A 115,343-nucleotide genomic window follows, 5' to 3' on the forward strand; every position below is an offset into this window, starting at 1 on the left:
TATAAATTTGATTTAATTCATGCATCTGCACCTTTTTTGAGTTTGCAACGAAGTGCTGTTATTCCATTTGATTACCAGTTAGTACCTTTAGTACTTTCATTAGAAAGACCTCAAACCAGACTTTTAATAGCAGACGATGTTGGTTTAGGAAAAACGATAGAGGCTGGATTAATATTATCCGAAGCGATACAACGTGGTAATGCTAAAAGAATTTTAATTCTAACTCCTGCGAATCTTAAAGAACAATGGCAAGAGGCATTGTCTTATTTCTTTCATATTAATTCACAAATTATTTCAAGTTATACAAGGAAAGAATATGAAAAAGAGCTACCCATTGGAACCAGTCCTTGGAAATATTTTGACGTGGTCATTGCTTCATTAGATTATGCCAAAGCACCAAACATTCAGCATCAAATATTAGAACATCAATGGGATTACTTAATTGTAGATGAAGTTCACTTATGCGCAAGACCGCATCAAAGTGGGAGTCAAGCAGGAAGCAAAAGTATGTTGAGGTATGAACTTCTTAAAAATGTATCAAGTAGGATTCAAAATGTGTTGTTTCTTACAGCAACACCTCATAATGGTTATTCCGATTCATTTGCCAGTATTATAGAATTGCTAAACCCAAAAATTGTCACTTACAAGAATCATGGAAAAGTTAGTTTTAATAAAAAAGAAGCTCGTTTTAATGTTTGTCAAAGGAACCGCGAAAAGATTGAGGCTTGGTATAAAGAGCAAGAAAGAAAGTCCCCATTTCCTAAAAGGATCCAAAAGGAAATTAGAGTGCAGCCGTCATCTGCATTTGAACAATTATTAGAGGCAACTGAAAATTATACTGACAAAATTATTCATGAAGCAATTAAAAGCGGAAAGCGAAATATGGTTTCCCAATGGGTTGCCATTCACTTACAGAAAAGAGCTATAAGTAGTCCATATGCCTTATTGCAATCATTGAGAAACAGACTGTTCGAACAATCTAAACATGTAGAGTTAAAAGTTACTATTCAAGAGCAGGGATTGTTCGAAGGATTTATTAATGATGCTTTGCATGATCATGATAGAATGACAGAAGAAGAAACATCACAAAAATTAGATACCCAATTTGTATTTGAAGGTGAGAAAGAAGAGTTAGAGAGACTTATTGATAAAGCGAAAAAAGTTAGTGCATCCAAAGATGATAAACTAAAAGAATTAATGAATAATGTACTGCCAGACTTAAAACGATTTGATCAAAAAATAATCGTTTTCACAAAGTATAAAGACACATTAGACTATTTGGAGAAAAACTTAAAAAGTAATAACAATGTACTGACTGTACATGGCGGATTATCACTTAATAAAAGAAGAGATATTTTTATAGAGTTTGATAAACTGAACTCAGGATTACTTATTGCTACAGATGCAATTTCTGAAGGGTTGAATTTACAAAGATTATCATCTTGTATAGTACATTATGAGCTTCCTTGGAATCCAAATAGATTGGAACAACGAAACGGTCGTATTGATCGTATCGGGCAACCTCATGACACAGTTCACATAAGGGCCTTGGTTCTGGACAAAACTCTCGACGTAGATATTTTACATACACTAATTAGAAAGGCTGTACAGATTAGGACAGATCGCGGTTATAGTGCGGCATTCTTTGGTAATGAAAGCGAATTAAATCAGTTTATTTTAAATCAGTATAAAAAAAGAAGAATAAAAAAATCAAATGAAGATCAATTAGATATATTTAAGGAAGCAGGAGTTGGAGGCACTAAAGAAGCTATTAATAAATCTGTTTCTATATCTGAAGCAGAACGAAATGAAACCATCGTAACAGAAAGTTTTTACGATTTACTGAATGTCAATCTACCCGAAATTGAAAAACGAATTAAAGAAACCAATAATATCGTTGGCTCCAAAGAAGAACTTATTTATTTTGTCAAAGCAGCTTTAAAATCATTTCAAGGTGAATTATTAGAAATTGGAGCTGGTTTTTACAAAATAGCTTTAAATGACCCAAGATTAGAATCCCCACAATACAACAATGACAATCTAAATAAAGTAACTTTTGATCCAGAAGAAGGTCTCCAGCATCCTGATGCGATAGTATTAGAATTAGGACATCCTTTAGTTAGAAAATTAATAAGTCTGGTTAAATCCGATTTTTTTCAAGAGGAAGGACATTATGGGCGTAATGCTTATGTTCTATCCAAAGAGACTTTAGAAAAATTGTTTCATTATCAATTTCTTGTAAGATTTATTACTGGAAGAAAAAAGAAGAATGTTGTAGAAGAGTTACTCACAGTAACGGTTAATCCATCAGATAAATCTATTTTATCAAAATTCTCCCCTAAAGCCGATCCTTCATTGAAAAGAATTCAAATTGAAGATTTTAAGGTGGATATAAATTCTGCAATTAAAGAAAGTCTATGGGGGTCAGCACTTATTTCATCTATTAAAAAGCGAAAGGATCAACTAATTAATGAAAGACAAGAATTGTATAAAAAAATTATAGCAGATTCTTCAAGCACTAATCAACCCGATTGGATTGATGATCTAATGTTTATTGAATTAGCCGGATATGATTTATTAACCCTTACAGTAATTTATCCCGCATAATTATGGCATTAGCTTTTATTAAATCAAGTGGCAATATTATTTCAGAAGAATTCTGTGAAGACCTTCTTAAAGATGTCAGATCAAGTTATGTAAAAGATGATTCATTTGATCTTAAAAAGGTGGACGATTACATTGCCATAGCTTATGAAGATCTAAAGAAACGTTGGGAAGAAATTCGGGAAGATATATTAAATGATGCATTTGATAACACTACGCTTCGTAAGAAATGGATAATTCCATTCTTGAAAGCTTTAGGATTTGATCCGCAATTTATTGCTTCAAATATTCGAAGTGATGCAGATCAAGATTATCATATACCATATAAAGGCTGGAACGAAAATACAGCTCCAAAAATTTTAATTTTAAATAGCTCTTTAGAATTTGATAAAAAAAATCCTGAAAGCCGTACACATCCCCGAAAGAGCCCGCAAGATATGCTTCAGCAGTATCTAAATACGGCTGATGATCAATGGGGAATAATTACCAACGGTAAGAAAATAAGGGTTTTACGAGATTTCTACCATTCAATTACCAAAGGCTATTTAGAGTTTGATCTGGAGGGGATTTTTGAATCTGGAAACACACAACAATTCAGGATACTATTTAAGATCTTGCATCATACACGCTTTCTTAATCAGGATGAAAAAAGTGAACAAGAATGTATTTTAGAAACCTTTCATAAAGAATCTAAAAAAATCGGACTTAAGGTTGGTGACGATCTTCGAAATCAAGTAATTGTAGCTATTGAGTCTTTCGGAAATGGGTTTGCTGAAAATATTAATCCTGATGAGGTTTCAGATGAAGATGTTAAGTATTTATATACCGAAATTCTAAATGTAATTTATAGATTACTGTTTTTGCTTTTTGCAGAACAGAAAGGATGGTTGCCAAGTCAAAACAGTATTTACACAGACACTTATAGTATTGATACATTACGAAAAAAAGTATTGGAAGGGAATTATAGTTATGATGAACATTCTGACTTATGGGAAGGATTAAAGATTACCTTTAATTTAGTTGGTAACGGTTACGAATTTCCAGATGGAAGTAAGATTAATGCTTTTGGGGGGCAACTATTTAAGAGTGAAAAAATAATCCAAATTGCATCTTTCAATCTTAAAAATAAGTATTTGTTAAAGGCTATAGATGCGTTATGCTTTTTTGTAAAAGACAAAATCCGACAACGCATTAATTATGCTACACTGGCTATTGACGAATTAGGATCTGTTTATGAAAGTTTATTAGATTATAATCCTCGTATTCTTAAAGAAGATCTAATTCGAAAGGATAAACTAATAGGTAAACGCGGTCAATATATAATGGACGATCAATCAATGGATCGTAAAACAACAGGTTCGTATTACACAGATAGTCGTTTAGTATCCCAATTAATAGAGTCTGCATTAATACCAGTGATTGAGGATACTATTAGGACCAAGGATTCAGAAGAAGATAAAGAAAAAGCTATTCTGTCATTAAAAGTGGCTGATATAGCATGTGGCAGTGGAGCCTTTATACTTGCCGCATTAAATAAACTTGCAGAATATTTGGCTACAATACGTAAAGGAGATGAAGATCTACCTTCAGAATTGCAATTACGTGAAGCTAAAAGAGATGTTTTAATGAACTGTATTTATGGAGTAGACTTAAATCCAATGGCAGTAGAGCTTTGTAAATTCTCTCTTTGGATAACAGCTGCTATGCCAGGTATGCCATTAACCTTTCTTGACCATAAAATTAAATGTGGCAATAGTCTTATTGGTGCTACGCCAGAATTGATTAAAAAGGGTATTCCAGTTGAAGCTTTTAATCCAGTTACTTTAGATGATAAAGATGTTTGTACAGATTTAAAGAAAAAAGTTAGGGAAGAGCTTAAACAAATTGAAAAAGGGAGTTTACAACGATCGCTTGATTTTAAAGTTACAGTTGATGAAAGTTTAGATGATGAATATTTCTTTCTAAATGAACATGATCAAGATAGTGTAGAGGACATCGCTGAATTGGAGCAAGAATATTTCGAGCTACGTCAAAAGTACCAAGAAAGTATTGAGTGGAGATTGGCAGATGCTTGGACAGCTTCTTTTTTCTTTAAAAAAGATAGTTTACAAAAGAAATATCCAACTAACGAAACATTAAATGCCATTAAAAATGGAGAGGAAATAGATGAAAATTTAGAAAAAGAAATTGCACAACTTTCGTCTAAATACAATTTTTTTCATTTCCATTTAGAATTTCCAGAAGTAGCTAATCAAAAGGGGTTTGATTGCTTACTAGGGAATCCTCCTTGGGAAAGAGTAAAACTTCAAGAAAAGGAATTTTTTAAAGGTAAAGATGATACTATTTCAAACACTTCGAATAAAAGTCAAAGAATAAAACTAATAAATGGATTAAAAGAATCTAATATTAAACTTTTCAATCAATTTATTGCAAGCTTAGCATCTACTGAACACTGCTTAAACTTTTATCACAATTCTAATAAATATCCAATTTTGGGAAGAGGTGATGTAAATACTTACATGTTATTTACAGAGGTTGTATTTAGAAAAATTAATAGATTTGGATTAACAGGAATTATTGTGCCAACTAATATTGCTACAGACGACAATACCAAACACTTTTTCCAATTTATAATTGAAAACCAATTTCTAAAAAGTTTATTTGATTTTGAAAATAAAGAAAAATTATTTTCTGAGGTACATGCGGAGCAGCGTTTTTCTCTTTTAACATTGACAGGAGATAAATATGACAACGATGTAATGTTAGCCTTTTTTATTCATAATACAGATCAATTAAAAGGGAACAGGGTATATACATTATCTGCAAAAGATTTTTTTGTTTTTAATCCTAATACTAAAAATTGCCCAACATTTAGAACTAAAAAAGAAGCGGAACTTGGATTAAAAATTTATTCCAATAAGTCTATATGGATAAATGAAGAAAATAATGAGTTTGTTTTTAATTCAAAACCTTGGGGAATGGTTCATATGACCAATATGGCTCATTTATTTATTGATTTAAATGATGACAAAATAGCTGGAGCAGTTCCATTATATGAGGGAAAATATACTGATATTTATAATCATAGATATACGACTTTTGAAAGTGTAGATGATTTAGATTTAGTAAACGGAAATCCAAGAAGTTCTACAATTGAAGAACTTAAGAATATAAATTTTGAAATTACTCCTCGGTATTATATCAAGACTGATGAATATAAATCGATAATCAATGGTAAAATAAATAGAAATTATTGGGTTTCATTTCATGGTATTACAAATCCAAACAATGAAAGAACTTTAATAACAAATATTAACCCTGGAGTTCCTTTCGGAAATTCTGCCCCAGTAATATTATTTGAAACCGAAGATGATAAGAAATATGCCAGGCTATGTTGCTTATTAACTGCAAATTTGAATTGTTTTGTTCTTGATTATATTGTTCGTCAAAAGATGGGAGGCAGAAATTTGAATTTCTATATCATAAAACAATTACCATTAATTGATGACTATTCAGATAAAAATTTAGAGGATACAATAATAGATATAGTAAGTGAACTTTCATGCACTTCTGAATCTTTAGCTAATCTTTCATTAGATCTGTATGGAGTAAAAAAAGTATTTATTTGGGATGAAGAAAGAAGATTGCAATTGATGTGTAAGTTAAATGCAATTTATTTTAAGTTATATAATCTTTCTGAAAGTGATATTGAATTTATAATGGATCAGTTTCCTCTTGTTAAGAGAAGAAATATTGAAAAATATGGAGGTTATAAAACTTTAGATTTAATAATAGAGAATTTTAAAGAATTAATTTAAAACATATGGAACCATTTAAAGTACTCCAAAATATAAAAACACATTACCATTCTTATATAGATACGTTTCAAGTATTCAAGGATAAAGAGGTAAAAGATTTTGTAGATCAACAAATCGCAGAAGGAGCCATGCTATGGAGAGACCCGGTAATTCAAATATCGAAAAAGTTTAAACCAGGTAGAAGCATACAGAAGTTTGTACATGAAGGTATCCTACATCCAAAGATGCCTAATTTATTTAAATGGCCGCCATATTTACACCAAGATCAAGCAATAGAAGTCACGGTTGCCAAAAAAGAAAGCTTGGTAGTTACTACTGGCACAGGTTCAGGTAAATCTATATGTTTTGAAATCCCAATAGTAGATTATTGTTTAAAATGTCAAGACCAGAGCTTAAAAGGTATAAAGGCTATTATTATTTATCCAATGAACGCCTTAGCCAATACACAATATGAAGAATTAGCTGGCAAATTAGAAGGTACTGGAATACGCATTGGTTTATATACTGGAGATACAGCTCAAACACCTGCAGAGGCAATAACCAAATACAAAGATGTATTCGGTGATCAAAAAGAGCCTAAAGATTGTGAGGTTATTTCTCGCGAAGAAATACGAAATAATCCACCTGACATTTTAATAACCAATTATGTTCAATTAGAGCTTTTATTAACTCGAGTACAGGATCGCAAGTTGTTTGCTGAACAATGGCGACAAAATATTCGTTTTTTAGTGTTAGATGAGTTACATACCTACAGTGGTAAACAAGGTGCAGATGTCTCCTTTTTAGTAAGGCGCTTAAAACAACGAACAGATACAATTGGTGAATTAATTTGTATTGGTACATCTGCTACAATGGTTAGCGGTGGTCCAGATGATGATTTACTTGAAAGTAATAAAACCGTAGCAAGATTTGCAACTAAAGTTTTTGGTGAAAAGTTTGAAGCAGAAAATGTGGTTACTGCAACCGAAGACGAGAATATTCAATTTACAGGTACAAAGTTATCTTCAACCATTTCTGTTACTGATAATATGCTAAAGGCGTTTTCAGCTTCAGAAATAGAATCTATTAAACCCGTTTATGAGGCTATAATGGGTGAATCTTTTGGAGGTCAGACAACAAAAGATTTAGGTGAAGCTTTGAAGGAATCTGTTTTATTAAGTTTTTTAGAAGCAGAATTAAAAAATGTACAATCCTTAACAACACTCGCCAAAGATTACCAAGATAAGTATAGAGGTCAAGCTTCATTAGAAGATTGCAAGAACGAACTACAGGCTGGTTTATTACTTGGTGCAGCGGGTACGGTTACAAGTAATTTAGGAGGTCAAGTCCCTCGATTTATAACAAAACTTCATACTTTCTTTAATCAAGGAGGTGAATTAAGTGCTTGTTTGATAGAAGGTTGCGGGTATTTAAGTCATATTGGAGAAACAGAATGTCCCAAGTGTAATAAAGAAGGTCGACCAGAATCATCACTTTATCCTTTGCACTTTTGTAGGATTTGTGGTGAAAAGTATTATGGATTACAATGGGAAGAAATAACTGGAGCAACACAGCCATGGACTTTTCAGGTCCAAGATGCAGATCATAGAACAGGGTATTTTTCTCCTTCATTTCATATTGCACCTAATGATTATCCTGAAAATTGGCTAACACCTGTTAGAAGAGAAGTAAAACGACAAATTCGAGAACGGGGTATTGTGCCTGTAAATGGTAAACTAAATACCTGTACTAATCATTTTGAGCAAATTCATGACCCTTCAGAGCTTGGAACTTTTATTCCAAGCCCATTTCCATATTGTCCAAGTTGTTCAACCCAGTATACAGGAAATGTCTCCGAATACACGAAATTATTTCTACTAAACTCTATTGGACGTGCAACAGGTACAGATGTTTTAGCAGCTGCCACGTTAGACGGAATTAAAGATAAAAATGAAAGGAAATTAATTGGATTCACAGATAGTCGTCAAGATGCAGCTTTTCAGGCTGGTCATATGAACCATTGGTACAATCAAATTTATTTTAGGAGATTACTTAAAACAGCAATAGATGATAACCCTGATGGCTTACATCTTAATGAATTACCAATAATATTATATCCTCAAATAATTGATGAAAAATACATAAAACCTGTTCAACGTAGAAGATTCAAGCAAAATTATCTGCAATATTTAGAAACCTTTTTATTACTTGAATTACGAGGAACTAAAAAATTCACGTCTGTAAATCTCGAAGATATTGGATTGATAGAGATTGATTATTATCAATTGGATGAATATGTACCATCCGCTGAATTAAGTAAATACAATATACTTTCAGCTGAAAATTCTGATCTTGTTTATGATTACTTGAAAGGGATAATGGATATTTTTCGAAGAGAGAATGCCTTTAACCATCCAAATTTATTAGATCGAGCAACATTTGATCAGCAAGTTATTGGTCCAATAAATCAAATACTTCCGGACAAAAGAATTTTTGAAGCTGTGGAAGGAACGAAACCGGGATGTTTTTCAAATGCTGAAGCACAGCAAAGAAGATTGCTTGAAGATCGTTTTAATACATTCGCTTTAAGAACTTCTCGAACTATGACTACTTGGACCAGAAGATGCTTCGGTACTGATATTCAAAATCATGAAGCTTACTTGAATCAGGCTGTTGCCTTTTTAACAGAGATGGGGTACATAGAAAGTTATATGCATCGAAATCAGGAGGCATTGCTACTACATCCGGATATATTAGTCGTTAAAAAATCTATTAATGGTCCACAACAAGAATGTCACCAATGTAAAACAAAATATAACTGGAAAGTAGCAAATGGATGTCTTAAAAATACTTGTAGAGGTGAATTGCAAGAAGGTAGAATCGAGAATAATTATTTCAGTTTGCAATACAGTCAGGATATTGAGGATAACAATCAATTGATTGCTAAAGAACATTCTGGACAGGTTGATGGTCAAACACGAAAGAAAATAGAAAAGGGATTCAAGGCAGAACCACCAGAATTGCAATTATTAATGGCAACACCAACAATGGAATTAGGAATTGATATAGGTACTTTGTCTGCTGTATATATGCGAAATGTGCCTCCTAATCCATCCAATTATGCTCAAAGAGCTGGTCGTGCAGGACGAAGTGGTCAAGGTTCAATAGTTACTACATTTTGTGGCTCTGGTCCGGGAAGAGGACCACACGATCAGTATTTTTATAACCGACCATTAGATATAGTATCTGGAAAAATATCGGCACCACGTTTCAATTTAGATAATCCTGTGCTTTTTCAAGCGCACTTGCATTCGATTGTTTTCCAAACTTTGCAATGGGAACTTCCAAATAAAGCAGAAAGCATCCTTGATTTCATAAACCCTGAATTGCCGTTAATTTTAAATTTTAAAAAAGAACTCTCAGATCAACTTGAATTAAATAAACAAAGAATAATAAACAATATTGAGTCTACTTTTGAAAAGGTCATACAAGATTCGAAATTTGGAATTAAACAGGAATTTATTGAAGAAGTTATAGACGCGTTTTTAATAAATTTCGATAAAGCCTATGAAAAACTTCGTGATGATTTTCGTGAGAATATTGCAGAGATAAATGATATAAACAAGAAAATTAATGAAGAAGGTGCAGCTCCTAATTGGCATCTTGATGCGCGTCGACGAGCACTTGAAAAAAGGAATTACCAAATTAAAAATGGACAACAAGATTTCTACACTTATAGATATTTAAGTCAAGTAGGGTTTTTGCCTAATTATGCATTTCCAACTAAAAATCTGTCTATAAAATTTCTTCATGAAGGATCAGAAAAGGAAATAGACAGGGATCAGTTAATTGCAATTAGGGAATTAGCACCTTTAAATGATATTTATTATGGCGGACAAAAACTTTGGGTAGAGAGAGTGAGTCGAGAATCTGATTTAGAAGCTTTCACAAATATTGTTGTTTGTGATGAATGCGATTATATTGAGGATTTGGGAACACATCATGAAATCCCTACGAATTGCAGAAGCTGTGGAACTGTTTGGGATGATAATACAATAAAAAGAGCATTAACATTTCCTCGAATGATGGGAAGAAGAAGAATGCGTATTACAGCCGATGAAGAAGAAAGATCAAGAGGAGGTTATATAATTAAGAATTCTTATTTTAGAAATGATGACGAAAACAACATATTAACAAGTTCATTACCTCTTAACAGTAATAAACAAATAGAAATAAGTTTTGAAAGAAATGCAACTATGTATCATGCTAATTTGGGATTTGCATTTGAAATGAGACAGGGTAGGCCAGGTTTTACGTTAGATCCAATTAATCGTTATTGGGTTGCTAATAGTGATGATGCAAAACAAAGACATTGTGAAAATAGGGAAATAGATCGTTCTAAATTACATGAAAGGATAAGCTTATACATGAAGTCAAGAAATGATGTGCTAACATTAGAATTGAGTGATTTACCAGCTGCACACCTTATATCAAGTTTTGCAAAAACCTTCTTACATACATTATTACAGTCGATTTGTCATACTTTAGATTTAGACGATAGCGAAATAAGAGGCTATTATCAATTGGTTATGGACATTAATTTAAGGTTTGTAATCTTTGAAACTACTGAAGGAGGAACAGGCTCATTAGAGGCCTTATTAGCGGAAGAATCCTTAATTCGAAAGGTCGCCCACGAGGCAATGGACTTATTACATTATAACTTGGATGGAACTGATAAAGCTGATGCCTGTGAGTCAAGTTGTTATAACTGTATATGTAACTTTTATAATCAACGCGACCATATGAATTTTGATAGAAATTTAGTAAAGGATATTTTAATGCAATTGTCATGAAAGAACTAGAATCGCTAAACAAAATATTTAAAGATGGGATATTTAAAATACCAGATTATCAGAGAGGATATGCATGGTCCACAAAACAATTAAAGGATTTTTGGGAGGATATCATCAATTTGCCAGATAACAAAATGCACTATACTGGTGTTTTAACTCTTAAACGTGTTGAAGAACATATTTGGAGAAATTGGAATGATGAAGGTTGGCTAATTAGAGATAGAGATTATACACCTTATCACATTGTGGATGGTCAACAGAGATTAACGACAGTTGTTATTTTCATTCAAGCTTTAATTGAAGTTGTAACCAGTTTACCAGAAAACAAAGACAAGAACGACTCGGATATTTATTTAGGGTCTTTTAGTATTAAACAAATTAAAGAAACCTATCTCGTAATATCTAAACCACCTCAATTCATAATTAATACTTACATGTTTAGCTATGAGGTTGATAATCCAAGCTTTAAATATCTGAAGCATAAAATATTAAATGAACCGAGTGGTGGGGAAATAGGAGAGACTTTTTACACCTTAAATTTAGAAAATGCCAAGGTATTTTTTAAGGACAACCTAAAGCATGTTTTGGAGGAGTATGGAATTGAAGAAATAGAATCTCTTTATCGTAAAGTAACACAGAACTTAAAGTTTAACAAGTACGAAATTGGTGATGATTTTGACGTGTATGTTGCCTTTGAAACCATGAATAATCGAGGTAAGCAATTATCAAATCTTGAGTTATTAAAAAACAGATTAATCTATTTGACTACCCTCTATGACAAAAGTGAGCTAAAAAATGATGACCGAAATGCGTTAAGAGAAAAAATAAATGATGCATGGAAAGGTATCTATCATCAAATTGGTAGAAATAAGAAAAAGCCATTAAATGATGATGATTTTTTAGTGGCCCATTGGATTATGTATTTTCAGTATACACGTCAAAAAGGTGATGATTATATAAAGTTTCTGTTAGGTGAAAAATTTACACCTAAAAACATATTTAGCAAAATTGAAGTAGATGTTTCGGATTTAGAGATTATAGAGGAGGTTAAAGAAGAAATTATTGATGACGATGATGATGATGATGTTTTCGAAGAGGAGAATGGAACCAAGTCGGTCGCAAAATTAAGACCGAAAGAAATTGAAGAATATGTGAGTAGTTTAAAAGAAGTTGCTGCACATTGGTATAACACAAACAATCCATTAAACAATCCAGATTTAACAGATAAAGAGTCAATATGGCTTGATAGGCTAAACAGAGTAGGAATTGTTTATTTTAGACCATTGGTTACTGTGTCTTTTATTGCTAAAGGGGTTACGTCAAGTGATAGGGTAAAATTATTTAAACAGATAGAGCGCTTTATCTTTATAATTTTCAGGATGGGTAGAGCTTTTTCTACTTACCGAAACAGTGAGTTTTACAAAGCGGCTAGGCAGCTAAGAGTAGGTGAAACAACTATCGATGAAATTATTGAAACATTAGAGGAGCGAATGCATTGGTCATTTTATCAGTATGAAGATGATGGACCAAAGCATTTTGATTACGTACATTTTCAAAAATATTTACAGAAAAAATTTCAAGGCGGTGGAGGTTTCTACAGCTGGAATGGCCTTAAATATTTCCTGTATGAATATGAATTAGAAAAAGTAAAACAAAGAGGAAATCAAAAGATAGATTGGTCTACACTATTTGTTAAGGATAAAAAAGACAAGGTATCTGTAGAACATATTCTACCGCAAACACCATCAAAAGATTGTTGGAAAAATGTCATTAATAATTTCAATGAAAAAGAATTAGGAATAATTACTAATTCATTAGGCAACTTAGTTCCCTTATCTATGAGTATTAATGCAAGTTTGCAAAATGATTGCTTTGCAGATAAAAAAGTTGCAAAATTTGATAGTCAAGATAAAAAAATAAGAATGGGATATAATGACGGTTCCCATTCTGAAATAGAAGTTGCAGCACATGATAACTGGACAGCCCAAAATATTCTTCAAAGAGGGCTAACGTTATTAACATTTTTAGAGAATCGTTGGGACGTGAAATTTGAATCTAGAGAAGGTATGTTGGAATTATTATTTCTTAAGTTTTTAGAAGAACCCAAAGGTGATTAAATGGAAAAACCAATACTTTCAAAATCAACCTTTATTAAAGGCTTACAATGTGAGAAATCATTGTATTTGTATAAACATCATTATAACTTAAAAGATGAGACACCTGCCCAATTACAAGCTATTTTTAATCAAGGGCATAGGGTAGGAGAATTGGCCCAAGATTTATTTCCAGGTGGTGTTGATGCTTCACCTTCTAGTTATTATAAAATACAAGAGTCGGTTTTTAAAACAGTAGACTTTATTCAAAAAGGAGAGCCCATTATCTATGAGGCTACCTTTCAATTTAATGGGGTTATAGCTGCCCTCGATATTTTAGTAAAAGATGAGGATGGTTGGAAAGCGTATGAAGTTAAGAGTTCCACTAGTGTTTCAGATGTTTATGTAAATGATGCAGCTATTCAGTACTATACCATTGTAAATTCAGGTATTGACCTAAAGGATATTTCAATTGTATATATTAATAACCAATATATAAAGCAAGGCAATATTGATATTGAAGAACTATTTACCATAGAATCGGTTTATGATAGAGTTCAAGAAGTACTGCCTAAAACACCAAACCAAATTGAGCGATTTAAGGAGGTCATAAAGGAAGATGAAGTCCCAGATATAGATATTGGACCACATTGCTCAAAACCTTATGATTGTGATTTTAAAGGGTATTGCTGGAGCCATATTCCAGACTATTCAGTCTTCAATATTTCTAGATTAAACGTAAATAAGAAATTTGAGTTGTATCAACAAGGTGTCATTTCTTTTGAAGAGATTGATTTAAATGTTACGTCATTCAATTCTAACCAATTATTACAAGTCACAAGTGAGTTAAATAGTGTAAAACATATCGATAAGAAAAATATCTCGACATTTTTAGAAGGCCTAAACTATCCCTTATATTTTCTGGATTTTGAAACCATGGGATCAGCCATTCCGATTTACGATAATACAAGGCCATATCAACAATTTGTCTTTCAATACTCTCTTCACATACTGCAACAAGAGAATAGTGTTTTAGATCACTTTGAGTACCTAGCAGAAACTAAAACCAATCAAGACCCTAGAATAGGTTTTGTAAAACAATTAATAACCGATTGTGGTAATTCTGGTGATATATTAGTGTATAATATTGGTTTTGAAAGAGGAAAGTTAAATGACCTAATCTCAGTATATCCGCAATATTCAATTGAGATAAATAGTATCATAAACCGATTAAAAGATTTGATGATTCCGTTTCAACAACGCTGGTATTACACACCAGAAATGAAAGGTAGTTATTCAATAAAATATGTATTGCCAGCTTTAGTTCCAGACTTATCATATCAAGACCTTGAAATCAAAGAAGGTGGCACTGCTAGTACAATATTTGCTCAAATGGCAAGTGGAGACTATAAAGGAGATTATGAGAAAACAAGGCAAGATTTATTAGCCTATTGTAAATTAGACACCTATGCTATGGTAAAGATTTATGAGGTTTTAAAAACCCTATAACGTATTATTCCTTTATCCTAATATTCCCATCAATAACTTCAATCGGTCCAACCATGCCTAACACATGCTCTAAGAGGTAAACAGGGCTTTCTTTTAAGCGTTCTTTAAACTCCTGCTTTAAAGCCATTAAATATAAGGCTTGGCGACGCACTCCCACAACGCCACATTTGACTTGCTTATTGTAAGATTCTACTAATCCATCAAGAGTTTTGGACTCTAAGAATGTTTTATAATCTGCAATGATGGCATTGTCGCCTGATCTGTTTACATATATGTGTTCCATGGTTATTTGTTTAAATTAATAATATTTTTTAAGTCTAATTGGTGGGGCATTCTTATGAAAAGAATATGCTTATATGCTGTTTGTAAGGTAGAAACTCCAGAACCACTTTTAATACTGTAAGATGCCCCTTGAAAACACAAATCATCATCAAAGAACAAGAGTACATATGGAGATATGTTAGTCAAATTTAAAATGGTGGTGGTCTGATGATGTTCAAATTCAATCAAGGCACTAAAATCGTCTTTGTTGAGATGATTAGCAACATCTATGAAAGGTGAATCTATTTTGATTAATGAATTTATAGGGATGTCCTGAGTGGACATCATGTTGTCTTTTTTGGTAGTAATACAAACGGTTGTCATTCTGCAGTTTTTTTAAAGATTATGCATCAGAAGGAAACTAAAAACAGTGGGTATTCATTTATTTTGACTGAACTGTCCGTATTCTAAACCACCGCGGCTTTTGTGCTCGGTTGGTACGCAACTTTTGCGTTCCTGATACTGATGCAAATATAAATAAATTATCACGTACCAGAAGAAAATCCGGATGATTTATCGAGTACACGCAAATTTAGTAATTCGCTAGATGAAGTCTTTGAGGTTGGTTAGTTATGTTATTTGTTGTCAACTGGCTTTTTTATAGATTGAATTTCTCCTTTGCTTTATTCCAGTTCTTTTTTAAAATAGGTTTGCTAACACTTGTTTCTCCATTTGATAATTCTCCAGAAAAGTGACAATATTTCTCAGAATAATTCGGATCTTTATATTTATTCCAAGATTTAAAAGCTTCATAGTGCATTGGCTTTTCGGTGTTAAAAGGTATTTCTATTCCAGTTCTGATACAATATCCAATATCTTTGTTGTCATTATTCGTTTTGGTATTCTTAATCTGATTTTTTTGAACACTTTTTTTGAATACTTTATTATAACTTTTATTATTAAAAAAATCTGAAAGTTTATCTGTCTCAATTTCTGATGTCACATATTTTGTAAAACTTAATATATTCTTCTTTTCATAAACAGGTCTTTTTTCAAATAGAAGTTCTGCTTGATTTAGGACTGTGCTAAAATATTCCCAACATTCATCATCTAATTTACTTCTCCCAGTTAGTGTTTCTTCCATTAAAATTCCAGCTTCTATATTATTGTTTTGAGAGAATCCATAGAGGTTCATCGAAGTTAGAATTGCTTTTGATTCATTTGCATAATATTTAGCATGAAGTCTTTTTTCAAAAAGAATTTCAATGTTCGGAAATTGTTTAAAAAAATCAAAATCCTCTTGCTTCATACTCTTCGATAAATCATCTTCATTTTTACCAAATAAAACAGTAATTTCTAGTTTATCATTTTGAAGTTTGGTTAGAAGTGAAGATTTATATCTATCATGAAGTTTTATATAGGGAGAAATTAAAATGATATTGCTTTCAGCAGACTCAAATATTTTTTCAAGCTCTGCATTTAAATCGTTTCCTTTTAAAAATTTTGCCATAATTCAAATTATTGTTGTTCGTTTGAGCTTGTTATAAACATTGTTCCATAACTTTATTCTGTATTTAAGCATCTAATTTAACAAATAAATCACAGATAGAATATTCCACAAGAATGTACTCAAATAAGCTAGTACCTGCAATGGATTATATACATTATTGGCAGTAGTTTATAATTAAATCAATTCGTTTGCTATTTTATTTATTTGATTTTCTGTTAAAACAGGTTCGAAATAATTTATATAATGATTCATCTCTTTTAAGAGTTTTATTTTTACATACTTAAATTCACTTTTTGGTTTATTATTAATCATAACAATAAGATTTCGTATGGGAATTTGTTGCTCTCCCCAATGATGTTCGTTTAAAGTTATGTTTTCCGAAATGTACACGTAAAGTGCAAAATTGGACCTTTCAATTTGTTCAATTGGTGACCTTAAACTTATAGAATCGACTGATGATTTACTCCAGTTTTTTGTTTCTATTATAAAAATTCCTGCTTTTGAAATTAAAAGATGGTCAATTTGTATGGAATAGATTCTCTGATTATGTTTTTTGTAAAAAATTGGACGAGTAAAATTTAAATTAAAATCATTAATCAAAACATAATCATCTGAAAGTTTCTTTATTTCTTTAACAACTAAATTTTCTCCTATTGCTCCCGAAATTAGATTTCTTGAATCTTTTAAAATATTGCGTATATATTCTAATTTTTCAGTTTTAGGTTTTGCTCTTTTTTCAATTAAGTGTTGTTTTTCAGTTTCATATTTTTTTATGAAATGTTCATCATTTTCAATTTGGTTAGATATTTCTTTTATAGTTGAACTTATGAGTTTAGTTTTATTTTTTACAAAATGCTTGGATTGTTTTTTCAGAAAATAAAGATTGACACTTGAGAATAGTTTTTCTAAAAAGTTTTCGTCTTTGTTACTATGAATTAAATCAATTTTCGACTGTAAATTAGAAATTTTATTGTTTATTCTTTCCTTTTCTAAATTGATTATTTCAGCTTTTTTATGAATTCTCTGTTCGAGGTTAGTACATGTTTCAAAATATTCTTTTTCTAACTCGTTTGATGTATCATTGAGAATTGTTTGTTTTTCTGAATTGTAATTTGACAAAAATGTCTTAATCTCTTTTACAGAACTAAATCTAGAAATTCCTTTATCCTCTAATTCAGATTTTAAAGATTTCAAAGATTCTATTGTTCCATATATTCTTGCCATTTACGATATTTCTTAAATTATAGCTAATGTGTTCATTTATGGTTAGTTGCGTTGGCTAGAACTAAGTTAGTAAAACAAAACGAACCAGAGGAAAATCTATGAGATTTCTATAGTACGTGGGTACTAGCAATGAACTATATAAGTTATTATGTAAATGTTTTAATTTTCAAAGTAATTTAAAACTTTGTATTCAATTTCTGTGTTTGTGGCATTTATAATTTCAACTCGCATACCGCGAAATCCAATAATTTTGCTCTCTGATAGATCATACTGCAAGTCTTGTATAAAAGCAGGTCTGGCGTAATCATTTTTATATTCTCGATAAATGAATTTAAGGGCATCTCTAACACGACCATTATAAATGAATTCTTGTTTAAAGTTATCTTTCTCCTTTGCTAGCTCTTTAGTTTGAATATAGACTATTTTTTCTTTAGGTCTTATTAAGTTTATTCCATTATAACTAAATCCGGTTGCGTAAATCCCATCGTTGTCACCTTTTGTATAAATCATAGGATTTTCCCCATTTCTTTCAATGGCTATGCCAAATTCTGAATCTGGAGAACTGCTGTAAAAATCATATGTATTTGTTTTGTAGCGATTGATAAAGATGTTACCTTCTTCGATTGTTCTAACTACGTAATCTAATTCGATTTTAAATTCTTTTGTGATTTCAATAGCATCGTATTTATGACCTTGTTCTCTAGAAACGAGAATGTTTCCTATTTCCGTATTGGTGATTTTATTTAATTCAGGTGTAAAAGTTGTAAAACTTTCTGGTATTACAGATGTTTTTGTAACTCCACATGAAACTAGGACGATTGAAAAAATTAAAAAAAATAATCTATGCATTTAATGGTTTTTTAAATTAACGCTAATGGTGTTCTATATGAGCTGTTTTGATGGCTTTTATTTTTTGTTATTGGCTTTTCTACTTATTTTCTTTAATATTTTTATTTTCGTCTTCTTTTATAATTCTTTGAACTCTTGGAGAGTTAGTTGAAGATAGTTTAGTTTGTAGCGCGTCATTTTCCTCTGACTTAAGAGCCTTATCACCCATCATGTCCGATTCTTTCTCTAATCCTGCATCATCATTCACATTTACTTTTCCTTTCAACTGCATGGTTGGTGTTACTCTTCCTTGCCTTTGCTGAACAACATGCCAAGCCTCATGAGGTAAATGTTTCTCTTGTCCTGATGATGAATGTATATCAGTTCCCTGAGCATATGCATGAGCACTAAGTTGAGCGGATTTATTTGAATTGTAATGTACTTTCACATCACCCATATCATATCCCGAAAGATTTTCAGTACAAGTTTTTAATTGGTCAGGTAAACCAGTATTGTTCTCTTTCTTTTGAATTGGTTCAGTGTTCTTTTCTAGCTTTCGTTTTCCCATCTTATTGCAAATAACGGTTTTGTGGATGATTAGTGGCGCCTGCCTGCCACAGGCAGGTGTTTAAACATCTAATTTAGTAAACAAAAACTTGCCAGAGAAAATTCCGAAGTAATTTTCCAAATAAGCACTTGCCAAAGCAATTAATTATACACGGTGTTGTATGCTGTACTTTGCTAGTAAAAAGGTGGCTAGATGGAAATATCAATAAATACTCTTTTAAGAATACCATTCTTTTCAATATGATGAACTTTTACTTTGATTTTACGCTTTGACTTATAGAATAATTTAGAATGAACTAACTTAACATAACCCAAAAATAAATCTTCTTTAAATAGTTTTACAGCATATCTGTCAAATTCATTGTCTCTCTCTAGTTCATAAGTTAATTTATCTCCTATTGATATCTTATCCGAAGAAACCTCTGTTTTTGTTAAACCAGCTATCTCTGAAATAAAATTTAATCCTTTATTTGGGTTAAAGTCAGCTAAAAATTCAAAGTTGTCAATTGGCAGAAGACCTTGGGTTTGAACTAGCATATAGAAAGGGTCAAATCGCTTTTTTAAATCTACTTTCCAGAATTCATAGAAGTTCGACAAGTCATTTCTTTCTGACTTAACTAATCTTTGAGATAATATATCTAAAACATTCTCTCTATATTCTTTGTCTGTTTCAGGAAAACCTGTGAATGGAATAAAACCTTCTTCTGAGGCTTTTGCCAGATTCTTTTGTAAATATTTGAATCTAAGACCTTCTGACGCATTACTTTTAATAACACCAACTGGAATCCTTCTCGAGCCTTGACCTTTTCGCCAAACAACGTATATGTTTCCAGTTCTACTCATGTAAATTCAAAAAGTTTTTCTATACGTAAAGTTACCAATTTATGCATTAATAATTTACGGTTATTAGTCAAACTAAACCTTTTTAGTTCTAACGGCAAATTTACATCTATGTTATCAATTAATTGTCTTAATTTTTCTTTATCGAAGTTTGATTTAATTTTTTCAAGAACTTTTTTAAATACTTCTGGATATTCTTGAGAAATATCATTTAGAAAATCAAAATGTTTGGGCTTACTTCCAGCGTTCCATCGAATTTCTGAACGACCTCTTTTTATGAAGGCTTCTATCATTTGAGAATCTTTTAACATAAGTTTTATTCTTTTATCCTCTAGTTCTCGTCCTAAGCAACAACCACTATCATAAATTGGTGAAAAAACTGTTTCTACAATTTGACTTTGAGTTTTTAATAATATTTTATTTGGCGCAGTATTTTTTAGTTCTTGTATTTCCCTTTGCTTTAAAGCATTTTTAGTAAGAAATTTTCGAAGTTTTGGTTCAATTCTTGCAAAAAAACCTCTTGTATTTGTGATTTCTTTATCTATTTCTCGAATTGTTTCTCTAAACTTGGAAATGAATCCCCAATTTTCTTGATGTCTATCTGAGTTGCCAATGATTGCATCAAATATTAGCATTTCTATAAAGTGAGGTAAGAAATCTGAAAGCTCAAAATAAGTTAAAGCTTTTTTAATAAATTCTAAAGTATATCGTTTTTCATCTTTTTTAGGATTATAGCTCGAGTCAAAACCTCTTAAGAAATCAACTCCTTCCGATAATTTATTTTCTGTATGCTCGACCATTGATTTTGATAAACAGCCTATTTGTTGCTCATCATTTACATCATAACCAATTTCATAGTTAAGTAAATTAAATCCCAGCATTTGACCTACTTTAGATGCTACAATTTCACTCCAAAATTCTGTAGGATACTTGAATGTACCGTCTGGTAACTTTTTAGAACCTTTAAAAAAATACTCTTTTTCATCTTTCGGGAAAACATAAATATTTTTCGCTCTAGTTCCACCAGTACTTGAGTATGGAATTTTATTCCATTCGGTAATATCAATAAATACTGGTATTAGACTTTGCATTGAACTATTAAAATATTTTGGAAGCAAAAATAGATTTTAATATGATAATAGCCTAGGTTAGATGAAAGATATAAAGATTCACAGGTATTGCATACAACTAGTTATATGATTATAAATATCATCATTATCGCATTTTATTATCGGGATAAGACACTAGTTGTATGGTATAAAATTAGTAAATTCTTATTACACTCATATACGTAGATCTACTCCTTTTTCTTAATTAGGCTGTAACTAAGCGATTAATTTTATTAAAAAGAATAAAATTTCATATTCCAGTAAAAGCAGAGACCATGAGAATAACAAAGTTTTTGGTTTTACTCTAAGCGATTTTATATTAAGTATACCTTTAGATTCGTACTTTTTAATCATGCATAAATTCAAGGCTAAAATACATTAGTATACATTATGTATACATATGTATACAAAGTCTTGTAACTACAGTGAAATCAATAGTTACAACCTATTTTAATACGATTTAATTTTGATCGTCTTTTTTAAATCAAAAGTTAGTTATTTTAATACTTAACTATTAGTTGGGAGTTCGCTTTTTTTTTAAGAAATTTTTTATTTGAAACACTTAAATATTTTGGTTCTACTTGCCTTGTTTTATCAATGACTATCTAAAATGAAATCAAGTATTTTTCATGGTTCTCTTTAAATTCGATAGTCTAAAATTGACGTTTCGCTATTGTTTCACCACGGCTTTTTAATAGGAGATAAAAGCCAATAAATTAAAGGTGTTAAGGAGTTAGGTTCAAACCTGCTAGAAAATCAGTTGCTTTTTTAGAATAGCCGAACGTATTTATGTATGATTAGTTGCCTGGGTTAGCAGTTAATTTTGCAAGGACACACCAAACTGCAAATCCGCTAAGATTTTCAGAAGTAATCGAGAACAAGCAATTAATTATAGCCATTGTTGTGGTTAGTTTTATTTGAATTCTCCACCATTTACATCTTTAATAAATTTCACTAATGAAGGGAAATAAGTTTCAGGGTCGTCAAATTGAGAACAATGACTTCCGTTTGTAGTCACACTTCTTCCGTTTTGCACTTCTGTAGCCATCCACTCCATATATTTTGGATCCATCGTGTCATATTTGGCACCAAGCATTAAGGTTGGTACTTTAATTTCCTTTAGTCTATTGGATACATCCCAATTTTTTAAGGATGCATTACCCGTCATTCCAAATTCACTATGACCTTGCATGAAAATATAAATATTTGGATTTAAATGCTCAAAAAGTAGGTTTATTGATTTTGGCCATTTTTCTAAAGGCATTCTCAAAATATGTTCGGTATAATAATTATTGATTAAAAGCTCGCCATATTTCGGATTGTCAAAATCATTGTTCTTCTCCATATCCATAACCTCCTTATAAACTTCAGGATCCATTTGTCCCCCTAAAACCTCATTGGCATATTTGGTATAAGCCGGAGCACTTGCCATCATATTTGAAATGATAAGTCCTTTTAGGTTCTCCTGATATTTTAAGGCGTATTCCATGGCCAACATTCCACCCCAAGATTGTCCGAGCAGGTAAAAATTGTCTTTATTAAGGTTCAAGGCTTTTCGGACTTGTTCTACTTCCTCCACAAAATGTTCGGTAGTCCAGAGCGTAGAATCGTTAGGTTTGTCGCTGTAATAGGAATCGAGTTGGTCGTAATAAATGTATTCGATTTCTTCGTTTGGCAAGTAACCATCAAAGTTTCCAAATTCCTCGTGAGTTCCACCAGGACCACCGTGAAGCAGTAATACACGCATTTTGGGATTATTACCCATACGTTTTGTATAAACATTAAAAGTGCCTTTTGGCGTTTCGATAGGAATCATTTTAATCCCACCAGTAATTTGGTCATCGCTATTTGAATAATCAAAATAACTGCTTTTTTCGATATCCGAAGTCTGCTTTTTCTCATTATTCGAACACCCTTGGAAAATAAAAAAGACAAAAGCAATAAATATTAAATTTTTCATGTTTTGTAGTTTTAAGTCAGTTTTTGTTTGGTAACGTCTTTGTATATGGTTTGTTGCGTGGTTAAGCACGTAATTTAGCAAATAAAAACGGACTAGAAAATCCGCGAGACACTAGCGAAGCGAACTGGCGCAAGCAATTTTCGTAAGTAGGCTAGAACTAGCAACAAATTATATACGATGTTAGCCTTTTTTATTTTTATTTAGGTGGTTTTCTATTAGGTTAATAAGAACTCTTATTTCTTCTAATACTAAACTTCTGTTCGTAATAACAGATTCAGTTAATTGTAATTTTACACCAATAACATTCAAAACAAATTGATTTTCAAATAGAGTAGAATACTCATTATTAATTCCGTAATCAATATTATAATTAGTTGAATCACCCTTTAATAATCCAATAAAATTCATCTCAGTAAGAACAAACTTATCTATGTTCATTAATTGAACTGACAATCGGTCTTGCAATATTCTTTCTAATCTATTTAATCTAGTTTGTAATGCGGTAAAATGACTTCGAATATTTTCGTTTGAAATTAACCTTATTTGCCCTGCACTCTTTATGTCATTATAGGAATTTATAATTGGAATATTAGTGGTTACTGTCCCCCAAATTGTTTTACTAAATATAGAGTCTATTTTAGGATGATTAATTAATGTTTCTCGCGCATCTTTTCCGCTCAACATATATGTAAAACTATTAACATCTTCTTTGTCTTTATTTATCGATTCAACAGATTCAGTTTCTGCTATATATAAGTCTTTTAATAATGTTTTTAATAGTTTAGATTCTCGATTGAGTTCTAATCGGTTTTCATTCCAATTATTTATTGATAATGCAATCAAAATTCCAATCACAACCAAGACAATCTCGCCAACAGCATATTTTAAATACTTTCCAGTTTTGTTTTCCATTATTAAGTTTTGTCTAATGTTTCTAAAAAACTTTATCATAAAAATAGCTATTCGTTGTGCGGTTGAAAGTCTAAAACTATTCCATTAATAAGTAGCCATTTCTTTCGACTTGATATGTTATTATACACTTTCCATTTGAAATCACCTCTAAAAGCGTATTTGTTTGCATACGTTTTGAAGCCGGATTAACCATTAATTCACCTGGTTTTAACTCTAGCTCTTTAATAAGATCATAGTCATCATCATTCCAACGCAAGTGCTTTGTCTCGTCGGATGCATTAAATAATGGTACATAGGTACCAACCTCTTTGTTATTTGATGTATCTATCTCAATAGAACCGCATACTTTTTGAACATAAGGACTCATTTTATAGTGTTGAAAAAGAGTTTTAATTTCCTCTGATCCGTAATTTTCTCTGATTCTTTTAATTTCTGCTAAAATCACTAGGCAAGAACTTCTAACACCGATCATTTCCCTGAGAGATAACCTGTACCCATCCATATAACTAGTAAGGTAATTTCTATAAATGGAGTTGTTTAAATAAAAATCAACTTGTTTGTTGAGAGCCACAGAGTCTAAAGCTCCTGAGGAACTATCAGAATACCATGGTTGCGTTTTTATTAAAAAATCAGTATAGCTAGTAATCTGTTCACCATACTCTAAATCATTTTTAGTGTAGCGTACTTCCTTTTTGAGATAGTTTTTTAAATGCGGTATTAATACGTCGTAATTGGTTGGTATATCTTCTTGCCGATTCACCAATGATTTAATATCATCAGAGTTAATGTCTAATCTGTTTAATGCAATAATATTTCTCAAATTTGGGTTCTTTAAAAATTCGTCACGGGATATTTTATTGCTAAGGATTTTTGAGCCGTAGACTAGATTTTCTCTAGCCCAATCAATTTCGTATGATGCCTCTTCAATATTTTCAATGATCTCATTTTCAAGGGCATCAATGAGCTTATTAAAATTAGCATCTTGTAAGCGTTGTTCGTTCCAGTTATTAAGCTGTAGTGCGATTAAAATTCCGATGACTACTAGGATAATTTCGCCAATAGCATATTTAAAATACTTTCCAGTTTTGTTTTCTTGCATAAGGTCGAATCTGATTTTTCTAAAAAACTTTATCATAGTTTAATTTGTCTTTTTAATCTCTCCGCAAGCGGCTATCTCAACCAAAGGTCTACCAGACCTTTGATTTTGCCTAACAAAATTATGTTTCGATAATCTAAAGAATTTTATCATTGGTTAGTTATTTCTCGAAAGTTAAGATAATTATTTAATTCCGTTTGAGTGAGATAATGAAGCACAACAACTGGATATACATATTAACTATATCTACATTATATAACAACTTAGATAACAAATCTGTTCTTAGTGATATTGAATTAAAAAAAGTCTCTTAAATTTTACTTTGACACGTTTGAATTGATAATGAATAGTAATGTTTCGCGATTATTTCACACGTCTAAAACACAAGAGAGGATGACCCTGAATTATAAAACGGTATGTTTTAAGGTTCAGACCTTGTTACAAAACTCAGTACTTTTTATTTTCGTAGTTTTAACTGGTATTATGTAAATATCTGCTTTGCCAGCGTTCGCAATGGAACTTCAAAGAAAATGATGTTACACTATTCAACTGTATAAAACCATCGTTAAGACAAATTATTCCTTAAGTCAATTGTATGTTGCTTCATTTCGTTAACCAAGTAAATTATGAGGCCTCTAACACCGCCATTAATCTATGGTTGAGGTATAGTTTTTCTTTACCAACCTTTTCAGAAACTAAAAACCCGGATTTTTCTAATTCCATCAAATAATTACCTACAGTTTTTGGTGTGCCTAATTTGGCATCAATTAAAAATTGTCGTTTAGCGTAAGGCAATCTAAATAGTATTTCAACTAATTCTTTGGTATATACTTTTGGTAAGGTCTCTCTAATTTCTTTAGTCATTTGTTCCATTAAATCAGTAACATCTTTTAAACGTTGTAGTCCTTTGTTTGCAGTATATTCTAACATTTCAAGCATATAGAGTATCCACCCTTCCCAATTGTTATTTTCGGTTACCTCACGTAGTTTAGTATAGTAATCTGCTTTATTTTTAATGATATATTCACTTAAATAAATAGCAGGTGTATCTAACAATTTTTCAAGTTTTAGGTAGAGTAACAACAAAATACGTCCTGTTCTACCATTGCCATCACTAAAAGGGTGTATGGCTTCAAATTGATAGTGCATTAATGCCATTTTAATTAATGGATCTGCAGCATCTTCACCATTTATAAAGGTTTCAAGATTAGCCATTTTTTCTCTTATAACAGCTTCACCTGTTGGTGGTGTATATATAGTTTCACCATTAGCATTTTTTAAAGCGGTTCCTGGTGTTGTTCTAATGCCTGCGGTATTTTTTTTAATACTTTGTACAATTTCAACACATAAGTTTGTACTTATAAATGGGCGTGTTTCTATGTCGCGTAAGCCATTCCAAAGTGCTTCCTTATAACTTATAACCTCCTTTGTTGCTGGATTATCAAACTTTTTGTCTGCTACTAAAGATTTATACAAATCATCATTAGTAGTTATGATATTCTCTATTTCAGAACTTGCTTTAGCCTCTTGTAAATGAATGGTATCTAAAAATAAGGTTGGGTTTGGTAAATTGGTAAGCATGCCATTAAGTTGTGCTAAAGCTCTACTGGCATCAATAGTCTTCCGCAATACTTTCGTAGTTTCTAAAGTTGTTTTAGGTGGTAATAGCGGTAGGCTATTATAAGGTGTATTTCTATTAAATTTTGCCATTTTATACAAGGGTAACAATTACTTACGTTATCTAAACGAGGGTAAATATACTAAAAAATTACCTTTGTTAGAATACTAGGTGTAATTCTTACCCTCGTTATGTACAGAAGATTAATATGATTTCAACTCATATATTCTTGAGAATATTTAATTATCTTTACTTTAGGTAATGAAAAATTGACGTTTCACTATTGTTTCACCAAGCCTTTTGGTGACTTGATGAAAGCCCACAAAATATAGTGGTTTTGGTCAAAGGTGTGAATCCTTTTGTGGTTAATGACTGATTTAGTCAAAATTACAGATCGATTATCAAGATTTTGATTGTTGTCATCAATATTTAGAAAATGAAGAATATTTTCACCTTCTATTCTTGAAAATATTTGATTATCTTTACTTTAGGTAATGAAAAATTGACGTTTCGCTATTGTTTCACCAAGTCCTTCGGATAGGTGTTAAAAGCCCATAAAATATAGTGGTTTCGTAAAAAGGTTCAAACCCTCTCGAGGTCACGAATAAACAAAAAAACGTTGCGATACATCAAGCTTGCTTGAATGTATAAGCAGCGTTTTTTTGTTTTCAAAGCGGCGCTTTGAGGAAAAGCGACCAAAGGGGAGCTAATCCAGGTTTTCAAAGCGGCGCTTTGAGGAAAAGCGACCAAAGGGGAGCTAATCCAAGTTTTCAAAGCGGCGCTTTGTGGAAAGGCTACTAACGCTTTTTAAACTATAGGCGGCGCCTTTATAATGTAAGGCCTCATCAAAGCACAACAAAACATAAGGTGTGACATCTGTTAAATGTAGTGTGGTAATAGGTTGGTGGTGTTGTAATTGAAGTAAAATACCCAAATCACCGTCATTGAGATAATTAGACACATCCACAAATGCTGTATCAAGGGTAATGATGGCATGGATGGGTACGTTTTGAGAGGATTTAATGTCGTTCTCTTTTGAGATAATACTAACAGTTTTCATAATGCATAGTGTTAAAGGTTATGCATCAGGTTAATTCTATAAACAGTGTGGTAATCATTTATTTTGACTGGACTGTCCGTATACTAAACCACCGTAGCTTTTGTGCTCGGTTGGTACGCGAATTTTGCGTTCCTGATACTTCTGCAAATATAACTGAATTTTAAGACTTTGAAATGTGACTGGTTACATGAAGGCTTTGTTGAGGTCATGTAAGAATGTGAATGAAACCCTGAATTTTAACCAAAGACCAGTCTAAAGCCTAAAAATACCCGCTATTGAGTATTGTCTAATCCTTAAAAAACCGGTTTATTTGTTAAAGGATTTACAGTTTTTAAGACCATAGCTTTAAAGGGATTAGGAATACTGCAATATTTGGAATAAAAATAGTAATTGGTATTAAATTTATAAGAATTTAATTACATTTATTAACTTAAAAAATTAGCAATCATTACTTTATGATTAAAAACAACTACAACCTTTCGCTTTTGATGGTGTGTGTGGTGTTTGGTTTAGCGACTGTTTTTAAAACCAATAGTCATGCCTTTGTGTTTTCAACTTTTAAAGGGATCTCGGTAATAACAACAGATGCTTTAGTACCTAATGGCACAATAAGTGGCAGCACAACCGTTTGCCTCAATGATACACCAGCGCCTCAAATCACCTTTACAGGCTCTGGAGGGGAGGTGCCATATACCTTTACCTATACACTTAATGGCGGTACTAGTCAAACCGTGACCACAACAGGGACAAATACCTCTGTGTCCCTTAATGTCAATACCAACACTGCGGGTACCTTTGTGTATCAATTGCAGTCCGTTTCAGATAATACAGGGGATGTAACCACTGAAAATGGAACCGCAACAGTAAATGTCGAAGATCCGCCAAATGTAGATTTCTCTTTTAATAATAACAATACCTGTTCGGGAACACCAATTGTTATAACCCCTAATATCACGGGGAATGGTCCTTTTGATTATAGCTGGAGTTTTGGTGATGGCAATACGTCTACTAACATGAATCCTACCCATATCTACAATGCAGAAGGGTGTGGCTTTTCCAATTTCACCATTACCCTTACAGTAACCGATAATAATGGTTGTACGGCTTCTAGTTCGCAACCCATTAGTGTAGAGCAAAGACCAGAACTTAATTTTATAGATCTAGACGCCAGTTTTACGGCACCATTTGATAATTGTGGGAATAATACAGCCGACCCTGAGTACACCGTTAATGTGGGTAACGATTCTCCCTCTGCGTCTTGTGTCACTTCCTATGATGTAGATTGGGGTGATGGCACATCGGCGACCAATGTGACCTTTCCTCTGTCACATACCTATTTAGAATTAGGGTCTTTTAATATGATGGTTACCGCTTACGGTAATTCAGGATGTAACACTACGGAAACCATTTTAATTAAAAATTCAAGTAATCCTGTAGGTGCCATTGAAATACCCGGAAATACGGTTAATCTGTGTTTGCCAGTTTTACCAATAGATTTCGCTATCGGGTCTTGGGGTACTAATCCTCCAGACACCAATTACCTTATAGATTATGGAGATGGCACCCAAGTTGGTTTTACACAAGCACAATTAGAGGGTTCGGCATTTTATAATGCCAGCGATCCTGGAGCTTCACAAAATTATCCCATACCACATACCTATACCGAATCTAATTGTCCAAATCCTAATTATACGGTGAGCTTAATTATATCGACTTCTTGTGGGGAATCCTTATTGACTGCTGGGCCTATAATTATACTGTCACAACCTAGTGTTGATTTTGATGTGGATCCTATTGCATGCGTCAATATACCTGTGCTATTTGAAAATCTAACCACAGGAGGCTTTAACCAAAACTGTAATACCAATACGGTGTATTTTTGGGATTTTGGTGATGGCGGTACCTCGACACTAGAAAACCCAACGCATACCTATACCACGCCTGGTAACTATACGGTGACCTTATTTGCTGAAAATTTTTGCGGCACAACAGACGTTGTGACTAAAACCATTTGTATTGAACCTGAGCTTGTAGCAAGTTTCACCACCAATCCCAGTTTTGGTTGTACACCATTAGCAATCACTACTACTAATACCACCGATGTGTCACAATCGTGTGGCGGAGAAACCTACCTATGGGAAGTTACTTATGCAGCAGATTTTTGTGGGACTTCAGAATTATGGAGTTTTACTAATGGCACCAATGAAAATTCAATAAACCCATCCCTATTATTTGAGTCTGCTGGCTTGTATAGCTTAACTTTAACAGCAACCAATTCTTGTGGAAGCACTACTGCATCGCAAGTAATTGAAGTAAAACAACCACCTACAGCGTCTATTGATGCTATAGCAGATTCTTGTGGCACAGCGGCTATAAATCCTGTAGCGACTGTAAATAACTGCGCACCGGCTTCAGAAACCATCAGCTATACTTGGTCGTTCCCTGGAGGAACGCCCGCAACTTCTAATCAATTAAACCCAGGGACTATTAATTATACTGCTGTGGGTATGTATACCATCACTTTTAGTGTCACTAATAGTTGTGGCACCGAAACAGTAACACAAACGTTCTCGGTAAATGAAACTCCAACGATTACCAATACGGTAACCAATCAGAGTTTATGCTCTGGATCAGAGTCGGTGGCGATTAACTTAACAGCAATACCAAGTGCTGCGACATATAGTTGGACCTCTAATGCGCCTGCAGGTTTAACGGGTTATATAGCCGCAGGAACCTCTAATACCATACCAGCGCAAACCTTAATTAATACGACGGCTAATCCAATTACACTAACATATACGGTAATTCCTGAAATTGGAGGTTGTTTTGGATTGCCGGTAGATTTCGATATTATTGTCGAGCCTGCTCCGGCCATTACAACACAGCCTCAATCGGATGCCGTCTGTCTCAATGGATCAACACCAGATTTATCGGTTGTATTTCAAGGTTCGGGATCACCAATTTATCAGTGGTATGAAAATACTGTCGATAATACCACTACAGGAACACCTATTGCCGGTGAAACAGGTGCTACCTTTTCGCCACCAACAAATACAATAGGGGAGACCTACTATTATGTCATTATTACCTTTTCAACAGGTGGTTGTAACGAAATTACTTCGCAAACAGCATTTATTCAGGTAGAAGAAATAGCGCAAATAGATAGTGAACCGCTAAACACCCAATCTATATGTGAAGGAGGAACAGCAAGCGAGCTTTCGTTAGTTGTCTCTGGAGGTGCTGGCACTGCAACTTACCAATGGTTTAGTAATACCACTAATTCAAATACAGGTGGGACTTTAATTGCGGGTGCGACAGGTACAAATTATATACCACCGCCTTTTAATACCGTTGGTACATATTACTTTTATGTTGAGGTTAGTTATAATGCCAGTGGTTGTTCTGGTCTTATTAGTGCCGTTTCCGAAGTTGTAGTTGTAGACGATCCTGATATTACAACACAACCTATAGCATCCCAAAGTTTATGTCAAAATGTAACTCCTCAAGATTTGCAGGTGGTGATAACTGGTGGTTTAGGTCTTACCTCTTACCAGTGGTATGTAAATACGGTTAATTCTAATACAGGTGGGACCTTGATTGCTGGAGCTACGACAAGTTTATATACGCCTCCAGTAACTACAGTTGGGACCTTATATTACTATTGCATTATCACTCAAGATGTTTCAGGATGTGAGGTTGTAAGTACTGTAAGTGCCGTTGAGGTCAATGCTGCGGCACAGTTTACAAGTCAGCCTATTTCAGACGAATTGTGTTTAGGAGAAACGACCAATACCTTAGTCGTGGCCTATACTAATGGAACTGGCGCACCAAGCTATCAGTGGTATGAAAACACCATTAATGATACCACCTCAGGAACAGCTATACCAGGAGCAACGACAGACAGCTTTAACCCTCCAGTAGACGCTACTGGGATTACCTATTACTATTGTATCATCACTTTAAATGCTGGAGGTTGCTCTGAAATTGTTTCAGAAGTGGCTGAAATTACAGTTAATGAAACACCAAGTATTAGTGATGCTAACCTTTTGATTTGTAGTGGTAATAGCTTTACATATATTCCAGATTCTTCTGGAGGTGACACCGTTCCGGCGAATACCGTATATACTTGGACTCCGCCTTTAATTAATCCTGCAGGGAGTATTACTGGTGCTTCACAGCAAGTAACTCCTTCGGCTACTATTGGTCAGTTTTTAGAGAATATAACAACGACACCAGCGACTGTGACTTATACGGTAACACCTACCGCTGGGGATTGTATAGGCTTAGATTTTGAGGTTGTGGTTACCGTAAATCCGTCTATTTCTGTTACCTCAGTAGTAACCAATAATACCTGTTTTCAATCTAATAATGCGTCCATAGAGATTTCCATAGTAGGAGGTGTGCCATTTACAACGGGAACTCCGTATGTGATTTCATGGACTGGTCCAAATGGATTCACTAGTACTGATGAAGATATTTTTAATTTAGAACAAGGCACATATACTCTTAGTGTAGATGATGATGGCGGTTGTCCTTATACAGAAACATTCATTGTTACCGAGCCAGATGAATTGGTGTTTAGTGTGGTTGATTTTGATCCCGAAACTATTTCTTGTTTTAACGCTAATGATGGTGTCATTAATATTACGGTTGCAGGTGGTACTGTAGCCTATAGTTATAGTTGGACAAAAGATGGGGTTCCATTTTCTACTGATGAAGATTTAACAAACCTTGGTCCTGGAATGTATACTATTACAGTAAGTGATGCCAATAGTTGTGGACCTATTAGTTTGAGCTTTGATATCGTAGAGCCACCACTACTTGAAGTGACATTAAATACTAAAACTGATATCTTATGTTTTGGAGATTCTACTGGAGCCGTTGCCATTAATGTGACTGGTGGAAGACCAAATTATACGTTTTCTTGGACTGGTCCGAATGCCTTTACAAGTGTTAATCAAGACATTGACACCTTGTTGGCAGGTCTTTATACCGTAACGGTTACCGATGATTCGGGTTGTGTTGATGCACTCGATGTTAATGTACTTCAAAATGATGAAATCACTATCGATGTTAGTACTACTGAAATTGAATGTTATGGAGATAACGATGCCTCAATAACTATTAATTCGATTTCTGGAGGGGTGTCACCTTATGATATTGCATGGAGTAATTTTGGGACAGGGAATAGTCAAACCAACCTTTCGGCAGGAACTTATACCATTACAATCACTGATGCTGAAAACTGCTCAAGAGTGTTTCCTATAGTTATTGAAGAAGCGCCATTATTTTTAATAGATCCCGTGGTAACACAGATGTCATGTTCAGGAGAAAATGACGCCAGTATTATACTCAATTTTGTTGGTGGTATTGATCCTGTTACCGTTGTTTGGAATGATGATCCTACGGCAGGAACTGAGCGCAACAATTTGGCTCCTGGAACTTATGCTGTAACAATAACAGATGGTACACCTTGTGTGATACAGGATAGTTTTACCATATTTAATATTTTACCGCTATTAGCTTCTGCCAATATCACCGATGCCTTGGATTGTGATGACACCAATAGTGGATTTATAAACCTATTGATTGAAGGAGGAACACCACCTTTTGATGTGGTTTGGTCTAATGGAGCCACTACCGAAGATTTGGAAAATATCCCACCAAATACATATACCGTGCAAATTACGGATGCCAACGGTTGTGAACTAGAAGGAAGTTGGGTGGTTAATAGATTTGAACCTTTAACGGTTAGTGTTGATATACAGTCTGATGTAGATTGTGAAGCACAAACGGTGAACCAAACCTTTGTAGCATTAGCTTCTGGAGGTGTGCCGCCTTTTAATTTTAGCTGGTCAAGTGGTACAGTAAGTGGACTCAATAATGAGTTAATGACGACAACACAGAATGGTTTAGTTTTATTAGAGGTTACCGACAGTCAAGGCTGCAATACCAGTTTTAGTTTAAATGTAGAGATTCCTGTGCTTGGAGATCCAGGTTTTGGAGTCTCTTCGTTTGGTTTAGTTAATTATGGGGTTTTTGCTATTCAAGACCCGATTGAGTTTACAAATACGGCTACTGGAGATTACATAAGTATTTTATGGGATTTTGGAGATGGTAGTTTTTCATCTGAGGAAAACCCAATTCATACCTATGTGCAAGTAGGGAATTATGTGGTTACCCAAACGGTTACTTATCCCTTTGGTTGTGTTTATAGTAATATCGTGACGCTTATTGTTGAAAAAGGATATAAGCTGATGATGCCTGATGCATTTACTCCTAATGAGGATGGACTTAATGATTTTTATGGCCCTGAACATATTGGACTTAACAAGTTAGAACTTAATATATACGATACCTGGGGAAGTCTTATTTATTCTGAATCTGGTGATGATATTAGAGGATGGGATGGTAAGATCAATGATGAAGACGCCGAGAATGGAAATTATTACTATACCTTTTCTGCAAGCACATTTTATGAGAATGTAATTGAAAAACGAGGCGCTTTTGTGTTTATTAAATAATTAACTAGAATGAAATTTAGAATCCTAATCTCTATCATGCTCTTCGTGACCGTAAATATTGCAAAAGCGCAAGACCCTATTTTTTCACAATCCAATTATGTTCAAGAAACTTTGAATCCAGGGTTTTCTGGCTTCGAAGATAACGACAGGATTTATGCGGGTATTTTAAGTCGTGTGCAATGGCCTAGCTTAGACTTGAATTTGACCACGCAATATGCGTTTATAAACAAATCTTTTGACTATGGGCCAAGTATGGGTTTTGGCGTAGGTATTAATGCCGTTTATCAGTATGAATCATTTAATAATTATAATTATTTCCAGTTAAATGCGAATTATGCTCATCGTGTTAATTTAGATGGTGGTTGGTTCTTTAGACCAGGTATTGAAGTTGGTATTGGTAGCAAAAGTAACCGGTTTCGTAATCTGACCTTAGCGGATCAAATAAACATCAACACAGGGTTTATCAATCCGGTGTCTATAGATCCCTTAAGTAATAATACAACAAATCGCTTTTACGTCGATTTTTCAACTGGCATTGTATTTGAAAAAGAAGAATTTAATGGAACGACTTATTGGTTTGGTGCCTCTGTTAAACACCTTAATAGGCCTAATATATCTTTTGTAGAAGGGGAGAAGGTGCCTTTGAATATATTTTACTCTATACATGGTAATTATCGTTTTCCTTTTTTGAATGATTACAGTATCATGATGACGGCTAATTATATGCAACAAGGTCAATATAACCGTTTAGATATAGGTTATCTATTTCAAGTTAATGAATTTCTTCTTGGGCTTACAGTAGCGACTAATCCAGCACGTAATGATGCAAACAGTCATTTGTTATCATCTATAAATGCGTTTATAGGCTTAGAATACACCCAATATAGATTTGGTTTATCATATGATATGAATACTTCTAAAATTGGAAATACCAGAGGTGTTTATGAGTTTTCTTTAACCTATCTGTCCAGATGCCGCAGATGTAATACTGATCGTAGCAGAAAGCGATAAGACCATGAGGGCTTTTGCTAATGCATGGGATTTTTTAAATTCCTATGACGGTTAAGGTTTCGATGTGGTTTCACCAAACCTTTTGGATAGGTAATAAAAGCACAGATAATATAGTGATGTGAGAAGTAGGTGTAAATCGAGGGATTACTACAATAGGGTCAATTATTTTTTTTTTGATCCCCATAGAATAATAACCAAACGGGATAGATAGTTCGCCAATACATGTTGGCCTTTCGTTATTTTTTCATTAACTATTTTGCAAACTTGAAAGTCTGTTTGTTATCAATATTTAATAAATAAATTCCATTGGATATTTGACTAATATCAATTGAATTGTCATTTGAGTTCATACTTCTTGATAAGATTTCTGAACCCGTTAAACTATAAATTTTAATATTATGATTTTGATTATTTAACCCATTAATATTTATATCATTCTTATTATTGTAGATTGATACATCTGAAAGTTGATTATTAAAATCGTTTGTTGATAAAGTTAAGTCTTCTTTAGTCACTATTTTTCCAAAATTTTCTTGAGGCATATATAAATTAGTTCCACTTATTACTATGTCTCTTAAAAAATCAGTACTACCTCCAGTATCTATTACTTCTGTAGTTATATTAGTAGGATTAGAAAATGGGGCTTTTTTTATAACTCCACTTTCTGAGAAATATAAAAAATCATTATAAACATATACTCCTCTAACATTTGTATTTGTGATGAATGAGTTGAGTGCAGGCGTACTCAAAGAAACATCAACAAAATAAATAATACCTGTGCCACTACCAGCATCTCTATCTCCTATATATAATGTACTTCCATTAAATTCCATATCCTGTGGATTTGTCAAACCCGATACTATTGTATTCACAGGCGGATTAGAAACGGAAATATCTATTTTTTTTAGAGATATTCCTCCACCTGATAAATCTTCATCAGTAAAATATAGCTCACCATTGTACAAATCTAATGCAGGCACAAATCCCAAACCAGAGACTATATCATTTAATACTGTCGGATTATTAATATCAAAACTAGCTAGAGTACTTTCTCCTGTATTGTCATTTACATATGAAAGATAAATAATATTTCCTTGTTTAGTTATATTTCCAATACCAATAGGGTCTGTACTAGATGGAAGACTATTAAATAAAACATTTGCTGAAGGTGATGGAGCATTAAGGTCTATTTGAATAATCTCTCCTGGTGCAGCAACTCCTTTAACGTATATAATATTATTATCAATAATTAGGCGGTTAGGTTGATTAAGTCCATTAATGAAATCAGATACTTGAGCTTGTGAGAATAAAGATGTAATTAAAAATAAGAGAAGTAATTTTGTTTTCATAATTTAAATTCAAGTCAATGGTAATAATAAAGGTTTACAAAATTATAATCAATACCCAATAATAGGTAATTTTCCGAATTTCGGATATCATGAATGCCGACGTGTTCGTGTATGGTTGCGTTATGTCGCCTAGAACTGCATTACTAAAAGAAAACGAACCAGATAAAAATCTGTAGGATTTTCTGAGTACACACCGAACAAGCTAATCTATTTCCCTTCAAACCCCTTGTGCCGCTTTTAGCAACAGGTCCATAATGCCTTGCAATTCTTTACTGTTTTCTTTTTCGGTGATAAAGAGGGCTGCCTTTGGGTCTTCAATCTTATGATTTGGAGAGTCTCCGGCTAAGGATGCCCAACGTTCGGTAATGGTCTTGCGTACCAAATCGACCGCCTCAGTACTGCATACAAACACAATGCGATGCACCGGAACATGATCTAAGATAAAATCGATCTCGAATTCACAGCCTTTATTCTTTTCACTAAAGCCTCGCAGATCCATCATAATCACACTGGCTTCATGCACCAAAGTGTTCACGCCGACCTTCCAGGTATTGTCATAGCACATCACTGGAAATTCCTTAAAGGTGTTATCGTATTTTGTTGGCCATTGGTCTAAGTCGGCCAAACGCGCTTTTAACTGGTCTTCGGTATGCATGAATTTATTAGACATGCTTTTGGTGGCCTTTGCGATATAGATGAAGGCGCCTATAAGAAGTAATACCGTAAAGAAGGCAAACATAGCGCCTATGGTTTCCATAGATTGATCGTCAGTAAAAAAGGTAAAGATCATGAAAACCACAATGATAAAAATAGGAAAGTTTCGTTTGTATTGTCGTTTCCAGAACACCCTATAAAAAGAGGGGTCTGCCACGGTAAAATAACTTCCAAAATGCTTCCAGTATTTCGCCAAGGTGGAGAAGGTGAATACAGAGGTATCACTTAACAAAAACACCCTTAAAATGAGTAACTTGATATTGGTCTTCTCACGTCCTTTTTTACGTCGGTGCCACATGGTATACAGATGAAATAGGATGGGAACTATAAATGCAATTCCGACCATAATTTCTCCAATGGAGAAATACAAAACGGCTTCCTTTAAGCCAATAAGCATTAAAAATATAAAGAGAACTTGGCACCACAAGGCTTGAAACGGAAAGAATAATTTCTTACTCAACGGACTCAAAAACCCAAAGATGCCTGATTTGTACGCTTTAAACTGATTGCGATGCCCAATAAAGCGCATGACGGTCCAAATAAGGAGGATGAACACATAAAAGAAATACATAGGTGCGTCCATATATACAACTAAAAACGAGCATAAATACGGTACTAGGCCATAGACGGCCACGACCAACAAATCGGTAAGAAATAACGTCTTGAATTCGGCCTGCGCGCGACTCACCATCGTAGCTCTTATGGTTTTGGCATCAGGTAATTCTGAGCTGCTGGTTAATTCGCGAATGGTGAGCGGTTTTAGGGTTGGCTTATCTTCTACAATCGTTTCATCTGCAGGTTCTTGGATGGCCTTTTTAGAGGTGGTCATCATTAAAACATTGAGTTTCTTTAGGAGCTTTCTACGTGTGAATTTTACGATTAAATAGGCCACGACAAGCATGAGCAAACGTAAGAACAAACCCATTTGTGCGGTGTCTTGAACAATTAATAACATAAAAGATGTATTGTAACCTGAGCTTGAGTGCTTGTACCATGCATTCTTCGGCTGGAGGTTGGTTAGTTGCAGATGAATTTACAATAAATTTTCGATTTCAAAATGTCTGTAAGCGCAATTTTGATAACTCGGTATGTGCGAGTAGGTTGACCTTGTCCATCATTTTATGACACGCGATATCTATGAACATAGCAATTCTTTAGCTTTTAATTCATGACAACGCTGCCTTTTATGAAATCCTTAAAATTATCACTTTAGCCTATGGGCTTCTGGCAGCAATTCTAATTTCTATGGCCTATATAGGACACCTTACTTTCGAGAATTTGGAGCCTCTAATCAAGGTGAAGTGCGTATGAGATTGATATTTATTATTATGTTTTTTGATGTTTCAGTTGGGTGGTTTGTGCACTATCGGATATTTCATGGGACATATTTAGATAAAAATTTACCTCAATTAAGGCGCAAATATGAGTTCGTTTGGATCGCTATTTATTTTTATTTCAGATGGCGGAATTTTTTTTCAGTAGTTTTGACCAATGATTTTAGCCCTAATTCAAAAAGAAGAATTATATCCTATTGGTGAGCTTATCTTTCATTCTATAATTTATTTGTTATGTCTTTTAATTGTAGTACTGATCGCTAAAAAAATCTTCAATTTTTTTGAAATGGCTTATGTCGAGTATATCAATAAAAGCCTATTTGTTAATCATATTTATTTCAATAAACAAAAATTATCGAAGGACCAACGTTCGGTATTAAAAAGACAATTTAAATTCTACCAAAAATTGTCATTAACACACCAGTCTTATTTTGAACACCGCGTTTTTATGGTCATTAAAAACATGGAATTTATTGGAAAGGATCTAGAAGTCACCCAAGAAATGAAAGTGATGATTTCTGCCACCTTGGTTAAACTCACCTTTGGTTTAAGAGATTATCGCATAAAGTCGGTAGAACGGATTATTTTTTATCCTGATGAGTTTTATTCTCAAACCAATAAAGCCTATCATAAAGGAGAGTTTAACTTAGGGTATAAGGCCTTAGTGTTTTCATGGAAGGATGTCCTTCACGGTTATGATATTGAAGATGATAATTTAAACCTAGCAGTTCATGAATTTACCCATGCGATTCACTTTTATTTTATGCGTGTAAGGCACCGCAGTACTAGTGCAGCCATTTTTTTGAATGCCTACGTTGAGTTGACTACAATGCTTGATAAAAACCCAAAATTGAAATCGAAACTTATTAAATCTCAATTTTTACGAGAGTATGCGTTTACAAATCAGTTCGAGTTTTTATCTGTCGTCATTGAAACGTTTATTGAATCTCCAGATCAGTTTAAATCCCAATTTCCTCAAATCTATATGAAAGTAAAAACAATGCTTAATTTCAATTTTGCAGGATATTAGAAGGGTGATTTAAATGAGATCGATTTATAAGTCGTAATGAAGATGGGTTTGCCCAAATGTTTATTTTTTTTAGAATATATTTGTTTACGACCGTTTCAATCATAACCATATAGCATAAAAATCATATTGTATCCTTTGAAAAAAATACTAATTGTCGTTGGCACTAGACCCAACTATATTAAAATAACACAGTTTAAAAAAGTAGCTCAACAGCACTTTAAAGATCAATTTGATATTAAAATTGTGCACACAGGTCAGCACTTTGATAAGTCTATGGCCGACGTGTTTTTTCAACAATTGGATATTTGGCCAGATTATTTCTTAAATATATCACCAGCATCTGCCAATACGCAAGTCGGTGAAATCATGATAAAGCTTGAAGATGTGATAACGGCGTTTCAACCCGATATGGTTTTGGTGCCTGGAGATGTTAATTCTACATTAGCAGCTGCATTAACAGCATATAAAATGGGTATCCCTCTGGGTCACTTAGAGAGTGGCTTAAGAAGTTTTGACCGGTCTATGCCAGAAGAAATTAATAGAATACTGGTGGATGAACTATCAGATTTCTATTTTGTAACCGAACAAAGTGGCATTGATAATCTGAAGACAGAAGGGAAGTCTAAAGATCAAATTCATTTCGTTGGAAATACCATGATTGATACTTTATCAGCGTTTGAAGCCGAGATATTAAATCAAGATGTATTATCAGAATACCAGCTTGAAAAGGGGAACTATATTTTAATGACCATACATCGGCCTGCAACAGTAGATAATGAAGCAGGATTATTAAGTTTGCTATCCCTATTAAAGCATTTGCCTTCAGATAAAAAAGTGATGTTCCCAATGCACCCGAGAACGCTTAAAAACATAAAATTATTTAATCTTGAAACTGAATTTAAGGCTTTAGAGCATTTAGTGATAGCCAAGCCAATGGACTATTTTAGTTTTCAAAACCTCATCCATAATAGTGCCATGGTATTAACTGATAGCGGAGGCATCCAAGAGGAGACCACCTTTAAGCAAATCCCGTGCTTAACCTTACGTCCAAATACGGAAAGGCCTAGTACTATTGAAATAGGTTCAAATACCTTACTTAATTTTGATCAACAAAAAATAAATGATGAAGTTGTAGCTATCTATTCTGGCGTCTATAAAAAAGGGCAAATCCCTAAATTATGGGATGGTGAAGCAACTATACGTGTTCTCAAAGTGATTCAAAATATGCTATAGCACAGGTCAAATAGAAGCCTAATGCGATGTTTGTTTTTCCTATGCCAACAGTGTGTATTGAGAGGAAAGTATACACTTTGTCTTTTAAGCCTTAGCAAATTATCGTATCATTGTATAACATTAATTACTTAACAAAAGTACTACAAGAAGATATTGTTATATGAGCATTTCACTAAGTCTTATTGGAAGAAAATCTAAGCTTTTTACCACAGATATTCTAGCACATGAGAATGAACTCTATCAGAAGGTATCACAATCATCATTTCTCGTTTTAGGCGGAGCAGGATCTATTGGTCAAGCCGTTACCAAAGAGATTTTTAAACGCAATCCTTTAAAGTTACATGTCGTCGATATCAGTGAGAATAATTTAGTAGAATTAGTTCGAGATGTTCGCAGTTCATTTGGATATATCAATGGCGATTTTAAAACTTTTGCTTTAGATATTGGTTCGATAGAGTATGATGCGTTTATAAAGTCTGATGGCCAATATGATTACGTTTTAAACTTGTCTGCTCTAAAACATGTGAGAAGCGAGAAGGATCCATTTACCTTAATGCGAATGATTAATGTCAATATTTTTAACACCGACAAAACCATTCAACAGTCCATAGAACACCATGCGAAAAAATACTTTTGTGTGTCTACAGATAAAGCCGCAAATCCGGTAAATATGATGGGAGCGTCAAAGCGTATTATGGAAATGTTTCTCATGAGGCGCAGTAAAGACCTGGTTATTTCAACAGCACGATTCGCAAATGTGGCGTTTTCTGATGGATCCTTACTACACGGCTTTAATCAGCGTATTCAAAAGAAACAACCTATTGTAGCACCAAATGATATCAAGCGCTATTTTGTGGTGCCTCAGGAAGCTGGAGAATTGTGTCTATCGTCCTGTCTTCTTGGTGATAATAGAGATATCTTTTTTCCGAAGTTAGAGGAATCGCTGCACCTAATTTCATTTGCAGATATCGCCGTAAAATATTTAGAAAATTTAGGCTACGAGCCGTATTTATGCCAATCTGAAGATGAAGCGAGACAGGATATCGCATCTCATATCGCCCATAAAAGATGGCCTTGTTTGTTTACTAAAAGTGATACCACAGGGGAAAAAGACTATGAAGAGTTTTATACAGACTCTGAAGTTTTAGATATGGACCGGTTTAATGGTATTGGTATTATAAAGAATGAGCCCGTTTATAACACTGAAAAGTTGAATCATTTTACCAAAACGATTAACGACATGAAGCTGAAACAATCATGGACAAAAGACGACATCGTACACTTATTTCACGACATGATACCAGATTTCGGACATAAAGAAACAGGGAAATATTTAGATTCAAAGATGTAATGGGAGGATTTAATGACGTCACAGATTATATCAAGGAGCTTTATAATACGTCCGAATTTATTCCACTTCATGTGCCAAGATTTCGAGGGAATGAAAAAAAATATTTAGAAAACTGCATTGATACCACTTTTGTGTCGAGTGTGGGTGCCTATGTTGATCTTTTTGAAACCAAAATGGCTGAAGTAACCAATACTAAAAAAGCTGTTGCAGTTGTTAATGGAACAGCAGGAATTCAAGTAGCTTTGCGTCTTGCTGGTGTCGTTTCAGGAGATGAAGTGATAACACAAGCCTTAACCTTTGTCGCCACCGCTAATGCCATTGCATATAACAACGCACATCCTGTGTTTGTTGATGTCGATAGAGACACCATGGGTTTATCACCAAAAGCGGTGTCACTATTTTTAGAGGCGCATGGCGAATTAAGAGATGACGGCTGTTATAATACATTAACTGGACGTAAGATTAGTGCCTGTTTGCCTATGCATACCTTTGGTTTTCCAGTGCATCTGGATGAACTCATTTCAGTTTGTAAGAGATGGCGCATAACACTCATAGAAGATGCTGCAGAATCGCTTGGGAGTACATATAAAGGACAACCAACAGGAAGTTTTGGAAAATTAGGTGTATTTTCATTTAATGGCAATAAAATTGCAACCTCTGGTGGAGGAGGGGTTATTGTGAGTAGTAATATAGCCCTCGCTGAAAAGGGTAAATATTTAACCACCACAGCTAAACGACCACACTCATATGAGTACTATCATGATGAGTTGGGTTATAACTATAGAATGCCAAATATTAATGCGGCCTTGGCTTGTGCACAACTCGAACAATTAGACAGGTTCTTGTTAGAGAAGCGAGAACTGGCAAAGTTATATGACACGTTTTTTAAATCACGAGATATTCGGTTTAGAACAGAGCTACCAGAAACACAAGCCAACTATTGGTTAATGTGCGTGGAGCTAGCAGATAAAGCGGAACGTGATGCTTTTCTAAAGCAAACAAATGAACAGGGTGTAATGACCAGACCAATATGGCAATTAATGTTTAGATTGCCAATGTTTGCGCATTGTCAAAGAGATAATCAAAAAAATGCCATATTTTTAGAGGAACGAATCGTAAATATTCCAAGTAGTGTCAGATAAAAAAATTGTTTTAATAGGATATTCTGGTCATGGGTTAGTCGTTGCAGAAACAGCAAAAACTAGCGCTATGAATTTGCAGTTTTATACTGAAAAAGAAGCGATGCACATCAATCCGTTTCAACTCGATTATTTAGGGTTTGAAGGCGATCATACATTTTCGTCCTGGGACGAACCTTTTGATTATATTTTGGGTATTGGGGATAATCACATACGTGCAAAAGTGGCGAATTTAATTCGTCATAAGGGTAAAAATCTGCTCAGTGTAATCCATAGTTCTGCACATATTTCCGAACATGTAAGTATTGGTCAAGGCACTTTTATCGCAAAACAAAGTGTGGTAAATGTATTGGCACGTATTGGAGACCATTGCATTTTAAATACAGGCTGTATTGTAGAACACGAATGCAAAATAGCCAATGGGGTTCATGTGGCACCTGGAGCAATTTTATTAGGAAATGTTACCGTTGGTGAACAAACGTTTATAGGCGCTAATACAGTCGTAAAGGAAAATATAACAATAGGTAAACATGTGATTATTGGAGCAGGATCTGTGGTATTAAGAGATATTCCTGATCATTCTAAAGTTGCTGGAAATCCGGCAAGAACAATTTAATATGGATAGAGTTATCATCATAGCTGAAGCTGGCGTTAATCACAATGGCAATTTAGAAATGGCCAAGCAACTTATTGATGTGGCCGCCGAAGCTGGAGTGGATTATGTGAAATTTCAAACCTTTAAAGCCGATACGATTGTAAGTCCGTCAGCAAAAAAAGCAGAATATCAGTCTAAAAACACTGGAGACCATGAGCAATCACAATATGAAATGCTTAAATCCTTAGAGCTTAGTGATTCTAATCATAAAATATTAATGGCGTATTGCGCTTCGAAACCTATTAAATTTCTCTCTAGTGCTTTTGATGTTGAAGGGGTGAGGTATTTATATGATTTAGGGTTAGATATCTATAAAGTGCCAAGTGGAGAGCTTACTAATTTTCCATATTTAAGAGCTATTGCGAAAACCGGAAAACCAGTCATCTTATCAACGGGAATGGCACATCTCACAGATATTGAATTAGCAATACAAGTGTTATATGAATTTGGTGTTCGTCGAGAAGATCTTACCATATTGCACTGTAATACCGAGTATCCTACCCCTATGAGCGACGTGAATCTTCATGCTATGAATAGTATTAAAAAAGCGTTTGATGTGGCTGTAGGGTATTCAGATCATACCTTAGGTATAGAAGTTCCAATTGCTGCTGTAGCATTAGGAGCAAGAGTTATTGAAAAGCACTTTACACTAGATAATACCCTTCCAGGACCAGATCATAAAGCCTCTTTAGAACCAGATGATTTAAAAGCGATGGTTGAAGCCATACGCAACATAGAGAAAGCAATATCTGGTAATGGCATAAAGGAGCCTTCAGCGAGCGAGCAAAAAAATATTAGTATTGCAAGAAAGAGTATTCATGCAGCCAAAGATATAAAAGCTGGAATGGTGATTTCTGAATCAGACCTTATGCCCTTGAGGCCTGGGGATGGCATATCTGCTATGGATTGGAATAAAGTCATTGGAAAAACGATGTCTAGAGACATTAATAAATTTGCAAAGCTAAACTGGTCAGATTTGTCATGAAAGTAGGTGTGTTAACAAGTTCAAGAGCTGATTATGGTATTTATGTACCGTTGTTAAATCAATTAAAAACAGATGATTATTTTCAGATTGAAATTATTGCTTTTGGAACCCATCTTTCAGAAAACCATGGGCATACAATTAAACATATCGAGGCTGACGGTTTTAAAACCATACATAAAATTGATTCATTAGAAGTCGATGATAGTCCTCATGGGATTTCAATGTCCTACGGAAAAACAGTAATACATTTTGCCGATTTCTGGAAAAACAATAGGTATGACATCGTGTTTTGTTTGGGTGACCGATTCGAAATGAGTGCAGCTGTTCAGGCGAGTATTCCATTTGGAGTTCCTTTAGCTCACATTCATGGCGGAGAAACTACTTTAGGTGCCATTGATAATGTATACCGACACCAAATAACACTAGCATCTGTTTTACATTTTGTATCGACCCAAGGTTATAAACACAAAGTTGAGCAACTTACAGGTCATTCTACTCACAGTTATGATGTTGGCGCGCTGAGTCTCGACGGAATTAAGGCGTTTGTGCCTATAGATAAGTCCGAGTTATTACAAGCTTTTCATATTCAAGATAAAGACTTTGCTTTAGTTACCTTTCATCCAGAAACCGTTGATGTTGAATCAAATGCGGCATATGCTATGGAAATGTATAAAGCTCTGGCGGAACTTGCAAATCACATTCAAATTGTGATCACCATGCCTAATGCTGATACCTTGGGTAGTGTATTTCGAGAACAAATTCATAAATTGAAAGCAGAACGCGCTGCTGAGATTGTGTTAGTTGAAAATTTCGGGAAAACGAATTATTTTTCAGCAATGCAGTATTCCAAATTATTAATTGGAAATACCTCCAGTGGTATCATTGAAGCTGCGTCATTTAAAAAATATGTGGTTAATGTGGGTTCAAGACAAAAAGGACGCACCACAAGTGACAATGTGTTTGATGTGCAATTTGATGCTAATGCCATTGTCAAAAAAACAAAAGCAATTCTTGAAATGCCTGAATATGTAGGTGAAAATGTGTATTATAAAGCGGGTACTGCCCAACAAATAATCAAAATTATAAAACAGTATGGTTCATTATAAAGAACACCTTATTACCATTGAAACTCCAATACGTGACGCCCTTCAAAAGCTAGATATATTGGCTAGAGATGCTATTGTATTTGTAGTCGATGACCAAGGCAGACTAAAGGGCTCGCTCACCGATGGTGATGTGAGGAGAGGTTTGTTAAGAGGCGTTACTATTGATGAAGCTGTGAGTCAAATCATTCAGCAGAACCCAAGATATATCCGAAAAGGGTCTCGAGATATCTATAAAATTATTGAGTATCGCACACAAAATTTCAGGATATTACCAGTTATTGATGCAGACGATAAGGTGGTTAATATTGTAAATTTCAGAAATATACGCTCTTATTTACCAATAGACGCAGTGATTATGGCAGGAGGGCGAGGTCAACGCTTACGGCCACTAACTGATAGTATGCCAAAGCCTCTTTTAAAAGTAGGAGATAAATCTATAATGGAACATAATGTCGATCGATTAGCTTTATATGGTATTGATGATTTTTGGTTTTCTGTAAAGTATTTAGGAACCCAAATTGAAACCTATTTTGGTGATGGAAAAGAAAGAAATCGTTCCATACAATACATATGGGAAGACGAGCCCTTAGGAACGATTGGGTCAGTATCTAAAATTGATAACTTTAGGCATGAGCATGTGTTAGTCTCTAATTCTGATATTTTAACAAATTTGGATTATGAAGCTTTCTATTTAGATTTTTTAGAAAAAGATGCCGATTTGGCGGTGGCGACAATTCCTTATAATGTGAGTGTTCCTTATGCTGTTTTAGAGACTTCAAATGGTCACGTTTTGAATTTTAAGGAAAAACCAACCTATACGTATTATTCTAATGGAGGGATTTATTTAATGAAGCGATCGGTTTTAGATTTTATTCCGAAAGGGGAACATTTCAATGCTACTGATCTTATGGAACGGTTGATTGCTGAAAATAAAAAAGTAGTCTCCTACCCATTAGTTGGCTATTGGTTGGATGTGGGTAAGCACGAAGATTTTGAAAAAGCACAAAAAGATATTCAAACTATAAAATTTTAATTTGATTCCATTAATTATCATACCAGCAAGAGGAGGGTCTAAGGGTGTTCCCGGAAAGAATATCAAGCCCCTTAATGCAACGCCTTTAATACATTATACGATTGAGGCTGCTCAGGAGGTTTTTGATAATCAGTATATTTTCCTAAGTACTGATTCATCAGAAATTAAATCTGTAGCAGAAGAGACAGGGTTGCGGGTTCCTGTTCTTAGACCAGATTATTTGGCAACCGATACAGCGAATTCGAGAGATGTTATTCTGCATGCCATGGAGCAATTCGTTAGGCATCAAGGAAAAGAGCCAGAGGTTATTATTTTATTGCAACCTACATCACCTTTTCGCACTGGGACTCAGATTAAAGAGGCCTTGGCCTTATACAACGAGTCTTTAGACATGGTGGTTTCAGTAAAAGAAACCAATGCAAATCCGTATTATGTGCTCTTTGAAGAAGATGAACAACATTTTTTAAAAAAATCAAAAGCGAGCAAAGCATTAAGACGTCAAGATGTGCCTAAAGTCTGGGAATTGAATGGCGCTATTTATGTCATCAATCCGAAGTCGATAAAAGACACATCCATAGGCGATTTTGAGAAAGTGATCAAGTATGAAATGGATGCATATACATCCATTGATATCGACACACCATTAGATTGGCAATTAGCGGAGCTCATTGCGAGTAATCAGTAATAGATGAGATAGTTACTAACTATTCGTTATTGATTTTAAATGCGTTATCGTTTCTGTTTGGTTGTCACTTTTGAAGATGTAACTTCCTGCCACAAGAACGTCGGCTCCGGCTTCCACTAAAGCTTTAGCGTTTTTATTTGTAACGCCACCGTCAATTTCGATTCGTGTGTTTAAGCCTTGATCATTTGCCATTTTACGAAGTTTTTTGACTTTGTTGTAAGTCATCTCTTCAAATTTCTGACCGCCAAATCCCGGATTAATAGACATTAATAAAACCATATAGCATTCTGGTAGAATATCTTCAAGAACCGATACTGGAGTAGTTAAGTTAAGAACTACACCGGCTTTACAACCCGCATCTTTAATTTGCCGTAAGGTTCTGTGTAAATGTACTGTAGATTCGTGATGAACGGTAATGATATCGGCACCTACTTTGGCGAATTCTTCAATATAACGCTCCGGTTTTTCAATCATTAAATGCACATCAAGAGGTTTGGTCGCATGTTTTTTTATGGCTTGAATGACTGGCATTCCATAAGAAATATTAGGCACGAAATGACCATCCATGACATCAATATGAAACCAATCGGCATCACTATTGTTTACCATTTCTACATCACGTTGGAGATTGCCAAAATCGGCAGCAAGCATTGAAGGTGCAATTAATACAGAAGACATAATTATTGAATATAAGGTTTGTGCAAAAGTATGCAAAAAAATGAACCCAGAGTAATCAGCTCTGGGTTCTTTCATCAATCAAAAAACGAACAGTTATGTATAACTGTTTGTTGCTTTAATTTAGGTGTAATTACGATGTGGTAATTACTATCCTAAATAGGTTTTCAATATTTTACTACGAGACGTATGTTTTAATCTACGAATCGCTTTTTCTTTAATTTGTCTTACACGTTCACGCGTTAAATCAAATGTTTCTCCAATTTCTTCTAAAGTCATTGGGTGTTGATTTCCAAGACCAAAATATAATCGAATCACATCAGCTTCACGCGGTGTCAATGTTTCTAAAGCACGTTCTATTTCCGTACGCAAAGATTCATGTAATAAATCTTTATCTGGATTTGGAGATTCACCACTACGCAATACATCGTATAAGTTTGAATCTTCACCCTCTACTAAAGGCGCATCCATTGATACGTGACGTCCTGAGTTTTTCATTGACTCTTTAACGTCGTTAATAGTCATGTCTAGCTCTTTTGCAATTTCTTCTGCACTAGGCGGACGCTCATGACTTTGCTCTAAAAAGGCAAAGGTCTTATTAATTTTATTAATAGAACCAATCTTATTCAATGGTAAACGCACAATACGAGACTGTTCAGCTAATGCTTGAAGAATCGATTGACGAATCCACCACACGGCGTAAGATATGAATTTAAATCCACGTGTCTCATCAAAACGTTGTGCAGCTTTAATTAAACCTAAATTACCTTCATTAATTAAATCTGGTAATGTTAAGCCTTGGTTTTGATATTGTTTAGCAACAGAAACGACGAAACGTAAATTTGCTTTCGTTAGTTTTTCCAAAGCTAGTTGGTCACCAGCTTTGATGCGCTGAGCTAATTCAACCTCTTCGTCGGCTGTAATCAAGTCAACCTTTCCAATTTCTTGTAAATATTTATCTAACGATGCAGTTTCTCTATTGGTAACCTGCTTCGTAATTTTTAGTTGTCTCATGTAATTATCTCCTTTTAATTTGGGTAAATGTAATACGCTATATAGTTATACGTAACAAGTCCTAAAAATGTTACAAGAAATCAAAATTAATTTAAATTTTAATAAGTTTTTTATCATTTAGATTAATGTCGTGCAGCATTTCATTCGTGAATTTGTAATGTCCTTTAGTTGTAATAAGTTTAAATTGGTGAGATTTTAATGCGCTCAAGGCGTTAAGAAACAACCACTTAGACTTTAAGAGCTTTGGTTTTACACTTTTAAGGCTAATGTCAAAATAGTATTTTCTGCCTTCTTTTTCAGCTACAATATCAGGAGTGATGCTAATATCGCTTCCTTTTTTTAGAAATGATTTAGGGGTTTCGTAGCCTTCGGTATCGGCTTTAATGTTTTCAAATCCATGTTGCTCAAGATAATCTACCGAGTTTTTTAAAATGTCCTTGTATTTTTCTTTGTCTGCTTGTATCATAGCTCATAAGATAAGAAAAACTATGACGTATGCAAGTTAAAAGACTATTGGCTCAACAATGTTTAGCCAATAAAGCATGCTCTAAAAGCAAATCGTTGTTTAACAATCGATGGATGAAAGCGTAATCACCATAACATACTGCATATCATTTTCATCATCGTCAATTCTAACAAAAATGCTCTGATTGTTTTCCGAATTAATAAAGACATCGCTAGATATAATAGCATTGGTACTATTTAAGGCCTCTTCTTGAGTTTCGTAATAGTTAATATCGAATGCTTCGTCTAATTCTAAAGTATCAAAAATACAGAAGGTATAGTCATCTAAAATAAATTCGGAAATACCGCTTCCAATTTCTGTTTCACAAACTTCAAACACAAAGTTTCCGCAATCGGCAAATTCTGGATCACAACGTTGATTTAATACCAATTCTCTGTCTCCATTTTTTAGTAGAAAGGAGTTTTCATCTAGGTATTCAACCTTCCAATCAAAATTGAAGAACGTTCCAATTTCCGAAGTATCATTAAGACCAATATTGATGTGCAATTCATTTTCAATGATAAATGGTGACCATGAACCACTCATCAAAACGTCGTTGACATTTAAAGTGGTAAACCCATTTGACTCTTGAAAAATACCACCTAGGTAGTCATTGCTATAATTGTAACTATAGCCAACCTTCCAAATACAGCTCTGTATAAGTTGATTACATTCAAAAACTAACTCTTCATTTAAGCACTCATCAATAGCAGCTTTCAATTCTTCCTTTGTATTTATTATGAATTCCTCACCAGTTGAGAGCGTGCTAGTAATAGGAAAACTGATACTAATGGATAAGGAAAGATCTAAGTCTTCTAAAAACGAACTAAATTGGTCATCATCAATTATGAGATGAGAAGACAGGAGTTCATTGCTGTTATCAAATACAAATAAGGTTAGCGGATAGATAAAGTCGATACATGCGATACTCTTATCAGGTCTCACATCATTACTTGCTATATCTTGAAGGTTTTTAAAAAGATCAGAATCTGTTGTGATGATTTCCATGAATTCTCCATTAGGAGTATTGTTAAGATTGTCATCTTCATCATAAGCACAAGCGGTGATAATTAATAAAGCGAGTAAGATTGAAAATTTAGGTAGAGATAATTTCATAATAGCGATTTAATAGAGGATTCATCTATTGGTTAATGGTGGCGTCGTAACACTATAAACTTTAGTCAAACGTCAAAAATTCAACGCTAAGCATAGGCTTTATAGTGGCTATTGGTATCAAAATTAGTGCCGAGACTGGCTTAAGACAATTAAAAAACTAGTGTTTCTTAATAATTAGTGATTTTGTACAAGGTTACGGAATTAAAATTATGCTATTAAAATAAAAAAGCCTACCAAATTTTTGGTAGGCTTTTTATAAGTTACAACACTTAATTAGTTTTGTTTATCTTCTCTCGGCTTGCGATCATCACGACGATTATCACGTCCACGATTATCTCTACCTCTGTTATCACGTCCACCAGAACGTTTATCATCTCTTGGTGGTCTTGCTACGTAACCTTCTGGTTTTGGTAAAAGGGCTTTACGAGATACTTTCTCTTTACGTGTTCTTGGATCTTGTCCAAAATACTTCACGTCAAAAACGTCTCCCATGTTTACAACATCAGATACATTCTCAGTACGTTCCCAAGCTAATTCACTGACGTGTAATAAGACTTCGTTTCCAGGGGCATCCATATATTCTACTACAGCACCAAAATCAAGCATTTTAATCACTTTTACTTCGTAAACGCTTCCAACTGTAGGCTTAAATAAGATGGCATCTATTTTTGCCATTACAGCCTCGATGCCTTTTTTACCAACACCTAAAATTTCAACAATACCTTCTTCAGTCACTGGATCTTCATTAATAACGATAGTAGTCTCAGTTTCTTTTTGCATTTCCTGAATTACTTTTCCACCAGGTCCAATTAAGGCTCCAATAAATTCATTAGGAACACGTCTTGTTACCATTGTAGGCGCATGCTCTTTAACATCTGCATTTGGTGTTGCAATTGTATCCGTTAATTTCTCTAAGATATGTAAACGACCATCACGAGCTTGTTTTAATGCATTCACTAAAATCTCATATGACAATCCTTTTACTTTAATATCCATTTGACATGCTGTAATACCATCTGCAGTACCCGTAACTTTAAAATCCATATCTCCTAAATGATCTTCATCACCTAAAATATCAGATAATACAGCATACTTTCCAGACTCTGCATCAGAGATTAATCCCATTGCAATACCAGAAACTGGTTTTGTCATTTGTACACCAGCATCCATAAGTGCCATAGTACCAGAACAAACTGTTGCCATAGAAGAAGAACCGTTAGATTCTAATACTTCAGATACAATACGCACGGTGTAAGGACAATCTTCCGGAATCATTCCTTTTAAAGCACGTTGTGCTAAATTACCATGTCCTACTTCTCTACGAGATGTTCCACGAATTGGTCTTGCTTCTCCAGTACAAAAAGGAGGGAAGTTATAATGAAGATAGAAACGTTCTTCACCTTCTTGAGAAGGCATGTCTATTTGATTAGCATCTCTCGATGTTCCTAAAGTTACTGTAGCTAAGGCTTGAGTTTCTCCACGTGTAAAGATTGAAGAACCATGTGTTGATGGTAAGTAATCTACCTCACACCAAATAGGTCTAATCTCATCAGTCTTACGACCATCTAAACGTAAACCTTCGTTTAAGGTTAAATCTCTAATCGCAGCTTTTTCAGCTTTGCGATAATAATCAGAAACTAAACCGCCATAATCTTCTAATTCTTCTTCAGAAAACGTTGCTTTAATATCTTCTTTTATTTGTTGAAATGCAGCACTTCTTTCATGTTTAGCAGATCCGGCTTTTGCAATAGCATACACTTTATCGTAAGCCATGTCATGAACCTTCTTCTCTAAATCTTCATCTTCTCTTTCACCTTCATACTCACGAATCTCTTTCTTTCCGAAAGCTTCAGCTAATCTCACTTGAGCAGCACATTGAACTTTAATAGCTTCGTGTGCAAACTTAATGGCATCTGCCATTTCTTCTTCTGAAATCTCATCCATTTCACCTTCTACCATCATTACTGAATCGGCAGAAGCACCAATCATCATATCTAAATCAGATTCGGCTAATTGCGCACGGGTTGGATTAATTACAAATTCACCGTTAACACGACCAACTCTTGCTTCAGAGATCGGACATTCAAAAGGGAAATCTGATAATTGAATAGCTGCCGAAGCTGCTAAACCTGCCATTGCATCTGGCATAACGTCGTCATCATGAGACATTAATTGAATCATCACCTGAGTTTCAGAGTGATAATCTTTTGGGAATAATGGACGTAATACACGATCCACTAATCGCATTGTTAATACTTCGCCATCACTTGGTCTTGCTTCTCTTTTGAAGAAACCTCCAGGGTAACGACCTGCCGCAGCAAATTTTTCTCTGTAATCTACCGTTAACGGCAGAAAATTAAGGTCTTTTTGTTCGTAGTTGGAAACAACTGTACATAATAACATACATTTTCCAGATTGAACAACAACGCTACCATGCGCTTGTTTTGCTAATTTTCCAGTTTCGATAGAAATTTCTCTACCGTCCCCTAGGTCAATGACCTCTCTAAAAACTTTTGGAATCATAAATTTTTTTAATTCTAGTTTTGCCGGTGATTGAGCGTCGTCGATATCCACGGCAAAAAATGTTAAACAATGGTCGTTGTGTTGTTGTAGTTGTTGTGCGACATCTGTAATGTCATGACCAATGAAAAACTATGTTTAGCTTCTTATTTACGATGGTTATACTCTGTCGTGAGAGTTAATTATATAAAAAAAGAGGCACGAAGCCTCTTTGATCTTATTTTCTTAATTCTAATTCCTTTACTATCGCACGATATCTCATGATATCCTTCTTAGTTAAGTAATCTAGTAAAGACCGACGTTTTCCTACTAATTTCACCAACGAACGTTCTGTGTTAAAATCTTTACGATTTTTCTTTAAATGTTCAGTTAGGTGGTTAATTCTGTAAGTAAACAAAGCAATTTGCCCTTCAGCAGAACCTGTGTCCTTTTGGTCTTTGCCATGTTTTTTAAAAATGGCTTCTTTTTCTTTTTGATCTAAATACATGCTAATATTATTGTAAATGATTGTTATGTACGTTGAAAGTCTATCTTTCAAGCGGCAAATATAGTAATTTTTAATCATTTACAAGGATTATACTATTAGTTTTCAATTTTTTCGAACTCGGAATTAAACGTTTTTAAATTAGTTTGGTCTTAACATCATATTAACATTAAAAAAAGCAATTATGAATTTATTAAATCAAGTATTCAAAACTACGACTACACCTAGTTTGAGTGCAAGAGTATCAAAAGTAATGTTAGCCTTTGTGGTTTTAGGTTTGGCATTTACGAGTTGTAGTAATGATGAGGCTGCTGTTCCTGCCGAGACACAAAATACAGAGATTTCTGAAGTTGCATTATCTTCAGAAATAGACACGGCTGCTAATGTTATTGGCGACGTGATTATTAGCGCATACGAAGGTCAAGAGTCTGATGAGTTAGGTCGTCTGGCCGAACCCGACTCAGGATTGCCTGAATGTGTAACAATTACCCTTGTTGCACAGCAAAATTTTAGAGAGCTTACTTTAGATTTCGGAACAGAAGGATGTGTTGTTAACGGTCATTTGTTGAGAGGTCAAATTGTATTAACCTACACCAGAAATCCGGAAGCGCAAGAAATATTACTCACCTATGATTTAATTGATTTTTATTTCAATGCTAAAAACATCATAGGAAGTAAAACACTTTTAAAGGAACTTTCTAATGATAATGGAAATCCGCAATTCACCCATACTTTAGATCTTACGGTAATTTGGCCAAATGGTGCACAGGCTAGTAGGGAAGGTTTACGCATTAGAGAGTGGGTTGAAGGTTTTGGAAGCGGTGTGTTTAGTGATAATGTATTTGAAGTAACTGGTAACTGGACGACAACCTTTGTTAACGGAAATGAGCACACATACCAAGTAGTTGTGCCTTTGCGTCGCGAAGTGATTTGCTTATATTTTGTGAGTGGAAGTGTGGACGTGCAGCGCACAAACTTTGGTGGAACATTTGACTATGGTAGTGGCGCTTGTGATAACGCAGCGACATTTACATTCAATAATGGTAATGTAGTTGATATTATCTTGAATTAGTTTAATTGTATTGAGAAAAAAAAGCGAGCCAAATGGCTCGCTTTTTTTATGCTCTTAACGGTTGATTTGTAATCAAATCGATATACAAATTCACTTTGTTTTTTAATTCTTTTCGATGGGTAATAAAATCTAGGAACCCATGTTCTAATAAAAATTCAGAGGTTTGAAAACCTTCTGGTAATTCTTGACCTGTAGTGTCTTTTACAACACGAGGACCTGCGAAACCAATTAAAGCACCAGGTTCACTAATATTAATATCGCCTAACATTGCAAATGACGCTGTTGTTCCACCAGTAGTAGGATCGGTACATAGTGAAATATAAGGAATACCTGCATCTGCAAGTTGTGCCAATTTCACCGATGTTTTTGCGAGTTGCATCAATGATAATGCAGCTTCCATCATTCTTGCACCACCAGATTTAGAAATAATCATAAACGGTGTTTTCTTTTGTAAAGCATAATCTGCAGCACGCGCAATTTTTTCACCCACAACACTTCCCATAGAACCTCCAATAAAAGTGAAATCCATACAAGCAATCACAATATTTTTACCTTTAGATTTCCCGACAGCTGTTCTAACCGCATCTTTAAGATTGGTTTTTTCAGTTGCTGCTTTTAAACGGTCTGGATATTTCTTAGTGTCTTCAAATTTTAATGGATCCTTTGACGTTAATCCTGGATCTAATTCTTTAAATTTATTATCATCGAATAAAATTTCAAAATACTCTTTACTTCCAATTCTTACATGATAGCCGTCTTCTGGACTTACATAAAAATTTTGTTCTAGTTCTTTTGTGTCTACAATTTTACCGGTAGGAGATTTATACCACAACCCTTTAGGCGTGTCTTTTTTCTCTTCGGTAGAAGTCTGTATTCCTTTATCTTTTCTTTTAAACCAAGACATTCAACATCGTTTTAGTTAGTAGTTAGTGATGCAAAGTTATAAAGTATTTACATTATTCAGGTCTTCAAAGGCCTTTTTTAAACGTTCTACAAATGCATCTTCTCCTTTTCTAAGCCAAACACGTGGGTCATAATACTTTTTATTTGGGACATCATCACCATCTGGATTTCCAATTTGTTGCTTTAAATACGCTTCCTTTTCTCTCATATAATCACGGATTCCACTCATAAAGGCGTATTGCATATCGGTGTCAATATTCATTTTGATCACACCATATCCAATGGCTTCTCTTATCTCCTCCACTGTTGATCCAGAACCACCATGAAATACAAAATCAATATGGTTGTGTGGTAAATTATGTTTTTTTGATAAGTACTCTTGAGAGTTTTTTAGAATTTTCGGAGTTAATTTTACATTTCCTGGCTTATATACACCATGCACATTTCCGAAGGCTGCTGCAATGGTAAATTGATCACTTACTTTGCTTAATTCTTCATAGGCATAAGCAACTTCCTCAGGTTGCGTGTATAATTTAGAATCATCAACGTCTGTATTGTCTACACCATCTTCCTCACCACCAGTAATTCCTAATTCAATTTCAAGGGTCATTCCCATCTTGCTCATGCGCTCAAGGTAGGTTTTACAAATGTCAATATTTTCTTCAATAGGTTCTTCGGAAAGATCTATCATATGAGAACTGTATAGCGGTTTGCCTGTTTCTTTGAAATGTTGTTCACTGGCATCCAATAAACCATCAATCCAAGGCAATAGTTTTTTAGCACAGTGATCGGTGTGTAATATCACAGGTACGCCATAAGCTTCGGCCATTAAATGCACGTGTTTTGCACCAGCTACAGAACCTGCAATAGCAGCTTTTTGATTCTCATTGCTTAATCCTTTTCCAGCATTGAATTGCGCACCTCCATTTGAAAATTGAATAATGACTGGAGCATTTAATAGCTTCGCTGTTTCTAAAACACCGTTAATCGTATTTGATCCGATGACATTTACAGCTGGTAAAGCAAATCCTTTTTCTTTTGCTAGTTTAAAAATAGCTTGTACTTCGTGACCTGTAGCAACTCCTGCTTTTATATTATGACCCATGATTTGTTTTTAGTTGAAAATTAAAAATCAAAAATAAGCAAAATTTGACGAATATTCGAGCTTATTGAAAGATTCAAAACCCGAAAATTCACGCAAAGGTTTTCGTTTCCGAAGTTAAATAAGACGCACTAAAAGGGGTAATTCACACCTATATTATAAACAGCATTACTGAAGTTGTAGTCTTTAAACCAGCGATTACCTAACTCTCTTGATGGGTCATAGGTTTTAAACCCAATATCACCTCTAAGTACAAAAAAGCTAAAATCATAACGGATGCCAAACCCTGAACCCACGGCAATATCCTTTAGCGAATCAAAACCCGTAAAGGTGGCTCTATCATCTTCAACGTTATCAAATACATTCCAGATGTTTCCAGCATCAATAAAAAGGGCTCCATTAAAGCGTCCAAGTAAATTAAAGCGCTGTTCTGCACTTAAGGTAATTTTGAAATTAGCTTCATTGAATTCATTGGTAGATAGTGAGCTTCCTGGGCCTAAGTTATATGCAGTCCATGCTCTAATATCGTTTGGCCCTCCAGCGAAGAAACTTTCTGCAAACGGGATGCTATTTGAATTGCCGTAAGGAATAGCAATACCAAAATAACTACGAACAGCTAGTTCGTTCTTTCTGCCTAAATCCCAGTGCTTAACATAGTCGAATTCTGTCTTCACATACTGCGAAAACGGAACATCAAACACTTCATATCGGCCATCATCATTTCGGGGTAATCTGAAGGCTCTTGATAAATTTGATAATAAATTACCAGCCAATTCTAATCGCAATCGCAGAATTGAAAAATCATTATCAAAAAGATTTTCTCGTCTATTTTTAACATAATTAAAACTTGATGAAAAAATAAGGTTGTCTTCTGTAAGTCGCTCTTTACGTTGATTGATATTATTTACAGTGACAAATTCTTCATCATTGGAGGTCAATGGGGTGTTCCCAGCTATAACATCATTTATAAAGGTGTTGGCTCCATTGGGAATGGTGAGATTAGTATCATCCGCTATATAGCCTATATCTTGAGCAATTTGATTCAGTCTACTGTATGAATTTTGATAGACTCCAAAATAATTTGCCGTATTTAAGTTTTTAACGAATTGAACATTAAAAAGGTCTAAATTATTGGTAACCTTTTTAGAAGGGTACCAGTTGTAGTTTACAGTCCCAGTAAAGGCTTGTTTGTCTAATCCAATATTACGCTGACTGGCAGCACTCAAGCTAATTCTTGTGCTAGGCGACATGTACTTTGGAATAATTTTTTCAGTATTAAAAGGCAAGAAAAACCGAGGAATTTTTAACCTTAAATTTCCACCAAGCTCATTAATGTCAAAAAATTGGTCTTTAGAGTTTGAGGCATCTCGAGAGGAGCCTATAGCGCCTAAACCAGAGATTTCTAGAGTTTCGGCACCTCTAAATATATTTCTAATTACTAAACCAACACTACCCGCAAACCCAACGGTTTGGATATTACTTTGCGAGACTTCAAAACTACTAGTAAGTTCAAATTTCTTTCGTGGCACTAAGTACAAATTTGCTGTTAACGTAGTGTCATTCTCGTTTTCTATGTATTCAATTCTTGATCTAAAGGCTTGTAATTCGCTTAAATAACGATAGGTTCGTATTCTATCAATTTCTTTAAAGACATCTCCTCTACGAATAAATACAGCATCTGTTATGGCTTTGGGTCTGTACTTTAACTTGTCATAACTGTATAGGTTGTAATCCTTATATTGAACCGAGTCTTTAATAGCTTCATTGCGGTTTTCATTTTTAAAATCGGTAAAAATGTTAACATCTTTAATCTTGTAGATTTTAAAAGGGACTCGAGTTATAGAATCTTCAGATCGAACTGCCCGATCTGCAATGAATAATTCTGTATTTATTTTTTTATTCGTGCCAATAGTATCCAAATCAAACGTAATATAGTCTTGTCCAAAATGATAAAATCCCGAATTACGAAGCTGTTCTGTTAATCGATCGCGTTCTGCCGAAAAATTGGCTTCATCGTATTGTTGACCTTTTTTTATTAATGCACCATTTTTTAGTTTGTCGCGATAAAAAGAGTCCATCACAGGTGTCTTGATAGAGGCTTTTATACTATCTAAGATATAAGGTTTGCCTGTGTTTACTTTGTAGGTTACGCGAGCCCTTTGATTACTGTCTTTTTCGGTTTCAAAAGAGGTTACGACATTAAACCAACCTTTACTGAAATAATACTTTTTAATCGCATTGGCTGTTTTTTCTGCACGTTCTTTATTGTATATGGTTGGGGCTTCACCGGTTTTTTTAAGCCAACTATTAAAGTTTTTCTTAGACCTTATCCAGGCTTCATATTGTTTAATAGATAACAGTTTTTTTGCACCTGTATTTGGATCTTCCGGATTTCGATAGCGCTCATTTAAAATAGAATCTATATTAGGTCTGGCTAAATTGTAGATGTGTAAGCGTAAAGGAAGTCCTAATAAAGTTCCATTAGGTTTTTGATAGATAAGATTCGTTACGGTTTCCGAATTGTTTTTCTTGTCATTCACTAAAACTGTATTGCCAGTTAATAAATGTTCGTCCTTTTTGACGCGCTTCATGACATTACACGAAAAAAACGTGCATATTAAGCAGAAGGCAATTATTCTGGAAAAGCGAAATTTCAAAAAAGAAAAAATTTTCATTAAGTTCTACCCAAATTTAAGGTTTAAATTGAATCCATCACAGGTATATTGTTTTCTCTATTAACAAATAATAGACCAAAAAGTTTTACTTTGTGATTTATTTATCATCTTAACAAAAGTAAATAGATTTTAATGTTAACAAAGAGCCACGTTAAATTAATTACGAGTCTAAAACAAAAAAAGTTTAGACAGGAGCATCAATTATTTGTGGTTGAAGGTATAAAAGGGATACAAGAGTTTTTAAATTCTAACTTTGAGTTATACCAATTGTTTTCAACAGAAGCTGTTTTTAACGCTGAAATCATTCTTATTTCTGAAAAGGAACTTCAAAAGATTAGTTTTCTTAAATCACCAAATACAGCACTCGCTATTTTTAGAATACCTGCAGTTGTACAAAAGGAATTGAACGGATTAATCGTAGCACTTGATGATGTGCGCGATCCAGGAAATTTAGGAACGATTATCAGGCTTTGTGATTGGTTTGGAATTCATAATTTACTTTGTAGTCAATCAACTGTAGATTGTTATAATCCTAAGGTTGTGCAAGCTACAATGGGTTCACTAACCAGAGTGCACATTCAATATGTCGATCTTGAAGGGGTTTTAGAAGATTATCAGAATGAGGTCTATGGTACTTTTATGGATGGTGAAACCATTTATTCTGAAACCTTACCAAGCAGCTGTGTTATTATCATGGGTAATGAGGCAAATGGAATCTCTGAACCTGTCAAAAGGTTAGTAACTAAAAAAATTAGTATTCCAAGATTTGGTAATCTTCAAGCTACCGAAAGCCTTAATGTTGCGACTGCAACAGCAATCATATTGAGTGAATTTAAGCGAAATTCTATTGAAATGTAAAATTTAAAAAGATTCCACGTGTTTTCATGGTGGTAATGTTACTGGTCCATGGACTACTAGGATCAACATCTCTTACCAATTCATCATTGAGGGCAAAAACACCTCTAATAGATGGGGTGAACTTAAACCATTGGTTATAAAAATCAACACCAAAACCTAGTTCGTAAAACAACACATTTTTCTTAGTTCTAAATTGACCAGCTGAGTTGTCATCGGGATTTTCTTCATTACTTGATAAGTTGATGGAAGCAGAAAAACCACCGATAATAAAAGGCTTAAAATTATTTAAACGTTTGGCAGATACTTTTAGTAATAATGGAAAATGCACATAGGTTGATTTAATCTCTCGTAACAAGTCAGCGTTAGAAAATTCTTGTCCGATAAAATAATTGGGATCGTATTGTAAATTTCTTTGAGTAATAAATAAACCCGGTTCAAAGCGCAAATCCAAATGATTATTTATACGAAGATTCGAAATAAGACCCACACTAAACCCTAAGTTGGTTTCTACTAAAATATCAGGTTGATTTTGTTCATAGTTAAATTGATAGTCATAGCTATTGAGTCCAAGGTAAAAACCCCAGCTTAGCAATTGCTTATCAAAATTCTCGTTATTTTTGATTTTCTCTCTACTAAATAATTGAGCTGAAACACTCTGTGAGGCCATTAGTAAAGTTAAAATTATAAGTAGTCTTCTCATAAATATCACGATATTCACGTGTTAGTTCCTAAGCTTTTGATGCTGTATAGATGGTGGCAACACCTAAAGTTTGAGGATTGTCATGCACGTTAATAAACCCAATTTTACGTAAAATATTGTTTAAAACCTCACCATATGGAAAAACAGATGCAGATTCACTTAAATATGTATAGGCAGATTGGTCTTTAGAAAAGAGTTTTCCTATGGCCGGTAAAATAAATTTGGAATAGAACTTGTAGCCTTGTTTAAATGGTGTTTTGGTAGGCACTGACGTTTCAAGAATCACAAAAATACCGTTAGGTTTTAAGACTCTCAAAATTTCAGCTAATCCTTTCTCTAAAGTTTCAAAATTCCGAACACCAAAAGCCACGGTTATCGCATCAAAGCTATTATCCTCAAAAGGTAAATTTTCAGAATCACCAATGACCATTGAGATGAGGTTGTCAAGCGACTTGTGTTTTATCTTATGTCGCCCAACTTCTAACATGCCATCGCTAATATCTAAACCAATAATTTCTTTGGCATCAGTTTTAGCTAAATTAATGGCGAGATCCCCTGTTCCAGTTGCGATGTCTAAAACACGCTCTGGATTCGTTTTTGACACGATATCGACAACCTTGTTTCTCCATTTTATATCAATTCCAAAAGAAATAACACGATTTAAACCGTCGTATTCTTTTGAGATATTATCAAACATTTGAGTGACTTGTTCCTTTTTATTCAATTCACTATCCTTATAAGGTGTAATTTTTGAGGACATTCTTTTTTTTTGCAAATATACTTAAAACTAATAGCTTTAAGTAATTTGATATGTACTTTTAGAGTGCATATAAAAACATAATAATGTAGTATATTTGTATGCTTTTTTGAATATAGATCAATGAAAATTATTATTGCGGGTGCTGGAGAAGTAGGATTTCATTTAGCCAAACTATTGTCTTATGAATCTCAAGAGATTACGCTAATTGACACCGATAAAAACAGCTTGGCATATGCCAGTGATCATCTCGATATTAGAGTTATAAAAGGTGATGTGACGTCTATTGCCATACTAAAAGAGGCTAGAATAAATACCGCCGAGTTATTTATTGCTGTTACCTCTTCGGAAACTACAAATATTACAGCCTGTGTGCTAGCTAAGCAACTAGGAGCTAAGCAAACCATTGCTAGAATATCAAATTCAGAATTTATAGATCAAAAAGAAGAAGTTGGGTTTACCAAGTTTGGAATTGATGAGCTTATTTCTCCTGAAACACTAGCTGCTACTGAAATAGGATTGTTATTAAATCAGTATGGGTTTAATGACACTTATGAATTTGAGCAAGGTGCTTTAACCATGCTAAGTTTACGTTTATCGCGAACAGCAAGTTTTGTTGGAAAAACCGTAAGAGAAGCAGCTCAAGTATTTCCAGAATTGCATTTTGTACCTATTGCTATACAGCGTTATGCGACACAGTATACGATAATTCCACGTGGAGATACAGAATTTAAGGAAGGGGATAAAGTGGTTTTTATGACTTCAAAAGGAGGTGATGATGAGCTGTTTGAATTATCTGGAAAAGTGAAAACAGAACTCAAAAACATTATGATTTTGGGTGGTAGCAAGATTGGTTATAAGACGGCTAAAGAATTGTGTGAGAGTAAGTTCAAGGTGAAGTTGATAGAAAATGATAAAGAAAAAGCCTTTGAGTGTGCTGATGATCTTCCTAATGCCCTTGTTATTAATGGAGATGGAAGAAATGTTGAACTTTTAGAAGAAGAAAACATCACCGAAATGGATGCTTTTATCTCAGTGACTGGAAATTCTGAGACTAATATTATGTCCTGCTTGGTTGCCAAGTCTAAGGGTGTTAAAAAAACTATTGCCCTAGTAGAGAATATGGATTATTACCAGCTGTCTCAGTCAATAGGGATTGATACTTTAATTAATAAAAAACTTCTTGCAGCAAATAATATTTTTAGATACATCCGACGTGGAGAAGTTGTCGCGATGACTAAACTAAGTAATATGAATGCGGAGCTTTTAGAGTTTGAAGTGACATCAACTTCTAAAATTACACGGCATAAAATCAAAGATCTAGATTTTCCAAGATCTGCAATTATTGGCGGTGTGATAAGAGATGAGATTGGACTTATTCCCTTAGGCGATTTTCAAATCCAGGTAGGAGATAAGGTTGTGGTCTGTAGTTTGCCAAGAGCCATCACCCAAGTAGAGCGATTCTTCTTCTAATTAGAAACTATGAAGCTGAACTATAAAATCATATTTCATTTTTTCGGACTTTTATGTCTCTTTAATGGAGGCTTCATGCTGTTGTCTACAATCATCAGCTTCATATATAAAGACGGTGCAACCCTAGAAATATTGAGTGCCGGACTCATTGTTTTGGTTATGGGTATTATCGCGATGTTAGTTACCAAAAATCATAAAAAAGAGCTAGATAAACGAGAAGGGTATATTGTTGTTGCGTTTGGCTGGATTGTCATGGCTTTAACGGGTACTTTGCCTTATTTAATCACAGGAACAATCCCGAGTTTTACCAATGCCTTTTTTGAAACCATGTCTGGTTATACAACTACTGGAGCTAGTATTTTAAATGATATAGAGGTATTGCCAGAAGGAATTTTGTTTTGGCGAAGTATGACGCATTGGATAGGAGGTATGGGTATTATTGTATTAGCTATAGCCATATTGCCGTTATTAGGTATTGGAGGAATGCAGTTATTTGCAGCTGAAGCTCCAGGACCAAATGCTGACAAACTCCATCCTAGAATCACCGATACAGCAAAGCGCCTATGGCTTATTTATTTTGGTTATACTGCGGCAGAAACTATATTGCTGCAGGTTGCTGGCATGAACTTTTTTGATGCTATAAATCATTCGCTGTGTACGTTGTCTACAGGTGGGTTTTCAACAAAAAATGCTAGCGTAGCCTATTGGAATGGGCAACCAGTAATTCAATACATTATTATTGTTTTCATGTTTTTAGCTGGAACTAACTTTGTATTGAGTTATTTCGCATTTAAAGGAAAGGTGCAAAAAGCCATTCGAGATGAAGAGTTTAAATTATACTTTAAGTTTATTGCTTTATTTACCATTGTAGCGGCATTCATAATTTATTTTAACGCTGATTTTTCCTTATCCTCAATAGATCATCCCATGGTTTTAGGGAAGGCTGAAGCGTCTTTTAGACATGGCTTATTTCAAGTAATAGCCATCGTGACAACAACAGGATTTGTCACGGCAGATTACACCATGTGGACCCCATTTTTACTCGTATTTTTCTTCGGAATTATGTTTTTAGGTGGCTCGGCAGGAAGTACTTCTGGAGGCGTGAAAGTGGTTCGCCATATGATTATGATAAAAAACGGATTTTTAGAATTTAAACGCGCCTTACATCCAAATGCAATTCTTCCAGTTAGGTATAATCAAAAAGCAGTCTCAGGAGATATTGTATTCAATATACTTGGATTTTTTATTCTATATATGTTATCCTTTATTGTTGGAGCTTTAGTCTTCTCTATGTTTCAAATTGATTTTGAATCGTCAATTGGACTATCGGCTTCGAGTTTAGGAAATGTTGGCCCTGCTTTGGGCGATTTCGGACCAGTAAATAACTATTCAGCTTTACCCAGTTTAGCAAAGTGGTGGTCAGCTTTTTTAATGCTCATTGGACGATTAGAATTGTTTACTGTCTTGATATTATTGACACCTTTTTTCTGGAGAAATAGATAATCTTTTCAAATATTTCTAAAAAAAATGATGTCTTAAAATCATTAATATTTATAGGTGTTTCCATGATTTTGTGTTCGACTTTAGCGACTTACCGTAGAATTGTTGTGTAACATTTTGAGGAGATATACGTCTTATTTATATAACCACTAAAATAATCAATCATGGAATTAGTAATCACATCTCAAGAATTAGAACCATTACCCATACATAAGTTGTCCACAACATTTGAACGACCAGAAGGGTTGTTAAATTCAAATTACAAAGCTGTTGTAAAATGTAATTTAACCAACACAGAATTAAATTCAATTTTTGGTATTAAGCAACTTGTAAAAAGCAGACAATATCAATTTACTTCAAGTATCGAAACCCTTTTAAAACTGTCTGTTTTTGTAACAGTGTTGGCCTTTATTATATAGGCAGCCACTTGTAGACTTTTTTAACTGGTACGATTGAGTTCTCACTCAAAACTATCTTTTACATTTTATCAATACATGGTCGATGTGTCATAGCATATCGAAGGGTATTGTATACGTTACTTACAACTTTAGAATGTCTGAGATTTTTCAGAAAGAATACGTTAGAATTATGAGCTCAATTGGATCCATGAATGCATCGTTGAAGAATAATCGCAAGTTATTAAAAAATGGCAAGCGCAAACCATTTTCGAAGTCACTTGTTGGATATCATAAAATGACACCCTATAAAACCTATGTGCTCCCTGAAGTGCAACCTCATGTACTGCGCAGAGTTAGAATAAAAATCAAAAGAGAGAATAGGCGTTTATTAATCAAACAGATAATCGTAGGTGTTTTTGTAGGATCTATTATAACCTACTGGTTTTATAGAATTCAGTATGGTTGAAATCAAAAAAAAGGATTACAACAGAAATCAGTTCAATTTCACTATATCTCTTATAATCCTCTTTCTGATTATTATTTAACTAGCAACTACTGCAACATCATCTAGCTTACCGCTTCTTTGATTCGCTTAATAGCTTCTATAATTTGTTCTTGCGAAGCCGCATATGAAATTCTAATACAATCTGGATTTCCAAATGCGATACCAGTAACGGTTGCTACATTGGCATGCTCTAATAAGTATAATGAGAAATCTGTAGCATTTTCTATATGCTGACCTTTTAGCGTTTTGTCAAAGAAATATGAAATGTTTGGGAAGACATAAAAAGCACCTTCAGGAACGTTAGTTTGAAAACCTTCAATTTCGCCCAGCAGCTTCAGTATAAGCTCACGTCTTACCTTGAACTCATCAATCATATATTGAACGCTTGAAGGGCTTTCCGTTAATGCTGTGATTACAGCGCGCTGCGCAATGCAATTAGCACCACTGGTGATTTGTCCTTGCATTTTATTACATGCTCTAGCGATGTCTTCTGGAGCTCCAATATAACCAATTCTCCAACCGGTCATAGCAAAAGCTTTTGACACACCATTCACTGTAACGGTTCTATCATACATATCCTCAAATTGGGCCATGCTTTGATGGCCTCCAATGAAGTTAATGTGTTCATATATTTCATCTGAAACAACAATGATGTTAGGATAGTTTTGAAGGACATCAGCCAATGCTCTGAGTTCTGTTTTGCTATATACAGATCCACTTGGATTGCAAGGTGAGCTATACCAGATCATTTTGGTTTTAGGTGTGATGGCAGCTTCTAATTGTTCAGGTGTTAATTTGAAGTCGTTGTCAATTGAAGTTTTTACTTCAACAGGAATACCTTCGTTAAGTTTCACAATATCACTATAGCTGACCCAATACGGACACGGTAATATCACTTCATCACCTTTGTTGAGAAGTACCGCAGCAATATTAGCTAATGATTGTTTTGCTCCAGTAGAGACGACGATTTGTGGCCTTTTGTAAATTAGATTATTATCTCTTTTAAATTTTGTGATGATGGCATCTTTCAATTCAACATAACCATCTACAGGAGTGTACGAATTATAGTTGTCATTAATCGCCTGAATTGCAGCATTCTTAATAAAGTCTGGAGTGTCAAAGTCTGGTTCACCCAAACTTAAGCCAATAATATCTTTTCCTTCTGCTCTTAGTTCTCGTGCTTTGGCCGCCATTGCTAAAGTAGCAGACGTTGCCATATTCAGTACACGCTCTGAAAGTTGTGCCATTTAAAATTGTTTCAGTTTAGCTCATTGACGGTTTCATACCCATTTCTTTTAAGAATCTAAAGTGGGCAATGATCGCTTTTCTAGTGGTTTCGTATTCTTTGTATGGTAAATTAAATTCTTTAGCCGTATCTCTAACTATCTTTGAGATTTTCCCATAATGAATATGACTGATATGGGGAAAAATATGATGCTCCACTTGATGGTTAAGACCACCGGTATACCAATTTATAATTTTGCTTTTTGCACCAAAGTTTACCGTTGTTTTTAATTGATGAATTGCCCACGTATTTTTCATGGTTCCATCTTTTTCAGGTAGTGGCATTTCAGCTTCATCCATCACGTGAGCTAATTGAAACACAACACTTAAAATTAAGCCTGCTACATAATGCATGATAAAGAATCCAATGAGAATTTTCCACCAAGCAAAATCTAATACTAGCATTGGTACTACAATCCACATCCCGATGTAAATCAATTTTGAAATCACCAGTTTACTCCAATTAACCACGGGATTAGGTAGTTTACCATAGGATAATTTTCGTTTCATGTAACGATACATTTGTTGAAAATCTGTTGTGATGGCCCAGTTAATTGTTAGTAAACCATAAAGTAAGATGGAGTAATAATGTTGAAACTTATGATACTTGCGCCATTCAGCATGTTCTGAAAAGCGTAAAATTCGACCAGCTTCTAAATCCTCATCATGACCATGAATATTTGTGTAGGTATGATGCAAAACATTATGCTGTACTTTCCAATTGTAGACATTTCCTGCAAGAATATAAATGCTACTTCCCATTAATCGATTAATCCATTCCTTGTTAGAAAATGAACCGTGATTACCATCGTGCATAACGTTCATTCCCACGCCTGCCATACCTATTCCCATGACAACTGTCAATAGTAATTGCGCCCATCCAGGAATGTCTAATGTTAGAATTAAAAAGTATGGTGTTAAGAAAAGGGCAAACATGATTATGGTTTTCAACCACAATTGCCAGTTTCCAGTTCGTTTAATATTATTTTCTTTAAAGTAATCGTTAACGCGTTTGTTTAATGTTCTAAAGAATTTTGCGGAGTCTGTTCTCGAAAAAGATAAAGTTTTTTGTGCCATTAATTTTGGGTATTATCAATATAACGTAAAAAAATTCGCTTATATTTCAGGGCAAAGATAATTAATAAATACTGCCTTAAAGGTAATATTATGCTAAAAATATCCATATAAAAATGTCTATTTTTGTCAAAATTTAAAAAAATGGAGTTTATAAAACGATATTTTCCAGAATTAACTGAAATTCAAGTCCGTCAATTTCAGCTATTGGAAGCATTGTATAAAGACTGGAATCTAAAGATTAATGTAGTGTCCAGAAAGGATATAGACGAGTTGTATCTTCGCCATGTGTTACACTCTTTGGGTATTGCAAAAGTAATCCGTTTTAAACCAGAATCTCGAATATTAGATGTTGGTACCGGAGGAGGATTTCCAGGAATTCCACTTGCCATTTTACATCCTGATTGCCAGTTTCATTTGGTCGATAGTATCGCCAAAAAACTCAAAGTAGTTGATGAGGTAATTGAAGGATTAGGCTTAACAAATGTAAAAACAACGCATAGTAGAGTCGAAGAGATAGATGAACAGTTCGATTTTATTGTCAGTAGAGCTGTCGCTGTGATGCCGACCTTTGTGCATTGGGTAAAAGGAAAAATCGCGAAGACGCAACGCCATGAGCTAAAAAATGGCATATTGTACTTAAAAGGCGGAGATCTTTCTGAGGAGCTGAAACCATATCAAACGGCTACCGTTTATAAGTTAAGCGATTACTTTGAGGAGGGTTTTTTTGATACTAAAAAAGTGGTGCACCTACCGCTCAAATATAAAAGTTAAAATAAGCCCTATAAGAGTATAGAGCTCATAATGAAATATGTTTTTTGTGTTTAGAAAGAGGTCGATAGGTTTAAGGTAAAACCAGTGTTTTCAGGAACAAATCGACAGATACCACCGACACAAACCAAGCCACCTCGTTGTCTTCCGTAACTTGCCATAACACGAGTAGCGCCTTTTGTAAAACTACCACCTACAGTGTAATAATGTACTTGACGATCTTCGTCAGGGTTACCATAATTCCAAATATCAGTCGCAAAAACACTTAACTTGTTATTGAAATTATACTCAATCGTTCCGCCTGCCCAATTTTTCGCTCTTTCCGATAGCTCATCATCAGAAAATAGATGGGACATTTCAAGCCTTAGAGATTTTCCACTTCCAAATTTACGAGTGACTTCACCAACTACCGCAGTTGCATTAACTTCGCCAATGCGATCTTCAACAAATCTTGCGTTATAAAAGGTATTTACAACAGAGAAGATGGAAGACCACTTTGGCGACCATTTTTTACGGATATCAAGGCTAAATTCTTCAAAATATTTTTCACCAAATCCAAAAAAGTCGGTATTCTCATAAGTTCTTTCACCAATATTAAAATCGCCATTCAAACCAGACCAAGTTGCATAATTGAAAGCCAGCTTAGTCCCATATTTCCCACCCAATGTTGAACCTTTTTTAATGTTATAGAAAATATCTATTTGACCGCCAATTTCACCTGCTTTGAATAATGGATTGAATGTCAATCTTGGTTGAGCTTGATAGACATAAATATTTGTTATACCATAGTCATGTTGCTTTGTTAGAGCAGGAATAAAGTTGAGATAGTTTTGATTAAATACGTTCGCAGCTTCATCACGTTCTGAGAAATAGGCCATATTTTCCATTCTTCTAAAGGTCGCATCAATTCCTAATCCCGATTTTGCATATCCGAAATTAAAGAGTAATGCACTTCCATCGAAGTAACGGTCTTCTATAATATTACCTAATTCTGAATACACATCCTCACCTTTAATAAGATACTCTATGGAGGAATATATATTGCCTTCAGTTAGGTCGAGTCGAAAAGAATAGGAATTTGTTAATGATTCAAAGTTTGGGTTTTCGATGTCGAGATCTTCATCTCTTCCGACATAACTAAATCCAAAATCTAAACCTGTAGATTCAAACTTGAATAATGATGATAGTCCAATTTCGGTGTTAAACGCATAAATTGTACCATCTGATACTTCAAAACCATCACGTTGTCTACCGTAAAGCGCAGAGAATTCGAGATCTTTCGTAGGTCTGAACTTGACATTAGCTCCTCTTATGGCATTGTTTACGCCAATTTGCCTGTCTTCCCAAGTTCGTAATGAGAGTCCGCTGCCATACTGTTCATAAATATGACCTAAGGTGACTTCAAATTTAGAATTGCGGTATCCTACTGCAAAGGTGCCTATGTCAGTACCTTGGTATTTCGGATAAAAGTTTAATAAAGAATTCGGTTCATATGACTCTAATTGTACGTGAGCAAACCAGTTTTTATAAGTGTAGTTAAGTCTGAGGTAATTATTTGATCGAAACGGGTCATCTTCTAAAAAATCTCCGGTTTTTGGGTCATCGATATAATATTGAGAGTTAGATTCGATACCTCCACTCAATTTTCCATAGTCTTGAGCAATTGCAAAAAATGGTGTGTATAGCAAAATTGCTATTAGATAAAAGCGATTCATTTAGTTGAGGGTTGTTAATTAGTAAATTATTTAGAGAGCTCTATGATTTTTTCATATAGTTCATCTTCACTACCCGGTGTGTAACCAGAATGTCTGTAGAGTATTTTATTATTTCTTACCAAAAGAGTCACGGGTATTGTGGGTGCATTCAACTGTCTTTTGAGATCACTGTTGGTGTCTAAAAGAACTTCAAATTCCCAGCCTTTACCACTTACTAATGGTCTTACCCGTTTCACTGTTCTGGAATCATCAACCGAAATAGCATATAATTTTACTTTGGTTTCATCAACCCAATCGTCATAAACATCATTTATAGCATCAAGTTCATTCTTACATGGCACACACCATGTTGCCCAAAGAGAGACAATGACGAGTTGATCATCTTCAGAAATACTCGATAGACTTATGTTGTCACCATCTAGAGTTTCAATTTGCATTTTAGGTAATACGTCTTGTCCAAAAGTTGAAGACGATAAAGTAATGATAAATAATAGGGATAAAAGAGATTTCATTTTAATGCGAATAATTTAGTTGTTTTGAACAAAGTTAATTTTTTTTGAAAAACATAGACATTTGTCTTAGTTTTTTTACAAACTATGTGCCAAATATTTAATAAAAAACGAAATATATTTTTATATTCGTATTTCTTAAAATTTTAACATTAACATTTACTTTATTATGAAAATCAAAAACTTAACAAAAATTTTTCTGTTCGTAGCCGTAGCAGCATTATTTTCTTGTAGCTCATCCGAGGATGGAAATAGCGATGGTGGTGGAGCTACAGGACCAGCATCAATATCTGTAATCGCGAGTGCTCAATTTGTGAACTTTGGCACAGACGTTACATTTACAGTAAAAACGAATGAAGGCACAGACGTTACTTCAGATGCTACAATTCAAATTAATGGTTCTTCAATCCAAGGAGCTGTATATAATGCCCCTCAAACTGGTGAGTATACTGTAAGAGCGACCTATGAAGATTTAACAAGTACTCAAATTACAGTAAATGTTTTACCGATTATTGTAGATGTTGATGTGCAAACGTCGCAGGCCACATATAATTTAGGAGATCGAATTGATTTTCGTGTCATGGCTATAGATAATGATGGTAATTTAATTGATGTTACAGATGTATCTGAAGTATTTATTTCAGGATCTGAATCTTATAACACTGGATCTATAGTGATTCCTGGTGTAGTGGGAGATGTAGAAGCATATGCTACTTTTGATGAATTTACTTCTGACCCTAAAACGGTTAGTGTTGAAGATAATGGAAATACTCCAGGTTCATTTACTCGTAAGGCATTAATTGAGGATTTTACTGGAACATGGTGTGGATGGTGCCCTAGGGTTTCACAAGGTATTGAGTTATGTTTGGAAGTTTCTGATAATGTCGTTCCTGTAGCGGTTCATATTGGTGATTTCATGGAAAACACTTTCGGGAACCAAATCGCAAATGCTTTTAATGTGAATAGTTTTCCAACAGCTTATGTTAATAGATCAGCTGAATGGGCTTACCCTGAGAATTCTAATGTAAATCAAGTAACAAGTCAAGCTACTGGAACAACACAAAATGGTATTGCAATCAATTCTGCGATTAAAGGAAGAGATATGTCATTCATTGTAAGTGCTGGTTTTGGTCAAAATGTAAATGGTGCGAGATTAGTAGTTTTATTGTTGGAAAATGGAATCTCGGCTAATCAAGCAAATTACACCTCTTTTTACGGAGGGGTAGACCCAATTCCTAACTTTGTGCACGATCATGTATTACGTTATGCATTTACGAGTGTCATGGGAGATGTGGTGCCAGCCGGTCAGTCTTCTTCTGGAAATTCTTTCCGATTAAAATACGATTATAATATTCCAACGAATATTGTAGTAAATGCTGATAATGTTGAAATAGTAGCTATGTTACTAGATTCAAATGGAGAGATTATAAATGTGAATGTTGCTAAGGCAGGAGAATTTACCGATTTCAATTAAACAGAGATATAAAATTACAATAAAAAAAGGGCTGAATGTACATTCAGCCTTTTTTTATTGTCTATGTACATGAATTACTTCACAACAACTTTGGTTCTGTAATTGTAATTGTCTTTTGTTTGTATATTAAGAATATATAGTCCAGTCTCTAAGTTTAAAGGTAAGGTAGTTCTTCTTTCTAAAGTTTGTTGAGATACAAACACCGATTTACCAGTAATGTCAAACGCAGTAATCGTCACGCCATCGACCACCTTATTACTTAAGATTGTTAAGTTATCTTCAATAGGATTTTTTTCTATTTTAAGAGATGTGATATTTTCAAATTCTATATTTGATAAGGTTTCTGGGATAATTTCACTTAATGCAAAAGCGACATTTTGTTCTGTCAGTTGAACATGGTCTTCGTTGTCATCAGGCATGTACCAGTTAACGAAAGGAGTGCTATTTAAAGTGTCACCTGTTCCTTCTGGAGTGCCAAGATCAATATCGTGAAACCAATCATTCTCACCAACGGGATTGCTGTCTAAGGCCATAGCGCTTACCGAAGGAATGAAATTAAACTTATCTATGGTTAATGAGGTTAGGAAGCTATCTATTATTGGATCTCCTCCTAGACCAGCTGTAAATCCGCTCAAATTAAAAAGTCCGCCAGATGCTGCATCAACACCATCAGAGAATGATGGAGCTTCTGCTTGCACTTCAACATCGACTAAAGTGATGAATCCAAACAAAAAGAATCCTTCAACAAATATTTTGCTAATTAATTGCGGGCCATCTACTGTAGCAGGTGTCAAGTTAATGTTAATATCTGCTGTTGTTTGCGGTAGCGGAGATGTTGGAATGGGTAAATCTTGAACCGCTAGAGCTACAAAACCTGGTGTTACAGGTGTGTTGTCTATAGCTAAATAAGGAGATCCAATGCCACTTCCGTTAATCATAGATACGTTTCTTGTGTTCTGCGGAAACCCCGTAGCTGTTAGACTATTGATGTTGTTTTCAAAGACGGCTCTATAAGGGTGAGCTTCAGGTAATAATTTCGTTGGATCAAATTCAGCATCACTACCACTTACTAAATGTGCTTCAAAATGATCTACTAAAAGCTGTCTTGCTGCCGCTGATTTTAATAGACCATTAACTATGGGCTGAAGAGCAGTAATATTTAAATCATTACCAAGCCCGTTAGCTAGAAAGTTGAATTGATGTTGGAACCCTAATGGAATATTAGCGCCAAGATGCGGCGAATCAAATGAGATAAACAATCGTGTTTCGTGGTCAAGCGTTTGATTTTCCATATAATTTAATGCAAATCGAGAAATTAGTCCGCCCATACTGGGTCCGATAATGACCAACTCTTCATCACCAACTTTATCAGTGTTTAAAGTAGTAATCAAATCTACTAACAGCATGGCATTGCGTTCCATAAAATCTGCACCTCCATCTACTAATGTGCTTCCAGGATAATCCAATTCATCAATGACTAGATCGGCATTATTATCGGTGGCATCATCAATGTTTAATAAAGAATTATCAGTCAATCTGAAATATGATGGAAAATTTAAAATGACAACGTCAAATCCTTGAGCTCTCACTAGATCTGCAAGATTTTGCTGGCCTTCAGAACCTGTAAAGTCTAATAAATTATATAATCCTGAAATAGTTCTACCATCACCTGGATCAAATCCATCAACAAGAATAATTGGTTTGTCTAAAACACCAGTATCAGTATCTAGAAAAATTTCATACTCACCAAGTCCTGCAAATTCAGGAACTCCAGTGTACCCGCTTAAATCAGGTGTAATTGCAGATTCAAACTCTATGGTTTGTGCTTGAATAAAAAGTGGCAGTAAGAAAAAGAGTAAAGTGTATTTTTTTATCATGATTAATTAATTAATAGTTACGTTCCTCTAAGATACAAAGTTTCAGTAAGTTAAAAAGATGTTGGTACATGTTTTAGATTAAAATTAAAAAAAAATCCTCAAACTGTATGATCTGAGGATTTTATTGGAAATAGCGACTATCCTAAAAATGGATAACGATAGTCTGTAGGTGTTACAAATGTTTCTTTAATCATACGCGGTGAAACCCAGCGCAGAAGATTGAGAGCGCTTCCAGCTTTATCATTTGTTCCTGATGCTCTTGCACCTCCAAAAGGTTGTTGACCAACAACGGCTCCCGTTGGTTTGTCATTGATATAGAAGTTTCCAGCACAATTTTGCAAGGCTTTAGTCGCTTCATCAACCGCGTATCTGTCGCTAGCCAAAATAGCTCCTGTCAAAGCATATTCACTAGTTTCATCAACTAATTTTAACGTTGCTGAGTAGTCGTTTTCATCATAAACATATATCGTAATCACAGGGCCAAATAACTCTGTACACATGGTTGTGTATTTCGGATTAGATGTCACAATGACTGTCGGTTCTATAAAGTAGCCTTTTGATTTATCATAGTTTCCTCCAACAATAATTTCGGCATCTGTATCTGCTTTCGCTTGATCAATATATTTCGCTAATTTATCGAATGAACCCTCGTGAATCACAGCTGTAATAAAGTTGCCTAAATCTTGAGGAGAGCCCATTTTAAAGGATTTTACATCTTTAATCACACGTTCTCTAACAGTATCCCAAATGTTAGATGGAATATAGGCTCTTGACGCAGCACTACATTTTTGACCTTGAAATTCAAAGGCGCCTCTTGAAATGGCTGTAGCGACTTGTATTGGATTCGCTGATTTATGAGCGACTATAAAGTCTTTTCCACCTGTTTCTCCTACAATTCTTGGGTAGGTTTTATAGTTATGGATATTGTTTCCAATTTTTTTCCAAAGCTCTTTAAAAATATATGTTGAACCCGTAAAGTGTAAACCAGAAAAATCTGGACTATCCATAACGGTATCTGTAATCATTACTGGATCTCCAAATACCACATTAATAACACCTGGAGGAACTCCCGCTTCTTTAAAGACATCCATAATAATTTTAGCTGAAAAAATCTGGCTATCACTAGGTTTCCAAACCACTACATTTCCCATTAATGCCATACAAGCGGGAAGGTTTCCTGCGATGGCGGTGAAATTAAAAGGAGTTACTGCATAGGTGAAACCTTCTAATGGACGATATTCTAAACGGTTCCAAGCATCACTCGTGCTTTCTGGTTGCTCATGGTAAATGTCGGTCATGAACTGAACATTGAAACGTAAAAAATCTATGAATTCACAAGCAGCATCAATTTCAGCTTGATGCACTGTTTTGGATTGCGCTATCATAGTTGCTGCATTGATTTTTGCTCTATAAGGACCAGCAATCAATTCGGCAGCTTTCAAGAAAATACCAGCGCGATGTTCCCAAGGTAGTTGTGACCATGTTTTTCGCGCTTCTAAGGCTGTAGCAATGGCATCTTCAATATGAGATTTTTCGGCTAAATGATATGTTCCAACAATGTGTTGATGGTCATGCGGTGCAGACATGGTTTTAGTGTTTCCAGTAGAAACGTTCTCTCCATTAATATATAAAGGAACATCAATTTGAGTATTCCACATGTCGTTGTAGGCCTTTAATACTTCATCGCGTTCTGGAGATCCAGGCGCAAAAGATTTAACCGGCTCATTTATAGCTATTGGTACGTTGAAAAATCCTTTTCCCATCTTATATTTAATTTAAAAATTGCTTATTATTTGAAAGCTGCAAAGTTACGATATTTTGACGACTATTGACTTAAAGACTATTAAAACAAGGTTAAAATACTGCCCTTTTTTTTGTAAGTTGCAATCCTTATAAATGATATGAACGACGGAATAATTCTTACGCTTGCGTATCCCGAAACTATTGTCTCACATGCTGAAGAATGGTATTCGCCACTCTTGAAATTTGTATCTATAGGAAGCAAGAAACACGTAAGAGCAGGTCATGCTGCTTTGGTGTTGATTGATAAAACTACGGGCATCTTAGAGTATCACGATTTTGGCAGATATATTACCTCTTCGCCAAATGGAAGAGTAAGAGGGCGTCAAACCGATTTCGAATTGAATTTTCATATCATTGCTGATATTGAAAATGATAGGATTAAGAATTTGAATGAGATTCTTAAATTTTTAGCAACACATCCCAAATTGACTCATGGTGAGGGTCGTTTATACGCATCTATATGCAAATCGGTTAATTATAAAAAAGCACGTACACATATTACGCAAATGCAAGGCTTAGGGTTTATTAGGTATGCTGCTTTTGTGAAAGACGCCTGTAATTGCGCTCGATTTGTAACCGATAGTTTGATTGCTTGTGTCACAGATACTGACATTAAATCAAGGTTAATTAGGTCAAAGAGTTTTACGCCTAGTACGATAGGTAACGTCGTTATTGCCGATACCGAAAATGATGTCTATGTCGTTTCTGAGCTCGGAGAGATTGCCGAATTCAAATCCTCGGTAAGTAAAGAAAATAGACGTTTGTTCTTGGATACTTTAGTAGATTATAATCCGAGTTTAATAGGAACCCTTGAGCCAAAACACAATAAAATCAAAAATGACCATGCCCAATGGTTAAGTGGTATTGCAGCAGGTGCTTGGTTTGAAATATATCACATAGGTAGTGCTAAAGAATTTAGATTTAGACGTATTTCGCCTTATGGAAATATTGATTGTGATGGTGTGTATACTATTATAAACAAAGGTTTTGATATTCACGCTTCATATCAATTTGTACATTATTCAAACTGCCAGTTTTTCCATATTACTCAACAATCAGAAACCTATAGGTTTGAGTTTGTAGATCATTATAACGCAGTCTAGTTTTGTGCAAAAGGAGCACTCAATTTAAAAGAAGGTATGATCACTTTAAATTTGTTTGTATTTGTGAAGTTTACCATGTTATAATGGCCTTGCATGGCTCCAAATGGAGAAGTTAATAGACAACCAGAATTATAAGTGTGAGATTCACCAGGTTTCAAGACTGGTTTTTTACCAATCACTCCTTCGCCTTCAACAATTTCAGTATTATTTAAAGCGTCCAAGATTTTCCAATATCTCGAATTTAATTGAACAGAATCTTTACTCTGGTTCTCAATAGTCACTTTATAACCAAAAGCAAAGTGTACTTTATAGTTTTTATAAAATGTACCCTCGAAAGATGTTTCGATAGATATTTTTATTCCGCTTGTGACTTGTTGAACCATGAGTGTATCTCAATAATAGCTTACAAAAATAACCATTTTGCGCCTAAATTGATCGCTTTTTTAAAATTAAGCAATTTTTTAACACTTTTTAGAATAACTACCGATTATGGGTTAATAAATCAGTTGAACTCGTAAATGATTCAATAGTTTTGAAAAAATTAAGGATGTCTGCTTCTTGTAATAAGGTGTTGATAGTCACCATTCTAACAAAGTCTTGGTTTCTAAACTTTCCGAAGCCAACCATTAGTTTTGAGTCTTCATATAGCGATGTGCATAAGGTTTTGGCCGAAATAGTTTTGTAATTGAAACATACTGAAATGGAATTTTCAAAGCTATATAAAGTATAGTCTGCATGGTTATTGATGTACTTACGGGCAAGTGCTGCTAATTTAAATTGATGATTAACAATGGATTCGAGTCCGATATTTCCAACCGATTTCCATAATGTCCATAATTTTAAAGCATCGTTTCTTCGCCCGCATTGTAAAGAGGTTTTTCCTAAATTGAAATCGTCATCATTGGTTTGATAGAGATACTCTGCTTCATTAGAAAAAGATTGGTATAAATTATTCTTGTTTTTGGTCACAATAATTGAACAACTCAAAGGAGTTCCCAGCATTTTATGGGCATTTACGCTAAACGAATCGGAGTGCTCAATACCTTTTACTAGACTTTTATATTGCGTGCTAAAAATAACTGCTCCGCAATATGCACCATCCAAATGCAACCAAACATCGTGTTTTCTACAAATAATACTTATCTTTTCGACATCATCAAAAGCGCCTAGTACTGTAGTGCCAGCAGTAGCATTTACGAAAAAGGGTTGCAAGCCATTTTCGATATCCTTTGATATCTGCGTATCGAGGTCTTCGGCAAGCATTTCTCCACGATCATTTGTTTTAATTGTTCTCACTTGGTCGCGTCCAACGCCGATAAAAGAAGCGTTTTTAGTAATCGAATAATGTGATTCTTCCGAAGTATATAGGGTCATTGTGTTTGAAATCCCTTTGTTTCTGGCCGCTGGATTATATTTATCACGTGCCATTAAAACAGCCATGTAATTACTCATAGAACCCCCAGGAGCAAATGTACCATCTGCCGATTTTGGATAGTTAATCATCTCGCATATCTTATGCAATATAACTTTTTCAATACCTACTTGTGGTCCCGCAACTTTGTATGTGTACATACTATTATTTAACATTACGGCAAGCAAATCCCCGAGGGTTGCACGACTAATGCGTCCACCAAATAACTGATTAAAAAAAGATGTTGAAGCAGTTTTTGGTGTTGACTTAATGATGTCTGTTACTGTTTTTTTGAAGTCCTTATCAACAATCGGGTCATCATTAAGCTGTAAATTCAGGGTGTCGAAAAGCTCAGTAGTATTAATAGGAGTAGCTACGGGATTGTTTTGTTCTTCGGAAATCAAGACTTCTACGAGTTCGTTAAACAGTTGTAAATCCTTTAACATATTTTATGACGATTCTTTATGAGTTTAATTTGAAATATCTACTGAAGTTGCTTCACCAAATCCGATAAGTTCATCAAAACGGGCGCCAAGATCTCTGTAATACACCAGCACTTTATAGTTGTTCTCAGTTTGCCAAAAGTCACCACTAATTCTACCTTCGTCTAGATTGCCATTTGCATCGACCACAACATATTTATAATTATAAAACCCTTGTTTAAGTTTAAAGGCGGTTTCATACAATCCACTTTCACTATTATAATTAAGTCTATTCTCGGAGTCTAAAGCATAATTGTTATAATTTCCATACACATAAATCGCACTACCATCGTTAAATTCAGGATACTGTAAAGAAAAATGAATCATAGTGTAATCGGCTTCAATATCTGGATTATCGGCATCTATGGCTGTGATTTGGAAATTACCATTGATATCAGGGTTGTACGTATAAGGTTGATTATATCTAGGTCCAGCAGTGAATAGGTAATTATGGTAAATATCTTTTAAATCGATGTACTGAACACCCACATTAGCGGCTCTAACGTCTTTGTTTTCAAAGAAGCGAAATTCATTACTGCCCCAAAAAGCCGTTTCATTAGTATACCTATATATGAGCTCTTTTCCAATAGTATATTGTGGCTTTACATTTGTAATGGCAGTATGTAAATTATTATTCTGAATAATTAATGTTTTTACTGTTTCTTTTGGGTTATTGAGATTCAATCCGCCAGAATTAATGACAATATCTATACTTTGTTTACTGTCTATATAGCGTACATCTCTGAGACGCTTTACTGAGACACCTACGCCAAGAACCTCTTTATAAATCATAAATTTCCTAGTAAACATCAATTCATTGTCTTCATCATAAATGGAAATGAGGTAATTTCCCGTTTTAGTTAAGCCTCGGGTTTGGCGATTAGGAATTGGGAGTCTGTAGTGCGAGTATAATTGAAAGGCGTTAAAGGAGTTTTTATAATCTACAATTCTGAAATTGTCAAAGCCTTGGAGGTATTCCATTTTTGCCAGATTAGATTTGGTCCAGTCATAATTGTAATGTTCAATCGTGTAATAGAAATCAGGTTCTTCTGCCGTTAAAACGTCGAACTCTAGATAAAACGCTTCCCCAAGTCTTAGTATGGGCAATTGTCCTTGAGCAGAACTGCGACTTTTAAAGGTGATAGTTTTAATGTTTTCTGGTGGATTTACTTCTTCGACTTGAGCTGTTGTAAGAAGAGTAAAAATGAAAGATAGTACTAGTAGTAGGGCTTTTTTTGTCATTCTATTATTGTTTGCAGGTAAAGATAAGCAAAATCTGTGCCTTATTTAAACGAGTTTATTTAGAATCAATTAAAATAACAAACTTCGTTAATATGTTTATATATTACTCATTTTTTGCGTAAATTTGCACGGATTTTTAGACAACTAATTTCAATATAAAGCGTATGTCAAAAGACATTAAAATTAAAAAAGGTCTGGATATAAAACTTGTTGGTGAAGCTGAAAAAACAGTTGAACAAGCCATTATAAGTAATTTCTGCACAATCCGACCTGAAGATTTTCATAGCGTTATTCCAAAACTTGTAGCTAAAGAAGGTGCTACTTTGCAAGCCGGAGATGTTATTTTTCACAATAAATCTAACGAAGACGTAAAGTTTGTGTCTCCAGTTTCTGGAACTGTGATAGAAATATTAAGAGGTCCAAAGCGACGTATTGATGCGATTAAGATTCAGGCAGATAAGGAACAATCGTATAAGGATTTTGGTAAATTCGATATGAATGCTAATGCAGCAGCGATTAAAGCTCATTTATTAGGTTCAGGGTGTTGGCCTTTTATCAAACAAAGACCTTATGACGTAATTGCGAACCCAGAAAAGTCGCCAAAATCAATTTTTATTTCAGGATACAATACATCACCCTTGGCAGCAGACCTTGATTTTCTATTAGAAGGGAAAGAAGCTGAATTACAAGCTGCTGTTTCTGCTTTATCAAAGTTAACTGATGGTGATGTCCATATTGGTGTTGGATCTCATAATTCACCACTTGCTAATATGAATGATGCCATCGTTCACAAAGTGTCTGGGCCACATCCTGCTGGAAACGTTGGAACACATATTAATAAAATTGACCCTGTTAATAAAGGAGAGACTGTTTGGACAGTTAATCCGCAGGATTTAATAATTATAGGTGAATTACTATTGACTGGTAAATTCAATGCTGAGCGTATGGTTGCACTAGCAGGTTCTTCAGTAAAAAAGCCGAGATATTTCAGAACAAAAATAGGAAGCGAAGTTGCCACTATGGTTTACGACAATGGCGTAGAAAAAGATGGTAATGATCGTATCATTTCTGGTAATGTATTAACAGGAAAGCAATTAAAACCTGACGGAAGTCTTGGATTTTATGACAATCTAATTTCTGTGATTCCAGAGGGTGATGATTATGAATTCTTTGGATGGAATAAACCAATTTTTAATAAAATATCTACGTCTAGAGCACTGACATTTTCTTGGTTAAATCCAAATAAAAAATACGATTTAAACACAAATACAAATGGTGAGCATCGTGCTTTTGTGATTACAGGGTCTTACGAAAAAGTGTTTCCACTAGACATTTTTCCAATGCAGATTTTAAAAGCTTGTAAATATGAGGATTTAGATGAAATGGAAGCTTTAGGGATGTACGAAGTTGCACCTGAAGATTTTGCTTTGACAGAATTTATATGTGTGTCTAAACAACCACATCAAGATATTATTAGAAAAGGATTAGACTTAATGCTTAAAGAAATCGGATAGATCGCTCAAACGAAAAAATACTATGGGTTTAAAAAGTAAATTACATAATTTAAAAGAGAAATATAAAGGAAAGAAAATGGCTCCTGCGTTTAACGCACTCCATACATTTTTATATTTACCTAATGAGACCACACACAATGGAACTCATATAAAAGTCGCTGATGATCTAAAGCGAACAATGAATATCGTAATCATGGCATTAGTGCCTTGTTTGATCTTTGGGATGTTCAACGCTGGATATCAACATTATTTGGCATTAGGGGAGATTGAAACAGCAAAAGGATTCTTAGGATCTAGTTTCTGGACCATAGACAACTTAGTTGTTGGACTTTGGCAGGTTTTACCTTTAGTTATTGTCTCTTATGGTGTTGGTCTGGCTGTAGAATTTTTATTCGCAGTGATTAAAGGTCATGAAGTTGAGGAAGGGTATTTAGTTACTGGTATGTTAGTGCCATTAATTGTACCTGTAGATATTCCATTATGGATGTTGGCAGTCGCAGTTGTATTTGGTGTTGTAATCGGTAAAGAAGTGTTTGGAGGTACAGGTATGAATATCTTAAATCCAGCGTTAACCATTAGAGCCTTTTTATTCTTTGCATATCCTACATGGATGTCAGGGGATAAAGTATGGGTGCATGGTGCTGTAGAGCGCGATCAACTCATTGCCTCTGGGCAAAATTTAGATGCTATATCAGGTGAGACCATTTTAGGTGCTTATGCTCAAAATAATTCGGTAGTTTATGATTATTGGGATATGTTTTGGGGACTAATACCTGGGTCCGTTGGTGAGACTTCAAAATTCTTAATTATTATTGGAGCGCTATTTTTAATCTTTACTAAAATAGGAAGCTGGAGAATTATTGTGTCTACATTAATTGGGGCATTAACAATGGGGTTAATTTTCAACGGAGTTGTTTCTGCAGAATGGATTGGAGAATCAAGTAAATTCTATGGTTTAATGAATGTGCCGTTCTGGCAACACTTAATTATAGGTAGTATCTTATTTGGTGCAGTATATATGGCAACAGATCCAGTAACTGCGTCTCAAACAAATAAAGGAAAATGGATTTACGGGTTCTTAATTGGATTTATTTCAATAATGATACGTGTATTCAATCCAGCGTACCCAGAAGGGGTATTCTTAGCTATTTTATTAATGAACGTTTTCGCTCCAACTATTGATCACTATGTGGTTCAAGGAAATGTAAAACGTCGTATGAAACGTTTAAAAGTTAAAACTGCTTAACGATGGAAAAGAGAACAGATAAAAATTCATATACCGTTATATTTGCGGTAGTAATGGTATTAGTTGTAGGATCGTTGTTGGCGTATTTGGCATCATCATTAAAACCTACCATTACTGAAAACCAACGTTTAGAGAAACAGCAAAACATTCTTTATGCCATGGGTGTCAATAATAATGACGATACCAGTGCAGAATTCGTCTCCACAGAAGAAGCTGAAACCTTATTTGCTGAAAAAGTTCAAGAACAAATGGTATTGCTGTCTAACGATGGCGATTTTATAAGTCAAATGACGAGACAAGAGTATATGGAGGCCAATAACGGCCAAGAACCTTATTTAATTGATGTTAAAAAGCAGAAATCAAATGCTAAGAATGGTGTAGAAAGAAAGTTGCCTTTATTTATTGGGAAAAATAAAGAAGGTAAAACGGTCTATGTAGCACCTATTTATGGTAAAGGACTTTGGGATGCCATTTGGGGATATGTGGCTATGGATGAAAACATGGTTGTTCAAGGTGCCTATTTCGATCATAAAGGAGAAACACCTGGTTTAGGAGCTAATATCAAACAGCGCTATTTTATGGATGATTTTTATGGTGAGCATTTGTTGACAGAATCGGGAGCCTTTAAAGGAATTACAGTAGCCAAGGGTAATGCTGATCCTAAGAACGAAGATAAAACAGATAATGAAGTTGATGCTATCGCTGGAGCAACTATTACAGGTGACGGAGTATCGGCTATGATTAAGAGTGACTTGAAATTGTACAAGCCTTATTTCGATAACTTAAAAAAACAAACGAACTAATATGGGACTACTTTCAAAAAAAGACGCAGCTTTAATAACGGATCCATTAGCAGATAATAACCCAATTACAATTCAAGTATTAGGTATCTGTTCTGCCTTGGCTATTACTGCCGAATTAGAAGCTTCTATAGTAATGTCAATATCTGTATTATTTGTACTAGGGGTAGGTAATGTTGTTATTTCATTAATGCGTAACATTATTCCATCTAAGATTAGAATTATTGTTCAGCTTATTGTTGTCGCAACTCTGGTAATTATAGTAGATTTAGTATTGAAGGCTTTCGCTTATGAACTGAGTAAAACACTTTCAGTATTCGTAGGATTAATAATAACCAATTGTATTATTATGGGACGTTTCGAAGCCTTCGCATTAGGTAACGGTCCATGGAAATCTTTTTTAGATGGTATTGGAAATGCATTAGGATATGCGTTGATTTTAATTATTGTAGGATTCTTTAGAGAATTATTAGGTTCGGGAACCTTATTAGGTGTCCCAGTATTAGGTGACCCAATAGAGAAAACAGGATTATATGCATTGGGTTATGAGAATAATGGGTTCATGTTATTATCACCAATGGCATTAATTGTAGTAGGTATAATCATTTGGGTACAACGTACAAGAAATAAAGCACTAGTAGAAGATTAAAATTGAATTGTCATTCTGATTTAATCTCAGAATCTCATCAACATTTATAATATGGAACACATAGAATTATTTTTCAAATCAATATTTATCGATAACATGGTATTCGCCACATTCCTTGGGATGTGTTCTTACCTTGCGGTATCTAAAAAAGTATCTACTGCAGTAGGATTAGGTGCAGCGGTAATTTTCGTTTTGGCAATTACAGTACCATTAAACTGGTTATTGGATCAATATGTATTGCAACCCGGTGCTTTAACTTGGTTAGGCCCTGAGTATGCAGATTATGACTTGAGTTTTTTGTCATTTATTATGTTTATTGCAACCATTGCAACAATGGTGCAATTAGTGGAAATTGTAGTTGAGAAGTTTTCTCCTTCATTATATAACTCTCTTGGGATATTTTTACCGCTCATCGCAGTGAACTGTGCTATTTTGGGAGGTTCTTTATTTATGCAGTCTAGAGAAATAGCAACATTAGGGTTAGCCCTAAACTATGGGATTAGTTCAGGAATAGGTTGGTTCTTAGCTATTTTAGCTATTGCCGCAATTCGTGAAAAAATTAGATATTCAAGTGTTCCGCCTGCATTAAGAGGTTTAGGAATCACATTTATCATCACTGGACTTATGGCGATTGGCTTTATGAGTTTTGGAGGTATGTTAACTGGTGGTGACGACGAAGGAAAAAAAGAAGAAACAGTTGAAATAACAACTCAAAAAATTGACAATACAGAATTAGCTAACAACACTAAAATAAATGAGTAGTATGATATTAGCAGCAGGTACAATAGGAACGGTAGTTGCAACAGTAGCAGCCTTTTTACTAGTGACATTGGTATTAGTGGCCTTGTTATTGTTTGTAAAACAAAAATTATCACCATCAGGTCCTGTGACCATTAAAATTAATGGTGAAAAAGAAATACAAGTAGCTTCAGGAGGTACATTGTTATCGACTTTAGGCGCTGAAAAAATATTCTTACCATCTGCTTGTGGTGGTGGTGGAACTTGTATCCAATGTGAGTGCCACGTTCTTTCTGGAGGAGGAGAGGCTTTGCCTACTGAAACACCGCACTTTAGCAGAAAAGAGTTAAAACACGGAGCGCGTTTATCTTGTCAAGTAAAAGTAAAACAGGATATGGAAATTACCATTCCTGAAGAAGTCTTTGGAATTAAGAAATGGGATGCCGTAGTAGTACGTAATTATAACGTTGCGTCATTTATCAAGGAATTTGTAGTAGAAATCCCTGAAGATATGGGTTACAAGGCTGGAGGATATATTCAAATTGAAATTCCACCTTGCGAAGTTAAGTTTGAAGACATGGATATCACTGCTCACCCTGAAGAGCATGAAACTCCAGATAAATTTCAGGCTGAATGGGATAAGTTTGGATTGTGGCCATTAGTAATGAAAAATACGGAAACAGTAGAGAGAGCTTATTCTATGGCTTCCTATCCTGCTGAGGGCCGTGAGATCATGCTAAATGTGCGTATTGCGACACCACCATGGGATCGTAGTAAAAACCAATGGATGAATGTAAATCCTGGTATAGCATCTTCATACATTTTCAATCAAAAACCAGGAGATAAAGTGGTGATTTCTGGACCTTATGGTGAATTCTTTATCAATGAATCTGAAAGTGAAATGTTATACGTGGGAGGTGGAGCAGGGATGGCGCCAATGCGTTCACACTTATATGAGTTATTTAGAACAATCAAGACTGGACGTAAAGTAACGTATTGGTATGGTGGTCGTTCAAAAAGAGAGTTATTCTACATCGAACACTTTAGGAAATTAGAAAAAGATTTCCCAAATTTTAAATTCTATATGGCACTTTCTGAGCCTATGGAAGAAGATAACTGGAAAGTAAAGACAGATATTAATGATGAAGCAGGTGACGGATTTGTAGGATTCATTCATAACTGTGTAATTGATAACTACCTAAATCATCACGAAGCTCCAGAAGATATTGAATTATATTTCTGTGGGCCCCCATTGATGAATCAAGCGGTACAAAAAATGGGAGAAGACTTTGGAATTCCAGACGAGCATATCAGGTTTGATGACTTTGGAGGTTAAATACTAATTGTCTTTTTATTATTAGATATATTTCGCTGTACGCGACTATTATATAGTAAAAAAACCAACTCATATCGAGTTGGTTTTTTTATTGGCACTCTTATAGTTTATCACATCAGTACATATTTTGGTTGGTTGTTTTCAACTTCAAATAGTTTAGTGTAGTCCATAACATTTGGAACATTGTCTATTTTGCACAAGAATTTTACAACTTCACACAATCCGTTGAACAATAAATCTTTGTTTTGAGGATGGTTAGGTTTTATATTATTTCTTTTTAATGGGAGCTGGTACCCGCAGGTTTTCAGAAATATAGCTTCCACTTCAAGTAGTTCGTATGGTGTATAGCCATTAAAGCGCCTTCCAAAGCTTTGATGTACTTTTCCAACATAATTCAACTGCACGGAGCCGTGCTCATCAGATAATTGTTTCCAAGCGCCTGTACGGTCTAAAATGTTTCCTACGGCGCAGCTCTTACAGCATTCAGGATGCAATTTATCATTATGAAAAGCAATGTAGAGTTTTTCTATGGCTTTTTCTAAACGTTGAGTCGTTTTCATAGTGTCAATATTTTTCTTTTTCCGAAGTAAAAGATACAAAAAATGATGATAATCTAAAACGTAAAGACCACTAATACTTCATGCTTTTGGCATGTTTTTCAGTGTTCAAAGGAAATCATATTGTCAAAGCAATTACCTAATAATTCTTATTAAAAATTCAATTAGATGGCTTAATATGTGTGGTTTTTTTGTGGTGACACTTGTTTAGAATTGAAAATATATAAATTGTTCACCGCTTCCTTGAGATATTACAATTAGGAAAATCATAATCGCCCAAACAATCCCCATAACCCAAGAAGGTGTGTTTGATGCAACAGCTTTCATGGAGGTATTCCTCATGATCCAGTGACATAAAAACAAAAGACCTACAACGCTACACACTTTTATAATTTCGAATGTACCTAAGATCTGTTGTCCATTAATTTGCACATAAAACATGGATTTAATCATGCTCCATGCGGTTTCAAAAGTTCTAGCTCTAAAAAACACCCAGGTAATATTTACACATGAAAAGGTTATAAATGCCAAGAAGATGCCATTTCTAGCGGTAATTTTAAACGGTAAATAGCGTCGTTGTAAACGCTCTAATATCAAGTATGTTCCATGTAGTCCGCCCCAGACCATAAAGGTCCAAGCAGCTCCATGCCATAGTCCGCCTAATAACATCGTAAGCATTAATGCCACGTACATTCTAGTGATTCCATTTCGATTTCCTCCTAAAGGGATGTACAGGTAATCTTTTAACCAGCTTGATAAGGTGATATGCCATCGTTTCCACAGATCAGAAAAACCTAAAGAGGCATAAGGATACCTAAAGTTATCGGGTAAAATAATGCCAAGCATGAGTGCTATACCAATAGCGCAAGTAGAGTAACCCGCAAAATCAAAAAATATCTGTCCAGAAAAGGCCAAAGTGCCTACCCAAGCATCTATACCATGAAGTATTTTATCCGAACCAAATACCGTATCAGAGGTATCAGATAATAAGGTATCGGCCATAACTACTTTTTGAAAGAGTCCGATTGTCAATAAAAACAAGCCCCAAATAAACTGTTGTGTTGTAGCTTTTTTCTCTTCATAGAACTGTGTAATTAAGTCTTTTGCACGAACAATTGGTCCTGCAACTAATTGAGGGAAGAATGTTACATAAAGAGCAAAATCTAAGAAAGTTTTTGCCGGTTGTATTTTCCTGTTGTACATGTCAATTGTATAGGACATGGTTTGAAAGGTGTAAAATGAAATACCCATAGGCAATATGATATCCATTGGTTGCGCTTCATATTCTAGGCCTAAGCTATTAGCTATTGTAATAAAGTTTTCTAATAGAAAATTTCCGTATTTAAAAAACGCTAGAAATCCCAGATTAACGAACATACTTAGCATGAGCCAAAATTTTCGTTTGCGTTGGTTTTCTTCTACGGCTAGTTTATTACCAGCAGTCCAATCGACCATAGTAGAAATCCACAAAAGAATGACCAAAGGCGGGTTCCATAATCCGTAAAAAATATAACTCGCTAGGAGCAGCATTCGTTTTTTATTGGACCATTTTAATAATTTTAAATAGTATAATGCTAAAATTATAACTAAAAACAAGGCAAAACTTAAAGAATTGAATAACATAATTAGTTGGTTTTAGAATTAGTCAATGCGCCATCTGTTGTCATTAGTTTTATTAATTCCGTAGTAAAGAATTGGGCATCTTTAGTAGAAAGATGAGACCATTCCGGTAAATTTAAATCAAGAAATTGTTCGTAATCTTCGAAATGGTAACTCTTAACCCCTGTTTTCTCAACCAATTCATCCCAAAAATCAGTTCGAGGTACTCCCTTTCGTTCCGCATCTCTAAAAAAACCTGATGAAGGACATCTTAAGAGAATTAAATGTCCTCCTCGTTTTTTAAATGCGTCATGCAATTCTAGAAATGCTGCTGTTGTTGAGGCTTTATCCGGAGGAGGTAGACCACTTGTTAAGATATCTTTCCAGACTGTTTTTATAGTATTTGCATAGACCGTATCATTCGTTACATAATCTGGCATTTTCATATGCCTATCTAGCGAAATTTCTTCAAAATTATTAAAAGGTGGGCCAGGTGCTTCGCCTCGTTCACCAATATGTATTTTAGACAATAGCGTTTTTAAATCTACGTCAGAATCCCAGCCTTCATCACCATCTCTGATGAATGCTAAATTTGTTTGAAGAGGAATGGATAATTTGTGATTTAGTCGTTGTGCGTAAGTTCTATCATGGTAATAGTCAACGAGTGTTTGTGAGCGTTTAATAGGTGGAGCCTCAGGATAAGTCGTTGAGAAAAACAAACTGGGAGTCACACCTACTACTAATGTGCCGTTGAAATCGGTATTTTCAACAATATCTTTGAATGGAGGTATTGGGGAAGCGCCTTGTGTAGCTAGCATTATTGGTTCGGTATTGGTCAGTTCTCTCCAAACGTCTAATTGAATATCATACAGGGTTCTTGATGATCCAATAAAAACAACGCTATTAGCACTAGCATCTGTAAGCCTGTGGCGTTGATTAGCCCAAAGGTTTTTATTATCATCTAAATTTGGTTGTAATCCTTGAGATCTCCAGTAAATTTCCCAAGCTGTGACAGCAATAATACTTAATATTATTGCAACGACTAAAGACTGTTTTAAGTGCATTTTGGTTGATTAGTTAACGTTTATAGTTAAGATCAGTGAAGGCAGACTTTAGGTTGTTTTAAATATAAGTAAAATTAATTTACTAGTGAGGTATTATTCGTTTCAGAATTTAGAGAGGTGAATAAGTCACAATGAAAAATAGCGTTCTATTTTTCAGCTTTGTCTGAGATATGGATTGCGCTGATAGGGTATCGCAATCAATTTAACACTAGCCCTAAAAATAAGAGTAACTGCGGTAAAGGAAACAAGGGGGTTTAGTATAAAGTATTTATCCTACTTAGCCCATTTTCCCATCGCCATCTATGTCCTTTACTAAGTGGGTTTCTAAAGCAATTAGTGTTTTTTTAAGAAGCACTTTTGTATTGGTTAATTCCTCTTCTAATCGTTTTACTCGTTCTTCAACACTATTGGTTTGTTCTTGCTGTTTTTCTATTTCGTCTTGTTGTAATAAGTCCCAAAAAATACCCATGCTTGATTTATATTTAGTTGTTTAGTAATTAGTTGATTCAAGAATTTAATTATGAATTGTCTGAATTGGAATCTTCTTTGTCCTCTTTTTTCATTTTAATATAACCTGTCACCAATCGTACTCCTAATCGAGCAAAAAGGATAATAGCAATGACCATTACAATGTCAAATCCATTCATATATTATTTGTATTCCATAATTAAAAAAACTGCGGTACTATCGCCTATATTCAGAACTTCATGCCAATCTATGCCTTCGTTTTCAAAACTATATCCTGATGGCACCTTAACGGTTCTCACACCTGTTGTGTCTTTTATTCTAAATGTACTACCAGAGATGGCATATCCAATATGTGGTTTGTGATAATGTCTTTCGTGACCAATTCCAGGAGCAAACGTACATTTTAAAACTCTCAATTCATCATTGTCATTAACAACTTCACAAACGGCTTCATCATTCCAGCCAGCTTGCAAAGGATCGGGTGAGGAACTTTTGTTATGACAACTAACTATAAGTAGAGTAAACAAACTAAATGTTACAAATTTTGCTGCTCTATTTTTTGCAGTTAAGTGATTTAATCGTTCGTAGAATTTAGTAAATAATAATTTAATTTCCATATAGTGTTTTGGATGCTTCTTCATACTTATCGCCAGAAGTCCATACTGGTGTTTTTGGGTTATTACCGATATTTCTTCCAGATAGAACATATGCCCTAAAAAACTTTAGTAAATAATCGTAGTCTAAATTATCGGCTTCATCACCCGGTCTGTGATAGTATTTTGTAACATCACCATTAAATGCTGTAAAGCCCAAAGAAAATGTCGGTGCGGGAATTCCTTTTCTCGCAAAATGGACATTATCACTTCGGTCGAAAAGGCCTTGTTCTGGAGCAGGGTCATCAATAGCAGTTAAACCAAAAGCAGCTGCAGCATCTTTGATATTCTGAGCGGCTGTAGTTCGAGGTAATCCAATAATCGTAGCTAGAGATGTATCGTTGTAACCTCCATTATCACTGTTAAAACAATAGACCATTTGGTTTAGAGGTAGTACGGGATTTTCGACATAGAATTCACTGCCTAAAAGCCCTTTTTCTTCACCGGTAAACAAAATAAATAAAGCAGAACGTTTGGTAGGGTACTTAGCTAAGTTTTGAGCCATACTTAAAACGGTTGTTGTGCCTATTGCATTATCACGTGCACCATTATAAATGGTATCTCCTGTCTCATCTGGAGTGCCAATTCCTACATGGTCATAATGTGCTGAGTATATGATAAACTCATCTTTGAGTTTTGGGTCTGTGCCTTCAACGACACCAATAACGTTTTGTGACATCACAATTTCTTCTTTCTTATCGCTAATAACTACTTTGGACGCAATGCGCTTAGTCGTACTTAACTTATTAGCCATTTCGTAATTTTTATCTAGAACCCAAATATGAGTGGTTTGATTATCATCGTTTTTATTGTCTGTACCATCCTCATTTTCAGCAATCATTAATTTAGAAGAATTAAAATTATGATCTATAAACCCCCACATATTCTCGTCAGCATTTAGAAGTTCTATGATAGCAGTAACACCGTGTTCTTGAGCGAGTTTTTGCTTGGTATTTCGCAATCCAAAAGCAGCGCGTGTATCTTTCGTTTCAGCACTTCCTGCTTTTATAATAATGACTTTCCCATTAAGGTCTTTATCTATATAATCATCAGCCATACCATAATTTAAATATATGGCGTCAGATGAAGTATTCACTTGAGATGGAAATACAAAAGCATAATTATTTATATTTTGCCCATTAATTTCAATCTTTACTTCGGCAGGAGGAGAAACGCGTTTAAGTTTGACTTCTTGATAATAATTTCCTGTTTCCGGATTTGGTTTTACGCCATAGCTTCGCAAGGTGTTGGCTAAATAAGAAGCTGCTATTTTGTTTTCTGGTGTTCCTGTTTCTCGTCCTTTTAATAAATCGTCGGCTAAAAAATAGATGTGCCCTTCAATAGCTGATTTACTCGTGGTTTCGATTACTTTAGCTTTTTCGCTTTGCGCAAAAAACGAAAAAGTAACAAGTAAAACTATTAGGGTTAAGGTTGTTTTTTTTAAGGTCATAGTGTTGAAATATAATTTATTATGAGGGTTTAAATTTACACTTTTAATTAGAGATTTAAGTTAAATGTAAGTAGGTGAATCTTCATTTTTATGCCAAAATCAAGGTTATTCAAGAGATTTTTAAAATGATAGTTGTCAAATAGGCGATGAAATTAGTCTGTTTTTTTATTCTAAGGTATTATTGATTATTGCCATAACATTTAATCTTTTACTACTTCTTTATCTATTAATTCAATGAGTTGTAGGCACATCGTTTTCATTTCAATAAACTGTTGATTCATTACACTAAATTCATAACTCGCCATTACAAAACCGTTTTTTTGTTTAGTATCTTTTAGCATTCTGTTGAAGTCTAATTTTGAGAGCTCTCTGCGTTCACCCATGGTGCCATTTGTAACTTGATAGGTGTAGTTTTGTACAATGGGATTCATATCCATCAAATTGTATTGTGGTTCGTATAGCAAGAGTTCTGCATCATATCTGAAATGTGCTTCTTCATCTTTCATAACTTTATAAAGCGTTTCCATATTTAATAGTGTGCTTTTTATGGAATCGTTAGAGATTAAAGCTAGATTTCCCGAATTAATCAATTCTTGAAAGGTATTATTTATTTGAAAGAACTTACGCCAAGTATAGATATTTACAGTATGGACATTAAAAACTTCTAAATCTGTGATTGGTTTGCCTTCATAATGTTCAATAATCGTATTAGCTGAATTAATTGCCTTTTGTCTGGTAGCAATGTAATTATCTAAATGAGAAATATTAAGTTTTAAATCGGTTTTAATATTTTTTAAGTAATGTAACTCTTGTGCTCGCTGTTGACGGATTTCATTATTGTTGTTAATATTGAGTGCGATAAGAATGCCGATAACCACCAGAATAATTTCACCAATGGCATAGAGTATGTATTTACTGAACTTATTTTCAGTAATTAGTCGCTTGCGAATACTTCGAAAGATTTTAATCATAAAATTAAAAGCACATATTTGTCTTTTTAATACAGGATATTATCTAATATGCGATCAATATTACTTTCCTTTCTATCCATGACACCGTCAGATAGAAACAACTCGTAAATGTCGCGTCTAAAATCGGCTAGTTCCATATCAGAAAAATCATGTAATTGAATGTTCTCATCAATCTTGTCTAAACTTTCCTGTTCACCATCTTCGGAGTATTCCAAATACATTTTCTCGAAGGTTTTTGCATCTGTTCTCGATTTGATTAATTCAATTTCATGTTTGGTTTCGACAGAGTCTGCATTTGCACAGAGTATTAAAATATAAATCTCTAGTTCTGCTTTAGTCCATGGTTTTGATTCCTGCTTCATGTGATGTTTAATTGTTGATTAGCTATTTTCTGACCAATAATATAGAGTTATTAATGTAAAGTGTAAAATTTAATTTCTCCCTTGTTTATATAATAAAAATGAATTATCAGTTATAGTTGTTCGTAGGCAAATTACAGGCAGCATTGAGGTTGGCGTTATTATTGGTTTTAATATCTCTTAAAAGGTGCAACCAGATAATTCTTAAAGTTACATAATTTTCTTTACTGTATAACAAATCTTACGATTTTGTCGTTCTCCATGTTATGAAAAAAGTTGTACTGTCACTTTTTATGATCATCACGTTCGTGGTTTTAGTATTTCAGATAAAGCCCTTAAAATACGCACTTCTTGAGATGTCTGGGAATATTTCAAAATCAAGTCTTATTCACAAAGATAGTCTGACTATAGCCTCAAGAGTAAATATTCCAAAAGGATATAAACGAGTGACTTATCCAGAGGGAAGTTTTCAAGAGTATCTGCGTCATTATAAATTGAAACCTTTCGGAAGTAAAATTATAAACTACGACGATTCTGAATATTTTTGGCAAGGTGGTCATATAGGAGTTTTAGAAGTTCCCGTTCCTAAAAACGGATTACAACAATGTGCCGATGCTTTGATTAGAATTAGGAGTGAATACCTTTGGGATCATGACCGTAAGGATGAGATTGGTTTCAATTTCACCTCAGGGCATTATTGTTCTTGGACCAAATATGCGGAAGGCTATCGACCAAAAATTAGTGGTAATAAAGTGACGTTTTCTAAAACAGTTAATGCGAATCACACTAAAGCAAATTTCTATAAGTACCTAAACTTAATTTATACGTATTCTGGAACCTTGTCACTTTACCATGAATTGATACCAATCTACGATGATAAAACCTTGAAAATTGGCGATATGTTGATTAAAGGAGGAACTCCTGGACATATAGTTATGATAAGTGACGAGATAATAAATGAAAATGGAGATAAGTTATATTTACTGTTTCAAGGTAACACTCCTGCACAAAGCGTTCATTTGGTTAAAAACTTGGAAGATGATACCATTTCGCCCTGGTATTTTTTAGAAAATGACATCAAGATTCCAGTATCTAATTACGTTTTTGGACGATCAAAATTTGTAAGATTTAAATGAGCTTGTTTTTCGCTTTGAGAAATGGAATCTATTTTCTTATCATAAATTCCTGTTGTATCTTTGCATTATGAGCAAAGCACTTAATGAACAAGAATTGCACAACCTTGCAATGAATCATGTTGGGAAAGACTTAGAGCAACGCGGTTTTGAGTTTGTGGCCATAAATAGTAAGCTTAAAAAGCACCCACAATTTGTATGTATTGATAAAAATAGCCAGTATTTTTTTGTGATTGTCAAAGCTGTGAAGCTGCCTCAAAACCCAAATAATTATGATGTTATTTGGATGGAAACCTTTAAAAAACATGCTTTTGACAAAGAGGCGAAAGTACTCTATGCTGGTGTTGGTCTAGGGAATCCAGATGGTGAAGATTTACCCATATATTTAAATGAAGACTATTTGATTGAATACAATGGTATTCAAGTCATAGAAATGAACCTAAATTAAATGAAACAACTTTCAGTATTATTCATGCTATTCGTTCTATTTACAGCCTGTAAAGTTGAGCAAACCACCAACACTCAGAATGTCGAAAATATTAAAGTTACAGGTCCTGTTTTTGGCACCTCGTTTTCGGTAATTTATAACTCGGAAACTGATTATAGTAAGGAATTTGATAGCCTTTTTGCGGTAGTGAATCAATCGATGTCTACCTATATTCCGAATTCTGATATTTCCAGATTGAATAGAAATGAAGCTGTTGTGATGGATAACCATTTTAGAGAGGTGTTTTCAGCATCAAAAATCATATATGAAGCTACCCAAGGTGCGTTTGATCCTACTATTGGTGATGTGGTTAATGCCTGGAGTTTTGGGGCCGATAAGAATAAGTTCTTAACCGATAGCACTACGATAGATAGTTTGATGCGTTTTGTTGGTTTTGATAAGGTTGTGATGAATGATAACAAAGTGGTAAAATCACCCAACACCTATATTGAGTTTAATGCTGTAGCCAAAGGTTATGCTGTAGATGTTATTGCAGATTTTTTAGACACTGAAAACGTTCAGAATTATTTGGTTGAAATAGGAGGAGAGATTAGAGCAAAAGGAGAAAATATGGAAAAAGGCTCACCCTGGAGGGTAGGTCTAGATGAGCCTCGATATGACGGCAACCAGTCAGTGTACAAAGCTATTACTATTAAAGATGTAGGTATGGCGACCTCTGGCACTTATCGAAAATTTAAAACAGATGTCAATGGGAATCGTTATGCGCACATCATAAATACCAAAACAGGCTATCCTACAAAAACCAATATTCTTAGTATTTCCGTAATTGCTGAAGATTGTATGACGGCTGATGCTTATGCAACGGCGTTTCAAGCCATGGGAATAGAAGCAGTTTCTGAGTTTTTAAAATCACATCCAGAGCTTAAAGTCTTTATGATTTTTGAAAATGATCAAATGGAACTAGAGACTTTAACCTTAAACGACTTTCCTGGGAACTAAGGCTTATAAACCACAGGAATAATCTCACCTTTAGCTAAACAGTATTTTTGAATATCCTCTTCCGAAAGTTTAGTCGTGTAATTGACTTCATCTACTTTAAATCCGATACCTCGAAGTTTGTCAAAATAATCACGGCCATAAACTCGAACATGATCGTATTGCCCGAAAATTTTGGCGCGTTCTTTTTGATCTGTAATCGTATTGTCTTCAAAAGTTTTTTCTCTTGTAAGATCTTGAGGAATTTGAAACACACCAAACCCGCCTGGCTTTAAAATACGAAAGAGCTCTTGCATGGCTTTTGTGTCGTCTGGTATATGTTCGAGAACATGATTGCATAAAATGATGTCGTAGCTATTGTCAGTAAATGGTAATTTACAGATATCAGCTTTAACATCGGCGATTGGTGATTCTAAATCGGTTGTGGTATAATCCAGATTTTTAAGTTCTTTAAAACGTTTTAAAAAACATTGTTCAGGCGCAAAGTGAAGCACTTTTTTTTCCGCAGAAAAAAAGTCCGTTTCATTTTTGAGATACAGCCATAAAAGTCGGTGACGTTCTAAACTGAGCGTGGAAGGCGAGAGTACATTATTTCTCTGGCTTATATAACCGTAAGGTAAAAATGTTTTAAAACGCTTACCGTCAATTGGGTCTGTATAGGTCTTGCCTCTCAAAAAAAATGCTAATATGGGACGTGCCACATAACTTAACCTTATCAACAAAGGTCTAGGAATAGTATTCAATAGTATTTTGAAAAGTTTTTTCATCAATACTTAGAGTATTAATGCTTCTTTTCTAAACTCGTCTTCTTCATTGCTTTCGATGCCTAGGGCTTCATGAACGTAAGCAAAAGTTGATAAGATTTCTGGTTTTCCATCAATAATTGCTACGTCATGTTCAAAATGAACACTTGGTTTCCCGTCCTGAGTGACAATAGTCCACCCGTCTTTAAGTTGCTTTACTTTGTGCGTTCCACCATTAATCATAGGTTCAATGGCTACTACCATACCTTCAATAAATTTCTTTCCGCGACCGCGACGTCCATAATTTGGCATCTCTGGATCTTCATGCATTTTGCGTCCAATACCATGACCTACTAATTCTCTTACTACACCATAGCCTTGTGCTTCGCAATGCTGTTGAATGGCATACCCTACATCGCCAACACGATTACCTATCTTCAATTCACGAATTCCTACATACAAAGATTCTTTAGTAATATCGACTAGTTTTTTTGTTTCGGGATCAATATCGCCAATCTCGAAGGTATACGCATGATCACCATAGAATCCATTCATAAGCGCACCACAGTCCACAGAGACAATATCACCCTCTTTCAGCGGAATATCTGTAGGTAAACCATGAACAACAGCTTCATTGACACTGCATAATAAGGTTGACGGACAATCATATAATCCTAAAAATCCAGGAACGGCACCTTGTGCTCTAATAAAAGCTTCAGCTAGTTTATCAAGTTGCATCGTTGTAACGCCAGCTTTTATTTCTTTTGCTAGCATTCCTAAAGTCTTAGAGACGACTAAAGCACTTTGACGCATTAATTCAATTTCTTCTCTTGTTTTTACTATGATCATTCTTCTTATATTGTGTGGCAAAGATAGCTAATTATAATAATTTCAAAATACTATTAAAATATGATAAAAGACAGTTTTTGAAGCTGTTTTCTATCGTAAATTTGTAGTCTAAAATAATGTCGAAATGTATAAAGTCATTAGTGCCGAAGAAGCCTTAAAAGTTGTAAAATCTAACGATAAAATTTATCTTCATGCCGCAGCCGCAGTACCAAATGTTTTAATAGAAGCACTAGCCGCTAGACATGAGGAGTTGAGAAATGTAGAAATTTGTCAATTGCATACCGAAGGTCATGCACCATACGCTGATCCTGCTTTTGCCAAGAGTTTTCATGTGAACTCTTTTTTCATTGGTAAAAACGTGAGACACACCTTGAAAGCGGGTAATGGTTCGTATACGCCAGTGTTTTTAAGTGAGCTCCCATTACTTTTTAAACGTAATATCGTAGATGTAAAAGTGGCATTGATACATGTTTCAGTTCCTGATGTTCATGGCTACTGTTCCTTAGGGGTTTCGGTTGAAGCTACTTTGGCTGCCATTGATAATGCAGATCATGTTATTGCGCAAGTAAATAAGCAAATGCCACGAACTTTTGGGGATGGAATTATTCATGTGACTGAAATCGATGCGTTTGTGGAATGTGACGAGCCATTGCCGGTACATTCTGTGACAGAACCAACCGCAATAGAAACCCAAATTGGGGATTATGTAGCCAACTTGATTGAAGATAGAAGTACATTACAAATGGGCATTGGAAATATCCCAAATGCTGTATTATCGCGTTTACATAACCATAAAGATCTGGGTTTACATACTGAAATGTTCTCAGATGGTGTAATAGATTTGATTTTAAAAGACGTGATAAATGGTAATTATAAAGGTGTAAATCCAGGAAGAGCTCTGGCTACATTTTTAATGGGATCACAACGTTTATATGATTACGTCAATGATAATCCGTTTGTAGAAATGCGAACAGCAGACTATGTAAATGATGTGTCAGTGATTAAGCAGAACCCAAAAATGGTCGCGATAAACTCGGCGATTGAAGTTGATCTTACAGGACAGGTTTGCGCCGATTCTATTGGTCCGAACATGTATTCAGGTGTTGGTGGGCAAATGGATTTTATTAGAGGTGCGTCATTAAGTGAAGGAGGTAAAGCGATTATTGCTTTACCGTCAACAACAAGAAAAGGTATTAGTAGATTAGTGCCATCACTTAAACCAGGAGCAGGTGTCGTGACTACAAGGTCACATGTGCATTATGTAGTTACAGAATATGGTGTGGCAAATCTTTACGGTAAAACTATTAAAGAACGTGTGAAAGCATTAACAGAGATCGCACACCCAGATCATAGAGAAGATATAGCCAGAGATTATTACAATATGACAGGGAATAACCACTAGCGTTTCAAAAACGAAAAGAGGCGTTTTTTAGTTTTTATTGAAGACATATCTGGAGTGTCATTAGTAATTAATTGATAGACTTCTCCCCATCCTAAGACACCACCAATATTTCGATCATCAATGTAGATGTCTGCATAGATTTTTCGGCTCACACTGTTATCAAATTTTTCTTCAGGAAAACTTTGGTTAACGGCATAAAAGGAAATGCCTAGGTCTTTGCAAAACGCAACTGCTTCATCTAATTTTGACCCAGATCTGTATGTCCATAAAATCAAGCGATGCCCATCTTGCTGCAATCGCTTCATCGTTTCAAATGCAAATATTCTAGGTTTCCCAACTTTGGGATAGGCATCTTCAACGATGGTACCATCAAAATCTATCGCTATGACAAGTTTATCCTGAAAATTCATCGGTGTTTTATATAAGGTCACAAAAGTACAACATTTAACATTTATTAGACTAGAGATTCTTGCGTCATTGCTGCTGGTTGGGGTATGCCCATTAGCTTTAATATGGTAGGGGCAATGTCTCCCAAAACACCGGATTTTATAGTCAGCTTTTCATTATCAATTAAAATAACAGGCACAGGGTTAGTAGTATGTGCTGTATTTGGTGTTCCATCAGGATTAATCATGGTTTCACAGTTTCCATGATCTGCGATTAGAATCGTCGTATAATGATTATCTAAAGCAACTTCTAAGACGTCTTTTACACATTCATCTACAGCTTCACAAGCTTTAATTGCAGCTTCCATAACTCCAGTATGTCCTACCATATCGCCATTAGCGAAATTTAAACAAACAAAGTCCACATCGCCTTTTTGTAATTCAGGAATAAGGGCATCTTTTAATTCATAAGCACTCATTTCAGGTTTTAAATCATAAGTTGCTACTTTAGGGGAGTTTCTTAAAATTCGTGTTTCGCCTTTAAATGGTTTCTCTTGTCCACCTGAAAAGAAAAATGTCACATGTGGATATTTTTCAGTTTCGGCAATCCTAATTTGGGTCTTATTGTGTTTTTCTAAAATCTCTCCTAGTGTATCAGTAAGATTGTCCTTATTAAAAACGACATTGATTCCTGAATAAGAATCATCGTAATTGGTTAAGGTTACATAATGTAAGTTGAGCTTGTGCATATTTTGTTCATGGAAATCATTTTGAGATAAGGCTTCGGTGAGTTCTCTTCCACGATCAGTTCTGAAATTGAAAAAGATGACCACATCACCGTCTTTTATTTGTGCTATGGGCTGATCTTGATTGTTTGTTATAATGATGGGCTTAATGAACTCGTCGGTTACATCGTTGTTGTATTGGTGTTCAATAGCCTCTGTAGCTGAATGCGCAAGTTCACCAAGACCATTGACTAATGCATCATATGCCAACTTAACGCGTTCCCATCGTTTATCTCTGTCCATAGCATAATACCGTCCTGTCACAGTAGCTAACTGGGTATTTGAATCTTTAATATGCGATTCTAGAGAGGTAATAAAACCAAAACCAGATTTAGGATCTACGTCCCTACCATCTGTAAAAGCATGTACGTAAGAATTTTTTATTCCGAAGTCATTGGCCGCATCAATCAATCCAAACAGGTGATTGATATGTGAGTGAACACCGCCATCACTAACAAGCCCTAAGAAATGAATAGGTTTATTATTGTCTTTGGCATACTGAAAGGCATCAATCAATACTTGTTCATCCTTTAACGTATTATTCTTTACAGCAAGATTTATTTTTACTAAATCCTGATAAACAATCCTCCCAGCTCCTAAATTCATATGTCCAACTTCACTATTACCCATTTGACCTTCAGGTAAGCCTACATGCAAGCCATCGGTTCTTAAAGTAGCATTTGAATAGTTGTGATATAGTGAATCTATAAAAGGAGTATCTGCATTATCAATTGCCGAGACCTTCGGATCTGGTGACATTCCCCATCCATCCAAGATCATTAAAATAACTTTTTTGTTCATCATTTCAGTGTTAAAAATCAAAGATAAAAGTTTAATGCGTTTTATCTAAACTTCGGATTGTAAAATACGCGTAATTACCTTTTAATGATAGCCCTTTATAGCCAATGTTAAACTGTTTAGTCAATTTATGATACTGTTAACAGAGTTATTTACAAATAGTTAAATAAATGTTATTAAAGAGATTTTCGTGTAACACAATAGAATTTACATCGTCTTTTAGGTATAATCAAAAAACAAAAATCAATTAATTAAATCTTTCATCATGAAAAAAACAGCAGTAATTATCGCAATCGCATTAGGATTTTCATTTACATCCATAAATGCAACAAATGACCTTGTATCACCTTCAACCTACGAGACCGTAACGAAAAGAGTGGTTGACCCATTTTGTATCTCTATTGTAAAAGGAGATATTGATACCGTTAAAAAGTTGATTGACTTAGGTCAAGATGTCAACAAAAAATCAAACGGATTGACACCTGCCATGTATGCAGCAAAGTATAACAGACTTGATATTTTAAAGGTTCTTGTTGAAAAAGGAGCGAAATTAGATTCAAAGTCCACTAAGGGGATGACAGCACAAAGATATGCTGAGATTTCAAATGCACAAGATACTTTGGCTTATATCAAAGGTCTAGAGTCTTAACAATTAAGTTTCCATATTCGAAACAATTATTTAAGTTAGTTAGTAGAAAATGCGCTTTAAGAAATTAGAGCGCATTTTTGTATTTTTCAATAGCGGCTTCGATTTGTTCGATTCTATTATCAGGATCAGGATGTGTGCTTTGAAATTCTGGCACTCGATTTGGTCCAGCTGCAGCCTTCAGGATTTCCATAACATCAATCATTTCATAAGGGTCATATCCCGCTTTCATCATAAATTTCACACCTAAATCATCGCTTTCCAACTCGTCATCTCTACCATTAGTTAATAAAGTTTGCTGACCAATTCCTCCTACTAAGCCTCCTACGTCACCACCAACGGAACCCGCAGTTACAAGCCCTTGCCAATATTCACTTTCAGCAATTCGTTCGGCACTATGACGACCAAGAACGTGGCCAATCTCATGACCAAGAACACCTGCTAATTGTGATTCATTTTCTAGTTGAGAAAATAAAGCATAAGTAATAAATATTTGACCACCAGGTAAAGCAAAGGCGTTAATCGTATTTGGATCGGCTAATAAATGGAATTCATAGTTGTATGGTGTTTGTTGGGCAATACTCCTATTCACAAGTTTCCGTCCGACGTTATCTACCAAAGCCTGATATTGGTTGTTTGGATGGAGCCCACCATGTTGTTGAGCCATTTGTGGAGCACTAGCCAAACCAATTTGTATTTCTCTGTCTGGAGTCATGGAAATGGTTTGCACACGACCCGTATATGGATTCTCTTCTCTTTGACTACATCGTTTAATTACAAAAAAGAGCGCTATGGCAACTCCAATGAATAATCTTACTTTTAAATTTCTTCCTCTCATCAATGATAGTGTTAGTGTTTAAATTTACAAAAGTTCTGGATTGATGTCTAAAATATTTTTATTCAAATAGTTATCAATAAACTCATTAGAAAAGTGCTCAGCTCCCATTAAATCTTCAGAATTAATAATGGTCTTTAAGTTGTAATTCTGATAGGTATTCAAATATAATTTAGAGAGGGGTTTATAACTGTAATGCCAAGGTTCATATTTAAAGCCTTGTCGATTGTTGGTATTTGTATACACTAAATAGAAGCCGAAAGTATTGGCATACGCATCCATCCATGATTTGAGTTTTGAAAAACAACCATGGTCTTCAAAGTGTACTGGATTAAGAACATTGCTTGGCTGTTTTACTTGACCGTCAATGATATCTATATCTGTGCCCCAATGATGACGTGATGTTCCAGGTATTGTCGAGTACTCAATGATTTTATTAATACTATTTGCAGGACTGAGTCCATTGGTTATATTTTGCTTGTATTTGCGTTCCCAAATTCTATTTTGATGTGCAAAGCTTCTATAACTAGACACAATTTGAATGCGGATGTCACTTTTTAAAGCTTCAGAAACTAATTCAATAAATGCTTGATGCGCTTCCTGTCGCAAGGAAAAACCATTCCCAAATAGTTTAGGTTGCCCTTTTCCTATGAGTTCTTCATAAGAAATAAGCCCATTTACATGCTGAAAGGCCACCGATGGAAATGCCGATAGCCCTAGGCCTGCAATTGCCGATGTTTTTATAAATGAACGTCTTTTCATACGGTTTAGAATATACATAATGTATGCCAAATAGTTATAAGTACTTTTAAGTATAAAATATCTTGTTTTCGTAATGTTTATATGGCAACAGTACCAAACTTAACCAAAATATTTATCTTCACTTAAAATAATATATCATGACATTTCAGTTTAAATTACTCGAGGCCTCACAGATACATGATGTTATTCCCTTAATTCAAGAATTGACAAATCACAAATTTTCAGACGATCTCTTAAAACAGCGATTTACGGAAATGTCAACTCAAAATTATGAGTGTGCCGTTATTCAAGATGAAAATAAAATTATTGGAGTTACAGGGATGTGGTTTTGTACGAGACACTATGCAGGAAAAACTGTAGAAATTGATCATGTCTATATAGATGAAGCCTATCGAAATATGGGCTTAGGAAAACAATTTTTGAGTTGGATTTATGATTATGTAAAAACTAAAGGATGCCAAACCGCAGAGTTAAATACCTACGTTCAAAATTACCCTTCTCATAAATTTTATTATAATGAGGGCTTTGAGATTTTAGGTTATCATTTTTTAAAAAAGTTGTAAAGTTTTAGATGCCGAGATTGAAAAGATATCATATCTTTGTAGCTCAAAAGCGAGAGTAGCTCAGTTGGTAGAGCGTCAGCCTTCCAAGCTGAATGTCGCCGGTTCGAACCCGGTCTCTCGCTCAATAAGCTTTATCAAATCTAGATGAAGCTTTTTATTTTAATCCGCGTAAATCTGTTCCAGAAGGCACTTCATAAGGTGATTTGTCATATTGAAAAATTCTTGCGTTTAATGGTCCGTTTAACACAATAGCATCGCCTTTAACCTCTAACCAACTCCCTTCGCGAATACCAACAACCGGTTGTGTGTTGAACTTGTGGAATTCTTTTATTCTAGTCTCCCTTGTTTCGCCCATATGCGTGCTACTTGGATCTGGATCTAAATAATGTGGATTAATGTTGAATGGTACAAATCCAAATGTTTTAAAACTTGGCGGATATACTATAGGCATGTCATTGGTAGTGTTTATGGTGAGACCGCAAATATTGCTACCAGCACTGGTGCCAAAATAAGGTGTTCCATTTTTAACCACAGATTTGATAGTATCCACCAAATCATGTTTATACAATTGATTGACCAAAACAAAAGTATTACCACCACCCGTAAAAATACCTTTTGCTTGTTCTAAGGCTTTTTTTGGATGTTCAAATTCATGAAGACCGACAACATGTTTATCAATTTTTTGAAAAGCATTATTAATTTTAGCGGTGTATTCATCATGGGTAATTCCACTAGGTCTTGCATATGGAATGAAAACTATTTCTGAAGTGTCTTTGAAAAGAACGCGCAATTCTTCTAATATATAATCAAGTGGTTCGCCACCATGAATCGTCGATGTACTAGCAATAATAATATTTCTCATTGGTTGTAATTTGTTGTAAATTTAGGTAAAGGATTAATTTAACAAAAGTTTAGTGCGCCATTATTATTAAATTAAGTTTTCAAATCTTTTCTTTACTCAATTAAAATGCTATCCATGAAAAAATTAATACTCCTTTGTTTTACCCTTTCAAACCTATTGATTAATGCACAATCATTTCAGCGTGTTCAAGTTGAAGGTAAAATTATTGTTGAGGGTAATGATGTAGAGGGAATAACAGTATTTAATACCTCTTCTAATAAAGGTGTTACTACAGATGAAAATGGAGAATTTACAATTGAGGTTGGTCTAAACGATTTCATTGAATTTAGAGCCTTGCAGTACCAGAATTTTGATTTACAAGTAAGTGAAGCTATCATAGCATCCAAACGGATGCGGGTCTTTTTGATTGAAGAAATTAATAAATTGGATGAAATTTTAGTTTTAACTAAAGGACTGTCTGGAGACCTTCAAACAGATGTGGAAACAGTTAAGACGTTTAATCCAAAATTAGATGCACTATACTTCGGAATTAAAAAAAGGGACGAATATGAATTCTCAGATGATAATCGCTCTGCGATTCAAAATGAAGCCTTGCATTCGCAATCTCAAACAATGGTTAACGGACTTAATATTGTAAATGTAGTCGATCAACTTTTGTTGCCTTTGTTTAGAAGCGAAATTAAAGACAAGAAAGCTTCGGGTATACCAGAAGTTCCCGTAAGCTCTATTAAATATTATTTTGGTTCCGAATTTATCATTGATAACTTTGATATCCCTGAACATCGTGTTGAAGAATTTATTCGCTTTGTTGAAGATGACGAGAACTTTGATGTTTCTTTACTTAATTATGGTAAGGAGTTAGAATTCCTTCAAGTACTTTATGCAAGGAGCAAAGAGTTTCTAAATTCAAAGAGTGAGAAGAAATAAAGGTCTTTTAATAATCGCGCTAATAGTATTTTCGACTAGATTAGTAGCTCAAACGCATGAAATTTCTGGTAAAGTTTTGGCAAGTGCCAACCTTTACGGTATCCATATAATTAATAAAACAGCCCACAAATTTACCATCACGAATGACGATGGCGAATTTCAAATTCCTGTGCGATTATTTGATACCATTATGGTTTCGGGTGTTCAATATAAGCTCCATGAGTTTGTTGTTACTGACGTCATTATCCAAACCAAAAGAGTAACAGTTAATTTGGATGATAAAGTGAATGAATTAGATCAAGTTGTTGTGGGCAAAATATTAACGGGTGATCTTATGTCTGATATAGAAAACAGTGATGTTAAACGCGACATTAATTTTTATGATGTCGGAATACCAGGATATACAGGACCAAGAATGACAATAACCGAACAGCGAATTTTTGAAGCAAAAAGTGGAGGAGGATTCATACCATTAAACCCGCTTATCAATTGGATTTCTGGACGTACAAAACGATTAAATAAGCAGTTAGAACGTGAAAAATTGGAATTAGCAGTCCAAGCCGTAAAGTCAAAATATACCGTGCTATTATTTAATACCAATTCTTTAGAAACCATACAACAGGGAGAATTTTTTTACTTTAGTGCCGATGACCCTAAATTTATGGAGCTCTATAGATCGGGTAATGAATTAAAAATGCTTCAATTTTTACAGATAAAAATAGAAGCTTTTCGTTTACAAATTGATAAAGATTAAAGACATATTAAATAGTATTATTATCAGTTTTTGCTGTATACTAAGTTGTGCTCAAACGGTTGACTTAAAGGGGCAAATAAAGGCGAGCGCTGAAATAGATAATATTCACGTATTGAATCTTTCTGCACAGAAATTCACAACCACTAACGAACGTGGCGAATTTGTATTACCAGTGAGGTTAAATGATACAATTTTAGTTTCTAGTGTTCAATATATACCTCAAAATATAATCGTTTCAGAAACGATGTTATCTTCCAAATTTGTGAGTATTGCCCTTGATGACAGAGTAAACGAACTCGATGAAGTAATAGTTGGTAAAGTACTTACAGGTAATTTGCTATTAGATATTGAAAATAGCGACGCAAAGCGAGATATTAATTTTTATGATGTTGGGATTCCTGGTTATACAGGCAAACAGAAAACTATAAAAGAAAAAAAGCTCTACGAGGCAGATGCGGGAAAGTCTGTAATTATAGCTCCGTTATTTATAGGCGTCAATATTCATAAGATTTTGAACAAAATTTCTGGGCGCACCAAGAAATTGAAGAAAATTGTGAGGCTAGAAGAACAAGTAACGTGCATGAATAAAGTAAAAGGCGAATTTTCGGAGATGTTATTTGCTGAATACGAGATAGAAGAACATTTAAAAATTGCCTTCTTTTATTACGTGGCTGAAGATCCAAGTTTTTTAGCACTTTGTAATAATTATAATAGTTTTAAAACCTACGAATTCTTACTTCAAAAATTATACCTCTACTCTGATAACGATGTTATTACAGAAGATTGATTAACGAAAATTTTATAACTTTTATTAACATTTTTTAAACACGAAATAGTGCTTGAATTAGTTACTTTTACGACTTAAATTTTACTATGAACTTACTAAAAGCTTCGATTTTCGCTTTTATTTTACCCCTTTTTATGTCGTCAGCTCACAAATACTATGTGAGTGTGACGCAGATTACTTATGTTAAAGAGAAAGCATCTGTTCAAATGATTTCGCGAATTGATATTGCAGATTTGGAGTATACACTTCAAGAACGTTATGATGCAACGATTAAATTAACCACTCTTGATGAAGACCCAATGGTTAATGATTACATAAAGAAATATTTAAATCAAAAAATTGATATTAAAATTAATACGCAGAATACACCGTTCAGATTCATAGGTAAAGAATATGAAAATGACTTGATAGTGTGTTATTTGGAAATTGAAAACGTAAAGTCAATAAATACAATTGAAATTAGTAATATGCTTTTGTTTGACTTATTTCCGAAGCAAAAAAACGTGGTAAAAACAAAGATAAATTCTGAAGCAAATAACTTGATTTTTACCACTGAAGATCAAAATCAATACTTAAATTTTAAATAACCAACCCTCTTAATAATTACTATGAAAATACTAAAGTACATTTTTATGTCAATTGCATTTATATCTTTTAATGCAATGGCTCAAGACCAAGAACAAAAACCGGGTCATACTAATCAGAACAAATTCAAGCAACTATACGATGAGTTCGCTACACCAAATATGTATAGAACAGGGTCTGGAGCGCCTGGTCCAGCGTATTATCAACAACAGGCCGATTATAAAATGGACATTGAAATCAATGATGAAACTGCAGTGTTGAGCGGTAATGAAACCATTACATATACAAATAACTCGCCTGACGAGTTGACTTATTTATGGGTGCAATTAGATCAAAATGTACGACAAAAAGATTCGCCTTCAAAAGATATCGAATCAAGCAGATTGACACCTGCATTATCAGCGTCAAGATTTGCTTCTTCTTACATGAATGATAGCTTTGATGGAGGTTTCAATATAGAAAGTGTAACAGGCATAAATGGTAAAGCATTACCACATATGATCAATCAAACCATGATGCGTGTGGAATTACCTCAAGCCATGAAAACTGGAGATAAATTCTCTTTTAATATCAAATGGTGGTATCAAATCAATAACCATGTTACTGATGGAGGACGTTCAGGATATGAATTATTTCCTGATGGTAACAGAAATTACGTGATAGCTCAGTTCTATCCTCGAATGGCTGTTTATAATGATGTGGAAGGGTGGCAAAATTCTCAGTTTTGGGGACGTGATGAGTTCGCATTACCTTTTGGAAATTTTGAGGTTAATATTACAGTGCCAGCGGATCATTTATTAGACGGAACAGGACGATTAATGAATAGAAAAGATGTATTCTCAAGTGATATGATGAAGCGTTATGAGAAAGCGAAAAAATCATATGACGAACCGGTTGTGATTTCAACACAAGCAGAAGCAGAAGTAAGAGAGAAAGGTCGATATAAAGGCAAAAACACATGGAAACTTTATGCAGAAAATGTAAGAGACTTCGGATTTGCAACGTCTAGAAAATACATCTGGGATATGATGGCTGTTAAAATTGGTGCTAAAGATGTCATGGCGGTTTCTTTATATTCTAAAGAAGGAAACCCATTATGGGAACAGTGGTCAACAAAAGCAGTTGCCAGTACTTTAAAGTCATACTCGCGCATGACATTTGATTACCCGTATCATAAAGCTATTTCAGTACATGCAAGACGACAAGGAATGGAGTACCCAATGATCTGTTGGAACTATGGTCGTCCTGATGAAAATGGAAATTATGATGACCGTACGAAATATGGGATGATGAGTGTTATTATTCATGAGGTTGGCCATAACTTCTTTCCAATGATTATTAATAGTGATGAGCGTCAATGGACTTGGATGGACGAGGGTTTAAATACATTTATGCAATACGTTGCTGAGCAAGATTTTGGTGAATGGTATCCTGGAGCCTTGTCGCCGGGTGATGAGAAATATCCGTCACGTCGTGGTCCTGCAAAAAATATCGTAAGATATATGGGTGGAAATCAAGATTATATTGCACCAATAATGACCAAAGGTCTTAATACCTATCAGTTTGGTAACAACGCCTACGGGAAACCTGCAACGGCATTAAATATTTTAAGAGAGACCGTTATGGGACGTGAATTGTTTGATTATGCGTTCAAAGAATACGCTAATCGCTGGATGTTCAAACACCCAACTCCTGAAGATTTTTTCCGTACAATGGAAGATGCTTCAGCATTTGATCTAGATTGGTATTGGAGAGGATGGTTTTACACCACAAATTGGTCTGATATCGGATTGAAAGAAGTTAAGAAATATTATGTATCATCAGAACCAAATCAATACGCTAAAAACTATGCGTCTAGTAGAAATATTAATCTTGAAGATTTAAGTCTTGTATACCTAGTTGAAGAAGGTAGCGATGAGTTTGACGAGAAATTACGTCAAGGGTCATCTGCAGATAATTCACCAACACTTAAGGAATACATGATGGATAACTTCACACCTGAAGAACGTAAAATTATTAAACAGCCAAAATATTTCTATGATATCACATTTGAGAAACCAGGTGGTTTGGTGATGCCAATTATTGTAGAATTTACTTATGCTGATGGAACTACAAAAACCGAGACGTATCCAGCTCAAATATGGAGATTTAATGACAATGAAGTACGTAAAGCTATAGCTTCTGAAAAAGAAATTGTATCTATTAAAGTAGATCCAAAAGAAGAAACAGCTGATATCGATACATCAAATAATTCTTGGCCTAAAGAAGTGAAAGAGAGTGATTTTGATAAGTTCAAAAATAAAGTGAAAGGTTAATTGTAGCCAAAGACTCTATTAAAAAGCCGATTATTTAATCGGCTTTTTTTATGTCTATATTTAGAAAAATACTATTATAATACCAAAACATCTCATTATATTTGTATCGTGATACAGTTAACATCCTTTTTATTTATTGGGACACCAGAAGTGGTTTTTATTCTCTTCATCGTGGTGATGGTTTTTGGTGCCGATAAAATACCTGAAATTGCCAGAGGTTTAGGCAAAGGGATGCGCATGTTGAAAGATGCTTCAAATGATATTAAATCTGAAATCACAAAAACTGCTGACAAGCAAGGTCTTAATACTGATGTGACTAAAGAAATCTCTGAAGAGATTAATAAGGTCAAAGATAGTCTTGAAGATTTTACCGGTTCGGTAAGTCGAAAACTGTAAACCAACTATGTCATTTTTATTTCTTTCGACTTATGGTTAATCCATCTCTAATGGGTAATACGACGGTTTCGATGCGGTCATCATTTTTTAATAGCGTATTGTAGTCTAAAACGGCTTTAGTAGAGATGTCTTTTTCTTTTAAAGGCTCTATAACCTTACCATGCCACAAAACATTGTCAGATAGGATAATGCCACCAGGATTTAGTTTGTCAATGATTAAGTGAAAGTAATTTACATAATTAGGTTTGTCGGCATCTATAAATACCAAATCAAACGTTAGGTTTAAGGTTGGAATAAGGGTTATAGCAGATCCTAAATGTTGATGAATTTGGGCACCATACCCCGATTTGCCGAAGTACTTGCGTTGAAAATCAACGAGCTCTTCATTGATGTCAATGGTATGGATTTCACCATTTGCTTGCAAGCCTTCTGCTAGACATAGGGTTGCATAACCGGTAAAAGTACCAAGTTCAAGAATGGTTTTCGGACGTATCAATTTCGAAATCATACTAAGTACACGGCCTTGATATGGTCCGCTGAGCATGATTGGTTGTAAAATTTTCTGATAGGTCTCTCTTGTGAGTTCCTGGAGTAATTCTGGTTCTGTTTCAGAATGGGCAACAATATAGTCGTCCAATGTTTCAGGTAGAAAATGCATTATCCTAAAATTCGCTTTACTAATTTGTTTTTAGCCTCTTGGTCATCACCACATAACCATTGGATAACATTGTCTTCCCAAATAGCGTCACGTTCTGTTTCAGTAATAATATCTTGGTCAATTGCTAAATCTAAAATTTTCCCTGGATAAGACGATTGTTTCTCACTCTCCATTTCGCCTAAAGGATAAGGATCATCTAACCCCATTAGGACTTGCTTTGAGCCTTGATTTTTAATTAATAATTGTAAGCCACCAGTATCATGAACTAACGTATCAAAAAAGATGTTTTTGTGCCCTACCGCTTTTCTAGGGTGACTTTTGCCTTCAAACAAATCTGGACGGCCATCAAAACCTTGAATACGTCGTCCCAAGTTAATTTGTGCTAATTGTCCACCATGAGCAAAACAAGTCCGCATATTTGGATATTTATCCTGATAACCATTAAGGGTTAAAAAGTGATACGCATCGGCACATTGTGCCAGCATCCAGATCAAATGAAAACGCCAAGAGGTGTTCTCTAATTTGATAAATTTTTCACCATCATAAGGATGGACTTCGATAGCCAAATTGTATTTACTAGCTAATTCAAATATGGGTTCATTTTCTTCGTCAAATATACAACGCCAAGTTCCAATAGTATCCATGTAATGGGTGGGCAAACACAATAGTTGCATGCCTAATTCCTCCACACACCGCTCTATTTCCCAACAGGCACCGCGAACAAATCCAGGATGTACGACAAATCCACAGGTAAATTTACTCGGATTTTCACATTGAATTTTAGCATTAAAATCATTCTGAAAACGCAGGGCTTGCTTCATTTCTTCAACGCGCAAACCATTTCCGTATAGTTGTGATAAATTGAGAACAACCGCATGATCAATATTAAAACGCTCCATCCACGCGAGCTTTTCGTTTAAAAAGAAACTAGAGTCAGTAATCGGGCGGTTCCAATCTTTTTGCAGCATAAATTTTCGGTCCTTATCTACCCAAAAAATACCCTTGTCTTTCATGAATTGAGGGATTTCTTCCGGATAAGGAAGGAGATGGGAGTGACCGTTTATTCTTAGTTTTCGTTTTTCCATGGTGACGTCATTAGACGTATTTTGTAAAGTAACTATTTAATCTTCTAATTGCACTTTTTTTGGAGGCTGCATAACTTGACCGCAATTTGGACAACTGCGTTTATCCACATCGCCATAGTATTTATCAAAAATAGCAGGCATATCGGTTTCAATATTGTCTAAGGTAAAATCCTCTTCATACAATTTGGTAGTACAGTTTTCGCAAAACCAGAGTAGGGCATCTTGAACTCCTTTTTCTCTTGGGTATTCTATCACTAAGCCAACAGTATTTGCGCCACGCTGAGGTGAATGCGGAACTTTAGGCGGCAGTAAGAAAATTTCACCTTCTTTAATGTGGATGTCCTTAGGCGTGCCTTTATCAATGACTTTTAATACAATATCACCTTCTACCTGATAGAAAAATTCAGGAGTTTCGTTATAATGATAGTCTTTTCTACTGTTAGGTCCACCAACAACCATCACGATAAAATCACCATCTTTCCATACCACTTTGTTTCCAACAGGCGGCTTTAATAAATGACGGTTTTCATCAATCCACGCTTTAAAGTTAATAGGAGGATATAATTTACTCATAGTGTTTTATGTTTTGGTATTCTGAACATATCTCAGAATCACATTAGTATTTGTTGGGCGTTCCCTCTTGCGCTAAAGCTGCAGAAGGTCAGGCTTTCGGTAGTCGCTCTCTTCGAGGAGCTTCAACAATACCTTAATCCTTAACGCGAATTGTTCATTTCAATAAAATTAAGAATAAAATATGGAATTACAGTTTTATAACGATTTTGTTCGTCCGCCATCAACGGGTAAATTAATTCCATTGATATATCCTGCACGTTCACTGGCTAAAAACGTAATCGCATCAGCTAGTTCTTCTGGTTTGGCAAAACGTTTAGCAGGTACAGCACTTTTCATTGCATTAGCGGCTTCTTCTTGAGAACTTCCAGATTTAACCGATTTATTTTTAATAATTTCTGTAAGACGTTCAGTACCTGTCGCGCCAGGAAGTACATTATTTACGGTGATTCCAAATTGCCCTAACTCATTGGCTAAGGTTTTGCTCCAATTGGCAACAGCACCACGAATAGTATTGCTCACTCCTAAGCCATCAAGGGGTTGTTTTACAGACGTTGAGATTACATTGATGATACGGCCATAGCCTTCACTTTTCATAAAAGGCACAACAGCTTGAGCCAATACATGATTACATTTTAAATGTTGAGTAAAGGCACTTTCAAATTCTGAAATCTCGGCAGAGAATACTGGTCCGCCTTTTGGTCCACCAGTATTATTTACTAAAATGTGAAAGCCATGGTGTGTCTTAATATAATCCTCCACTTTTGCTTTCAATGCTGTTGGATTTGAAAAATCGGCAACAATATAATCGTGCGGCCGATGCTGAGGCAATTCAGCTAAAGTTGCTTTTAGTTTATCTTCGTTTCTAGCAATAAGGGTTACGATGGTGCCTTCTTCGGCTAGAGCCATAGCTGTCGCTTTCCCTATACCTGCAGTACTGCCGCAGACTAAGGCGTATTTGTTATTGAGTTCTAAGTTCATAGTTCTTTAATTCTAAATTTAATTTGAATGTTCCCATTCAAGAGTATTCACGACCTCTGGTCCAAATTTATTGAGCAATATAGTATTAAGTTGTTGGTCGCTTACTTTACCAAATGTGGCTGGATCAGATGTAATCAAGAATTCTAAGAACTTTGATATAATCTCATCTCCATAAGTATTATGTAGCTTTTTAGCAATGGTATAAAACCTCGTTTGATACCATCCGTAGTTTCTTCCATCTATCATAACATCAAAATAGTTTCTTTCAAATTGTTCTAAAGAAGTGTATTTAAGGTTTCCCCATTGATTGCCTTGAATGAGCAAGTTTTGATAGATATCCATTTGGTTAAACACTGTTTTATCTTTCATACTTTTTGCTGCACCAACTTGACATAGGTTTCCAAAAAGTTCATTAAGCCATTGTCTTTGAGCTGTATTGCTAGTTCTATAAAATTGGTATAAGTGTCCAAGTTCGTGTAATGCTAATCCGTCCCTAAAGAATTTGTCTAAATCAATATTTTGACCAAAATGTGTTTTTAATGTTTGAATGGCCTTTTCTGGCATATAATGTATGCTTTGTTCAGCATTCATGGCCATAACTGATTTTCCTAAGCCTAAAACCATGTTCCCTTTATGATAGGCTTGTGGCATTCCTGGAGGAGGACTAAATGCATACTTGTC

99 protein-coding genes, 1 tRNA gene and 2 riboswitches (2 of these 102 only partly in view) are annotated in these 115,343 nt (G+C 34.7%); of the genes, 44 read left to right on the top strand and 56 right to left on the bottom strand.

The features are described 5' to 3' along the window. The 5 genes in view from BLT57_RS04680 to BLT57_RS04700 are tightly spaced (at most 5 nt apart) and all read left to right on the top strand, a layout consistent with a single transcriptional unit that may run on beyond the window. A protein-coding gene (locus tag BLT57_RS04680; RefSeq protein ID WP_157717120.1) for a helicase-related protein crosses the window boundary here: on the top strand, positions 1 to 2,607 show its 3' portion. Its footprint begins 216 nt before the window's first position; the window shows 2,607 of its 2,823 coding nt (coding positions 217-2,823); its start codon lies beyond the left edge, outside the window; its stop codon occupies positions 2,605 to 2,607. Between the two features lie 2 nt (positions 2,608 to 2,609). After that, on the top strand, positions 2,610 to 6,422 hold the full coding sequence (locus BLT57_RS04685) for a hypothetical protein (protein WP_091422960.1): 3,813 nt from the start codon (positions 2,610 to 2,612) through the stop codon (positions 6,420 to 6,422). A 5-nt stretch (positions 6,423 to 6,427) separates the two neighbouring features. Then, on the top strand, positions 6,428 to 11,254 hold the full coding sequence (locus tag BLT57_RS04690) for a DEAD/DEAH box helicase (RefSeq protein WP_091422963.1): 4,827 nt from the start codon (positions 6,428 to 6,430) through the stop codon (positions 11,252 to 11,254). Further along, on the top strand, positions 11,251 to 13,371 hold the full coding sequence (locus BLT57_RS04695; protein ID WP_091422965.1) for a DUF262 domain-containing protein: 2,121 nt from the start codon (positions 11,251 to 11,253) through the stop codon (positions 13,369 to 13,371). The genes BLT57_RS04690 and BLT57_RS04695 overlap by 4 nt, the downstream gene beginning before the upstream one ends. Beyond that, complete coding sequence (locus tag BLT57_RS04700; protein WP_091422969.1) at positions 13,372 to 14,856, top strand: DUF2779 domain-containing protein; 1,485 nt, start codon at positions 13,372 to 13,374, stop codon at positions 14,854 to 14,856. Positions 14,857 to 14,860: 4 nt separating this feature from the next. Here the strand turns inward: BLT57_RS04700 and BLT57_RS04705 are convergent, their stop codons facing one another. From BLT57_RS04705 to BLT57_RS04765, 13 genes are all read right to left on the bottom strand, one after another. Next, positions 14,861 to 15,139 carry a hypothetical protein gene (locus tag BLT57_RS04705; protein WP_091422971.1) on the bottom strand — a complete coding sequence of 93 codons (279 nt, stop codon included), beginning with the start codon at positions 15,137 to 15,139 and terminating at the stop codon, positions 14,861 to 14,863. A 2-nt stretch (positions 15,140 to 15,141) separates the two neighbouring features. Beyond that, entirely contained in the window at positions 15,142 to 15,501 is a 360-nt protein-coding gene (locus tag BLT57_RS04710) for a hypothetical protein (protein WP_091422974.1), read from the bottom strand. Between the two features lie 49 nt (positions 15,502 to 15,550). Further along, positions 15,551 to 15,645: riboswitch (SAM-I-IV-variant riboswitch) on the bottom strand. Between the two features lie 130 nt (positions 15,646 to 15,775). Continuing rightward, the gene (locus BLT57_RS14150; protein ID WP_197675474.1) at positions 15,776 to 16,627 is read right to left on the bottom strand and encodes a phospholipase D family protein; all 852 of its coding nucleotides are present in this window, start codon (positions 16,625 to 16,627) and stop codon (positions 15,776 to 15,778) included. 174 nt (positions 16,628 to 16,801) lie between these two features. Next, positions 16,802 to 17,851 carry an NERD domain-containing protein gene (locus tag BLT57_RS04720; protein ID WP_091422975.1) on the bottom strand — a complete coding sequence of 350 codons (1,050 nt, stop codon included), beginning with the start codon at positions 17,849 to 17,851 and terminating at the stop codon, positions 16,802 to 16,804. A 159-nt stretch (positions 17,852 to 18,010) separates the two neighbouring features. Then, entirely contained in the window at positions 18,011 to 18,700 is a 690-nt protein-coding gene (locus BLT57_RS04725; protein ID WP_091422978.1) for a hypothetical protein, read from the bottom strand. Positions 18,701 to 18,779: 79 nt separating this feature from the next. Next, positions 18,780 to 19,247 (bottom strand): DUF4157 domain-containing protein, encoded by a 468-nt coding sequence (locus BLT57_RS04730; protein ID WP_091422979.1) that lies wholly within the window; start codon positions 19,245 to 19,247, stop codon positions 18,780 to 18,782. 188 nt (positions 19,248 to 19,435) lie between these two features. Next, positions 19,436 to 20,089 carry a hypothetical protein gene (locus tag BLT57_RS04735; RefSeq protein WP_091422982.1) on the bottom strand — a complete coding sequence of 218 codons (654 nt, stop codon included), beginning with the start codon at positions 20,087 to 20,089 and terminating at the stop codon, positions 19,436 to 19,438. Then, positions 20,086 to 21,177 carry a hypothetical protein gene (locus BLT57_RS04740; protein WP_091422984.1) on the bottom strand — a complete coding sequence of 364 codons (1,092 nt, stop codon included), beginning with the start codon at positions 21,175 to 21,177 and terminating at the stop codon, positions 20,086 to 20,088. The genes BLT57_RS04735 and BLT57_RS04740 overlap by 4 nt, the downstream gene beginning before the upstream one ends. Before the next feature lie 931 nt (positions 21,178 to 22,108). Continuing rightward, positions 22,109 to 23,155, bottom strand: coding sequence for a proline iminopeptidase-family hydrolase (locus BLT57_RS04745; protein WP_091426663.1), 1,047 nt, complete (start codon positions 23,153 to 23,155; stop codon positions 22,109 to 22,111). 180 nt (positions 23,156 to 23,335) lie between these two features. Continuing rightward, positions 23,336 to 24,067 carry a DUF6090 family protein gene (locus BLT57_RS04750; protein ID WP_172827411.1) on the bottom strand — a complete coding sequence of 244 codons (732 nt, stop codon included), beginning with the start codon at positions 24,065 to 24,067 and terminating at the stop codon, positions 23,336 to 23,338. Positions 24,068 to 24,143: 76 nt separating this feature from the next. Next, positions 24,144 to 25,166, bottom strand: a complete 1,023-nt coding sequence (locus BLT57_RS04755) for a hypothetical protein (RefSeq protein WP_172827412.1) — start codon at positions 25,164 to 25,166, stop codon at positions 24,144 to 24,146. Positions 25,167 to 25,787: 621 nt separating this feature from the next. Continuing rightward, a complete protein-coding gene (locus tag BLT57_RS04760) occupies positions 25,788 to 26,873 on the bottom strand; it encodes a Fic family protein (protein WP_091422990.1) in 1,086 nt (361 codons plus the stop codon). A 665-nt stretch (positions 26,874 to 27,538) separates the two neighbouring features. Then, positions 27,539 to 27,841 (bottom strand): hypothetical protein, encoded by a 303-nt coding sequence (locus BLT57_RS04765; RefSeq protein ID WP_091422993.1) that lies wholly within the window; start codon positions 27,839 to 27,841, stop codon positions 27,539 to 27,541. Positions 27,842 to 27,890: 49 nt separating this feature from the next. Then, positions 27,891 to 27,985, bottom strand: a riboswitch (SAM-I-IV-variant riboswitch). Positions 27,986 to 28,296: 311 nt separating this feature from the next. Here BLT57_RS04765 and BLT57_RS04770 point away from each other — a divergent pair. Continuing rightward, entirely contained in the window at positions 28,297 to 34,365 is a 6,069-nt protein-coding gene (locus BLT57_RS04770) for a PKD domain-containing protein (RefSeq protein WP_091422997.1), read from the top strand. A 9-nt stretch (positions 34,366 to 34,374) separates the two neighbouring features. Continuing rightward, complete coding sequence (locus tag BLT57_RS04775) at positions 34,375 to 35,376, top strand: PorP/SprF family type IX secretion system membrane protein (protein ID WP_091422999.1); 1,002 nt, start codon at positions 34,375 to 34,377, stop codon at positions 35,374 to 35,376. A 251-nt stretch (positions 35,377 to 35,627) separates the two neighbouring features. Here BLT57_RS04775 and BLT57_RS04780 read toward each other — a convergent pair whose 3' ends face one another. Continuing rightward, the gene (locus tag BLT57_RS04780) at positions 35,628 to 36,725 is read right to left on the bottom strand and encodes a T9SS type A sorting domain-containing protein (RefSeq protein WP_091423002.1); all 1,098 of its coding nucleotides are present in this window, start codon (positions 36,723 to 36,725) and stop codon (positions 35,628 to 35,630) included. A 217-nt stretch (positions 36,726 to 36,942) separates the two neighbouring features. Continuing rightward, on the bottom strand, positions 36,943 to 38,394 hold the full coding sequence (locus tag BLT57_RS04785; protein WP_157717121.1) for a hypothetical protein: 1,452 nt from the start codon (positions 38,392 to 38,394) through the stop codon (positions 36,943 to 36,945). A gap of 665 nt (positions 38,395 to 39,059) precedes the next feature. Between BLT57_RS04785 and BLT57_RS04790 the strand changes: the two genes are divergently transcribed. The 9 genes from BLT57_RS04790 (at position 39,060) to BLT57_RS04830 (ending at position 47,990) form a co-directional block, all read left to right on the top strand. Continuing rightward, a complete protein-coding gene (locus tag BLT57_RS04790; RefSeq protein ID WP_231928798.1) occupies positions 39,060 to 39,803 on the top strand; it encodes a zinc-dependent peptidase in 744 nt (247 codons plus the stop codon). A gap of 135 nt (positions 39,804 to 39,938) precedes the next feature. Next, on the top strand, positions 39,939 to 41,036 hold the full coding sequence (gene wecB, locus BLT57_RS04795) for a non-hydrolyzing UDP-N-acetylglucosamine 2-epimerase (protein WP_157717122.1): 1,098 nt from the start codon (positions 39,939 to 39,941) through the stop codon (positions 41,034 to 41,036). Positions 41,037 to 41,196: 160 nt separating this feature from the next. Beyond that, positions 41,197 to 42,387 (top strand): UDP-N-acetylglucosamine 4,6-dehydratase, encoded by a 1,191-nt coding sequence (locus tag BLT57_RS04800; protein ID WP_091423024.1) that lies wholly within the window; start codon positions 41,197 to 41,199, stop codon positions 42,385 to 42,387. Then, positions 42,387 to 43,529: a LegC family aminotransferase gene (locus BLT57_RS04805; RefSeq protein ID WP_091423026.1), complete on the top strand. Its 1,143-nt coding sequence runs from the start codon at positions 42,387 to 42,389 to the stop codon at positions 43,527 to 43,529. The genes BLT57_RS04800 and BLT57_RS04805 overlap by 1 nt, the downstream gene beginning before the upstream one ends. Further along, complete coding sequence (locus BLT57_RS04810; RefSeq protein ID WP_091423029.1) at positions 43,519 to 44,142, top strand: acetyltransferase; 624 nt, start codon at positions 43,519 to 43,521, stop codon at positions 44,140 to 44,142. The genes BLT57_RS04805 and BLT57_RS04810 overlap by 11 nt, the downstream gene beginning before the upstream one ends. Position 44,143: 1 nt before the next feature. After that, on the top strand, positions 44,144 to 45,166 hold the full coding sequence (gene neuB, locus BLT57_RS04815; protein WP_091423033.1) for an N-acetylneuraminate synthase: 1,023 nt from the start codon (positions 44,144 to 44,146) through the stop codon (positions 45,164 to 45,166). After that, a complete protein-coding gene (gene neuC / locus BLT57_RS04820; RefSeq protein ID WP_091423036.1) occupies positions 45,163 to 46,272 on the top strand; it encodes a UDP-N-acetylglucosamine 2-epimerase in 1,110 nt (369 codons plus the stop codon). Before neuB ends, neuC begins: the two co-directional genes overlap by 4 nt. Next, the gene (locus tag BLT57_RS04825; protein WP_091423037.1) at positions 46,259 to 47,305 is read left to right on the top strand and encodes a nucleotidyltransferase family protein; all 1,047 of its coding nucleotides are present in this window, start codon (positions 46,259 to 46,261) and stop codon (positions 47,303 to 47,305) included. The genes neuC and BLT57_RS04825 overlap by 14 nt, the downstream gene beginning before the upstream one ends. A 1-nt stretch (position 47,306) precedes the next feature. Beyond that, positions 47,307 to 47,990: a cytidylyltransferase domain-containing protein gene (locus BLT57_RS04830; protein ID WP_091423039.1), complete on the top strand. Its 684-nt coding sequence runs from the start codon at positions 47,307 to 47,309 to the stop codon at positions 47,988 to 47,990. A gap of 15 nt (positions 47,991 to 48,005) precedes the next feature. Here the strand turns inward: BLT57_RS04830 and rpe are convergent, their stop codons facing one another. From rpe to rpsO, 6 genes are all read right to left on the bottom strand, one after another. Further along, positions 48,006 to 48,668, bottom strand: a complete 663-nt coding sequence (gene rpe / locus BLT57_RS04835) for a ribulose-phosphate 3-epimerase (RefSeq protein WP_091426665.1) — start codon at positions 48,666 to 48,668, stop codon at positions 48,006 to 48,008. Positions 48,669 to 48,815: 147 nt separating this feature from the next. Further along, the gene (locus tag BLT57_RS04840) at positions 48,816 to 49,679 is read right to left on the bottom strand and encodes an RNA polymerase sigma factor RpoD/SigA (protein ID WP_091423042.1); all 864 of its coding nucleotides are present in this window, start codon (positions 49,677 to 49,679) and stop codon (positions 48,816 to 48,818) included. Positions 49,680 to 49,770: 91 nt separating this feature from the next. Continuing rightward, positions 49,771 to 50,145: a hypothetical protein gene (locus BLT57_RS04845; protein WP_091423044.1), complete on the bottom strand. Its 375-nt coding sequence runs from the start codon at positions 50,143 to 50,145 to the stop codon at positions 49,771 to 49,773. Positions 50,146 to 50,244: 99 nt separating this feature from the next. Next, on the bottom strand, positions 50,245 to 51,300 hold the full coding sequence (locus BLT57_RS04850) for a hypothetical protein (RefSeq protein ID WP_091423047.1): 1,056 nt from the start codon (positions 51,298 to 51,300) through the stop codon (positions 50,245 to 50,247). Positions 51,301 to 51,573: 273 nt separating this feature from the next. Further along, a complete protein-coding gene (locus BLT57_RS04855; RefSeq protein WP_091426667.1) occupies positions 51,574 to 53,823 on the bottom strand; it encodes a polyribonucleotide nucleotidyltransferase in 2,250 nt (749 codons plus the stop codon). A 214-nt stretch (positions 53,824 to 54,037) separates the two neighbouring features. Continuing rightward, on the bottom strand, positions 54,038 to 54,307 hold the full coding sequence (gene rpsO / locus BLT57_RS04860) for a 30S ribosomal protein S15 (RefSeq protein WP_091423049.1): 270 nt from the start codon (positions 54,305 to 54,307) through the stop codon (positions 54,038 to 54,040). A gap of 181 nt (positions 54,308 to 54,488) precedes the next feature. Here rpsO and BLT57_RS04865 point away from each other — a divergent pair, with 181 nt between their 5' ends. Beyond that, positions 54,489 to 55,376, top strand: a complete 888-nt coding sequence (locus tag BLT57_RS04865; protein ID WP_091423051.1) for a hypothetical protein — start codon at positions 54,489 to 54,491, stop codon at positions 55,374 to 55,376. A gap of 46 nt (positions 55,377 to 55,422) precedes the next feature. Here the strand turns inward: BLT57_RS04865 and accD are convergent, their stop codons facing one another. The 3 genes from accD to BLT57_RS04880 form a co-directional block, all read right to left on the bottom strand. Next, the gene (accD, locus tag BLT57_RS04870; protein ID WP_091423054.1) at positions 55,423 to 56,280 is read right to left on the bottom strand and encodes an acetyl-CoA carboxylase, carboxyltransferase subunit beta; all 858 of its coding nucleotides are present in this window, start codon (positions 56,278 to 56,280) and stop codon (positions 55,423 to 55,425) included. 36 nt (positions 56,281 to 56,316) lie between these two features. Beyond that, positions 56,317 to 57,384 (bottom strand): class II fructose-bisphosphate aldolase, encoded by a 1,068-nt coding sequence (fbaA, locus tag BLT57_RS04875; RefSeq protein ID WP_091423056.1) that lies wholly within the window; start codon positions 57,382 to 57,384, stop codon positions 56,317 to 56,319. A 128-nt stretch (positions 57,385 to 57,512) separates the two neighbouring features. Beyond that, positions 57,513 to 59,972: a BamA/TamA family outer membrane protein gene (locus BLT57_RS04880; RefSeq protein WP_231928768.1), complete on the bottom strand. Its 2,460-nt coding sequence runs from the start codon at positions 59,970 to 59,972 to the stop codon at positions 57,513 to 57,515. 216 nt (positions 59,973 to 60,188) lie between these two features. Between BLT57_RS04880 and BLT57_RS04885 the strand changes: the two genes are divergently transcribed. Further along, on the top strand, positions 60,189 to 60,914 hold the full coding sequence (locus tag BLT57_RS04885; RefSeq protein WP_091423062.1) for an RNA methyltransferase: 726 nt from the start codon (positions 60,189 to 60,191) through the stop codon (positions 60,912 to 60,914). Here BLT57_RS04885 and BLT57_RS04890 read toward each other — a convergent pair. After that, positions 60,901 to 61,614: a porin family protein gene (locus BLT57_RS04890; RefSeq protein WP_091423065.1), complete on the bottom strand. Its 714-nt coding sequence runs from the start codon at positions 61,612 to 61,614 to the stop codon at positions 60,901 to 60,903. The genes BLT57_RS04885 and BLT57_RS04890 overlap by 14 nt on opposite strands. A gap of 28 nt (positions 61,615 to 61,642) precedes the next feature. Continuing rightward, positions 61,643 to 62,374: a bifunctional demethylmenaquinone methyltransferase/2-methoxy-6-polyprenyl-1,4-benzoquinol methylase UbiE gene (gene ubiE, locus BLT57_RS04895; protein WP_091423068.1), complete on the bottom strand. Its 732-nt coding sequence runs from the start codon at positions 62,372 to 62,374 to the stop codon at positions 61,643 to 61,645. Positions 62,375 to 62,494: 120 nt separating this feature from the next. Between ubiE and trkA the strand changes: the two genes are divergently transcribed. The 4 genes from trkA to BLT57_RS04915 all read left to right on the top strand — a co-directional run bounded on the left by trkA (position 62,495) and on the right by BLT57_RS04915 (position 66,208). Continuing rightward, positions 62,495 to 63,844 (top strand): Trk system potassium transporter TrkA, encoded by a 1,350-nt coding sequence (gene trkA, locus BLT57_RS04900; RefSeq protein WP_091423071.1) that lies wholly within the window; start codon positions 62,495 to 62,497, stop codon positions 63,842 to 63,844. A 9-nt stretch (positions 63,845 to 63,853) separates the two neighbouring features. Further along, positions 63,854 to 65,347, top strand: coding sequence for a TrkH family potassium uptake protein (locus BLT57_RS04905; RefSeq protein WP_091423075.1), 1,494 nt, complete (start codon positions 63,854 to 63,856; stop codon positions 65,345 to 65,347). A 161-nt stretch (positions 65,348 to 65,508) separates the two neighbouring features. Then, the gene (locus BLT57_RS04910; protein ID WP_091423078.1) at positions 65,509 to 65,763 is read left to right on the top strand and encodes a hypothetical protein; all 255 of its coding nucleotides are present in this window, start codon (positions 65,509 to 65,511) and stop codon (positions 65,761 to 65,763) included. Between the two features lie 133 nt (positions 65,764 to 65,896). After that, on the top strand, positions 65,897 to 66,208 hold the full coding sequence (locus tag BLT57_RS04915; RefSeq protein ID WP_091423082.1) for a hypothetical protein: 312 nt from the start codon (positions 65,897 to 65,899) through the stop codon (positions 66,206 to 66,208). Positions 66,209 to 66,309: 101 nt separating this feature from the next. Here BLT57_RS04915 and BLT57_RS04920 read toward each other — a convergent pair whose 3' ends face one another. Further along, complete coding sequence (locus BLT57_RS04920; protein WP_091423085.1) at positions 66,310 to 67,494, bottom strand: pyridoxal phosphate-dependent aminotransferase; 1,185 nt, start codon at positions 67,492 to 67,494, stop codon at positions 66,310 to 66,312. A gap of 16 nt (positions 67,495 to 67,510) precedes the next feature. Beyond that, entirely contained in the window at positions 67,511 to 68,608 is a 1,098-nt protein-coding gene (locus BLT57_RS04925; protein WP_091423089.1) for an acyl-CoA desaturase, read from the bottom strand. Positions 68,609 to 68,749: 141 nt separating this feature from the next. Between BLT57_RS04925 and rsmG the strand changes: the two genes are divergently transcribed. Next, on the top strand, positions 68,750 to 69,379 hold the full coding sequence (gene rsmG / locus BLT57_RS04930) for a 16S rRNA (guanine(527)-N(7))-methyltransferase RsmG (protein ID WP_091423092.1): 630 nt from the start codon (positions 68,750 to 68,752) through the stop codon (positions 69,377 to 69,379). 50 nt (positions 69,380 to 69,429) lie between these two features. Here the strand turns inward: rsmG and BLT57_RS04935 are convergent, their stop codons facing one another. Further along, complete coding sequence (locus BLT57_RS04935; RefSeq protein ID WP_091423096.1) at positions 69,430 to 71,091, bottom strand: DUF6029 family protein; 1,662 nt, start codon at positions 71,089 to 71,091, stop codon at positions 69,430 to 69,432. 26 nt (positions 71,092 to 71,117) lie between these two features. Then, a complete protein-coding gene (locus BLT57_RS04940; RefSeq protein ID WP_091423098.1) occupies positions 71,118 to 71,603 on the bottom strand; it encodes a TlpA disulfide reductase family protein in 486 nt (161 codons plus the stop codon). Between the two features lie 166 nt (positions 71,604 to 71,769). Here BLT57_RS04940 and BLT57_RS04945 point away from each other — a divergent pair, with 166 nt between their 5' ends. Then, positions 71,770 to 73,074, top strand: a complete 1,305-nt coding sequence (locus tag BLT57_RS04945; protein ID WP_091423101.1) for an Omp28-related outer membrane protein — start codon at positions 71,770 to 71,772, stop codon at positions 73,072 to 73,074. Between the two features lie 74 nt (positions 73,075 to 73,148). On the opposite strand, the gene BLT57_RS04950 is transcribed toward BLT57_RS04945, so the two are convergent. Both BLT57_RS04950 and pruA read right to left on the bottom strand, forming a co-directional pair. Beyond that, positions 73,149 to 74,951, bottom strand: coding sequence for a T9SS type A sorting domain-containing protein (locus tag BLT57_RS04950; protein ID WP_091423103.1), 1,803 nt, complete (start codon positions 74,949 to 74,951; stop codon positions 73,149 to 73,151). Between the two features lie 137 nt (positions 74,952 to 75,088). Next, a complete protein-coding gene (gene pruA / locus BLT57_RS04955; protein WP_091423106.1) occupies positions 75,089 to 76,714 on the bottom strand; it encodes an L-glutamate gamma-semialdehyde dehydrogenase in 1,626 nt (541 codons plus the stop codon). Positions 76,715 to 76,852: 138 nt separating this feature from the next. Here pruA and BLT57_RS04960 point away from each other — a divergent pair, with 138 nt between their 5' ends. Beyond that, positions 76,853 to 77,857 carry a DUF6695 family protein gene (locus BLT57_RS04960; RefSeq protein ID WP_091423109.1) on the top strand — a complete coding sequence of 335 codons (1,005 nt, stop codon included), beginning with the start codon at positions 76,853 to 76,855 and terminating at the stop codon, positions 77,855 to 77,857. Here BLT57_RS04960 and apaG read toward each other — a convergent pair. From apaG to BLT57_RS04975, 3 genes are all read right to left on the bottom strand, one after another. Beyond that, positions 77,854 to 78,240, bottom strand: a complete 387-nt coding sequence (gene apaG, locus BLT57_RS04965) for a Co2+/Mg2+ efflux protein ApaG (protein WP_091423111.1) — start codon at positions 78,238 to 78,240, stop codon at positions 77,854 to 77,856. The two genes, BLT57_RS04960 and apaG, sit on opposite strands and share 4 nt — an antisense overlap. A 97-nt stretch (positions 78,241 to 78,337) precedes the next feature. Then, a complete protein-coding gene (locus BLT57_RS04970; RefSeq protein WP_091423114.1) occupies positions 78,338 to 79,714 on the bottom strand; it encodes an aminotransferase class V-fold PLP-dependent enzyme in 1,377 nt (458 codons plus the stop codon). A gap of 24 nt (positions 79,715 to 79,738) precedes the next feature. Beyond that, a complete protein-coding gene (locus BLT57_RS04975; protein WP_091423117.1) occupies positions 79,739 to 80,992 on the bottom strand; it encodes a DUF5103 domain-containing protein in 1,254 nt (417 codons plus the stop codon). 164 nt (positions 80,993 to 81,156) lie between these two features. On the opposite strand from BLT57_RS04975, the gene BLT57_RS04980 reads away from it, so the two are divergent. Genes BLT57_RS04980 through nqrF form a run of 6 tightly spaced genes read left to right on the top strand, consistent with a single transcriptional unit; the run spans position 81,157 to position 87,275 of the window. Then, positions 81,157 to 82,506, top strand: coding sequence for a Na(+)-translocating NADH-quinone reductase subunit A (locus tag BLT57_RS04980; protein WP_091423119.1), 1,350 nt, complete (start codon positions 81,157 to 81,159; stop codon positions 82,504 to 82,506). A 22-nt stretch (positions 82,507 to 82,528) separates the two neighbouring features. Continuing rightward, on the top strand, positions 82,529 to 83,752 hold the full coding sequence (locus BLT57_RS04985; RefSeq protein WP_091423122.1) for an NADH:ubiquinone reductase (Na(+)-transporting) subunit B: 1,224 nt from the start codon (positions 82,529 to 82,531) through the stop codon (positions 83,750 to 83,752). A 2-nt stretch (positions 83,753 to 83,754) separates the two neighbouring features. After that, positions 83,755 to 84,555, top strand: coding sequence for a Na(+)-translocating NADH-quinone reductase subunit C (locus BLT57_RS04990; protein ID WP_091423124.1), 801 nt, complete (start codon positions 83,755 to 83,757; stop codon positions 84,553 to 84,555). Position 84,556: 1 nt separating this feature from the next. After that, complete coding sequence (locus BLT57_RS04995; RefSeq protein WP_091423127.1) at positions 84,557 to 85,201, top strand: NADH:ubiquinone reductase (Na(+)-transporting) subunit D; 645 nt, start codon at positions 84,557 to 84,559, stop codon at positions 85,199 to 85,201. Positions 85,202 to 85,252: 51 nt separating this feature from the next. Continuing rightward, the gene (nqrE, locus tag BLT57_RS05000; protein ID WP_091423129.1) at positions 85,253 to 85,963 is read left to right on the top strand and encodes an NADH:ubiquinone reductase (Na(+)-transporting) subunit E; all 711 of its coding nucleotides are present in this window, start codon (positions 85,253 to 85,255) and stop codon (positions 85,961 to 85,963) included. 1 nt (position 85,964) lies between these two features. Next, on the top strand, positions 85,965 to 87,275 hold the full coding sequence (gene nqrF, locus BLT57_RS05005) for an NADH:ubiquinone reductase (Na(+)-transporting) subunit F (RefSeq protein ID WP_091423132.1): 1,311 nt from the start codon (positions 85,965 to 85,967) through the stop codon (positions 87,273 to 87,275). Positions 87,276 to 87,385: 110 nt separating this feature from the next. Here nqrF and BLT57_RS05010 read toward each other — a convergent pair whose 3' ends face one another. The 9 genes from BLT57_RS05010 to BLT57_RS05045 form a co-directional block, all read right to left on the bottom strand. Continuing rightward, positions 87,386 to 87,835 (bottom strand): Na(+)-translocating NADH-quinone reductase subunit F, encoded by a 450-nt coding sequence (locus BLT57_RS05010; RefSeq protein ID WP_091423135.1) that lies wholly within the window; start codon positions 87,833 to 87,835, stop codon positions 87,386 to 87,388. Between the two features lie 204 nt (positions 87,836 to 88,039). Further along, entirely contained in the window at positions 88,040 to 89,455 is a 1,416-nt protein-coding gene (locus tag BLT57_RS05015) for an MBOAT family protein (RefSeq protein WP_091423138.1), read from the bottom strand. 2 nt (positions 89,456 to 89,457) lie between these two features. After that, positions 89,458 to 90,495 carry a hypothetical protein gene (locus BLT57_RS05020; RefSeq protein WP_091423140.1) on the bottom strand — a complete coding sequence of 346 codons (1,038 nt, stop codon included), beginning with the start codon at positions 90,493 to 90,495 and terminating at the stop codon, positions 89,458 to 89,460. Positions 90,496 to 90,772: 277 nt separating this feature from the next. Continuing rightward, entirely contained in the window at positions 90,773 to 90,964 is a 192-nt protein-coding gene (locus tag BLT57_RS05025; RefSeq protein ID WP_091423142.1) for a hypothetical protein, read from the bottom strand. A gap of 49 nt (positions 90,965 to 91,013) precedes the next feature. Further along, the gene (locus BLT57_RS14285; RefSeq protein ID WP_255361770.1) at positions 91,014 to 91,142 is read right to left on the bottom strand and encodes a hypothetical protein; all 129 of its coding nucleotides are present in this window, start codon (positions 91,140 to 91,142) and stop codon (positions 91,014 to 91,016) included. Positions 91,143 to 91,145: 3 nt separating this feature from the next. Further along, complete coding sequence (locus BLT57_RS05030; RefSeq protein ID WP_231928769.1) at positions 91,146 to 91,580, bottom strand: cupin domain-containing protein; 435 nt, start codon at positions 91,578 to 91,580, stop codon at positions 91,146 to 91,148. Then, on the bottom strand, positions 91,570 to 93,066 hold the full coding sequence (locus tag BLT57_RS05035) for a M28 family peptidase (RefSeq protein ID WP_091423145.1): 1,497 nt from the start codon (positions 93,064 to 93,066) through the stop codon (positions 91,570 to 91,572). The genes BLT57_RS05030 and BLT57_RS05035 overlap by 11 nt, the downstream gene beginning before the upstream one ends. 200 nt (positions 93,067 to 93,266) lie before the next feature. Beyond that, positions 93,267 to 94,037, bottom strand: coding sequence for a DUF6090 family protein (locus BLT57_RS05040; protein WP_091423147.1), 771 nt, complete (start codon positions 94,035 to 94,037; stop codon positions 93,267 to 93,269). A gap of 26 nt (positions 94,038 to 94,063) precedes the next feature. Further along, on the bottom strand, positions 94,064 to 94,399 hold the full coding sequence (locus BLT57_RS05045; protein WP_091423149.1) for a hypothetical protein: 336 nt from the start codon (positions 94,397 to 94,399) through the stop codon (positions 94,064 to 94,066). Positions 94,400 to 94,662: 263 nt separating this feature from the next. Between BLT57_RS05045 and BLT57_RS05050 the strand changes: the two genes are divergently transcribed. The 3 genes from BLT57_RS05050 to BLT57_RS05060 all read left to right on the top strand — a co-directional run bounded on the left by BLT57_RS05050 (position 94,663) and on the right by BLT57_RS05060 (position 96,976). Further along, positions 94,663 to 95,532: a DUF4846 domain-containing protein gene (locus tag BLT57_RS05050; RefSeq protein ID WP_091423152.1), complete on the top strand. Its 870-nt coding sequence runs from the start codon at positions 94,663 to 94,665 to the stop codon at positions 95,530 to 95,532. A gap of 67 nt (positions 95,533 to 95,599) precedes the next feature. Further along, a complete protein-coding gene (locus tag BLT57_RS05055; protein WP_091423155.1) occupies positions 95,600 to 95,977 on the top strand; it encodes a Na(+)-translocating NADH-quinone reductase subunit F in 378 nt (125 codons plus the stop codon). Next, the gene (locus tag BLT57_RS05060) at positions 95,978 to 96,976 is read left to right on the top strand and encodes an FAD:protein FMN transferase (protein ID WP_091423159.1); all 999 of its coding nucleotides are present in this window, start codon (positions 95,978 to 95,980) and stop codon (positions 96,974 to 96,976) included. It abuts the gene before it with no gap. Here BLT57_RS05060 and BLT57_RS05065 read toward each other — a convergent pair. Continuing rightward, positions 96,973 to 97,740, bottom strand: coding sequence for a class I SAM-dependent methyltransferase (locus BLT57_RS05065; protein WP_091423162.1), 768 nt, complete (start codon positions 97,738 to 97,740; stop codon positions 96,973 to 96,975). The two genes, BLT57_RS05060 and BLT57_RS05065, sit on opposite strands and share 4 nt — an antisense overlap. Positions 97,741 to 97,746: 6 nt before the next feature. Then, complete coding sequence (gene map, locus BLT57_RS05070) at positions 97,747 to 98,565, bottom strand: type I methionyl aminopeptidase (RefSeq protein ID WP_091423164.1); 819 nt, start codon at positions 98,563 to 98,565, stop codon at positions 97,747 to 97,749. A 124-nt stretch (positions 98,566 to 98,689) separates the two neighbouring features. On the opposite strand from map, the gene BLT57_RS05075 reads away from it, so the two are divergent. Next, positions 98,690 to 99,967 (top strand): acetyl-CoA hydrolase/transferase family protein, encoded by a 1,278-nt coding sequence (locus BLT57_RS05075; protein WP_091423166.1) that lies wholly within the window; start codon positions 98,690 to 98,692, stop codon positions 99,965 to 99,967. Here BLT57_RS05075 and BLT57_RS05080 read toward each other — a convergent pair. Together BLT57_RS05080 and gpmI are read right to left on the bottom strand one after the other, a co-directional pair. After that, complete coding sequence (locus BLT57_RS05080) at positions 99,964 to 100,377, bottom strand: BT0820 family HAD-type phosphatase (protein WP_091423168.1); 414 nt, start codon at positions 100,375 to 100,377, stop codon at positions 99,964 to 99,966. The genes BLT57_RS05075 and BLT57_RS05080 overlap by 4 nt on opposite strands. 44 nt (positions 100,378 to 100,421) lie before the next feature. Beyond that, positions 100,422 to 101,939 (bottom strand): 2,3-bisphosphoglycerate-independent phosphoglycerate mutase, encoded by a 1,518-nt coding sequence (gpmI, locus tag BLT57_RS05085; RefSeq protein WP_091423171.1) that lies wholly within the window; start codon positions 101,937 to 101,939, stop codon positions 100,422 to 100,424. Between the two features lie 262 nt (positions 101,940 to 102,201). Between gpmI and BLT57_RS05090 the strand changes: the two genes are divergently transcribed. Next, positions 102,202 to 102,585, top strand: a complete 384-nt coding sequence (locus tag BLT57_RS05090) for an ankyrin repeat domain-containing protein (RefSeq protein WP_091423173.1) — start codon at positions 102,202 to 102,204, stop codon at positions 102,583 to 102,585. 64 nt (positions 102,586 to 102,649) lie between these two features. On the opposite strand, the gene BLT57_RS05095 is transcribed toward BLT57_RS05090, so the two are convergent. Continuing rightward, positions 102,650 to 103,420, bottom strand: coding sequence for a M48 family metalloprotease (locus BLT57_RS05095; protein ID WP_091423177.1), 771 nt, complete (start codon positions 103,418 to 103,420; stop codon positions 102,650 to 102,652). A 24-nt stretch (positions 103,421 to 103,444) separates the two neighbouring features. Continuing rightward, positions 103,445 to 104,179, bottom strand: coding sequence for a M15 family metallopeptidase (locus BLT57_RS05100; protein WP_091423179.1), 735 nt, complete (start codon positions 104,177 to 104,179; stop codon positions 103,445 to 103,447). A gap of 137 nt (positions 104,180 to 104,316) precedes the next feature. On the opposite strand from BLT57_RS05100, the gene BLT57_RS05105 reads away from it, so the two are divergent. Together BLT57_RS05105 and BLT57_RS05110 are read left to right on the top strand one after the other, a co-directional pair. Continuing rightward, positions 104,317 to 104,742 carry a GNAT family N-acetyltransferase gene (locus BLT57_RS05105; RefSeq protein WP_091423181.1) on the top strand — a complete coding sequence of 142 codons (426 nt, stop codon included), beginning with the start codon at positions 104,317 to 104,319 and terminating at the stop codon, positions 104,740 to 104,742. Between the two features lie 49 nt (positions 104,743 to 104,791). Beyond that, positions 104,792 to 104,864, top strand: a tRNA-Gly gene (locus tag BLT57_RS05110). Between the two features lie 32 nt (positions 104,865 to 104,896). Here BLT57_RS05110 and pepE read toward each other — a convergent pair. Beyond that, positions 104,897 to 105,604, bottom strand: coding sequence for a dipeptidase PepE (gene pepE / locus BLT57_RS05115; RefSeq protein WP_091423183.1), 708 nt, complete (start codon positions 105,602 to 105,604; stop codon positions 104,897 to 104,899). Positions 105,605 to 105,718: 114 nt separating this feature from the next. Between pepE and BLT57_RS05120 the strand changes: the two genes are divergently transcribed. From BLT57_RS05120 to BLT57_RS05145, 6 genes are all read left to right on the top strand, one after another. Next, positions 105,719 to 106,531, top strand: coding sequence for a carboxypeptidase-like regulatory domain-containing protein (locus BLT57_RS05120; RefSeq protein ID WP_091423185.1), 813 nt, complete (start codon positions 105,719 to 105,721; stop codon positions 106,529 to 106,531). After that, on the top strand, positions 106,518 to 107,285 hold the full coding sequence (locus BLT57_RS05125) for a carboxypeptidase-like regulatory domain-containing protein (protein ID WP_091423187.1): 768 nt from the start codon (positions 106,518 to 106,520) through the stop codon (positions 107,283 to 107,285). Before BLT57_RS05120 ends, BLT57_RS05125 begins: the two co-directional genes overlap by 14 nt. Beyond that, a complete protein-coding gene (locus tag BLT57_RS05130) occupies positions 107,272 to 108,072 on the top strand; it encodes a hypothetical protein (RefSeq protein WP_091423189.1) in 801 nt (266 codons plus the stop codon). Before BLT57_RS05125 ends, BLT57_RS05130 begins: the two co-directional genes overlap by 14 nt. Before the next feature lie 86 nt (positions 108,073 to 108,158). Beyond that, positions 108,159 to 108,659: a DUF6702 family protein gene (locus tag BLT57_RS05135; protein ID WP_091423191.1), complete on the top strand. Its 501-nt coding sequence runs from the start codon at positions 108,159 to 108,161 to the stop codon at positions 108,657 to 108,659. Between the two features lie 21 nt (positions 108,660 to 108,680). Beyond that, positions 108,681 to 110,972, top strand: a complete 2,292-nt coding sequence (locus BLT57_RS05140; protein ID WP_091423193.1) for a M1 family metallopeptidase — start codon at positions 108,681 to 108,683, stop codon at positions 110,970 to 110,972. 108 nt (positions 110,973 to 111,080) lie between these two features. After that, positions 111,081 to 111,368 carry a twin-arginine translocase TatA/TatE family subunit gene (locus BLT57_RS05145; protein WP_091423196.1) on the top strand — a complete coding sequence of 96 codons (288 nt, stop codon included), beginning with the start codon at positions 111,081 to 111,083 and terminating at the stop codon, positions 111,366 to 111,368. A 16-nt stretch (positions 111,369 to 111,384) separates the two neighbouring features. Here the strand turns inward: BLT57_RS05145 and BLT57_RS05150 are convergent, their stop codons facing one another. The 5 genes from BLT57_RS05150 to BLT57_RS05170 form a co-directional block, all read right to left on the bottom strand. After that, positions 111,385 to 112,026, bottom strand: a complete 642-nt coding sequence (locus tag BLT57_RS05150; protein WP_091423198.1) for an O-methyltransferase — start codon at positions 112,024 to 112,026, stop codon at positions 111,385 to 111,387. Further along, on the bottom strand, positions 112,026 to 113,111 hold the full coding sequence (locus BLT57_RS05155; protein WP_091423200.1) for an amidohydrolase family protein: 1,086 nt from the start codon (positions 113,109 to 113,111) through the stop codon (positions 112,026 to 112,028). Before BLT57_RS05155 ends, BLT57_RS05150 begins: the two co-directional genes overlap by 1 nt. A gap of 36 nt (positions 113,112 to 113,147) precedes the next feature. Beyond that, positions 113,148 to 113,684, bottom strand: coding sequence for a 3-hydroxyanthranilate 3,4-dioxygenase (locus BLT57_RS05160; protein WP_091423202.1), 537 nt, complete (start codon positions 113,682 to 113,684; stop codon positions 113,148 to 113,150). Between the two features lie 195 nt (positions 113,685 to 113,879). Further along, positions 113,880 to 114,662 carry an SDR family oxidoreductase gene (locus BLT57_RS05165; RefSeq protein WP_091423204.1) on the bottom strand — a complete coding sequence of 261 codons (783 nt, stop codon included), beginning with the start codon at positions 114,660 to 114,662 and terminating at the stop codon, positions 113,880 to 113,882. A gap of 18 nt (positions 114,663 to 114,680) precedes the next feature. Then, positions 114,681 to 115,343, bottom strand: the 3' portion of a protein-coding gene (locus BLT57_RS05170) for a hypothetical protein (RefSeq protein ID WP_157717123.1). 264 nt of this gene lie beyond the right edge of the window; only the last 663 of its 927 coding nucleotides appear in the window; its start codon lies off the right edge, out of view; the stop codon is at positions 114,681 to 114,683.

Origin of the sequence: Formosa sp. Hel1_31_208 (assembly GCF_900104785.1) — a bacterium.
Classification (GTDB): domain Bacteria; phylum Bacteroidota; class Bacteroidia; order Flavobacteriales; family Flavobacteriaceae; genus Psychroserpens.

Excerpts from the sequence above, each read along its gene's own strand:
- BLT57_RS05035 (WP_091423145.1), bottom strand. The coding sequence starts at position 93,066 with ATGACCTTAAAAAAAACAACCTTAACCCTAATAGTTTTACTTGTTACT.
- BLT57_RS14285 (WP_255361770.1), bottom strand. The coding sequence starts at position 91,142 with ATGAATGGATTTGACATTGTAATGGTCATTGCTATTATCCTTTTTGCT.
- gpmI (WP_091423171.1), bottom strand. The coding sequence starts at position 101,939 with ATGAACAAAAAAGTTATTTTAATGATCTTGGATGGATGGGGAATGTCA.
- BLT57_RS14150 (WP_197675474.1), bottom strand. The coding sequence starts at position 16,627 with ATGGCAAAATTTTTAAAAGGAAACGATTTAAATGCAGAGCTTGAAAAA.
- BLT57_RS04725 (WP_091422978.1), bottom strand. The coding sequence starts at position 18,700 with ATGCATAGATTATTTTTTTTAATTTTTTCAATCGTCCTAGTTTCATGT.
- BLT57_RS04770 (WP_091422997.1), top strand. The coding sequence starts at position 28,297 with ATGATTAAAAACAACTACAACCTTTCGCTTTTGATGGTGTGTGTGGTG.
- nqrE (WP_091423129.1), top strand. The coding sequence starts at position 85,253 with ATGGAACACATAGAATTATTTTTCAAATCAATATTTATCGATAACATG.
- BLT57_RS04950 (WP_091423103.1), bottom strand. The coding sequence starts at position 74,951 with ATGATAAAAAAATACACTTTACTCTTTTTCTTACTGCCACTTTTTATT.
- BLT57_RS04790 (WP_231928798.1), top strand. The coding sequence starts at position 39,060 with ATGGCTTATGTCGAGTATATCAATAAAAGCCTATTTGTTAATCATATT.
- BLT57_RS05040 (WP_091423147.1), bottom strand. The coding sequence starts at position 94,037 with ATGATTAAAATCTTTCGAAGTATTCGCAAGCGACTAATTACTGAAAAT.
- BLT57_RS04740 (WP_091422984.1), bottom strand. The coding sequence starts at position 21,177 with ATGCAAAGTCTAATACCAGTATTTATTGATATTACCGAATGGAATAAA.
- BLT57_RS04990 (WP_091423124.1), top strand. The coding sequence starts at position 83,755 with ATGGAAAAGAGAACAGATAAAAATTCATATACCGTTATATTTGCGGTA.
- BLT57_RS05150 (WP_091423198.1), bottom strand. The coding sequence starts at position 112,026 with ATGCATTTTCTACCTGAAACATTGGACGACTATATTGTTGCCCATTCT.
- BLT57_RS04915 (WP_091423082.1), top strand. The coding sequence starts at position 65,897 with ATGTCTGAGATTTTTCAGAAAGAATACGTTAGAATTATGAGCTCAATT.
- BLT57_RS05020 (WP_091423140.1), bottom strand. The coding sequence starts at position 90,495 with ATGCACTTAAAACAGTCTTTAGTCGTTGCAATAATATTAAGTATTATT.
- BLT57_RS05010 (WP_091423135.1), bottom strand. The coding sequence starts at position 87,835 with ATGAAAACGACTCAACGTTTAGAAAAAGCCATAGAAAAACTCTACATT.
- BLT57_RS04850 (WP_091423047.1), bottom strand. The coding sequence starts at position 51,300 with ATGAAATTATCTCTACCTAAATTTTCAATCTTACTCGCTTTATTAATT.
- BLT57_RS05100 (WP_091423179.1), bottom strand. The coding sequence starts at position 104,179 with ATGAAAAGACGTTCATTTATAAAAACATCGGCAATTGCAGGCCTAGGG.
- BLT57_RS05105 (WP_091423181.1), top strand. The coding sequence starts at position 104,317 with ATGACATTTCAGTTTAAATTACTCGAGGCCTCACAGATACATGATGTT.
- BLT57_RS04780 (WP_091423002.1), bottom strand. The coding sequence starts at position 36,725 with ATGAAAACAAAATTACTTCTCTTATTTTTAATTACATCTTTATTCTCA.
- BLT57_RS05060 (WP_091423159.1), top strand. The coding sequence starts at position 95,978 with ATGAAACAACTTTCAGTATTATTCATGCTATTCGTTCTATTTACAGCC.
- rpe (WP_091426665.1), bottom strand. The coding sequence starts at position 48,668 with ATGTCTTCTGTATTAATTGCACCTTCAATGCTTGCTGCCGATTTTGGC.
- BLT57_RS04940 (WP_091423098.1), bottom strand. The coding sequence starts at position 71,603 with ATGAAATCTCTTTTATCCCTATTATTTATCATTACTTTATCGTCTTCA.
- trkA (WP_091423071.1), top strand. The coding sequence starts at position 62,495 with ATGAAAATTATTATTGCGGGTGCTGGAGAAGTAGGATTTCATTTAGCC.
- BLT57_RS05135 (WP_091423191.1), top strand. The coding sequence starts at position 108,159 with ATGAACTTACTAAAAGCTTCGATTTTCGCTTTTATTTTACCCCTTTTT.
- BLT57_RS04910 (WP_091423078.1), top strand. The coding sequence starts at position 65,509 with ATGGAATTAGTAATCACATCTCAAGAATTAGAACCATTACCCATACAT.
- BLT57_RS05065 (WP_091423162.1), bottom strand. The coding sequence starts at position 97,740 with ATGAAAAAACTTTTCAAAATACTATTGAATACTATTCCTAGACCTTTG.
- BLT57_RS04805 (WP_091423026.1), top strand. The coding sequence starts at position 42,387 with ATGGGAGGATTTAATGACGTCACAGATTATATCAAGGAGCTTTATAAT.
- neuB (WP_091423033.1), top strand. The coding sequence starts at position 44,144 with ATGGATAGAGTTATCATCATAGCTGAAGCTGGCGTTAATCACAATGGC.
- BLT57_RS04745 (WP_091426663.1), bottom strand. The coding sequence starts at position 23,155 with ATGAAAAATTTAATATTTATTGCTTTTGTCTTTTTTATTTTCCAAGGG.
- BLT57_RS04760 (WP_091422990.1), bottom strand. The coding sequence starts at position 26,873 with ATGGCAAAATTTAATAGAAATACACCTTATAATAGCCTACCGCTATTA.
- BLT57_RS04970 (WP_091423114.1), bottom strand. The coding sequence starts at position 79,714 with ATGTTAAAGGATTTACAACTGTTTAACGAACTCGTAGAAGTCTTGATT.
- BLT57_RS04985 (WP_091423122.1), top strand. The coding sequence starts at position 82,529 with ATGGGTTTAAAAAGTAAATTACATAATTTAAAAGAGAAATATAAAGGA.
- BLT57_RS05030 (WP_231928769.1), bottom strand. The coding sequence starts at position 91,580 with ATGGAAATTAAATTATTATTTACTAAATTCTACGAACGATTAAATCAC.
- accD (WP_091423054.1), bottom strand. The coding sequence starts at position 56,280 with ATGTCTTGGTTTAAAAGAAAAGATAAAGGAATACAGACTTCTACCGAA.
- map (WP_091423164.1), bottom strand. The coding sequence starts at position 98,565 with ATGATCATAGTAAAAACAAGAGAAGAAATTGAATTAATGCGTCAAAGT.
- rsmG (WP_091423092.1), top strand. The coding sequence starts at position 68,750 with ATGGAGTTTATAAAACGATATTTTCCAGAATTAACTGAAATTCAAGTC.
- BLT57_RS04695 (WP_091422965.1), top strand. The coding sequence starts at position 11,251 with ATGAAAGAACTAGAATCGCTAAACAAAATATTTAAAGATGGGATATTT.
- BLT57_RS04720 (WP_091422975.1), bottom strand. The coding sequence starts at position 17,851 with ATGGCAAGAATATATGGAACAATAGAATCTTTGAAATCTTTAAAATCT.
- BLT57_RS04840 (WP_091423042.1), bottom strand. The coding sequence starts at position 49,679 with ATGAGACAACTAAAAATTACGAAGCAGGTTACCAATAGAGAAACTGCA.
- neuC (WP_091423036.1), top strand. The coding sequence starts at position 45,163 with ATGAAAGTAGGTGTGTTAACAAGTTCAAGAGCTGATTATGGTATTTAT.
- BLT57_RS04960 (WP_091423109.1), top strand. The coding sequence starts at position 76,853 with ATGAACGACGGAATAATTCTTACGCTTGCGTATCCCGAAACTATTGTC.
- nqrF (WP_091423132.1), top strand. The coding sequence starts at position 85,965 with ATGATATTAGCAGCAGGTACAATAGGAACGGTAGTTGCAACAGTAGCA.
- BLT57_RS05155 (WP_091423200.1), bottom strand. The coding sequence starts at position 113,111 with ATGGAAAAACGAAAACTAAGAATAAACGGTCACTCCCATCTCCTTCCT.
- apaG (WP_091423111.1), bottom strand. The coding sequence starts at position 78,240 with ATGGTTCAACAAGTCACAAGCGGAATAAAAATATCTATCGAAACATCT.
- BLT57_RS05080 (WP_091423168.1), bottom strand. The coding sequence starts at position 100,377 with ATGAATTTTCAGGATAAACTTGTCATAGCGATAGATTTTGATGGTACC.
- BLT57_RS04775 (WP_091422999.1), top strand. The coding sequence starts at position 34,375 with ATGAAATTTAGAATCCTAATCTCTATCATGCTCTTCGTGACCGTAAAT.
- pepE (WP_091423183.1), bottom strand. The coding sequence starts at position 105,604 with ATGAGAAATATTATTATTGCTAGTACATCGACGATTCATGGTGGCGAA.
- BLT57_RS05165 (WP_091423204.1), bottom strand. The coding sequence starts at position 114,662 with ATGAACTTAGAACTCAATAACAAATACGCCTTAGTCTGCGGCAGTACT.
- BLT57_RS05090 (WP_091423173.1), top strand. The coding sequence starts at position 102,202 with ATGAAAAAAACAGCAGTAATTATCGCAATCGCATTAGGATTTTCATTT.
- BLT57_RS04855 (WP_091426667.1), bottom strand. The coding sequence starts at position 53,823 with ATGATTCCAAAAGTTTTTAGAGAGGTCATTGACCTAGGGGACGGTAGA.
- BLT57_RS04755 (WP_172827412.1), bottom strand. The coding sequence starts at position 25,166 with ATGCAAGAAAACAAAACTGGAAAGTATTTTAAATATGCTATTGGCGAA.
- BLT57_RS04945 (WP_091423101.1), top strand. The coding sequence starts at position 71,770 with ATGAAAATCAAAAACTTAACAAAAATTTTTCTGTTCGTAGCCGTAGCA.
- BLT57_RS04750 (WP_172827411.1), bottom strand. The coding sequence starts at position 24,067 with ATGGAAAACAAAACTGGAAAGTATTTAAAATATGCTGTTGGCGAGATT.
- BLT57_RS04885 (WP_091423062.1), top strand. The coding sequence starts at position 60,189 with ATGTTAACAAAGAGCCACGTTAAATTAATTACGAGTCTAAAACAAAAA.
- BLT57_RS05050 (WP_091423152.1), top strand. The coding sequence starts at position 94,663 with ATGAAAAAAGTTGTACTGTCACTTTTTATGATCATCACGTTCGTGGTT.
- BLT57_RS05045 (WP_091423149.1), bottom strand. The coding sequence starts at position 94,399 with ATGAAGCAGGAATCAAAACCATGGACTAAAGCAGAACTAGAGATTTAT.
- BLT57_RS04890 (WP_091423065.1), bottom strand. The coding sequence starts at position 61,614 with ATGAGAAGACTACTTATAATTTTAACTTTACTAATGGCCTCACAGAGT.
- BLT57_RS04845 (WP_091423044.1), bottom strand. The coding sequence starts at position 50,145 with ATGATACAAGCAGACAAAGAAAAATACAAGGACATTTTAAAAAACTCG.
- BLT57_RS04935 (WP_091423096.1), bottom strand. The coding sequence starts at position 71,091 with ATGAATCGCTTTTATCTAATAGCAATTTTGCTATACACACCATTTTTT.
- BLT57_RS05120 (WP_091423185.1), top strand. The coding sequence starts at position 105,719 with ATGAAAAAATTAATACTCCTTTGTTTTACCCTTTCAAACCTATTGATT.
- BLT57_RS05095 (WP_091423177.1), bottom strand. The coding sequence starts at position 103,420 with ATGAGAGGAAGAAATTTAAAAGTAAGATTATTCATTGGAGTTGCCATA.
- fbaA (WP_091423056.1), bottom strand. The coding sequence starts at position 57,384 with ATGGGTCATAATATAAAAGCAGGAGTTGCTACAGGTCACGAAGTACAA.
- BLT57_RS04975 (WP_091423117.1), bottom strand. The coding sequence starts at position 80,992 with ATGACAAAAAAAGCCCTACTACTAGTACTATCTTTCATTTTTACTCTT.
- BLT57_RS04735 (WP_091422982.1), bottom strand. The coding sequence starts at position 20,089 with ATGAGTAGAACTGGAAACATATACGTTGTTTGGCGAAAAGGTCAAGGC.
- BLT57_RS04925 (WP_091423089.1), bottom strand. The coding sequence starts at position 68,608 with ATGGCACAAAAAACTTTATCTTTTTCGAGAACAGACTCCGCAAAATTC.
- BLT57_RS04980 (WP_091423119.1), top strand. The coding sequence starts at position 81,157 with ATGTCAAAAGACATTAAAATTAAAAAAGGTCTGGATATAAAACTTGTT.
- BLT57_RS04880 (WP_231928768.1), bottom strand. The coding sequence starts at position 59,972 with ATGAAGCGCGTCAAAAAGGACGAACATTTATTAACTGGCAATACAGTT.
- BLT57_RS05075 (WP_091423166.1), top strand. The coding sequence starts at position 98,690 with ATGTATAAAGTCATTAGTGCCGAAGAAGCCTTAAAAGTTGTAAAATCT.
- BLT57_RS04710 (WP_091422974.1), bottom strand. The coding sequence starts at position 15,501 with ATGACAACCGTTTGTATTACTACCAAAAAAGACAACATGATGTCCACT.
- BLT57_RS05140 (WP_091423193.1), top strand. The coding sequence starts at position 108,681 with ATGAAAATACTAAAGTACATTTTTATGTCAATTGCATTTATATCTTTT.
- BLT57_RS04825 (WP_091423037.1), top strand. The coding sequence starts at position 46,259 with ATGGTTCATTATAAAGAACACCTTATTACCATTGAAACTCCAATACGT.
- BLT57_RS05015 (WP_091423138.1), bottom strand. The coding sequence starts at position 89,455 with ATGTTATTCAATTCTTTAAGTTTTGCCTTGTTTTTAGTTATAATTTTA.
- pruA (WP_091423106.1), bottom strand. The coding sequence starts at position 76,714 with ATGGGAAAAGGATTTTTCAACGTACCAATAGCTATAAATGAGCCGGTT.
- BLT57_RS05025 (WP_091423142.1), bottom strand. The coding sequence starts at position 90,964 with ATGGGTATTTTTTGGGACTTATTACAACAAGACGAAATAGAAAAACAG.
- BLT57_RS04800 (WP_091423024.1), top strand. The coding sequence starts at position 41,197 with ATGAGCATTTCACTAAGTCTTATTGGAAGAAAATCTAAGCTTTTTACC.
- BLT57_RS05160 (WP_091423202.1), bottom strand. The coding sequence starts at position 113,684 with ATGAGTAAATTATATCCTCCTATTAACTTTAAAGCGTGGATTGATGAA.
- BLT57_RS04705 (WP_091422971.1), bottom strand. The coding sequence starts at position 15,139 with ATGGAACACATATATGTAAACAGATCAGGCGACAATGCCATCATTGCA.
- BLT57_RS04905 (WP_091423075.1), top strand. The coding sequence starts at position 63,854 with ATGAAGCTGAACTATAAAATCATATTTCATTTTTTCGGACTTTTATGT.
- BLT57_RS04765 (WP_091422993.1), bottom strand. The coding sequence starts at position 27,841 with ATGAAAACTGTTAGTATTATCTCAAAAGAGAACGACATTAAATCCTCT.
- BLT57_RS05055 (WP_091423155.1), top strand. The coding sequence starts at position 95,600 with ATGAGCAAAGCACTTAATGAACAAGAATTGCACAACCTTGCAATGAAT.
- BLT57_RS04920 (WP_091423085.1), bottom strand. The coding sequence starts at position 67,494 with ATGGCACAACTTTCAGAGCGTGTACTGAATATGGCAACGTCTGCTACT.
- BLT57_RS04865 (WP_091423051.1), top strand. The coding sequence starts at position 54,489 with ATGAATTTATTAAATCAAGTATTCAAAACTACGACTACACCTAGTTTG.
- rpsO (WP_091423049.1), bottom strand. The coding sequence starts at position 54,307 with ATGTATTTAGATCAAAAAGAAAAAGAAGCCATTTTTAAAAAACATGGC.
- BLT57_RS04995 (WP_091423127.1), top strand. The coding sequence starts at position 84,557 with ATGGGACTACTTTCAAAAAAAGACGCAGCTTTAATAACGGATCCATTA.
- ubiE (WP_091423068.1), bottom strand. The coding sequence starts at position 62,374 with ATGTCCTCAAAAATTACACCTTATAAGGATAGTGAATTGAATAAAAAG.
- BLT57_RS04785 (WP_157717121.1), bottom strand. The coding sequence starts at position 38,394 with ATGTTATTAATTGTTCAAGACACCGCACAAATGGGTTTGTTCTTACGT.
- BLT57_RS04700 (WP_091422969.1), top strand. The coding sequence starts at position 13,372 with ATGGAAAAACCAATACTTTCAAAATCAACCTTTATTAAAGGCTTACAA.
- BLT57_RS04685 (WP_091422960.1), top strand. The coding sequence starts at position 2,610 with ATGGCATTAGCTTTTATTAAATCAAGTGGCAATATTATTTCAGAAGAA.
- BLT57_RS04690 (WP_091422963.1), top strand. The coding sequence starts at position 6,428 with ATGGAACCATTTAAAGTACTCCAAAATATAAAAACACATTACCATTCT.
- BLT57_RS04730 (WP_091422979.1), bottom strand. The coding sequence starts at position 19,247 with ATGGGAAAACGAAAGCTAGAAAAGAACACTGAACCAATTCAAAAGAAA.